Source organism: Paraburkholderia panacisoli, from assembly GCF_008369935.1.
GTDB classification, from domain to species: Bacteria; Pseudomonadota; Gammaproteobacteria; order Burkholderiales; family Burkholderiaceae; genus Paraburkholderia; species Paraburkholderia panacisoli.
In genome coordinates, this window is sequence record NZ_VTUZ01000023.1 from 1 (window position 1) to 115,343 (window position 115,343).

General features: G+C 60.8%; 104 protein-coding genes and 5 pseudogenes (1 of these 109 running past the window's edge). 57 read left to right on the top strand and 52 right to left on the bottom strand.

The window, feature by feature from the left end:
* Positions 1–203 precede the first annotated feature (203 nt).
* Positions 204–317: pseudogene (locus FVF58_RS53110) on the bottom strand (LuxR C-terminal-related transcriptional regulator); the annotation flags it as partial.
* Positions 318–456: 139 nt separating this feature from the next.
* On the opposite strand from FVF58_RS53110, the gene FVF58_RS29030 reads away from it, so the two are divergent.
* The 4 genes and pseudogenes from FVF58_RS29030 to FVF58_RS29040 all read left to right on the top strand — a co-directional run bounded on the left by FVF58_RS29030 (position 457) and on the right by FVF58_RS29040 (position 6,772).
* Positions 457–744, top strand: a complete 288-nt coding sequence (locus tag FVF58_RS29030) for an Hpt domain-containing protein (RefSeq protein ID WP_149673224.1) — start codon at positions 457–459, stop codon at positions 742–744.
* 2,558 nt (positions 745–3,302) lie between these two features.
* Positions 3,303–4,103, top strand: a complete 801-nt coding sequence (blaOXA, locus tag FVF58_RS29035; protein WP_149673342.1) for a class D beta-lactamase — start codon at positions 3,303–3,305, stop codon at positions 4,101–4,103.
* 1,072 nt (positions 4,104–5,175) lie between these two features.
* Positions 5,176–5,334: pseudogene (locus FVF58_RS53115) on the top strand (IS256 family transposase); the annotation flags it as partial.
* A gap of 211 nt (positions 5,335–5,545) precedes the next feature.
* Entirely contained in the window at positions 5,546–6,772 is a 1,227-nt protein-coding gene (locus tag FVF58_RS29040; RefSeq protein WP_149673225.1) for a porin, read from the top strand.
* A gap of 1,097 nt (positions 6,773–7,869) precedes the next feature.
* Here FVF58_RS29040 and FVF58_RS29045 read toward each other — a convergent pair.
* Both FVF58_RS29045 and FVF58_RS29050 read right to left on the bottom strand, forming a co-directional pair.
* Positions 7,870–8,109: a hypothetical protein gene (locus FVF58_RS29045; protein ID WP_149673226.1), complete on the bottom strand. Its 240-nt coding sequence runs from the start codon at positions 8,107–8,109 to the stop codon at positions 7,870–7,872.
* Positions 8,110–8,312: 203 nt separating this feature from the next.
* Positions 8,313–8,585 (bottom strand): hypothetical protein, encoded by a 273-nt coding sequence (locus FVF58_RS29050; protein WP_149673227.1) that lies wholly within the window; start codon positions 8,583–8,585, stop codon positions 8,313–8,315.
* A 651-nt stretch (positions 8,586–9,236) separates the two neighbouring features.
* Between FVF58_RS29050 and FVF58_RS29055 the strand changes: the two genes are divergently transcribed.
* Both FVF58_RS29055 and FVF58_RS29060 read left to right on the top strand, forming a co-directional pair.
* Positions 9,237–9,578, top strand: a complete 342-nt coding sequence (locus tag FVF58_RS29055; protein ID WP_149673228.1) for a hypothetical protein — start codon at positions 9,237–9,239, stop codon at positions 9,576–9,578.
* Between the two features lie 280 nt (positions 9,579–9,858).
* Positions 9,859–10,167, top strand: a complete 309-nt coding sequence (locus FVF58_RS29060) for a putative quinol monooxygenase (protein ID WP_149673229.1) — start codon at positions 9,859–9,861, stop codon at positions 10,165–10,167.
* Between the two features lie 138 nt (positions 10,168–10,305).
* Here the strand turns inward: FVF58_RS29060 and FVF58_RS29065 are convergent, their stop codons facing one another.
* Positions 10,306–10,542 (bottom strand): MFS transporter, encoded by a 237-nt coding sequence (locus FVF58_RS29065; protein ID WP_149673230.1) that lies wholly within the window; start codon positions 10,540–10,542, stop codon positions 10,306–10,308.
* A 776-nt stretch (positions 10,543–11,318) separates the two neighbouring features.
* On the opposite strand from FVF58_RS29065, the gene FVF58_RS29070 reads away from it, so the two are divergent.
* The gene (locus FVF58_RS29070; RefSeq protein WP_149673231.1) at positions 11,319–12,365 is read left to right on the top strand and encodes a LacI family DNA-binding transcriptional regulator; all 1,047 of its coding nucleotides are present in this window, start codon (positions 11,319–11,321) and stop codon (positions 12,363–12,365) included.
* 111 nt (positions 12,366–12,476) lie between these two features.
* On the opposite strand, the gene FVF58_RS29075 is transcribed toward FVF58_RS29070, so the two are convergent.
* The gene (locus FVF58_RS29075) at positions 12,477–13,376 is read right to left on the bottom strand and encodes a LysR family transcriptional regulator (protein WP_149673232.1); all 900 of its coding nucleotides are present in this window, start codon (positions 13,374–13,376) and stop codon (positions 12,477–12,479) included.
* 170 nt (positions 13,377–13,546) lie between these two features.
* Between FVF58_RS29075 and FVF58_RS29080 the strand changes: the two genes are divergently transcribed.
* A complete protein-coding gene (locus FVF58_RS29080) occupies positions 13,547–14,506 on the top strand; it encodes an amidohydrolase family protein (RefSeq protein ID WP_246217224.1) in 960 nt (319 codons plus the stop codon).
* Between the two features lie 29 nt (positions 14,507–14,535).
* Here FVF58_RS29080 and FVF58_RS29085 read toward each other — a convergent pair whose 3' ends face one another.
* From FVF58_RS29085 to leuC, 9 genes are all read right to left on the bottom strand, one after another.
* Positions 14,536–14,934 carry a RidA family protein gene (locus FVF58_RS29085; RefSeq protein ID WP_149673234.1) on the bottom strand — a complete coding sequence of 133 codons (399 nt, stop codon included), beginning with the start codon at positions 14,932–14,934 and terminating at the stop codon, positions 14,536–14,538.
* A 109-nt stretch (positions 14,935–15,043) separates the two neighbouring features.
* Positions 15,044–15,988: an alanine racemase gene (locus FVF58_RS29090; protein WP_246217225.1), complete on the bottom strand. Its 945-nt coding sequence runs from the start codon at positions 15,986–15,988 to the stop codon at positions 15,044–15,046.
* A 192-nt stretch (positions 15,989–16,180) separates the two neighbouring features.
* Positions 16,181–17,128 (bottom strand): glutamate cyclase domain-containing protein, encoded by a 948-nt coding sequence (locus tag FVF58_RS29095; RefSeq protein ID WP_188130959.1) that lies wholly within the window; start codon positions 17,126–17,128, stop codon positions 16,181–16,183.
* A gap of 48 nt (positions 17,129–17,176) precedes the next feature.
* Positions 17,177–18,478 carry an MFS transporter gene (locus FVF58_RS29100; RefSeq protein ID WP_149673237.1) on the bottom strand — a complete coding sequence of 434 codons (1,302 nt, stop codon included), beginning with the start codon at positions 18,476–18,478 and terminating at the stop codon, positions 17,177–17,179.
* Between the two features lie 364 nt (positions 18,479–18,842).
* Entirely contained in the window at positions 18,843–20,126 is a 1,284-nt protein-coding gene (gene oxlT / locus FVF58_RS29105; RefSeq protein ID WP_149673238.1) for an oxalate/formate MFS antiporter, read from the bottom strand.
* Positions 20,127–20,261: 135 nt separating this feature from the next.
* A complete protein-coding gene (locus tag FVF58_RS29110; protein ID WP_425468980.1) occupies positions 20,262–21,839 on the bottom strand; it encodes a gamma-glutamyltransferase family protein in 1,578 nt (525 codons plus the stop codon).
* A 979-nt stretch (positions 21,840–22,818) separates the two neighbouring features.
* Positions 22,819–24,150 carry an MFS transporter gene (locus FVF58_RS29115; RefSeq protein WP_149673240.1) on the bottom strand — a complete coding sequence of 444 codons (1,332 nt, stop codon included), beginning with the start codon at positions 24,148–24,150 and terminating at the stop codon, positions 22,819–22,821.
* A 66-nt stretch (positions 24,151–24,216) separates the two neighbouring features.
* On the bottom strand, positions 24,217–24,858 hold the full coding sequence (gene leuD, locus FVF58_RS29120; RefSeq protein WP_149673241.1) for a 3-isopropylmalate dehydratase small subunit: 642 nt from the start codon (positions 24,856–24,858) through the stop codon (positions 24,217–24,219).
* Complete coding sequence (gene leuC, locus FVF58_RS29125; RefSeq protein WP_149673242.1) at positions 24,851–26,266, bottom strand: 3-isopropylmalate dehydratase large subunit; 1,416 nt, start codon at positions 26,264–26,266, stop codon at positions 24,851–24,853. The genes leuD and leuC overlap by 8 nt, the downstream gene beginning before the upstream one ends.
* Before the next feature lie 129 nt (positions 26,267–26,395).
* Here leuC and FVF58_RS29130 point away from each other — a divergent pair, with 129 nt between their 5' ends.
* Both FVF58_RS29130 and FVF58_RS29135 read left to right on the top strand, forming a co-directional pair.
* On the top strand, positions 26,396–27,298 hold the full coding sequence (locus tag FVF58_RS29130; protein ID WP_149673243.1) for a LysR family transcriptional regulator: 903 nt from the start codon (positions 26,396–26,398) through the stop codon (positions 27,296–27,298).
* 276 nt (positions 27,299–27,574) lie between these two features.
* The gene (locus FVF58_RS29135) at positions 27,575–28,060 is read left to right on the top strand and encodes a MarR family winged helix-turn-helix transcriptional regulator (protein ID WP_149673244.1); all 486 of its coding nucleotides are present in this window, start codon (positions 27,575–27,577) and stop codon (positions 28,058–28,060) included.
* A 58-nt stretch (positions 28,061–28,118) separates the two neighbouring features.
* Here the strand turns inward: FVF58_RS29135 and FVF58_RS29140 are convergent, their stop codons facing one another.
* Positions 28,119–28,886, bottom strand: a complete 768-nt coding sequence (locus FVF58_RS29140) for an MBL fold metallo-hydrolase (RefSeq protein WP_149673245.1) — start codon at positions 28,884–28,886, stop codon at positions 28,119–28,121.
* 57 nt (positions 28,887–28,943) lie between these two features.
* Entirely contained in the window at positions 28,944–30,428 is a 1,485-nt protein-coding gene (locus tag FVF58_RS29145) for an aminotransferase-like domain-containing protein (RefSeq protein ID WP_149673246.1), read from the bottom strand.
* Between the two features lie 108 nt (positions 30,429–30,536).
* On the opposite strand from FVF58_RS29145, the pseudogene FVF58_RS29150 reads away from it, so the two are divergent.
* Together FVF58_RS29150 and FVF58_RS29155 are read left to right on the top strand one after the other, a co-directional pair.
* Positions 30,537–30,785: pseudogene (locus tag FVF58_RS29150) on the top strand (beta-eliminating lyase-related protein); the annotation flags it as partial.
* Between the two features lie 171 nt (positions 30,786–30,956).
* Positions 30,957–32,546 carry a methyl-accepting chemotaxis protein gene (locus tag FVF58_RS29155; RefSeq protein ID WP_149673247.1) on the top strand — a complete coding sequence of 530 codons (1,590 nt, stop codon included), beginning with the start codon at positions 30,957–30,959 and terminating at the stop codon, positions 32,544–32,546.
* An 83-nt stretch (positions 32,547–32,629) separates the two neighbouring features.
* On the opposite strand, the gene FVF58_RS29160 is transcribed toward FVF58_RS29155, so the two are convergent.
* Complete coding sequence (locus tag FVF58_RS29160; protein ID WP_246217226.1) at positions 32,630–33,118, bottom strand: winged helix-turn-helix transcriptional regulator; 489 nt, start codon at positions 33,116–33,118, stop codon at positions 32,630–32,632.
* Between the two features lie 447 nt (positions 33,119–33,565).
* Between FVF58_RS29160 and FVF58_RS29165 the strand changes: the two genes are divergently transcribed.
* On the top strand, positions 33,566–34,369 hold the full coding sequence (locus FVF58_RS29165; protein WP_149673248.1) for a class II aldolase/adducin family protein: 804 nt from the start codon (positions 33,566–33,568) through the stop codon (positions 34,367–34,369).
* 26 nt (positions 34,370–34,395) lie between these two features.
* On the opposite strand, the gene FVF58_RS29170 is transcribed toward FVF58_RS29165, so the two are convergent.
* From FVF58_RS29170 to FVF58_RS29185, 4 genes are all read right to left on the bottom strand, one after another.
* Complete coding sequence (locus FVF58_RS29170) at positions 34,396–35,346, bottom strand: LysR substrate-binding domain-containing protein (protein ID WP_188130961.1); 951 nt, start codon at positions 35,344–35,346, stop codon at positions 34,396–34,398.
* Positions 35,347–35,424: 78 nt separating this feature from the next.
* Positions 35,425–36,759 carry an MFS transporter gene (locus FVF58_RS29175; RefSeq protein ID WP_149673250.1) on the bottom strand — a complete coding sequence of 445 codons (1,335 nt, stop codon included), beginning with the start codon at positions 36,757–36,759 and terminating at the stop codon, positions 35,425–35,427.
* Between the two features lie 157 nt (positions 36,760–36,916).
* Positions 36,917–38,449 (bottom strand): MFS transporter, encoded by a 1,533-nt coding sequence (locus FVF58_RS29180; RefSeq protein WP_246217227.1) that lies wholly within the window; start codon positions 38,447–38,449, stop codon positions 36,917–36,919.
* Positions 38,450–38,625: 176 nt separating this feature from the next.
* Entirely contained in the window at positions 38,626–40,038 is a 1,413-nt protein-coding gene (locus FVF58_RS29185; RefSeq protein WP_149673252.1) for an MFS transporter, read from the bottom strand.
* A gap of 232 nt (positions 40,039–40,270) precedes the next feature.
* Between FVF58_RS29185 and FVF58_RS29190 the strand changes: the two genes are divergently transcribed.
* Positions 40,271–40,975, top strand: a complete 705-nt coding sequence (locus FVF58_RS29190) for a TetR/AcrR family transcriptional regulator (RefSeq protein WP_149673253.1) — start codon at positions 40,271–40,273, stop codon at positions 40,973–40,975.
* 195 nt (positions 40,976–41,170) lie between these two features.
* Here FVF58_RS29190 and FVF58_RS29195 read toward each other — a convergent pair whose 3' ends face one another.
* Positions 41,171–42,388: an MFS transporter gene (locus FVF58_RS29195; protein ID WP_149673254.1), complete on the bottom strand. Its 1,218-nt coding sequence runs from the start codon at positions 42,386–42,388 to the stop codon at positions 41,171–41,173.
* 400 nt (positions 42,389–42,788) lie between these two features.
* Here FVF58_RS29195 and FVF58_RS29200 point away from each other — a divergent pair, with 400 nt between their 5' ends.
* The 4 genes from FVF58_RS29200 (at position 42,789) to FVF58_RS29215 (ending at position 46,904) form a co-directional block, all read left to right on the top strand.
* A complete protein-coding gene (locus FVF58_RS29200; protein WP_149673255.1) occupies positions 42,789–43,787 on the top strand; it encodes an aldo/keto reductase in 999 nt (332 codons plus the stop codon).
* A gap of 16 nt (positions 43,788–43,803) precedes the next feature.
* Positions 43,804–44,115 (top strand): high-potential iron-sulfur protein, encoded by a 312-nt coding sequence (locus FVF58_RS29205; RefSeq protein WP_149673256.1) that lies wholly within the window; start codon positions 43,804–43,806, stop codon positions 44,113–44,115.
* A gap of 75 nt (positions 44,116–44,190) precedes the next feature.
* The gene (locus tag FVF58_RS29210; protein WP_149673257.1) at positions 44,191–44,643 is read left to right on the top strand and encodes a (2Fe-2S)-binding protein; all 453 of its coding nucleotides are present in this window, start codon (positions 44,191–44,193) and stop codon (positions 44,641–44,643) included.
* Positions 44,640–46,904, top strand: a complete 2,265-nt coding sequence (locus tag FVF58_RS29215) for a xanthine dehydrogenase family protein molybdopterin-binding subunit (RefSeq protein WP_149673258.1) — start codon at positions 44,640–44,642, stop codon at positions 46,902–46,904. The genes FVF58_RS29210 and FVF58_RS29215 overlap by 4 nt, the downstream gene beginning before the upstream one ends.
* A gap of 97 nt (positions 46,905–47,001) precedes the next feature.
* Here the strand turns inward: FVF58_RS29215 and FVF58_RS29220 are convergent, their stop codons facing one another.
* The 9 genes from FVF58_RS29220 to FVF58_RS29260 all read right to left on the bottom strand — a co-directional run bounded on the left by FVF58_RS29220 (position 47,002) and on the right by FVF58_RS29260 (position 55,532).
* On the bottom strand, positions 47,002–47,616 hold the full coding sequence (locus tag FVF58_RS29220) for an ankyrin repeat domain-containing protein (protein ID WP_149673259.1): 615 nt from the start codon (positions 47,614–47,616) through the stop codon (positions 47,002–47,004).
* Between the two features lie 68 nt (positions 47,617–47,684).
* Positions 47,685–49,139 carry a catalase gene (locus tag FVF58_RS29225; protein ID WP_149673345.1) on the bottom strand — a complete coding sequence of 485 codons (1,455 nt, stop codon included), beginning with the start codon at positions 49,137–49,139 and terminating at the stop codon, positions 47,685–47,687.
* 650 nt (positions 49,140–49,789) lie between these two features.
* Positions 49,790–50,554 carry an SDR family oxidoreductase gene (locus FVF58_RS29230; protein WP_149673346.1) on the bottom strand — a complete coding sequence of 255 codons (765 nt, stop codon included), beginning with the start codon at positions 50,552–50,554 and terminating at the stop codon, positions 49,790–49,792.
* Between the two features lie 211 nt (positions 50,555–50,765).
* Positions 50,766–51,152: a RidA family protein gene (locus FVF58_RS29235; protein WP_149673260.1), complete on the bottom strand. Its 387-nt coding sequence runs from the start codon at positions 51,150–51,152 to the stop codon at positions 50,766–50,768.
* A 60-nt stretch (positions 51,153–51,212) separates the two neighbouring features.
* Positions 51,213–52,313: an alanine racemase gene (locus FVF58_RS29240; RefSeq protein ID WP_149673261.1), complete on the bottom strand. Its 1,101-nt coding sequence runs from the start codon at positions 52,311–52,313 to the stop codon at positions 51,213–51,215.
* Positions 52,314–52,391: 78 nt separating this feature from the next.
* Positions 52,392–53,117, bottom strand: a complete 726-nt coding sequence (locus FVF58_RS29245; RefSeq protein ID WP_149673262.1) for an amino acid ABC transporter ATP-binding protein — start codon at positions 53,115–53,117, stop codon at positions 52,392–52,394.
* Positions 53,095–53,832, bottom strand: a complete 738-nt coding sequence (locus tag FVF58_RS29250) for an amino acid ABC transporter permease (RefSeq protein ID WP_149673263.1) — start codon at positions 53,830–53,832, stop codon at positions 53,095–53,097. The genes FVF58_RS29245 and FVF58_RS29250 overlap by 23 nt, the downstream gene beginning before the upstream one ends.
* Before the next feature lie 3 nt (positions 53,833–53,835).
* Positions 53,836–54,534: an amino acid ABC transporter permease gene (locus tag FVF58_RS29255; protein WP_149673264.1), complete on the bottom strand. Its 699-nt coding sequence runs from the start codon at positions 54,532–54,534 to the stop codon at positions 53,836–53,838.
* A gap of 32 nt (positions 54,535–54,566) precedes the next feature.
* A complete protein-coding gene (locus tag FVF58_RS29260) occupies positions 54,567–55,532 on the bottom strand; it encodes an ABC transporter substrate-binding protein (protein WP_246217228.1) in 966 nt (321 codons plus the stop codon).
* Between the two features lie 31 nt (positions 55,533–55,563).
* Between FVF58_RS29260 and FVF58_RS29265 the strand changes: the two genes are divergently transcribed.
* Positions 55,564–56,511, top strand: a complete 948-nt coding sequence (locus FVF58_RS29265; RefSeq protein ID WP_149673265.1) for a LysR family transcriptional regulator — start codon at positions 55,564–55,566, stop codon at positions 56,509–56,511.
* 4 nt (positions 56,512–56,515) lie between these two features.
* Complete coding sequence (locus FVF58_RS29270) at positions 56,516–57,409, top strand: LysR family transcriptional regulator (RefSeq protein ID WP_188130962.1); 894 nt, start codon at positions 56,516–56,518, stop codon at positions 57,407–57,409.
* 758 nt (positions 57,410–58,167) lie between these two features.
* Here FVF58_RS29270 and FVF58_RS29275 read toward each other — a convergent pair.
* Together FVF58_RS29275 and FVF58_RS29280 are read right to left on the bottom strand one after the other, a co-directional pair.
* Positions 58,168–59,562 (bottom strand): heavy metal sensor histidine kinase, encoded by a 1,395-nt coding sequence (locus FVF58_RS29275; RefSeq protein ID WP_149673267.1) that lies wholly within the window; start codon positions 59,560–59,562, stop codon positions 58,168–58,170.
* Entirely contained in the window at positions 59,559–60,230 is a 672-nt protein-coding gene (locus tag FVF58_RS29280; RefSeq protein ID WP_149673268.1) for a heavy metal response regulator transcription factor, read from the bottom strand. The genes FVF58_RS29275 and FVF58_RS29280 overlap by 4 nt, the downstream gene beginning before the upstream one ends.
* A gap of 449 nt (positions 60,231–60,679) precedes the next feature.
* On the opposite strand from FVF58_RS29280, the gene FVF58_RS29285 reads away from it, so the two are divergent.
* Entirely contained in the window at positions 60,680–60,991 is a 312-nt protein-coding gene (locus tag FVF58_RS29285; RefSeq protein WP_149673269.1) for a DUF4148 domain-containing protein, read from the top strand.
* 309 nt (positions 60,992–61,300) lie between these two features.
* On the opposite strand, the gene nfsB is transcribed toward FVF58_RS29285, so the two are convergent.
* Positions 61,301–61,954, bottom strand: a complete 654-nt coding sequence (gene nfsB / locus FVF58_RS29290) for an oxygen-insensitive NAD(P)H nitroreductase (protein ID WP_149673270.1) — start codon at positions 61,952–61,954, stop codon at positions 61,301–61,303.
* 56 nt (positions 61,955–62,010) lie between these two features.
* Positions 62,011–63,018 (bottom strand): zinc-binding alcohol dehydrogenase family protein, encoded by a 1,008-nt coding sequence (locus tag FVF58_RS29295; protein ID WP_149673271.1) that lies wholly within the window; start codon positions 63,016–63,018, stop codon positions 62,011–62,013.
* Positions 63,019–63,145: 127 nt separating this feature from the next.
* On the opposite strand from FVF58_RS29295, the gene FVF58_RS29300 reads away from it, so the two are divergent.
* The 10 genes from FVF58_RS29300 (at position 63,146) to rbsK (ending at position 70,891) form a co-directional block, all read left to right on the top strand.
* Entirely contained in the window at positions 63,146–64,099 is a 954-nt protein-coding gene (locus FVF58_RS29300) for a LysR family transcriptional regulator (RefSeq protein WP_149673272.1), read from the top strand.
* Positions 64,089–64,451 (top strand): translation initiation factor Sui1, encoded by a 363-nt coding sequence (locus tag FVF58_RS29305; protein ID WP_149673348.1) that lies wholly within the window; start codon positions 64,089–64,091, stop codon positions 64,449–64,451. Before FVF58_RS29300 ends, FVF58_RS29305 begins: the two co-directional genes overlap by 11 nt.
* Positions 64,452–64,679: 228 nt before the next feature.
* Positions 64,680–65,405: a FadR/GntR family transcriptional regulator gene (locus FVF58_RS29310; RefSeq protein ID WP_149673349.1), complete on the top strand. Its 726-nt coding sequence runs from the start codon at positions 64,680–64,682 to the stop codon at positions 65,403–65,405.
* The gene (locus FVF58_RS29315; protein WP_281291303.1) at positions 65,374–66,363 is read left to right on the top strand and encodes an NAD(P)-dependent oxidoreductase; all 990 of its coding nucleotides are present in this window, start codon (positions 65,374–65,376) and stop codon (positions 66,361–66,363) included. The genes FVF58_RS29310 and FVF58_RS29315 overlap by 32 nt, the downstream gene beginning before the upstream one ends.
* A 31-nt stretch (positions 66,364–66,394) precedes the next feature.
* Entirely contained in the window at positions 66,395–67,075 is a 681-nt protein-coding gene (locus FVF58_RS29320; protein ID WP_149673274.1) for an amino acid ABC transporter permease, read from the top strand.
* Positions 67,076–67,099: 24 nt separating this feature from the next.
* Positions 67,100–67,780: an amino acid ABC transporter permease gene (locus FVF58_RS29325; protein ID WP_149673275.1), complete on the top strand. Its 681-nt coding sequence runs from the start codon at positions 67,100–67,102 to the stop codon at positions 67,778–67,780.
* Positions 67,773–68,576 (top strand): amino acid ABC transporter ATP-binding protein, encoded by an 804-nt coding sequence (locus FVF58_RS29330; protein ID WP_149673276.1) that lies wholly within the window; start codon positions 67,773–67,775, stop codon positions 68,574–68,576. The genes FVF58_RS29325 and FVF58_RS29330 overlap by 8 nt, the downstream gene beginning before the upstream one ends.
* Positions 68,577–68,667: 91 nt before the next feature.
* A complete protein-coding gene (locus tag FVF58_RS29335) occupies positions 68,668–69,462 on the top strand; it encodes a transporter substrate-binding domain-containing protein (RefSeq protein WP_149673277.1) in 795 nt (264 codons plus the stop codon).
* 70 nt (positions 69,463–69,532) lie between these two features.
* Positions 69,533–69,985, top strand: coding sequence for a ribose 5-phosphate isomerase B (gene rpiB / locus FVF58_RS29340; RefSeq protein ID WP_149673278.1), 453 nt, complete (start codon positions 69,533–69,535; stop codon positions 69,983–69,985).
* Positions 69,986–70,000: 15 nt separating this feature from the next.
* The gene (gene rbsK, locus FVF58_RS29345) at positions 70,001–70,891 is read left to right on the top strand and encodes a ribokinase (protein ID WP_149673279.1); all 891 of its coding nucleotides are present in this window, start codon (positions 70,001–70,003) and stop codon (positions 70,889–70,891) included.
* Between the two features lie 237 nt (positions 70,892–71,128).
* Here the strand turns inward: rbsK and FVF58_RS29350 are convergent, their stop codons facing one another.
* From FVF58_RS29350 to FVF58_RS29365, 4 genes are read right to left on the bottom strand one after another with little or no spacing between them, the layout of a single operon-like run.
* A complete protein-coding gene (locus FVF58_RS29350) occupies positions 71,129–71,899 on the bottom strand; it encodes an energy transducer TonB (protein WP_246217230.1) in 771 nt (256 codons plus the stop codon).
* On the bottom strand, positions 71,892–72,290 hold the full coding sequence (locus tag FVF58_RS29355; protein WP_149673280.1) for an ExbD/TolR family protein: 399 nt from the start codon (positions 72,288–72,290) through the stop codon (positions 71,892–71,894). Before FVF58_RS29355 ends, FVF58_RS29350 begins: the two co-directional genes overlap by 8 nt.
* A complete protein-coding gene (locus tag FVF58_RS29360; protein ID WP_149673281.1) occupies positions 72,287–73,012 on the bottom strand; it encodes a MotA/TolQ/ExbB proton channel family protein in 726 nt (241 codons plus the stop codon). Before FVF58_RS29360 ends, FVF58_RS29355 begins: the two co-directional genes overlap by 4 nt.
* Before the next feature lie 46 nt (positions 73,013–73,058).
* Entirely contained in the window at positions 73,059–75,407 is a 2,349-nt protein-coding gene (locus tag FVF58_RS29365; protein WP_149673282.1) for a TonB-dependent receptor, read from the bottom strand.
* A 682-nt stretch (positions 75,408–76,089) separates the two neighbouring features.
* On the opposite strand from FVF58_RS29365, the gene FVF58_RS29370 reads away from it, so the two are divergent.
* The 7 genes and pseudogenes from FVF58_RS29370 to FVF58_RS29400 all read left to right on the top strand — a co-directional run.
* Positions 76,090–78,246 (top strand): sigma 54-interacting transcriptional regulator, encoded by a 2,157-nt coding sequence (locus tag FVF58_RS29370; RefSeq protein ID WP_149673283.1) that lies wholly within the window; start codon positions 76,090–76,092, stop codon positions 78,244–78,246.
* Positions 78,247–78,466: 220 nt separating this feature from the next.
* Complete coding sequence (locus FVF58_RS29375) at positions 78,467–79,882, top strand: aldehyde dehydrogenase family protein (protein ID WP_149673284.1); 1,416 nt, start codon at positions 78,467–78,469, stop codon at positions 79,880–79,882.
* A gap of 124 nt (positions 79,883–80,006) precedes the next feature.
* Positions 80,007–80,852: an SDR family NAD(P)-dependent oxidoreductase gene (locus tag FVF58_RS29380; RefSeq protein ID WP_149673285.1), complete on the top strand. Its 846-nt coding sequence runs from the start codon at positions 80,007–80,009 to the stop codon at positions 80,850–80,852.
* A 350-nt stretch (positions 80,853–81,202) separates the two neighbouring features.
* Positions 81,203–81,493: a hypothetical protein gene (locus FVF58_RS29385; RefSeq protein ID WP_149673286.1), complete on the top strand. Its 291-nt coding sequence runs from the start codon at positions 81,203–81,205 to the stop codon at positions 81,491–81,493.
* The gene (locus FVF58_RS29390) at positions 81,490–82,251 is read left to right on the top strand and encodes a hypothetical protein (protein ID WP_149673287.1); all 762 of its coding nucleotides are present in this window, start codon (positions 81,490–81,492) and stop codon (positions 82,249–82,251) included. The genes FVF58_RS29385 and FVF58_RS29390 overlap by 4 nt, the downstream gene beginning before the upstream one ends.
* 207 nt (positions 82,252–82,458) lie before the next feature.
* A complete protein-coding gene (locus tag FVF58_RS29395; RefSeq protein WP_149673288.1) occupies positions 82,459–82,779 on the top strand; it encodes a DUF4148 domain-containing protein in 321 nt (106 codons plus the stop codon).
* Between the two features lie 237 nt (positions 82,780–83,016).
* Positions 83,017–83,118: pseudogene (locus FVF58_RS29400) on the top strand (IS5/IS1182 family transposase); the annotation flags it as partial.
* Here FVF58_RS29400 and FVF58_RS29405 read toward each other — a convergent pair.
* From FVF58_RS29405 to FVF58_RS29430, 5 genes are all read right to left on the bottom strand, one after another.
* Complete coding sequence (locus FVF58_RS29405) at positions 83,107–84,573, bottom strand: DHA2 family efflux MFS transporter permease subunit (protein WP_149673289.1); 1,467 nt, start codon at positions 84,571–84,573, stop codon at positions 83,107–83,109. The pseudogene FVF58_RS29400 and the gene FVF58_RS29405 overlap by 12 nt on opposite strands.
* A gap of 560 nt (positions 84,574–85,133) precedes the next feature.
* Positions 85,134–85,988 carry a pirin family protein gene (locus FVF58_RS29415; RefSeq protein WP_149673290.1) on the bottom strand — a complete coding sequence of 285 codons (855 nt, stop codon included), beginning with the start codon at positions 85,986–85,988 and terminating at the stop codon, positions 85,134–85,136.
* 153 nt (positions 85,989–86,141) lie between these two features.
* Complete coding sequence (locus FVF58_RS29420; protein ID WP_149673291.1) at positions 86,142–87,047, bottom strand: NmrA/HSCARG family protein; 906 nt, start codon at positions 87,045–87,047, stop codon at positions 86,142–86,144.
* Positions 87,048–87,087: 40 nt separating this feature from the next.
* The gene (locus FVF58_RS29425; RefSeq protein WP_149673292.1) at positions 87,088–87,693 is read right to left on the bottom strand and encodes an FMN-dependent NADH-azoreductase; all 606 of its coding nucleotides are present in this window, start codon (positions 87,691–87,693) and stop codon (positions 87,088–87,090) included.
* Positions 87,694–87,714: 21 nt separating this feature from the next.
* Positions 87,715–88,293 carry a YceI family protein gene (locus FVF58_RS29430; RefSeq protein ID WP_149673293.1) on the bottom strand — a complete coding sequence of 193 codons (579 nt, stop codon included), beginning with the start codon at positions 88,291–88,293 and terminating at the stop codon, positions 87,715–87,717.
* 269 nt (positions 88,294–88,562) lie between these two features.
* On the opposite strand from FVF58_RS29430, the gene FVF58_RS29440 reads away from it, so the two are divergent.
* Together FVF58_RS29440 and FVF58_RS29445 are read left to right on the top strand one after the other, a co-directional pair.
* Positions 88,563–89,486 (top strand): LysR family transcriptional regulator, encoded by a 924-nt coding sequence (locus FVF58_RS29440; RefSeq protein ID WP_149673295.1) that lies wholly within the window; start codon positions 88,563–88,565, stop codon positions 89,484–89,486.
* 437 nt (positions 89,487–89,923) lie between these two features.
* On the top strand, positions 89,924–90,781 hold the full coding sequence (locus FVF58_RS29445; RefSeq protein WP_149673296.1) for an MBL fold metallo-hydrolase: 858 nt from the start codon (positions 89,924–89,926) through the stop codon (positions 90,779–90,781).
* Between the two features lie 86 nt (positions 90,782–90,867).
* Here FVF58_RS29445 and FVF58_RS29450 read toward each other — a convergent pair whose 3' ends face one another.
* Both FVF58_RS29450 and FVF58_RS29455 read right to left on the bottom strand, forming a co-directional pair.
* Positions 90,868–91,470 carry an ANTAR domain-containing response regulator gene (locus FVF58_RS29450; RefSeq protein ID WP_149673297.1) on the bottom strand — a complete coding sequence of 201 codons (603 nt, stop codon included), beginning with the start codon at positions 91,468–91,470 and terminating at the stop codon, positions 90,868–90,870.
* Complete coding sequence (locus FVF58_RS29455; RefSeq protein ID WP_149673298.1) at positions 91,467–92,654, bottom strand: transporter substrate-binding domain-containing protein; 1,188 nt, start codon at positions 92,652–92,654, stop codon at positions 91,467–91,469. Before FVF58_RS29455 ends, FVF58_RS29450 begins: the two co-directional genes overlap by 4 nt.
* A gap of 403 nt (positions 92,655–93,057) precedes the next feature.
* Here FVF58_RS29455 and FVF58_RS29460 point away from each other — a divergent pair, with 403 nt between their 5' ends.
* The 10 genes from FVF58_RS29460 to FVF58_RS29505 all read left to right on the top strand — a co-directional run bounded on the left by FVF58_RS29460 (position 93,058) and on the right by FVF58_RS29505 (position 102,580).
* Complete coding sequence (locus FVF58_RS29460; protein ID WP_246217231.1) at positions 93,058–94,305, top strand: urea ABC transporter substrate-binding protein; 1,248 nt, start codon at positions 93,058–93,060, stop codon at positions 94,303–94,305.
* Positions 94,306–94,390: 85 nt separating this feature from the next.
* Entirely contained in the window at positions 94,391–96,001 is a 1,611-nt protein-coding gene (gene urtB, locus FVF58_RS29465; RefSeq protein WP_149673299.1) for an urea ABC transporter permease subunit UrtB, read from the top strand.
* Positions 95,998–97,134 (top strand): urea ABC transporter permease subunit UrtC, encoded by a 1,137-nt coding sequence (urtC, locus tag FVF58_RS29470; protein WP_149673300.1) that lies wholly within the window; start codon positions 95,998–96,000, stop codon positions 97,132–97,134. The genes urtB and urtC overlap by 4 nt, the downstream gene beginning before the upstream one ends.
* On the top strand, positions 97,131–97,886 hold the full coding sequence (gene urtD / locus FVF58_RS29475) for an urea ABC transporter ATP-binding protein UrtD (RefSeq protein WP_149673301.1): 756 nt from the start codon (positions 97,131–97,133) through the stop codon (positions 97,884–97,886). The genes urtC and urtD overlap by 4 nt, the downstream gene beginning before the upstream one ends.
* Positions 97,887–97,888: 2 nt before the next feature.
* Entirely contained in the window at positions 97,889–98,593 is a 705-nt protein-coding gene (gene urtE, locus FVF58_RS29480; protein ID WP_149673302.1) for an urea ABC transporter ATP-binding subunit UrtE, read from the top strand.
* A gap of 73 nt (positions 98,594–98,666) precedes the next feature.
* Positions 98,667–99,662, top strand: a complete 996-nt coding sequence (locus FVF58_RS29485) for an acetamidase/formamidase family protein (RefSeq protein ID WP_149673352.1) — start codon at positions 98,667–98,669, stop codon at positions 99,660–99,662.
* Positions 99,663–99,674: 12 nt separating this feature from the next.
* Positions 99,675–100,445, top strand: coding sequence for an SDR family NAD(P)-dependent oxidoreductase (locus FVF58_RS29490; RefSeq protein WP_149673303.1), 771 nt, complete (start codon positions 99,675–99,677; stop codon positions 100,443–100,445).
* Positions 100,446–100,674: 229 nt separating this feature from the next.
* Entirely contained in the window at positions 100,675–100,959 is a 285-nt protein-coding gene (locus tag FVF58_RS29495; RefSeq protein WP_188130964.1) for a carbon-nitrogen hydrolase family protein, read from the top strand.
* A 603-nt stretch (positions 100,960–101,562) separates the two neighbouring features.
* Complete coding sequence (locus tag FVF58_RS29500; RefSeq protein WP_149673304.1) at positions 101,563–102,165, top strand: ANTAR domain-containing response regulator; 603 nt, start codon at positions 101,563–101,565, stop codon at positions 102,163–102,165.
* Positions 102,166–102,292: 127 nt separating this feature from the next.
* On the top strand, positions 102,293–102,580 hold the full coding sequence (locus tag FVF58_RS29505; RefSeq protein ID WP_149673305.1) for a hypothetical protein: 288 nt from the start codon (positions 102,293–102,295) through the stop codon (positions 102,578–102,580).
* 84 nt (positions 102,581–102,664) lie between these two features.
* On the opposite strand, the gene FVF58_RS29510 is transcribed toward FVF58_RS29505, so the two are convergent.
* The 4 genes from FVF58_RS29510 to FVF58_RS29530 all read right to left on the bottom strand — a co-directional run bounded on the left by FVF58_RS29510 (position 102,665) and on the right by FVF58_RS29530 (position 105,568).
* On the bottom strand, positions 102,665–103,882 hold the full coding sequence (locus tag FVF58_RS29510; RefSeq protein WP_246217232.1) for a type II toxin-antitoxin system HipA family toxin: 1,218 nt from the start codon (positions 103,880–103,882) through the stop codon (positions 102,665–102,667).
* 11 nt (positions 103,883–103,893) lie between these two features.
* A complete protein-coding gene (locus FVF58_RS29515; protein ID WP_246217233.1) occupies positions 103,894–104,172 on the bottom strand; it encodes a helix-turn-helix transcriptional regulator in 279 nt (92 codons plus the stop codon).
* 551 nt (positions 104,173–104,723) lie between these two features.
* Complete coding sequence (locus FVF58_RS29525) at positions 104,724–105,068, bottom strand: response regulator (protein ID WP_246217234.1); 345 nt, start codon at positions 105,066–105,068, stop codon at positions 104,724–104,726.
* The gene (locus tag FVF58_RS29530; protein ID WP_149673308.1) at positions 105,068–105,568 is read right to left on the bottom strand and encodes a hypothetical protein; all 501 of its coding nucleotides are present in this window, start codon (positions 105,566–105,568) and stop codon (positions 105,068–105,070) included. Before FVF58_RS29530 ends, FVF58_RS29525 begins: the two co-directional genes overlap by 1 nt.
* Positions 105,569–106,157: 589 nt before the next feature.
* On the opposite strand from FVF58_RS29530, the gene FVF58_RS54850 reads away from it, so the two are divergent.
* The gene (locus FVF58_RS54850) at positions 106,158–106,286 is read left to right on the top strand and encodes an ATP-binding protein (protein WP_425468981.1); all 129 of its coding nucleotides are present in this window, start codon (positions 106,158–106,160) and stop codon (positions 106,284–106,286) included.
* A 772-nt stretch (positions 106,287–107,058) separates the two neighbouring features.
* Here FVF58_RS54850 and FVF58_RS29545 read toward each other — a convergent pair.
* Complete coding sequence (locus FVF58_RS29545; protein WP_149673310.1) at positions 107,059–108,135, bottom strand: quinone oxidoreductase family protein; 1,077 nt, start codon at positions 108,133–108,135, stop codon at positions 107,059–107,061.
* Positions 108,136–108,426: 291 nt separating this feature from the next.
* Between FVF58_RS29545 and FVF58_RS29550 the strand changes: the two genes are divergently transcribed.
* The 3 genes and pseudogenes from FVF58_RS29550 (at position 108,427) to FVF58_RS29560 (ending at position 110,922) form a co-directional block, all read left to right on the top strand.
* Complete coding sequence (locus FVF58_RS29550; protein ID WP_149673311.1) at positions 108,427–109,368, top strand: AraC family transcriptional regulator; 942 nt, start codon at positions 108,427–108,429, stop codon at positions 109,366–109,368.
* A 36-nt stretch (positions 109,369–109,404) separates the two neighbouring features.
* Positions 109,405–109,509: pseudogene (locus FVF58_RS53125) on the top strand (integrase); the annotation flags it as partial.
* Positions 109,510–109,740: 231 nt separating this feature from the next.
* On the top strand, positions 109,741–110,922 hold the full coding sequence (locus FVF58_RS29560) for a TIGR03118 family protein (protein ID WP_149673312.1): 1,182 nt from the start codon (positions 109,741–109,743) through the stop codon (positions 110,920–110,922).
* Between the two features lie 137 nt (positions 110,923–111,059).
* On the opposite strand, the gene FVF58_RS29565 is transcribed toward FVF58_RS29560, so the two are convergent.
* A complete protein-coding gene (locus tag FVF58_RS29565) occupies positions 111,060–112,493 on the bottom strand; it encodes an aminotransferase-like domain-containing protein (RefSeq protein ID WP_149673313.1) in 1,434 nt (477 codons plus the stop codon).
* A gap of 281 nt (positions 112,494–112,774) precedes the next feature.
* Between FVF58_RS29565 and FVF58_RS29570 the strand changes: the two genes are divergently transcribed.
* The 3 genes from FVF58_RS29570 to FVF58_RS29580 all read left to right on the top strand — a co-directional run.
* Complete coding sequence (locus tag FVF58_RS29570; protein WP_149673314.1) at positions 112,775–113,977, top strand: pyridoxal phosphate-dependent aminotransferase; 1,203 nt, start codon at positions 112,775–112,777, stop codon at positions 113,975–113,977.
* A 263-nt stretch (positions 113,978–114,240) separates the two neighbouring features.
* Complete coding sequence (locus FVF58_RS29575; RefSeq protein ID WP_149673315.1) at positions 114,241–115,119, top strand: PhzF family phenazine biosynthesis protein; 879 nt, start codon at positions 114,241–114,243, stop codon at positions 115,117–115,119.
* A gap of 91 nt (positions 115,120–115,210) precedes the next feature.
* Positions 115,211–115,343, top strand: the 5' portion of a protein-coding gene (locus FVF58_RS29580) for an aldehyde dehydrogenase family protein (RefSeq protein WP_188130965.1). It continues 200 nt past the right edge of the window; 133 of the gene's 333 nt are visible here — the first part of the coding sequence; its start codon is at positions 115,211–115,213; the stop codon falls past the right edge of the window.

The window sequence follows — 115,343 nt, forward strand, 5'->3', positions numbered from 1 at the left end:
CGAGCGGCTCAAGCAACTTCCAAATGAAAAACGGCCCGGGCGCAATTGCGCTCGAGCCGTTAAATCCAGACCTTTCCGCTACACCGTTCGATTCCTGAAGAAAGACCTTAACTGAACGGCATTTGCGCATAAGCCCCGATCTTTCGTTGCGGCATCGATCCGTGTGCTCGCGTCTTCGATGAAGGGACCGCTCCTTCATGGGTCTTCTGGGCGCTGATCGTCTGTTTCGTACGATGTAGTCGCTCGGCGATTTCATTGATGGACATACCGGACACAAGAAGTCGGATGACTTCCATCTCGCGCGGGCTCAGCGTACGGGCCCGTGTGTCCGCGCTAAGGGGCGCCTCGGGAAGCGCGTCTTCCCGAGCGCGTGACGTCGAGCGAAAGCATGTGGCGCCGACGTACACAGCGTGAACCGCCGATACCCCGCAGACAGAAGATGCCGGCAACGATCCCTTGGGCGGCGACGCATTGCCCGACGACGTGCGGCAGGTGTTTCTCGCGTCGTTCGATGCTTCGCTCGCGACGATCGCCGCCGCGCAGCGGAACAACGACGCGCTGCGCGTGCTCGCCGAACTGCACTCGCTGCGGGGCACCCTGGGCGTGTTCAGACAATGTGCGCTCGCGGTGCGATGCGCCGCCCTGGAGGCAAGGATCAGAAGCGAGGGTCTCGTCGGGCTTGCCGGCGTCGATGTCGCGTCGCATCTTCAAGAGATGCCGGAAAGGGGATTGACGCACGCGTGAAGTGACGGGTTCGCAGGAACGCCCAGTTTCGGTGGACGGCCGCGCCCCTCTCTTTGCGTCAATCAAGACTGACTTGAACCTGCAGCTTTTGTCGTCCCGGCGTGCTGTCATGAAAGAGTTTGTTCCCGCACCCCTTCAGCGTCTTTCCAAGCAGACGCCACACGGCTGCGTGCCGAAACTGCGACGTGCCTTCATGTGTGCCTCGATATCGCAAAGTCACCTTTGGATAATGCTCGAGGTCAATCCCGGCATGACGAACTACTGCGAGCGACCTGCGCTGTCTGTCGAACAGGTGACGGGAGGCCATCGCTGACTTCTCGGTCTTGTGGGACGCAGCAAAGCAGTTGCTGATCGTTGACGGCAATGTCGATGAGGAACGTCTTCCTGGTCAGCACCTTGCTGGCGGACCACAGATGATGCCCCTGGCGTCGAGATCACTTCTCGCAGGCAGACCGAGTGCGCGGTCATTGACGAGGCCGCGCAGCATGTCTGCGACAGCGCTCGCTGCAAACGAGGCTCTATCGTTGAGGATTTTGAAGCTGACGATCGCGTGCTCCGCGGGGATCATCGCAGTCGCATGCATGGCAGCTATTGCGGCACGTTAGCGGAGCAAGGACACCCCCTTTCGCATATAGACCATCCTTTTTTGATGAATTCAGTTACAGCACGGCCAAAACTCCGTCCCTGCCTCAGGAAAACATCGGGCGTCGCGCTTGGGGAAACCTTAATCTGGGAAGCGCGATCTGTACGCGGTACAAGGGGGCTGTGCGTCGTCCCTTGACGGAGCCTTGCTCGTCGAGAGTACTGTATGCCAACTCAGCGCGGCATCCGGTTCCTCTCCCCGGACCCGGCAAGCGCATATTTGCAGCGCACAGCTCGGCAATCGTGACGGTGCTCTACAAACCCGCTGCCAGGTGCGAAAAGCCATCTAAAATTGAATCGTTGAGCCGATAACTACCTTGAATTCACGCGGTAAGCTCCCGGGACACTTGAAGTCTTCTCCCTAAACTGATCAATCATTTCCCGCCTTTTTCTTGGCGAAGCACGAAGCAGGAGGTTCATGGTTGAAATGAACTCGCGTTCTTCACTCTTACGCAGATCGGCGAACGCAAGTAGCGCTCGAATTGTTGCGCACCGTTCGTCATTCGACATTTCCATCTCCTATGGCATCACTTGGCATCGTTGTCTGATAAAGCATAAAGACGCTTAGCTGCTTCGTTCATCAGATTCCCTACTTGAGTCCGATACTCTTTTCCGCGACGAATCTCATCAACAGAAGAGCATGACCGCATCTGCAACTGCCACCGAGAGCAGCATCACTTCGCATTCCATCCATATTTTGTTCAAGTTTGCAGAAATACAGGGGCATCAGGGAGACTTACGGGAGCCGCTGCGCCTGTGCTCGGGGCACCGGTGCCAGCTAATCCTGACAGATTTTCTCTGAATTAAGCTCGCGCAAACCGTGAAAAGAGAAGTGTTGAAATCAAGTGTGGGTGTTCAATACCTCTTGATAAATTTGACTGGTATGAAAAGTTCGCATGACGGACGTCGATACTCTGGGCGATTGCGCGAAAGGCTGAATCGCAGAGACTGTTATATGGCAAGAGTTTGCCGGCATGACTTGCAGTCTTTTCGGATTGTTTACGATTTCCACACAGTTTTCACGCTCCAGCCAATACTCGATTTCGACGTCGTTAAGGCGATGCATGCCGCGCCAGATGACTCTATTGCCAGGCGGCGGATCGTTGGTGCCCGCCGGTCTTTTTGGCGCGGCGCTTCGCGCTGATCGCCGGCAAGCCGGTCGGGGAGCTGGACTTGTCCCGCGTCGATTCGTACCGGGGCTTGGTGAACAGCGGGATCTCTGCTCGTGCGTTTGCGGTCGCGGTCAGGCGTGGCGGGATCACGCCATAGCCAACGGAAGTTGGACGCCAGCGCCACGATGACGGCACGTTACTTGTCCGTCAGAATACGCGCGTCCCGTTCCCGCTGATTCTGATATTCCTCGCTGGCGCTCAGTCAGCGCTCGCAGCATATGGCTCCAGTCCGCTTCGTGTGAGTCGGCCATCAGGCCATGCCCGCTCTGAACACGGGCAACCACCTCATCCTTCCGGGCACTACCGCGTCAGCCGTCTAGTACAACATTTATTGCATGACCTGAACTTGAGGTCCTGCGCCACGAAATCACGATAGCCTTTGAATCGGGAGGTCGGCGCAGCGGGTTTCTTCATCTCTTGGGTGGCCCGTTCACGCAATGTGCGCCGGCAACGTATCAGTCGACGCGGCACTGCTCCCATAGCTTTCGCCCGTCGGCTGGGAGTACCGCGACCTGGCGGGCGATTATGTGTGGCGGCAAAGCCAGAAGCTCCGGGCAGGACAATCCAGGCCGCTGCGGGCACTTCCGCGTGCCTGACAGCCTACGGACTATTTCGGAATAGGACCTTGTCTCCATGTGGAAAGCTATTCGAATGGAACCTGAAAGAAGAATTGCCGTCGAAATGCCTTATTCGACACGCGAAAGCAAGCAAGTGATATCCCGTTTTGCCAATCCAGGAGAATCGATGTATTTTCGACGCGCACTACTATCTCTAACTTCGGTGCTGGCCGTTTCGGCAGCCCATGCCACGACTGTCTGTACGGCGATCGCCGATGCGAACACGGGAAAGATCCTGATGCAACGAGGGAATTGTACCGAACGGGTAACTCCGGCTTCGACGTTCAAGATCGCAATCAGTCTGATGGGCTATGACGCCGGCTTTCTGAAAGACGAGCACACGCCGACCCTACCGTACCGCAAAGGTTACTATGATTGGGGTGGCGACGCCTGGAGACAGCCGACAGATCCGACGCGGTGGCTCAAATATTCGGTGGTCTGGTTTTCGCAACAAGTCACGCACGCCCTGGGGCCGGAGCGCTTCGCGCAATATGCGAAAGAGTTTAACTATGGGAACGCCGATGTATCAGGCGACCCTGGCAAGCACAATGGTCTCGATCGTTCCTGGATCGAGTCGTCATTGAAGATTTCTCCTTTGGAGCAAATCACCTTCCTACAAAAGTTCATTAACGGTCAGTTGCCGGTGTCCCCGACTGCGTTCGCCATGACGAAGCGGATCGTTGAATCGAACACGCTCCCCGATGGCTGGACGGTTCACGGCAAAACCGGCATGGCTTATCCGCGCAAACCCGATGGAACGTTTGACGAAGACCATCCCCACGGTTGGTTCGTCGGTTGGGCAACGAGGGGGGGCGATACTCTCGTGTTCGCGCGCCTCATTCAGGACGACCGGAAAGAATCTGGGACGGCTGGAGTGCGGGCACGAGATGCGTTTTTAAACGAACTGCCGTCACTGGTGGGTCGCTAGCCCCTGCCCGACGACTTGCCCGTGCCGATCGCGTGACGGCTGTCGATCGGGTGGGCCGGGTGAGGAAACCGCGGCCTCGATCATAGCGCCTGCACAACCCTAACGTGCCGACAACGACGCGCTGCACGCCGCGTTGATGGCCGGAAACTGCGAATGTTCGGCGTGCGCTTAGCCGCCTGAAAAAATGTCGCAGAAGGTGAGCGGACCAACGCACTTTCATCCTTGCTCACGTCGGCCGGCGCAGCAGAACCTCGTGCGGCGAGGCCTGCGGCGCGGGACACTTGGGGTTGTGCAGCATCTTTAGCTACCCCGTCTGTGGTCGGTGCGGCGGCTCCTCGTGCATCAGCAACAGCACCGCACAGCGACATGGCAACGAGGGCGATCTTCATCTATTTCATTTTCTTGTCCTGAACAATCGGAACTGCGTCGTAGCGACAAACTGTAGTCGTCACCGACCACTGGATAAATCGTCCAGCCAGGAACGTATATTTCCAGTTTGCACAAGGGCTGAAACGGCTGATAGCGACTCGGACGTCGTCCATGGCCGGCGCGCTGGACAGAGCGATTCGAGTGAAAAGCAATGAGAGCGCAAGTCCCACGGAGAAACTGAGTCAGGTAAGCATCGCAGCCTGAGCGCGCAGCCCATGTGCGCTTCCATACAAGGATCTGGCTCGCTATCGAGGCAATGCCCTGCGGCGGAGCAGTTTGGTGTGGACACCTCCGCTGTCGGCTCCCGATGACTCCGCTCAGACCTGCACGGCCTTTACGCTTTTTCGCGTTCATGGATAGCGACTTTTCTTGAGGTTCGTTCACTCATACCGTGCGGTCGTGTGGCGCGGACGATTGCCTAACGTGCGCTGTTTGGAGTGGCCGATACGTTGGCCACCACCGAGAAATTGACATTGATCGCCGGCGAGGCCAGGCAAAGCTAGTGCAGCGCGGCCCCATCGGCGGGGCCGCTTCTCTTGCTCAAATGTTCAATCGATCAATTGATTGACAAACTCGCGCGTCACATCCGATACGCTGCGCCCCGACTTCGCCGCCTGGATTTTGAGCGTGGTGTGCTTACTCCGTGTCGCGACCGACCTCCCTCGGTCTGGTATTCAGGCCAATTGAAGAAGCAGAGATAGCCTGGCGCCGTATCAACGGCCCCGACAAGATCAAGTCGTTACTGAAAGGCATGCCCTTCAGAAACGGCGAACCGGTGAAGGACGACCAACCGGCCCAGCAGAGTCGCCGCGTGAAGTCTCTGCTCATCAAGTCGTCCCTATACCGCTCTTTCAGTTGTCGGCACCATGACCTGAACTTTACGTTTTTGACATATATGCATGAAACAGACGAAATGCAGATTTGCGAAAACTGCTGCTGTTTGCACGGCTAGACTTCGATCTCTCGCGGACGCTGCCCCGTTGGCGAGGAACATTCAGTCACGGAGAGTTTTGATGAAGTACAAAGTATTGTTTTCCACGATGCTCGCAGCACTCGGCACGACCGCAGCACACGCGCAAAGCAGCGTGACCCTGTACGGCCTGCTGGATGCCGGCATCAGCTACACCAACAACACCCGCGTCGGCAACTCAGGCCACAGCAATGTCGCCTTGAGCAACGCCATGATGCAAAGCAACCGTTGGGGCCTGAGAGGCAGCGAAGATCTGGGTGGCGGCCTGAAGGCACTGTTCGTCCTGGAAAACGGCTTCACCCTGGGCAACGGCAAGCTTGGCCAGGGTGGCCGTGAATTCGGCCGCAACGCCTATGTCGGCCTGTCGAGCAACCAGCTCGGCACCCTGACCGTGGGTCGTCAGAACGAATTCATGTACGACTGGGTTGGCCGCGTGTCGATGGAAAACTTCAACGGCGCAGGCGGCAATGTCTTCGCGCACGCTCTGGACAACGACAATATGCTGGGTACGTTCCGCGTCAACAACGCGGTGAAATACCAGAGCGCGAATTACTCGGGCCTGACCTTCGGCGGCTTGTTTGGCTTCTCGAACCAGGCCGGCGGCTTCGGCAACAACCGTGCATACAGTTTCGGCGCCATGTACAACAACGGCCCGATTCTGGCGACGTTGGGTTACACGCAAATAAACAACAGCTTGACCAATAACGCCGCGGGACTGGGCGTAGTCACCAACACGGGTGGCGCAGTTGATAGCAGCGCCGCCAGCACCAGCGCTGATGCGGCTCTCACCGCAGGACGTCAGCGTATCTTCGGCGGCGGCTTGAACTACACGTTCGGCCCGGCGAAAGTTGGTTTTGTGATTACGGACAGCAAGCTGGACAATGCAACCGGTTTCACCACTGGCACCGCGGCTTTGTCGCTTGCGAACTCCGCATATGTTCATTTCACGAACTACGAAGTGAACGCGCATTACAACCTTACGCCGGCATGGACCCTGGGCGCGGCTTACACCTTCACCGATGGCAAGTTCAGCAACACTCAGAACTCGGCATCGCCGAAGTGGAACCAGGTCAGCCTGTTGTCGGATTACAACCTGTCAAAGCGCACGGACTTGTACGCGGTTGCCAACTGGTCACACCTGAGCGGCGGCCTGTCGGCACAGGCGGGTTCGAACCTGGCTGCATTTGAAGGCGCGAGCTCCTATATCGGCGGCATTGCGGCAACTAAGAACCAGGTGGTGGTGGGTGCAGGCATCCGCACCCGCTTCTAAGGCCTGATAGAACGGTTGAGTGACGGTAGATCTCGTCGCGATCCGCTCGTGGCAAGAGGGACCGTTCTTCAACCGACGATGATTGATATTTGCAACCTTGTGGCTCAACTCGGAGGAGCGGAGCATTCGCTTCCATGGGGAGAGTCGCGTATTGAAGGGGTGGCAAGCTACATCAAGTGCGTTATTCGGTCACGAAAGGCCTGACAACGGCGCTGGTAGTGCTGTCATCAAGAGGCGTTCTCCGAGAACAGTTAGCCCGCCCATTGTGGCGGGTTTTTTTGGCGCCGACGTGCTATTCGTGCCCTGACGAACACAACACTGACTTTCTGGCGCGCGCCTTTGCACTCGCGAGGGCGAGGCCACGACATGTCCAAATACACATGAGTACCTGCGCACGATATTGATACATGGAGCACGCTGTGTTCTGTGGCGCATCAAGGTACCAACTGCATCGCAAATAGAAATGCAGGTGCGACGTCCAGCGAAGTTCATCGACGAATACGTCGATGACGCGGACCAGTTCATCATGTCGTCACCGACGCCAACGGCACGCCGCTCGCGGTTATCCTGATCGGCGCGAACTGCAACCTCAAGCGTGTGATAGGGCTAGTCGGTAAGCGATTGAGGCAAATGAGGCTGGCTGGGGTGTAATTGCAGAGGCCGGTCGCCGCCGTTCCCAGCGGGCGCTGGCTAGATTCGCGTTCGGCGACTGATGCGCCGAATCGTCGATCGCGATAGCATCCCGGCAGCATATGACTGCCCCGGTGCGCCGTCGGCCGCGCTTTCACACGGCCGGTCGACTGCGGAAGTTCGTTGTGGGACCGCGTCCAACCACATTTCGCCACCGGGAAGAACTTAGCGAATGTAGGCGCGCAGACTGCGTGGCGACCGCGGTATGCGCGTCTGTCGGCTCTCCGGATATGCCGGCAACGATCCTTCGAAGCGGGGCGTCAGCTACATTGATTGCGCCGGACTCTTTGGAGCAGCCTCAATACCTCGCGCTGGTTTCGACGAGGCACTAACCCGTGGATGAAGGTGGTGGCGTTCGCAGCCCTCGCTCAGAAGCGGTGAGGCTTCATCTGAGCAAAGAAGTCCATCTACGCTTGCCCTCTTTCATACCAATCATCTATCTCGGTTCGAGCCCGATGCTCAAGCGCACTGAGGGCCATCAGTGGATCGATTTTGGCCCTTGGAATGACCATCTCGATTGCCGGGGGCGTGCCTTTGCCCTTATCCCCGTCGGTACGTGCAATCACGGCGTGGCATACCCACTGGACGCCAAGCTCATCCGCCGCAGCATCGGCGGTCACGCGAAAACCACGATGTTCAAAAGCCACAAACCCTCCAGACACAGAACGAAATACAGTCCCTCGACAGCCTGTACGGCGAGGACCGCGGGAAGCCTAACATGGGAGCCCAACCCTCTGCATTGAAGTGCCGATTTCGATTACGCGCAGCTGACTCCTGCGCAAAGGTGAGCACCTCGCTGAAAGCGAGAGCAGTCCGCACAAAGCAGAACCGCAATTGAACAAGGCTGTTATCAAGAACCAAAGTAAATCGGTTTCATGCCGTCATTGGGGTCCGGGCGAATCGATGAACGGATGGTATGTTCCATCGAGTGGATTGAATGATCCAGCGAGCGAAGCGGATGACGTGAACCCGACGCCGATGTGCCATCGGCGACACCCCCGTAGCTGGATGCAGTGCCGTTCTGCAAGGCGGCGCTGGTAACGGGCGCGTTCGATTGAGCAAACGAAACAGCCGGGACGGCGAGTACTGCGGCAACTGCAATGGCTTGAATGAGCGATTTCATGAGGAACCTCCAGTCTTGGTTTCGCTGCGAACTGTTGTCCGAGCGGTTGATTGCAAGTCTAGGTAAGAGGCCGCCCTTAATTAAGTACCTCGCGCACAAGGCTGAATTGCGATTTTAAGTGTTAACCCTGATATTTGTCGTTAGAGGTTCTCTTGCTGTCTCTGCATACTGGGCTGGATTTGCATGCGGCGAGCTTGCGTCGCGCATCGCAACGACGCGCGTGTCTGGCCCATTCGGAAGGCAACAAGTATTTGAATATGCAGCGATTGATGCACTGCATACCGCCGAGTCCCGGAGCAATCCGCGGCCAGCCTGGTGTGACGCTGCGCGCGCAAATCAAGCGCGCAAAAGAAGGGGATTCAAATTGGAGGAATGGTGAAATGACGAGCAGGCCCAGCGCTCCCACGAGGGACGATTACCGTGATACAAGTTGTCGCACCCTCGGACCGGATCCATTCACTCCGCCTGTCAGTTCGCTGTTCGGCCCACTGCATCACCGCACGCGCACTGGACAAGCAGGCAGCGGAAATGCTTGTCGCCGCGCCACGGCAACGCACCTGAAGTTGCTGAAGAAGTTCAGGAGTATTGACGCGACAGCTTCCTGCGAAACACCACGCAGCCCTTCGCATCCTGTGCGTGTGCGTGGAGAACGTGCTTGCCCAGATCAGTTCCAATAAGCGCGGCCTCGTTCGTGACACCCTCCTCAACGTTGGAACTGTCCGCTCATCCTGCGACGCCTGCTGGATCGGGCTGGCCATTTCATTCTGTCCGGGTGCCGGCGACGATTTGGGGAGCGGCGATGACACCCGCACGTGCGGCAACGCTGGCCAAGCCGCCGTCGAGCGAGGCACCCTAAGCGACGCTGGCGCGGTTTTGCAACTGCACGGCACGGCACGGCACGGCACGGCACGGCACGGCACGGCACGGCACGGCCAAGAGGATTTCAGAAGAACTACGTTCGGCAACGGCAACGGCAGCGGGCAGTCGCGGTAAGGTGATCGTAACGAATGCCCGTTTCCAGATGGTTCCGCGTCAGACAGCCACGTCACTCACTTCCACGGCGCATGTGGCGTGTTGCGCGGCAGATGCGAATCAAAGGGTGTTCTGATGGAGTGACGCCAGGCCAGGCCTGTCGCCGTCCGATGAGCAATCCCACAAGCAGTGTCGGGAGCGCGGCCGGAACGTACAGCGACGCCCTATCAGCAAGCGCGTCCAGATGCGGCTATGATTTCGTGCGGCGATCGGCGCCGAAACACGAAAGGAGAAAACCCGGATGATTCATGTCATTGCGACGATCACAGCACAACCCGGTCAGCGCGAAGCTGTGCTGGCACTCTTCAACAAGAACCGTCCGGCGGTGCTGGCGGAAGAGGGATGCATCAGCTACGAGGCCGTCGTCGACGTACCGGACTTCGGGGCGATTCAGAAACCGCTCGGCAATGACACTTTTGCTGTAATCGAACGCTGGGAAAGCGCGGAAGCGTTGAGGGCGCATGGGGCCTCCGCGCATATGGCCGAATATGGACGCAATACTCGTCCGTTGCTCGTGAGCCGCGTCATCAACGTGCTTGAGGCTTGCTGAAGGCCAGGGCTCGTGCAGCCCTGCATTTGATGAGCAGGCAATCTCTCAAGCAGTTGTGCGGCTGAACGATCCATGACGCGGTGAAGGTGTCTGTGCCATATCGGCCGCAACGGCGCGCCGGATGCCACGTGCTCGCGTTCACACCTGCGCAAGTCCGGCGATGCCCCACGGCGCCGTTGTCACGGTGATCAGCACTTTGCCGTATCCGCGGTCGGCGAGCCCGCCGCGGATATGCTGCGCGATGTCGTTGCGGGGAAGCAGCACGCCGGAGGCAAAGCCTGGTGCCACAGAGGTCAACACCAGCTCGCTGCCCACGCTCGGTATCGCGCAGCCGACGTTGGTGCGATCCATGAAGCCGATGATGAACGTAATCATCAGCACTTGAAGCAGACCTAACCATCTGATGTCTCATCGCCTGTTTTTGTGGGAATACCGGCCGCTCGGGGGTGGGGCGTACTCGGCACACGTGACCTGCTGGGCGTATTCGCAGGCGATAAGGTGCTTTGTGACGGTCGCGGGTATCGCCGGCCGCGAAGTCGCTGCCAAACGAGTAAGCGCTTTCTCTGGAATTTCTCCGCTTTTGGCCGTAAAATGCATTGAAAGTCTTCGTGGTCTGATCGAGCACCGTCCGAAATTCAAACGAGATAGAAAGCGATTACTTAAATTGCGTGCTTGAGTGAAACGCTGGCTGGCGCGTACCTCTGACTCCGGTCTCCGCAACATGAACATCGAATCTTGCTACAAACCGCTTCGGAGCCTCGCGGCATGCCGGCGTCAAACCCGCGGTGTTCGCGAGCTTGAATCACGCGGTGGGAGTTCATCGACCCGACCAGATGATCTCAAATGCCGCCGCGCCACCTCTTCGTATGGCTCAACCCTCGCGACATGGTGCAACTGGCGAAGCGCTGCATCGATTAACCCGACTACAACTCCGTGATCGTGCACGGTGCGTCGGTCAATGCGCATAACCGCTGGAGCAAACGGTGCGGCAGTTCGGCTATGTGCCGGAGAATGAAGTTCGGCGCGAATCCCGAACGGACCAACCAGGCGAAGTCCCGCGCCCGGCGGTGGCCATTTCTCAAGGTGCCGCGTTATAGTATGCCGGGCAGGGCAGGCGCGATGGTGCGCCTCGACATCGGGCAGGATGCAAGTTGACCAACGAGACAAAGAAGAGAGCGCCGCGTCGCAAATCGAATGCGATTTCGGTGATGGATGTCGCGCGTGCGGCAGGGGTATCGACTGCGACCGTTTCGCGCGTGTTGAACGGTAACGCAAAGGTAGCGGCAGAACTGCAGAACCGTGTGCGCGACATCGCGCAGGAACTCGGCTACACACCGCACGCCGCGGCGCGCGCGCTAGCATCGCAGCGCTCGAAAACGATCGGCGCGGTGATCCCATCGCTGGAAAATCAGAACTTCGCGATCGGCGTGTTCGCGCTGCAAAAGCGCATCGGGGAAGCCGGCTATACATTGCTGCTCGGATGTTCGTACTACGACCAGGAAGACGAGCTGAAGCAGGTCCGCGCCCTTATCGCAGACGGCATCGCCGGGCTGATGCTCGTGGGCCGCAGCCACTCGCCCGCGCTCTACGAACTGATCGAAAAGGAACAGATTCCGCTCGTCAATGGCTGGACCGTCGATCACCACTATCCGTATGTCGGCTTCGACAACGTGGCGGTCGGCCGGCGCCTGGCCGACTATCTGCTCGATCTCGGACATACGCGCTTCGGCATGATTACGCAAATGACGCAGCATAGCGATCGCGCGGCTGATCGCATCATCGGCGTGCGCGCGGCGCTTCAGGCGCGCGGGCTGCAGTTGCGCCACGAGCATCTGATCGAGATGCCACACAAGATCATTGAAGGCCAGATGGCGATGAAGGCGCTGATGAGCGGCCCGGAGCGTCCGACAGCCGTCATTTGCGGCACCGATCTGCTTGCAATCGGTGCGCTGGCCGAGGCGCGCGAGTCGGGTATCGACGTGCCGGGCGACCTGTCGATTGCGGGCATCAACGACATCGAATTTTCCAGCTTCACGTCGCCGCCGCTGACGACCATGCGGCTCGCCGCCGATGAAATCGGCGCGCGCAGCGCCGAGTATCTGCTCGCGCGGATCGAGGGACGGCCCGTGAGTTCGCAATACATCGTGCCGACCGATCTGATCGTGCGCGGCACGACGGCGCGTCCTCGCAACCCCTAGGCCGCACACGTGGCGTCGATGACGAGGCGTGAGTTCGAAGCGACTCGGGGTTCCCTGGCTGCGATTCCAGCGTCGCTTCAGGGCGCGCAATAGTTTGCGCCCTCGCGCCGGCTACCCCGGAATCAGCACGCGACTGCGTGTGAGCACCTCTTTTGCCAGCTCCACGATGGTATCCGCGCCGCTCAGACACTCTTCCTGATAGGCGACAAAGAACCCTTGCTGGGTGATCGGCCGTCCAGTGTTCAGCACGTGAATCAGCCCGGCATCGATCTCCGTGCGCATTATCGCGGGCGACAACACGGCCGCCGCATGTCCCGCCGCGACCAGCCGCGACATCATGGACAGGGAATTGCATGAGCTGACATTGTCCGGATTGCAACCGGCGCTGCGGAACCAGTTCATCACAAGCGAATGGTTCGATGACGGTTGCGAGACGGTGATGATCGGTACCGACGCGAGCTCGTGAGGTGCGACATTGCAGTTGGGCACGAGTTGCGGCGACGCAACCCAGTGCAGATCGGTGTAGCCGATGGCGGTCTCGACCACATGGGGCGCATTGGTGGAATCGTTCAGGATCGCTATGTCCAGTTCGTGCGCACCCAGCTTGCGTCCGAGTGCGACGCCCACATCGATCGTGAGTTCGATCTTCATGTGCGGATATCGCGTCTTGAGTTGGGTCAGGAGATCTGCAAGCCCCGCGTGGGCAATGGACTCGATCGCGCCGAGACGTAGCAGCCCGTACATGGGGTCGGTCCGCTTCGCAATCTGTTCGAGCTTTTCGGCTAGCTTTAGCACCTGTTCCGCATTGGCGAGCGCGTCGCGGCCTGCGCGCGTGAGTTCGGAGTGCGTCCGGCTGCGCGTGAAGAGCTGCACGCCGAGATGCTCTTCGAACTCCTGGATGCGTGCAGAAATGGTCGGCTGCGTGAGGTGCTGATGACGCGCCGCCGCATGAAATCCGCCTAATCGCGCCACCCAATAAAAGGTTTCAATTTGCTGAAGAGAAATGCGCATGATCGAGGGGTTCTATCAGATGGCGTCGCTAACTTTGATTATCTCGCGGACAAATTGCGTTCGTATACTGGGCCATTCTTTTCGTTGCGACGGAGCGTAGTGCGTGGCTGGTCACTTTGCAGCAGGACAGTCCGTAGCGCCGATCGACCCACCGGCTAAAGGAGATGCGCTTGGAGCAAAAGAAGCAAGGCCACCGTGATCTACCCCAAGGCGGCGAAGACCCTCGCCGCGGTAGCTGGGCGACTGGCCTCGCGACCCCCGGCGAATCCGGCTTTCCAGAGGAGCCGGCACGCGTCGGCCGCACCGACCCACCGCGCTTTCCCGTTCCGCCGAAGGCGACCGACAGTCATCACCATATCTACGATGCGCGCTATCCCGTCGATCCGTCAGCGCAATTGCAGCCGCCCGACGCGACGGTCGCCGAGTATCGCGCGTTGCAGCGCAGGCTGGGCATCGAGCGACATGTCGTCGTTCAACCGTCGACGTATGGAACCGACAACCGTTGCCTGCTGGATGCCCTGTCGCAGTTCGGAAAGACCGCGCGCGGTATCGCGACCGTGCCCGACACCGTGACGGACGGTGAGCTGGCCGGTCTTCACGAGATGGGCATACGCGGGTTGCGCTTTAACCTCGAATACCTGGTCGGCGTCACGGTATCGATGATGGCGCCGCTCGCGGAGCGGATCGAACCGCTCGGCTGGCACATTCAGATCAATGCCACCGCTGCGCAGCTACTCGCGCATCGGCAGCTGCTTGCGAGTCTGTCGTCGCCGCTGGTGATCGATCATATGGGGCAGATCCCGCAACCGGGCGGCGCGGAGCATGCTGCATTCGGGATGGTCGAGGCGCTGCTAGCCGGCGGCCGTACCTGGGTCAAATTGAGTGGTCCCTATCTTGCGTCGCGAAGTGGAGCGCCGGTCTACGCCGACGCCGGCATGGTCGCGCTCAGGTTGACCCAACTTGCCGAGGACAGGATGCTGTGGGGATCGGACTGGCCTCATCCGACGCAAGCGGCCGACAACAAGCCGGACGCTGCCCGCTTGCTGGATGATCTGACGCTGTGGATACCCGATGAATCGACGCGGCATCGAATCCTCGTCGAAAATCCTGCAAAGCTTTACGGCTTTTAGCGTGCGTGCGGCGTGCGGCGCCGGCTGCTTCAGCGCTTGCCGATGTAGGCCACCATGTCGATCTCCACGAGCACACCCTGCAGACCGGCTTCCACGGTCGTTCGCGCCGGCTTGTGCCCAGCAAACCAGCTGGCATAGAGCGCGTTGAAGCGGCTAAAGAGCGTCAAGTCGGTCAGATAGACTGTGACCTTGACGACGTCCTCCGGTCCCGCGCCCGCGGCGGCCAGTACCCGCTCGACATTGGCGAGCGTTGCACGGGTCTGCTCTTCGATCGAGTCACCGATCACATTCCGGTCGGCGTCGCGCGGCGTCTGACCGGACAGGAAGACGAAGTCGCCCGCGATCATCGCGGAAGAATAGTGCCCGCCGGGTTTGAAGTCGGTTGGATTGACGCCATGCAATGCGCGGCGCGTGCCACTGTCGTTCATGCTTTTCTCTTCGCCTTGATGTGGAGTTGTTCGACTTGCCGCATGACGTGCGTGGCCGCGTCGCGTTTTATCGCTTCAATCGACGCTTGCCCGCTGAGGGCCTCGCGGGCTATCGACGGCTCCCGAGTTGCTCACGCACTTCCCACGACCCTTCGGTGGCAAGCACCATCGCGCTGGGGTAAAGATAGGCGGTCGTGCAAGCGTGACGCGGCATTAACATGACCCGGTCGCCGACTGCCAGATCGGTGTTTTCGACTACGACGTGCTCTTCGCTCATCATGACGATCTTGCCGTCCCAGCGAAAGCGCTCGGCCAGCGGCTTGTCCGGCGAGATGGCCTTCGAGCCCGCATCGAGCGTGGCGGTTGTGCCGGTACGTGAAATCACCGTTGCCAGTACATAGGCGCTTGGCGTCCAGCCGAGCTCGGGCAATTCCAGGTCGTGTTGAGCGCTCGAATAGGTCCAACTGCCCGCGGAGACGAAGTCGGCGAGTGTGTGCGGCCACAGATCAAACGTATAGCTGCCCCCGGCGATGAGCCTTGTCGACAGTCCCTCTGCGTCGGCTGCGTGCATCAGCGCCGACACTTTCTCCACGATGGCCGCCACCCGCGCGTGGCGTGTGGCACTCTCGAGATCATGGATATGGCCGTCATAGACATGCCATCCTCCAAAGCAGCCGAGCGTGGCCAGTTCACGCGCCAATTGCAGCGTCGCCGCGGCCATCGGCGCGCCGGTTCTGCCCATGCCGGCATCCAGGTCGATCAACAGCGCGAGATTGGTCGACGGCGCCCCATTCGTCGCGAGACGCCACGCGGCTACGCCTGCCGCCGAGTCGACGAGCGCCTCGACCCGTGCGGCCGGATGAGCGTGCGCCAGCGCGAGCAAGGTACGGATATGAGCGCGGTTCACGGTCGGATACGCCCAGACGACGTGTTTCGCGCCGGCTTCGAGCACCATCGCCACTTCGGCCACGGTAGCGGCCTTGAATGCAGTTACGCCTTCGCGAATCAGTCTCTCGACGACCCACTTGGCGCGATGCGTCTTCACATGCGGCATGAGCCGTGCCACCCCGCCACACGCACGGGCGGTCGCATGCAAGTTATCGACAATGCCGCGCTCGGATACGATGAAACACGGTGTCTGCAATTCTTCTGGCAAGCTGGCAGCCCACGACGGCGCACGTCTGAGAGTGGTACTCGAAGGGTCGGACATGGTTGGTACGTTCAGGAAATAAGTAGGGCGTCACGCTCACGCTCGCGCGTGCGACGGCGCCGCGAGGTAGCCGTCGACGTGCGCCCTGAGTTGACTCAGCACTTGTGCATGCTGTTCCCACGAGAGCCGGTCGACGCTCATCTTCGGCGTCGCGGGGCGGTCGATGCGGCTATCGTCAACCGCCTGCCCGATGTCGACGGCCGCAGTGAGATACGCCCGGTCGCGCTCTGGCGTGAAATCGGTGAGCAGCCGCGCCGCCGCGTCTCGCGGCGCGACCATCGCCATCGCGGAGACCAATCCCCAGCCGCCCCAGTTCGAGACGCTGGAAACGATCAGGTAGTCCGCGGGAATGGCCGCGCTGATCAACGGGCCGTTGGGAATGTCGTCGTGGACGATTTGCTCGGGCAGCACGCCCATGCCGATTTCATTGCCGCCGTCGCCGATGCCGATCGTGACCCACGGACGCGACCACTCGGGATCCTCGAACAGAAGATGCAGCGGAGCGGTATCGTCGGACATGTCGGCGCCGTACTCGCGGTGCGGCTTGCCGTCGCTCGCGGGCGACACCCGCTCGATCGCGATCATATGCGTGATCGGACGTTCAGCCTCGCTTAGCCGGGCTCTTAGCGACTTGACCGATGCCGCGCTCACCGAGGTGATCTCGAACGCCACATCTTTCGGCAATTCCGTGGTGACTGCCCAGACCGCCTTGCAGCATGGCGCGTCCGAGATCACCGTCACCGGTATGCCGAGGTTCGACAGTGCGGCGGCCAGATGGGCCATGCCGCCCAGTCCGTCCGTCTCCGGCGAGGGCGGGACGGCATTGCGGATGAAAAAGCCAGTTACGATACCGACGTGGGCGTTCGGCGTGCTCATGATCGAACGCGCGGCCGCTTCCAACTGACCTTCGACGAACCGCTTCATGCGGCCAATGTCGCGCCGGACGGTTTGACCAATGATGTCTTCGACTTTTGCTATTCCCATTTTTCCAATCTCAGTAGCAACGTTGCTCATGTGAGGCGCGGCGATCGCTCAGACCGGAATCTTCGTTTCATAATCGATTCCGATTGAACAGAGCAGCAGGCCGACGCCCATTGCGGCAAAACACATCAACGCGAGGAAATAGGAGCCGGTATATTGAACGATCGCGCCGATCGCAATCGGGATCACCATGCCGCCGATATTCCCGCCGAAGTTGAGCAGCCCGCCAAGCGTGCCCACCTTGTTGCGTGAGGCGAGCATCGCGGGGATCGACCAGTACAGACCGCCCCACCGCAGAAAAAAGAGCGTGATGGACAGCAGGATCACGACCATGGTGGGGCTCGTCGCATGCGCCACGGAAAACACCGCAATCGTGGCAACCACGCCGGCGATACCGAAGAACGTGCGCATGACGCGGTTCGGCGCGGCGCCGCTGGCGAGCCACTTGTCGGCGACGTAGGCCCCGGAGAGTTCACCGATGAAGCCGCAGAAGAAGATCACGAAGCTGGCGCCGCCCATCTGCTGAATGTTGAAGCCCTGAACTTTCTGCAAATAGGTGGGCATCCAGGTCAATAGACCGTAGTAAAGCGTCGTGCAACACATGAAGCCGACGAGCATCAGCAACACTGAGCGATACCTGAGGAAATCGAGCGAGTTGCCCGACAGGTTTTCGGCTTCCTTTTCATCTTCCTTGCGCCGGGCCCGTTCGATGTGTTCCGCTTCGGCTTCATTGACCCCGGCGTGATCGCGGGGTTGATTCTTGATGTAGTACCAGGCGCCTATGCCGCACAGGACCGTGCCGACGCCGGCGATCGCGAATGCTGTGCGCCATGAGTGCGCGACCACGATCAGCCAGGTGATCAGTATCGATCCAAGCGCTGCGCCGAGCGGCGAGCCACCGTCCATCAGCGATGCGCCACGCACCCGCTCATGCTGTGTGAGCCACATCGCATTGAGCGCGCCTCCCGCCGAGGCCACGGGCGCTTCTGCCACACCGAGTCCGAGCCTGGTCGCGAGCAAGGACATCGCGTTGGTCGTCAACGCTCCGAGACCCTGGAAGGCACCCCAGAGCAAAGTGCACAGCGCGAGGACCAGCCGCGGCTTGAAGCGGTCGACCGCCATGCCGCCTGGAATCTGCATCAGCGTGTATGACCAGAAGAACGAGCTCATGATGAGGCCCTGCATGACCGGCGTCAGCGTGAACTCGCTTGCGATCATCGGCATCGCGACGGACAGCGATGCACGATCGATGTAGTTGACCGTCACCAGCAGCAACATGATGAAGAAAATCTTCCAGCGAACCGATGTTTTCGGCTGGGCGTACGCCACGACCGCTGAAGGTGCTCCGCTCATGCCTGTTCTCCTGATGCGTTGTTTGAATGTCAGATACACGCCCGGCGCGTTGCGCATCGGTGATGTATGAACCGGCCACCTGCAACGCTGCAGGCGCCCGTTTCGTGCTGGTTGAAATTGAGTATAGGGGCGCGGACCTGAGTGGAGATAATCGAAAGTGACCCGCGCAGTCGATAGAAATCGGTGATCATGTGTGCTACAGCTCGTGCAGGTTTTTTCACGCGGCATCGCGATAGACGCAATGGTCGCCTCGATAGCGACCATTGGCATTGACGTCGTGACCGATGCAATAACGAGCGGTCGTGCTGTTTCGGCTGTTGTGACTTGCCCTGCTTGCAGAAGGGATGTCCCGCGAATAGACGTGTTATCCCTTCGCTCCGACAAAACGCGCCCGCGCCGGCTTCAACATGAACATCGCGAGCACGGCGGTGCTCAGATCGAGCACGATCGCGCATCCGAACACCGGCACCCAGCTGCCGGTGTGCTGGTGCAGCAGCGCGGCCAACGGGCCGCCGAAGATCGAGCCAATCCCGAACGAGATGTAAAGCCAGCCATAGTTCGCAGTGGCATAACGGGTACCAAACGTGTCGGTCAGGGTCGAAGGGAACAGCGAAAAAATCTCACCCCAGCCGAAGAACACCACGCCGGACAGCAGCACGAACAGAACCGCGTTATCGCGCGTCATTAGCCAGAGCGCCATTGCCACACCTTCCAGCGCGAAAGCGAAGCACATCGTGTTTTCGCGCCCCGCGCGATCCGATATCCAGCCGAATAGCGGACGGGTCAAACCGTTCGTGAAGCGGTCGATCGTCAGTGCCAGGGGCAACGCGGCGAGCCCGAAGACCAGTACCTTGCTGACGCCGAAGTCAGCGGCGAAGCTTGCCATCTGCGACGTGACCATGAGGCCTGACGTGGACATCATCGTCATCATCACGAACATCAGCCAGAAGAGCGGCGTCTTGAGCATCTCGGACGGGCGGTAGTCACGCGTCATGACCGCTGTCCGGGATGCTGCCGAGCCGATACTGTCCGCCGCGGGCGGTACCCGCAGGCCCTGCGACGCGAGCAGGCCGATCAAGGCGAAGATGATGCCGTACAGCCACAGCGTGGATTCGACGCCGCGCGTTGCCAGCGATGCAGAGATCGGAAAGGTGGTGACAATGGCGCCCATGCCGTAGCCTGCTGCCGCTACACCAGCGGCGAAGCCGCGCCGATCGGGAAACCAGCGAACCACGAACCCGACTACACCGACGTAGACGATGCCGGTACCGAGACCCCCGATCACGCCATACGTGAGGTACAGCATCGACGTACTGTGCGCATACGAAGCCAACACCCAGCTCACGCCTGCCAGCACCGTACCGATCGAGATCAGCATGCGCGGCCCGAAACGATCAATCAGCGCACCCTGGAACGGTGAAAAGAATGCCTGCAGCAGCACCAGCAGCGAGAATGTCACTTGCAGTTCCGGCAGCGCGATGCCGAGCTTAGCCATGAGCGGCTTGGTCATCAGAGTCCACACATATTGCGGACTCGAAATCGTCATCATGCAGACAAGACCGAGTCCGAGCTGGATCCAGCGGGTATGCGCGGTTGTTTGCGCGCTGGGCGAGGCGGTGCCTGCCAGTGATTGCGTGCGGGTGTTCAAGGTGCTTCTCCGTTTGGACTGCGGTATCGGCAGACGGACGGACGTGCGCCGTCCTTGCCGTCGGCGCTAACGCTCGCGGGTCGTCGATTCAAAAGGGTGCGGGCGCAGCGGCCGCCCGCGGTTTAGCCGTCGCGCCTACCAGCCGGCCGCGGCCCCGTCGCTACGCGGGTCGTAGCCTGCTTCCAGACATCCGTTGCCGTGCCGGACGATTGCGCCGGCGTGGCCCATTGCTTCGTCGTATGGCCGCATCTGCTCGACGTCATGGCCGAGACGACGCAGCGTGTTGAATGTGTCGACGGGAAACCGCGCCTCCAGCTTGAGCGACTCATTGGTTTGCCCCCAGGTCCGACCCAGCAGCCAGCGAGGTGCATCGATAGCGGCTTGCGGATTCCAACCGAAGTGCGCGATCCGCGAAAACACGGCGCTTTGCGATTGCGGCTGGCCGTCGCCGCCCATGTTTCCATACACCATCGTGCGTCCATCGGCGAAACGCGCGAGCGCCGGATTCAGCGTGTGAAATGGCCGTCGCCCAGGCGTAAGTGGATTGCGCGCGGAGGGATCGAGCGAGAAGCTACAGCCGCGGTTTTGCCAGTTGATGCCCGAATCGGGAAGCACAAGGCCGCTGCCGAACTCGTGATAGATGCTCTGAATGAAGCTGACGGCCACGCCATCGGCGTCGATCACGCCGAGCCACACTGTGTCGGCCGGTCCGAGACCACGACCCCACGGCGCTGCCGCAGACATCGAAATCCGCTCGGCCATCGAGTCGAGCACGGGCGGCGCGAGCAGCGCTTGTGGATCGATCTCCATGTAGTCCGGGTCGGTGATGTGCTTGTCGCGGATGGCGAACGCGAGCTTGGTCGCCTCCACGCACGCGTGGACGTACTCGGGCCCGAGCGGATCCATATCGTCGCGCAAGACACGGTCGAGCACACCGAGAATCTGCAGCGATACAAGCCCTTGAGTGGGCGGCGGCATGTTGTAGACCGTGCCGAGCGAATGCGTGAGTGCCAGTGGCTTGCGAAGCTGTGCGCGATGCTGTTCAAGGTCCGCTAGCGACAGTGGACTTTCAAGGGCACGCAGGTCGGCCGCGATACTGCGAGCGAGGTCGCCCCGGTAGAAGTCGTCGAGACCCGCGTGGGCGAGATGCTCGAGCGTCGCGGCGAGGCGGGGCTGCACAAAGCGCTCGCCGACGGCCGGAATGCCCAGCGGGTCGTCGCTCGTCAGAAACGTCTCGGCGAACCCCGCGACTGATTCGAGTTCGTGCCGCTTGAACGCGATGCATTCGGACTGACTCCGCGTGACCGGAATACCGGTTCCTGCGTAGGCGATTGCGTCTTCGAGCAGGCGCGCGACCGGGAGCTTGCCGCCGAGTGTGTCAGTCGACCAGCGATGCGCCAGCGACCAGCCCGACACTGTTCCGGCCACCGTATTCGCCGCCAGCGGGCCGCGGAACGGGATGGATTGCAGGCCGCGTGCGCGGTAGGCGTCGATCGTCGCCGCCGATGCCGCCGCTCCACACGCCTCGATGCCGACGGGCTCTGCGCCCGGCCGCGAAATCAACCAGAAGCCGTCGCCGCCGATGCTGTTCATATGCGGATACACCGCTGCGATGGTCGCCGCGGCGGCAATCATCGCCTCGACGGCATTGCCTCCGTCACGCAGGATCGCGAGCGCGCTTTGCGACGCCAGCGCATGGGGTGTAACTGCCATCCCGCGGATACCCCGCACAGGATTTAAAGATTCTGCTGACATATTTCCTCAAACAATCAATCGATCGATCATCGCTACCCCGACCAGCCGCGACGGGTTCGCATGATCACGTGATACTTGCTACACACAGCGAAGCTGGCATCAGCGAGAAGCAATCGCGATGTTCCAGCCGGTTCTACCTTCCACCCACTCGGCGAGCGTCAGCAGCGCGGCATCGTGCTGACTCGCACCTGGTTGACGCTTGTGAAGCGCCTGTCATTGGGGCACGTAATTGTGGGTTTCGTTGCTTGTCGGCGAAATTTATGTGCAAACTGCAATATTTGAAATATCCACATTGGTTTGATTCGCACAAAGCGTGCCACCGTGCGGAAACCCCTATATACAAGGGCGAATCGAGTACTTCCGGAGGGAAACGAGCACACTGCCGTGTTCTGTAAACGTGCAGATACGCGCAATGAAGGTGCATCGGGCGCAACCAAATCGGCGGCGCACCGCCTCTGTGCGAAACGCCGACGTTCGGCGGCGAAAGGCCGCTGCAAGACATTCATGATTGGGAATCGGTGCGAGAGCCGCCTTCAGAATTGAAGTCCCGTGCCAATGCGATCGCATCAGAACGTCTATGTTGCGGCTTATGGCGCGTTGGATTCAGCGCGTTGCGAGTTCGATCTGGTCGCCGTGTTGGCGATGGAGATGCGGAAGGAGGTGTCGCTTCGACCGCCGCTTGAAATGCCGTGGCGTCAGGGGGAGGCCGGAAAACGCCGCTTTCCCCAGAAGCCAGCGAGTGCTTTGCGCGTAGCGGCGCCTCTGCCCGACGATATTGCCGGAACGGCCGCTACGTCTGCGTGTGTCAGGAGAGTACGACGCGTTCGGGGTTGGGAACCCTCGCATGCGTCGTTTTCATCCTGGTCACGTTTTGTATGGCTATTGCACACTGATCCTGTTCGCTGAAGAATCGGATGCAGCTTTCGCACGAGAGAAATCAGGAGACTGTGGGTGTGACGGTCGATTCCCTTTGTCGACGGCCGAACATCCAGGAAATGACCGCCGACACGACCAGCGTACCGCTAACGAAGTAAAGTCCGAGCGAGTAGTCGCCGCTGATTTCGCGGAGCCGGCCGATGACCATTGGGCCGATCGTACCGCCGATCAGACTGCCCATCGCATTGATCAAGGCGATGCCCGCTGCTGCAGCCGATCCCGAGAGGAACTGCGTAGGCATGCTCCACAGCGGGGGCTTCGCAGCGTTGATGCCGAAATTTGCGACCGACAGTCCGATGATCAGGAGCAGCGCGGACGATGCATACCCGGCAAGCAGCATTCCTGCGCCGGCGGCCAGACATGCGATCGACACATGCAATCTGCGTTCGCCGGTGCGGTCGGAGTTTTTTGCCCAGAGCACCATGCCGACGACGGCGACGACATTGGGAATTGCGTTGACGAGCCCGAGTTCGAAATAGCTGAAGCCGAAGTGGCTAATGATCATCGGCGCCCAAATGCCGATCGCGTACAGACCGGTCGAGGTGCCCGCATAAACCAGTGCGAGGGCGAGCACTCGCGGATCCTTCGTGGCCGCCCACACACTGGATGCCGCGTTCGTCGCCCTGGCGGCGCGCTCCCGGTCCATCTCGAGCGTGAGCCACTCGCGCTCGTCGGTATCGAGCCAGCGTGCATCTTCAGGCTTGTCGGTCAGGAAGAAGAACGCGATCACGCCGAGCGCGATGGTCGGCAGCGCTTCGAGAATGAAGAGCCACTGCCAGCCATGAATTTGGGCAATGCCGTCCATGCCCATGATGGCGCCGGAGATCGGCGAGCCGATCATGTTGGACAACGGCGCGGCGGTCATGAAGATCGCCGTCACGAGCGCTCGATGCCGGGCCGGAAACCAGTAGCTCAGGTACAGAATGATGCCGGGGAAGAACCCGGCCTCCGCCAGCCCCAGCAAGAACCGCAGCACATAGAAGCTATAAGGACCGCTGACGCTCGCGGTCCCAGCGGAGAGGGCTCCCCACACGACCATGAGAAACGCAATCCACCGCCGTGCGCCGACGCGCTGAAGCGCGAGATTCGACGGCATGCCGAACACGATGTAGCCGACGAAAAAGATTCCCGCGCCGAAGCCGAACATCGCTGGCGTGAGTCCGATGTCGTGATTCATCGTCAGGCCGGCGAAGCCGACATTGACGCGATTCAGGAAGCTCACGAAATAGAGCGCGACGATGAATGGCACGATGCGCCATGTAATCTTCTTGACTGTGCGCGTTTCTGGCGCATGCGCATGGGGCACGGCAGGGCGTTCGGATGGCTGGGGCATGACGGTCTCCCGCCGGCGCGTTCCACGCGCCGGTCTCGTTATCAGGTTGAAATGCGCGTCGCTCGATTACGACATGCTGCGTTGTTGGGCGGGAAGATCGATGCGTGCCCACGGATTGGCTGCCCAATGCCGCTTTTCAAACGTGTCAATCTCGTCGGATTGCTGCAGGGTCATCTGAACCATGTCGAGACCGTCCATGAACATGCGTTTTTGCCTCGACGGGATCGAGAACGAATGGCGCTCGCCCGAGGAGCTCACGACCACTTCGTTCTCGACGTCGATCGATAACTGTTTGGTGTCCGTATGAGCGAGTTGGGCCACGAGTGCATCGACTATCTCCGGCGCGAGCGTCACGAGCAGCAGGCGATTGTTGCCGGCGTTGAAGTAGAAGATCTCGCCGTAGCTCGGAGCGATGACCGCTTCGATGCCGGCTTGTTGCAGTCCCCACACGGCATGTTCGCGGCTCGACCCACAGCCGAAATTCGAGCCGGCGATCAGAATGCGTGCGTCGCGGTATTCCGGGCGATTCAGTACGAACGTCTCGCGCGGCTGACCGCGCTCATCGTAGCGCAGGTCGTAAAGCAGTCCACGCGCAAGCCCCGACTTGTCGATGCCGAACAGGAACTGCTTCGGCATGATCTGGTCGGTATCGAGATTGTTGATCGGCAACGGCGCTGCGATGCCCTGAATAAGACGGCGATCAGCCATGTACAAGCTCCTTGCGAATGTCGACGATATGACCCGCGATCGCCGCGGCAGCGGCCATTGCGGGACTCATCAGGTGGGTCTTGCTGCCGCGGCCCTGGCGGCCTTCGAAGTTGCGATTGGTCGTCGAAGCACAGCGCTCGCCCGGTGCGAGGACGTCGTCGTTCATCGCGAGGCACATCGAACAGCCGGGCTGGCGCCATTCGAAGCCTGCATCGATCAGGATCTGGGCAACGCCTTCGCGTTCGGCCTGGTCGCGGACCATGCCGGAACCGGGAACGACCATGGCGCGAACCGATGCCGCGACCTTGCGTCCCCGCACCATGGCCGCTGCCGCTCGCAGGTCTTCAATGCGCGCATTCGTGCACGAGCCAATGAACACACGATCGATCGGCGTGCCCTCGATGCTTGCGCCGGCCGGCAGCGCGATGTAGTCGAGGGCCTTGCGTGCGGTTGCCGCGTCGATTCCGGTTGCCGTGTCGACCTCGGGAATGTGTCCGTCGACGGGAATGGCCTGGTCTGGACTCGTGCCCCACGTAACGTAAGGCGCGATTTGCGATGCATCGACATGATGTTCGACATCGAAGACAGCATTCGGGTCCGAGCGCAGCGAGCGCCATGCGGCCGTCGCGGTTTCGAGTGTCGCTGTATCGAGGTCGCGCACGCGGGCCCGCACGTAGTCGATCGTGGTGTCGTCCGGTGCAATCAACGCAGCGCGTGCGCCGGCCTCGACCGTCATGTTGCACAGGGTCATGCGCGCCTCGGCAGAAAGCGAAGCGATCGTTGATCCCGCATATTCGAGCGCGAAGCCGCGTGCGCCCTGTGCGCCGATACGGGCAATGATATGCAGGACCAGGTCCTTCGACGTGGTGCCGGGGGGCAGCGCTCCGTCGACGGTGATCCGCATGTCATGCGCCACGCGATAGACGAGCGTTTGCGTCGCGAGTACATGTTCGACTTCGGAGGTGCCGATCCCGAAACCGAGTGCGCCGAGCGCACCGTAAGTCGTGGTGTGGCTGTCGCCGCATAGTACGACCATGCCGGGCCGGATCAGTCCGATTTCCGGTGCGACGACGTGCTCGATCCCCTGTGCCGGATCGTTCACGTCGAATAGGTGGATGCCTTGCGTCACGCAGTTGCGTGTGAAATTCGCGGCTTGCTTTGATGCGTCGACGATGTCGATCGTGCGGGCGGCAACCGGTACCGCGCGCGTCGGGATGACGTGGTCGACAATGCCCATTTGCTGCCGTGGCCGGCGCACGAGGAGGTCTTTCTCAGCGAGTCCGGCGAACGCCTGCGGACTCGTGTATTCGTTCATGATGTGCAGGTCCGCATACAGCAGCACATGCTGCTCGTCGACGCGGTCGACCGTATGTGATGCGACGAGCTTTTGATAGAAGGTGTGCGGCATGGACTCCTCTGGCCGGTTGAATCTGAAACGTGGGGCGCGGTCATGATGGACCGATGGGCATGAGTCTAATCCGCCAACTCCGGTATAGAATTCAGTAAAATCTAAACTACTCTTAAATTTTATTTATCAATGGACGCGGTTTCGGACCTCGAGTTTTTCGTCGAACTAGTCAAACACGGCAGCCTGTCGGCGCTCGCGCGGGACGTCGGGGTCACGCCGCCCGCGGTGAGCGCGCGTCTTGCGCAGATCGAGCGGCGCCTCGGTGTGAGGTTGCTGAACCGCACGACGCGGCGGCTCAGCATGACGCACGAGGGCGAGCAATACCTGACAACAGGGTCGAAGCTACTGTCTGCGTTACAGGAACTCGACCGGACCATTTCGAGCAGCAGGGCGACGCCAAAGGGGCTGCTACGCGTCAATGCAACGTTCGGCTTTGGCCGCCGTCACATCGCCCCGGCTATTGCAGCGTTTCATCGCCAGTATCCCGACGTCGAGGTACAGCTTGAGTTGACGGATCGGCCGTTGAATCTCGCCGAAGCGGCATTCGACGTCGGCGTCCGGTTCGGCGAGATTCCGGATTCAAGGTTGATCGCACGCAAGGTCGCGACAAACCGACGCATGATATGCGCGTCGCCGATCTATCTGCGCGCGAAAGGCGAACCCGACACGCCGCGCGATCTGCAGCGGCATCAATGCATCGTACTCAGAGAAAGCGACACGGCCTACGGCACCTGGCATTTCACCAAAGGGAAGCGCCACGAAACGGTCAAGGTGCACGGCGTGCTAAGCAGCAATGACGGCGAGGCGACGCTCGTCTGGGCGCTTGACGGACAGGGCATCCTGATGCGTTCGGAGTGGGATGCGACCACCTATCTGCAGTCTGGCCGTCTCAAGCAATTGCTGCCCGATTGGTCGTTGCCGCCGGCGGACATCTATGCGGTGTATCCAGAGCGGCTCAATCTGACGGCGAAGGTGACGGCGTTCGTCGAGTTTCTCGAAGGCTTTCTCGGGAAGGGGCCGGGGGCGGGCTGAGAGGGCGAAAAGGCAGGTGGTTTTTCACTCGCCTGCGATTCGCACCGCAACCATAGCAGGCGACGGGCTATTCAGCATCGATCCGCTTGCTGCACCGTCATCGTGCGCGCTTGCCCCATTCGTGCGCAATGCGGCATGCCCGTGCCGTCAGTCAAGCGCTCGACTTGTCTGCACGTCCCGGGAGTTACATACGATGGTATGTTTCGTGCACGAAACGCGTAAAATTCAAATGTTGTAGTGTGCAACTGAATTAGAATAGCTGAATGGGAGAACAGCATGTCGAAGGCGCCCTATCCAAGACTGGAGCATTTGAATTTCCGCCTCGACGTACTAAGCGAGCTGGCCAAGGGCGTGGCGTCCGGCCTCTACGAAGCCGCATGTGATGTCACTCTGCGCGACCTTCGCGTGCTGCGTTTCGTCGATATGCAGCCGGGTATCTCCCTCGGCCCGCTGATCGAGCTGACATACCTTGAAAAGACGCTGGTTTCAAAGCTGGTCACCACGCTGGCTAACCGCGGCTTGCTGACGCGCTCTACCGGCACGACGGACGCACGTGTCATCAACCTGCACTTGACCAGGAAGGGCAAGACGATTGTGCGCAAGTGCGATCGGATCGGCAAGAGCTTCGACGAGCAACTCATGTCCGTTCTGTCAGCGGAGGAAAAGCGAGTGCTTTTTCAGTGCGTGGACAAGCTGACGGAACACGTTGAGGAGGGCGGTGAATGGACGCTCCCGCCGACACGACGCAAGCGCACAGCCTGAATCATTTTTGTCATCTGTTGCGCGCAACGCTGCAGTCGTTCGTCTTGCCACACGAGGCTCATGCGCGCTTGGCCAGATAGGCATCGACCAACGCGACGAGCCGTTCTCGCCCGAAGCTAACGTCGTGTCCCGCGTGCACGACCTGCACGGGCAATTCGCGCAAGCGCTTCATCGTGCGCACGTAGGTTGGGATATCGGCGCCGCCGATTTCATCCAGGAGCGGGCCATCGTAGATCGCATCGCCGGAGAACAGGGTGCCGGACGCCGCCTCCCATAGACCGATGCTGCCCGGTGAGTGGCCTGGCAGATGCAGTACCTCGAAATGCCGGTTGCCGAGGTCGACGATATTCCCTTCTTTGACGATTTCCGTGACGGTTGCCGCCCGTATCTTGTAGTCGGACATCACGTACTCCGCGCTGGGCAGGGCCGTGATCAAGTCGCCGTCGAACGGATAGCCCGCTTCACGGTACCGGCGTATCGCGTTCTCGCCCAATACCGATGCCAGCAGCGTGCCGCGCTCGCGCGGCGAACGCAGGTTATCGGCCTCCAACTCGTGGACCAGCGTATGCGCAAACTCGTGATGTCCGCCGACATGATCCGAGTGCGTATGCGTCGCAACGGCCGTCACGTTGTTTTGCAAGAGATGCTGGGCCGCCTCACGCAGACTGGCGATGCCCATCCCGGTATCGATCATCAGGTCGCGGTCGCGGCCGCGTACGTGCCAGATATTGCAGCGCATCAGCGGCACGACATGAGGCTCCCACAGCAGGGTGATTTCGTCACTGATACGTTTTGACTCGAACCATCGGTCGGCAATCGGCAGCATGGTCATCCGGGGTCGGTAGCGTTAAAACGCTACTCTGACACACTCTGCTGCGCCGATCTAGAGCCGCTTGCCAGTGTTCTCCGTCGCACGCTGCTCTTGCGACGCGGCGACGGCGATCCGTGCCAGCGCGCCGAGTCGCTCGACGGCTTGTTCCAGGTCGCTGGTCCACCGGTAGCCGGCGTTCAATCGCAGGCAATCGTCGTAGGCACCGCCCTGGCCGAACAGATGTCCTGGGGCAAAACCGATGCCCTCGGCGCGTGCCTGCTCAAACATAGGGCGCGTGCTGACGCGAAGGTGGCTGGTGGCGGGCAACTTTAGCCAGAGAACGAATCCCCCGCGTGGGTCGCTCAATTCCGTGCCTTCGGGAAAGTGGCGGAGGACGGCATCGCGTAGTGCACTCTGCTGCTCCTGCAGCGCACTTTTGAGCCGTCTCAGGTGCAAAGCAAAACCACCACTGGAGAGCATCCCGGCGACTGCGGTCTGCTGCAATTCGGCCGTGGCCATGCTGGTGGTGTACTTCAGTGCCCGAACTTTTTCGCTAAATTTTCCCGCCGCAATCCAGCCAAGGCGCAAGCCGGGACACAGACTCTTCGAGAAGCCGCCGCATAGAAGCACATTGCCGGACGTATCGAAGGCCCGTGCCGGACGCGGCCGCAGTTCGTCATAGCAGACGTCTCCGAAAATATCGTCCTCGATCAGAGGGATGTTGCGCGCTTGTAGCATCTCCACGAGCGCCGCCTTGTCCGCATCTGACGCGATGCTACCAACCGGATTGTTGGCGTTTGCGATCGTCACGACCGCATTGATACGCGTTTCATCGAGCGCACTTTTCAGCGCGTCGAGATCCATCCCGGTGCCGGTTCGGCACGGGATCGGCAAGACCCGAAGGTCAAGGGCGCCCAACATTTGCAGCAACACGAAATAAGTCGGCGACTCGACTGCCACGACATCGCCGGGGCGCGTCACGGCCCTGAGCGCAAGATTCAGCGCTTCGATGCAGCCGTTGGTGACGACCAGTTCGTCAGGGGCGAGTTCGCAACGATACTGCATCGCCTGACGAGCGATCTCTCGCAGCAGGTCAGGATGTCCCGCCCCCCGCGCATGTGCACCAACCAGGTCCGGTTGCTGGTACGCGCGGCGGCGCAGCAGGACGCTCAGCCTGTCGACCGGATACAGCGACGGCTCCCCGACAGCGAGGTCCAGACGAACCGCACAGGGAGCCCCTACCATCGCTAGGTGATCACGGGCCTGGGCATCGAGTTCTGGAGGCGGGTTGGGCCATGCTGTTGCGCGCGCGGGGCACGAGGGCTCCGGTCGCCTGGCGACAAAATAACCGGATCGGGGGCGAGCCTCGATATGACCCTGCGTTTCCAGCCAGCGCAGGGCCTGCATTGCGGTTGTGAGGCTCACGTTGTGCTGGACTGCCAGCGTACGCACGGACGGTATGCGACTGCCTTCGCACAGTCCCGCATGGACGATTCCCTCCCACAATTGCTGAGCGAGTCGTTTATATCGTGGCAAAACGGATTCAGCTGCCTGCATGGTGTTCAGTTCAACGCTGTGAATCTGTTATCTAACAGATTCACCTTTGCTGTGTATTGGCTCAACACGATCGGAATGCCAACATCGCCGGTCTTTGAAGGAAATGCGATGAGCCCTGCAATCCGCGACGACTTCCGCAGCGACACCGTTACCCGACCCAGCGCTCCAATGCGTGCCGCAATGGCAGCGGCCGAAGTCGGTGACGACGCTTACGGAGACGATCCGACCGTCAATCGGCTGGAAGCGACAGTCTGCGACATGCTCGGCAAGGAATCTGCCCTGTTCGTGTCGTCGGGCACGCAGGCGAATCTTATCGCACTCATGTCGCATTGCGAGCGCGGCGACGAGTATATCGTCTGCGTTTTCCGGTCATCTGGCGGCACACGGGTATTGAGCTGCGCTCGCCGTCGTGCGCGACTTCTTTGACGGGCGATCAGGTCGTGAGTCGGCTGTTCGCAAAGCTCGGGCATGTCGGACGTTAGCAAGCCGGTGCACAAGGTAGTGAAAGTGATCGCATAGGGAGCGATATTGAAACTTCAGAATATTCGCACCGGCACGCGTGTCGCTGTGGGTTTTGGGTTGATTCTGTTTGCGCTCATCGCGCTAACGATTGTAGGGATCACGCGAGTCAACAAGATCAACGCGAGCCTTACGACAATCAACGACATTAACAGTGTCAAGGAAACCTACGCGATTGCGTTTCGCGGAAGTGTCCACAACCGCGCAATTGCACTGCGCGACGTGGTGCTCGTGCCGCCGGGAGAATTTCCATCGGTGCTGTCGCGTATCAAGGAATTGAACGAAGCGTACCAGGAGGCGGCCGGTCCACTCGACAAAATGGTCGCTGCTCGCAGCGCGGCGTATCACGACGAGCAGCCGGCGCTGACAGCCATCAAGGCCGACGAGGCTCGCACCCTGCCTTTGATGGCCGACGTGATTGCAAGGCAGCAGGCGGGAGACACAGCCGGCGCGCAGCGCGTGCTGCTTGAACAGGCCCGGCCGGCATTCGTCGACTGGCTGAACGCCATCGATCGTTTCATTGATCTCGAAGAGCAATTGAACCGCGTACAGGCACACGCGGCGCGGGAAGTTGGGCGCACATTCCAGGTGCTGATGCTCGTGCTGACCACGCTGGCAATCTCGATAGGCGGTGTGATTGCCTATTGGATCACGCATGACATCACGCGGGCGCTTGGTGGCGAACCGGGTCAGGTCAAACATCTCGCTGACGCGATCCGCAGCGGCGACCTGTTGCAGGCGGTGCGGGTGCGACGCGGTGACAGCGACAGCATACTTGCGACCATGGAGCGGATGCGCAACGCATTGCATGAGGTCGTCGAAAGCGTGCGGGAGCATGCCGACGGCGTCTCGACGACAAGCATTCAGATCAGCCAGGGCAATGCGGATTTGTCGAGGCGCACCGAATCGCAAGCTGCGTCGCTGCAGCAGACTTCAGCGTCGATGGATCAACTCACCGGCACCGTCAAACAGAATTCGGACAGCGCCAAGCAAGCCAGTGCGGTAGCTACGGCGGCGGAGGAGATAGCCACGCGCGGCAGTCAAACTGTGCAAAGCGTTGTTGAAACGATGGACGGCATTTCGGCATCGTCGGAGCGGATGGCGGAGATCATTTCGGTCATCGAGTCCATAGCGTTCCAGACCAACATTCTCGCCCTCAATGCGGCTGTGGAAGCTGCTCGCGCGGGCGAGGAGGGGCGTGGCTTCGCGGTTGTCGCGAGCGAGGTCCGCTCGCTCGCGCAGCGCGCGGCGACCGCTGCAAAGGAAATCAAGGCGCTGATCGATGAATCGGTCCAGCGTGTCCAGGCGGGGTCGTTCAGGGTGCGCGACGCCGGGGCGACGATGGCCGAGATTTTGCAATCGGTACGGCAGGTCAACGAGATCATGGCCGAGATCGCCTCAGCGTCGGAAGAGCAGAGCATCGGTATCGAACAGGTCGGGCAGACAATCGTGCAAATGGACGAAGCGACGCAACAAAATGCCGCACTCGTGGAACAGGCGTCGGCGGCTACTCGATCACTGGAAGAGCAGGCGCTTGCGTTGCGCAGCGCAGTCGGCGCTTTCCGGATACGCGGTTCGTTGCCAACGGAGCGTCATTAACCCGTTCGTATAAGGCCTCGGTTACCGTTGTGGGCATCGAACTGTCGCATGCATTTGCAACTCACACGCTGCGGCCGTGCCGTCTAAACGATCGCACTGTCGGGTAACCGTGAGGTGTCGGCCCGTTTTTCTTTACGATCGAACTGCAACCGCGCCGCTTCCATTTCGGTCATGTGACTTTCGGCCCAATCCCAGATTCCGCAGATTTTGTCCAGAAGGCTGTTTCCGATCGGTGTCAGCCGATAGTCGACGCGAGGCGGTATCACTGGATGCACATGGCGTGAGACCAGGCCGTCGCGCTCGAGTTGGCGCAACGTCTTCGTGAGCATCTTCTGACTGACTCCGCCGATGTGTTCGCGTAGGCGCGAAAAACGCATCTCGCCACGAGTGCCAAGTGCATCGATCACCAGAATGCTCCACTTGTCGGCGATCTGCTCAATGATGTCGCGCGCAAGATCATCGGTTTTCTTTTGCGCATTGTCGTCGGCGCAAAGCGCATCGTCGCAATTTGTTTCCATGGGGGGAAGTATGGGGCCGCGAGGTGTTGTGTGGTCGCCTGATGTGGCTGACATGATCGTTAGCGTGTTCGCTGGGTCAGCATGCCACAGTTCCTCGGACAGCATCCGACACGGGTTCGGTTTGTCAAAGAACGAGTATCGCATGACTATCGAAACACTTGCGATTGAATTTTTTATGTACGCCTGTTTCAAGCGTTGGCCTCAAAGGCGTGCAATCGGCGCAGGGAAGTGCGGTGACACCGATAGAAGCAATCAATCGCGGTGATCCGGCGCGCGCTCGACGTATTTGCTCAGGACACCTTCGGCAAAGCCGTATTCGTAGCCGCCGCGCTGAATGCTGGATCACCGGCCTGACGATCGAGTTGTGAGGCGCACGTCGTCCTTGCGAATCGTCTGCCGCGCGTTGTGAGCGCAAGAAGCGATCTTGTGACAAATCGTCTATGGACTGTGTCTTCTGTGCAGACGAAAATCAAGACTCCGACCAGCACGAAGGAGTACGTCATGGGCCACGCGGAAGTCCGCGAGTTGCAGATTCCCAAACCAATCGGCGGACGCTTGCCGGAGCCGCCGGTATTCGCCAGCCTCGACGACGAACGGCAACATCGCAAGCTCAAACTCGCTGCGGCATTTCGCATCTTCGCGCGATTCGGGCTCGCTGAAGGCATAGCCGGACATATCACGGTCCGCGATCCGGAGTATCACGACCGTTTTTGGGTCAATCCGTATGCGCAGCACTTTTCGTCAATCCATCCGGATGACCTCGTATGCATTGACGAGGAGGCCAATGTTTATCACGGGACCGGACCCGTCAACGCCGCTGCGGCGGCGATTCACTGCGGCATCCATGGCGCGAATCCGGATGTCGTTGCAGCAGCCCATACACATACGACTTCTGGCCGCGCGTTTTCAGCGCGCGCTCGGCTGCTTGCTCCGCTCAATCAGGAGGCCTGTCTCTTCTATGGCGATCACGTGCTATTTCGCGGCGACGTAGTCGTGCTCGCCACCGAAGAGGGGCGCCGAATCGCGGAGACAATGGGCACAAAGCGCGCCGCCATTCTGCTCAATCATGGCCTGCTGACCGTTGGTTCATCGGTCGACGCCGCGGCGTACCGCTTTATTGCAATGGAGCGTTGCTGCCAGGTGCAGTTGCTGGCCGAGGCGGCGGGTCCAATCGAGCCGCTATCGGACGAGGACGCGCGGGCAACGCGCGCGCAACTGGGGTCCGACTACGTTGCATGGCTCAACTTCCAGGGGCTCTACCAGCAACTCCTGCGCGACAGTCCTGATCTGCGCGAACTCGCGTGAACATGGACGTCCTCACGCGGACGTCCTCAGTTTGACGCAAGCGTCGTTTCGAAGGCTGCCGTGCGGTCGCGGTGGCAGCCTTCGCGATACTCGCGCACGGCCGCGCTCAGCCATTGATCGAAGCGTTTAAGCGGCTCCCAGTCACGCTTCTGCTCGGGAAACGAGTAGTAGATGGTCTCCGGATTCGGGATCGAATGAGGATGCACCTGGACGAGTGCGCCGCTGCGCAGTTCACGTTCAATCAGGATATGCGGAAGCAAGGCCACACCGAGTCCTGAGATCGCGGCATTGATTGCCATGATGAACATGTCGTAGTGCTGATTCGCCGCGCTATGTTCGATGATCTGCGTAGACGCGCTTTCGGACCATGCAAGCCACGCGCGCGGAAGATCGCGGGTGTGAATCCAGGGCAGCGCGCTGATCCTTTCGCTACTCAAGCTATTGTGCCTGCCGATCAACGCGGGCGCGCAGACAGCCAGAATCTTGTCGTCGCTCACGAGTGGTTGTCCCGGCATGGCAGGCCACAGGCTTTGTCCGAAATAGATCGCGGCATCGAAGCTTGAATTGTCGAAGAACGTCGGCTGGTCGCGCCCCATGATGTGAAGCTGCAGGTCCGGGTTCAGCTCGTAGAAGTCCTGCAGACGCGGAATCAGCCATTGAGACGCGAACGTGACGCCGACCGCCAACTGGATCTTTACTTCACCTTGCTTGCGTATCAGCTCGAGCGTATCGCGGCGAATCTGGTCGAGATGGACGCGAATTCGCCGCGCGTACTCTGCGCCCGCCGCGGACAGTACCAGACGCTGACGCACCCGCTCGAACAGCGGGATGCCCAGATGAGCCTCGAGCTCGTTGACCTTTTTGCAAACAGCACCATGCGTTTGCGACAGCTCGACAGCCGCCTTCGAAAAGCTTTCATGGCGCGCCGCTGCTTCAAAAGCTTGCAGCGCACTGAGACTAGGGACACCGCGACGCATCGAAAATCCTTGCTGGCGAAAAGAAATGGGCATGGATCTTCGATGATAGTCCCAAGGACGGCGAGGCGCTGGCCACGCTTATTCACTGGCAAGCTGCGGCTGGCCAACGTCGCGCCAGCGGGTCTCGAGCAGTGCGACCGTAATCGAGGCGAGCACCATTGTCGCGGCAATGCCGACAAATGCGAGGACAAACGTGCCGGTCGTATCCTTTACCCAACCGATAAAATACGGCAACAAAAATCCTGACGATACCCCGATGCTCGTGATCAGCGCGATGCCGGCCGCTGCAGCGCGATCGGTGAGGATGCGGCTAGGCAGCTGCCAGAAGGTCGTGATGCTGCAGAAGCAGGCCGCGGAGCCGATCGAGAGGGCGATGATCGACTGGTAGGGCGATTTCAGCAGCAGGGCCACTGAGAGCGCTGCCGCGCACACCAGCAGGGGACCTGCCACATGCCGGGCGCCGACCTGGTGACGGCTGACCACTCGGCCCCAGATCAGCGTCGCGACAACTGCAACGCCAAATGGAATCGCCGTGATCAACCCGATATCCATCAGGCTGTATTTCACCCCAAAAGTGCTTTCAAACGTTTTGATGACTTGCGGCAGGAAGTAGAGCAAGCCGATGATGCCGGCGTTGGTGCCGAAGTAGACGAGACCGAGCGCCCAGACTTTCGGATTTGCGAGCGCCCGCGAGGCGCTGGACGGCGAGGTGGCGGCCGCTGCCTCGGCCCGTTCGGTAGCCAGCGCCGCGGCGATTTCACTCTTTTCCGCAGCGGAAAGCCAGTGGGAGCGGGATGGATCGTCCGTCAACCAGAAGTAGGCAACCCCGGCCAACACGATCGCGGGGATCCCCTCCAGCAGAAGCATTGCGCGCCAGCCGGTGATGCCGAACACGTTCGCATGTGTCATCAGCCAGGTGGACACCGGTGCCCCGAGCACGCCGGTCAGCGGGATTGCTGTCACGAACAGAGACATCATCCATACGCGATTGCGCGCCGGCATCCACAGCGTGAGGTAATACACCATGCCCGGAAACAGGCCGGCTTCGAACGCGCCAAGAAAGAAGCGGGCGATATACAGCCAGCGGGAGTCGGGGACGAAGCTCGTCAGCGAGGAGAGCAGACCCCAACTCAGCAGAATGCGCGTTATCCATAGCCGCGCGCCAAACCGATGCATGCACAGGTTGCTCGGCACTTCGAACAGGATATAGCCGAGAAAAAACAGGCTTGCGGCGAAGCCGTATTGCGCCGTCGTCATGTGGAGCTCGGCGTTCATGGTCAGCGCCGCATAGCCGATGTTCGCGCGGTCAAGCTGGTTCGCGATGTACATCACGATCATCAGCGGCGCGAGCCGCCAGGCGATTCGTTTCATCAACCGATCAGAAATCGCAGGTTTGCGCGGCCCGAAATCCATGGCTTCCTCCAGATTTACGCGTTGCGGAATGCTCTCGAGGATGATTAAGCGCCCTCACCGAGGGTACGACAATGCACGAAAAATATTGACTTTGTGAGCAAACGTCACAGATCGGGGTGGGCGCCCCGGCGATCACCAATTCGCCCCGGACGTGTTCTCATTCGGCCACTCCTTCGTTACCCAAAAGTGTAGGGCCGGTATCCGTAGGGTTAACAGTGGATGGCGTGCGACCGAGAAATCCCAGGACGACAAGCGCGGAGGCCACTGTGATTGCCACGAGAATATGCAGCAGGATGTGGAACGCGCTATCGTACGCCTGCACGAGAACCGGCTGCCCCAGCCCGGGCAGAAGAGCGACGGCATGGGGCAGATCGCCAGTTGCGACACGTTGGGCGGCTTGCGCGGCGGCATCGCGCGAAACGGGCGGGAACGCCGCGAGTGAATCGGATAGCCTTAGACGGGTGAGGACCGCCAATATCGCGCCGGCGATTGCAAGCGTCATGCCCTCTCCCGCTACACGTGTCGTGCTGAAGATGCCGGTTGCCATGCCCGCGCGTTCCTTTGGAACGACGCTGACCGACAAGCCATCCATCAGGCCCCACGGCAGGCCGGCTCCGACTCCGATAACGAACAGCGGAAGCGTCAGGGCGCCGGATGGCGCGTCAGGCGCGATGCTGCTCAACCAAAGCATACCGAGCGCCGCTATGACGAGGCCCACCGCCGATATGACACCGGCCGACATCCATCGCGTGAGAAAGGCAGCCGTGATGGGCACAAAGAGCATCGGCGCCGATAGCGAGACCATCATCAAGCCGGCGTCGATCGCAGAATGTCCTTCAATTCCGATGAATCGCGTCGGCAAGACGAGGAGCAGGGTCACGTAACAAAATGCCGTCGCCAGCGGGAGCACCTGCACGCCCACGAAGCGCGGATAGCGAAACAGCGACAGGTCGAGCATTGGCCGGGAAGCGCGCTTTTCGATCCAGACGAACGCGACGAACATCGCCACGGCGCCTGAGAACAGCCCAATGATAAGAGGGCTGCTCCAGCCGCTTTCCGGCCCTTGCAACAGCCCGAATGTGAAGAGTGTCAGCGCGGCTGTAAAGCTGGCGGCGCCAGGCCAATCGAGACCCGTGGCATTCGGGTCGTACGATTCCCTTAGCTTAGGAACTCCGAGCGCGAATCCGATCAAGCCGATTGCGGCATCCGCGAGGAAGAACGATCGCCAACCGAACGTCTCCGTAAGAAACCCGGCGAGCAGTGGGCCAAGCGCCAGGCCCAGGCCGAAGGTGGTGCCGAGCATGCTGAATGCGCGGGCGCGCCCATGTCCGTCGAACTCCTGTGCGAGCGCTGCCGACGCGCCGGCCAGCACCAATGCGGAGGCAATGCCCTGTAGCGCGCGCTGAAAATCGACCCACAACAGAGTCGGCGACGCGGCGATCCCGAGTGACGTCAACGCGAAGAGCACCACACCTATGGCGAATACACGTTTTCGTCCGAACAGATCGGCAAGCGCTCCCGAGGCCATCAGACTGCTGCCGAAGCTCAGCATATAGGCGTTGAGAATCCAGTTGACCGCCACTGGGCTGCCGCCCAAGGCGGTGCCGATGGCCGGCGCGGACACGGCCGCACCGCCGAAATTCAGCGGCAGCACGAGCACTGCGATGCAAATGCCCACGAGGATCAGCATCTGTTGCGAGGCGCTGCGGGGGACTGCTACGTCTGCTGTTGACATGACATCGGCCGGGGCGACCGGTCGTACTGTGGACGGGGTACCGCTTTTTTCCTGCACTGACTCTCTCTCTCTGTTCGACTACTACCATCCTGCTCATCAGGACATGCGAATTCGCTTGTTTCAACTACGCGCTATTGCGGTGCGGTCCGCGTATGGCCACTCACTTCCTGGCCTGCATCCGGTTCTATGCCGATAAAGTAGAGAACCGAAAACAGCACCAGCACAGCGACCAGCAGGAAGGCGACCCGGAAATCGGCCAGTGAGAGTTGTGCGTGATTGCCATGAATCAGGACCGCAACGTGCAGCGCGATCGCACCAAATGCGATGCCCAGACCGATGGTCATCTGCTGGACCATGCTGAAGAATGTGCTCGCTGAACTCATTCGCGCTGACGGCACGTCCGCAAACGCAAGCGTGTTGATGCTTGTGAATTGCATCGACCGGCACAGACCGCCGACCAGCAGCACCAGCATGATCAGCGCGCGCGGCGTGTCCGGCGAAAGCAGGCTGCACAAAGCGATTGTGGCCGCCGTAAGCGCCCCGTTGACGATCATCACCTTGCGAAAGCCAAAGCGTTTGAGGATCGGCGTGGTGACGGTCTTCATGCCCAGATTGCCGGCCGCATACGCGAGCACCAGCAAACCCGCGGCGAATGCATTCAACCCGAAGCCCAGTTGAAACAGCAACGGTAAGAGGAAGGGTGAGACGCTAACCGATACGACATATAACGAACCGCCGTCGAGGGTCACGCGGAACGTCGGAATTCGCCAGGGCGAAAGATCGATCAGCGGATGGTCGGCGCGGCCGAAATGCCGTATGGCCAGGACTGCAGCAACAAAGCCGCAGATCAGTGCGGCGGCCGTGATATGCCAGTCGCCATGCGGTTGCCCGATCAGGACCATGCCGTACATCAGACACGTCAGCGCGATACCGCTCAGCACGAACCCCGGCACATCGAAGGGACGGCGGGTGGGTTCGCGGTAGTTCGGAATGAACAGGGCGGTTAGCGCCAGACCCAGCAAACCGATCGGTACGTTTAGCAGAAAGATCCACCGCCAGTTGAAATAGGTCGAGATAAAGCCGCCCAGCGCAGGACCCAACACCGGAGCGGCGAGACCAGGCCACGTGATATAGGCAATCGAGCGCATCAGGTGACGCTTCTCGGTGCTGCGCAGCACGGCGAGGCGTCCTACCGGCACCATCATCGCGCCGCCGATTCCCTGCAGGATCCGCGCAACGGTGAATTCGACAAGGCCGTTACTCAGCCCGCAAAGTATGGAGGCGCCGGTGAACACGATGATCGCGCCGCCGAACACCGAACGTTGCCCAAAGCGGTCTGCCACCCATCCGCTGATTGGAATGAAGACTGCGAGCGCCAGCAGATAGGCAGTCATGCCGATACTCAGGCTCACGGGCGTGACGCCGAACGTGGCGGCCATGTGGGGCAGCGCGGTCGCGATCACCGTCGCATCCAGATTCTCCATGAAATAGGCACTGGCGACGATCAGCGCAATGATGACTGACTGGCGGGTTGACAAAGACATGGACAGAGAACGGAATTCGGGTTGTGCGGCAGGCCCTCAAACGCTTCAGGTTGGAGCGTTTGCAATCGATGGCAGCCAAAGTTGGGACTCGCTTCGCGGTAGCCTGAGATAATGCATGACCTCGCCCGGGTGCGTGGCGAGTCTCTTCCTTGTACCCGGACGATACACTCTACCAAATCATAAGTCGTCACGTGAAGACTTATTTCTCGAAAGCGATGGACACAGGAGCGTCATGAAGGCCAAACGCAAGGATGTTGCAGAACCGGGCAGCAAGACCGTAGCGGGTCGCGCGCCGATCAGGCGGCCGATGAAAAAAGCACCGCAACGTCTGCCACGCGCCGAGCGTCAGGCGCGCGTGCTGGAGAAGGCCGCCGAATATTTCGCCGAACACGGCCTGAACGCGCAGACTCGCGCGATTGCAGAGGCGTGTGGCGTGTCGCAACGTCTGCTGTATAGCCTGTTCCCTAGCAAGGCCGCGTTGATCGACGAAGTTTACAAGCGCGAAATTGTAGGAACCTTCAAGGCGATGTGGTTTGTTCAACTGAAAGACCGCAGTGTGCCCATTGAAAGCCGACTCAATGCTTTTTATCGCGAGTACTACGACACCCTGCTGACGCGGCAGTGGCTGCGCCTCTTCCTATACTCGTCACTTGAAGATCTGCAGATGGCGCCGACGTACACGAATGCCGTCGTGACGCATGCGCTCGAGATCATTGTCACTGAGACGGCGCACGCATTGGGATGCGGCGTGCCGGCCGATCCGGCGCATCTGACCGAGGTGGGCTGGCTGCTGCATGGCTCGGTATCCCACCTTGCGATTCGCCGCCGCATTTATTCGAACGACAACACCACGCCCACCGACGCGGTGATTGCGATGCACGTGCGCGCCTTCCTCACGAGCGCGCCAGCGCTGCTTCCGGCACTGGAAGGTTCCTGATCGTCAGGCACTGGCGGCCTCGCCCAGCGCGGAAAACAGCCGGCAAACGACGCGCGGATGTGCGCGTTGTGGACCGCTTCGCCGCACGGTGTGAATTGACCGAACTCGCCCGCAATCCCTTAGCTCGTTTCCGGACGGTCGTCGCCGACGCTTCTTCAAGCGGCTGCTGCGTTCGAGCTGCAAGGGGTTTCGTCTTCAGTCACCGATCGCTGCGGCGTCTGGCCCCCGGTTCGCTTGCCCGCGCATCAGCAGGAGCAGCGCGATAAGCACAAGCACGATCGTCAAGCCGACAAAGAGCAGCGTCGCGCGCTGAATGCCGGCGAGCTGCACGGCGAAGCCGAGACCGATCACAGGCAGTGAGATCGCCACGTAAAGCACGATGAAAAAGCTCGACGTAACTTCCGCCCGCCGGTGCGCGGGCGCCGCCGACGCGATCTCTCCCAACCCGGCGCGCAAGCTGATGCCTTGCCCGATTCCTGCCAGGGCGGTGCCGAGCAAAAGCAGGCCGAGCGAGCGTTCGGGCACGCACAGCCCGACACAGATCAGTCCCACGACGAGGCCAATGCACCCAGCCGCTTGCCGCCACCGGGCAGCAATGATCGTCTGCACGATCTGCCCGAGAGCGGAGCACGCGAACAGCAGGAACACAATCGAGCCGGTGACTATGCCGCTGTGAAAGCCGAGGACGACCCGAATCAGTTGAGGGGCGACCGCCGCAAAGAAGCCCACCACGACGAACCCGGCAAACCCCGCTAGCGCGGCAGGAATGAACGCACCGCGCACCTCGACAGGAAGCGAAATTCTCTGGATGCCGAGCTTCACCCGCGCGGGAATCGTGGCAGTCTCCGGCACACCGAGGACGGCGAAGGCGGCGATGCCGACCAGCGCCAGATGCACCGTATAGGGCAGCTGCGTCGGGTAGGGAAACAGTTCGACCAGGATGCCGCTTAGCAACGGACCGCAACCCAGCCCAAGCATGTTGGAGGCGGTCGCCGCGAGCATGGCTTTGCCGCGCCACGCAGGCGGCGCAAGTTCGATCACGGCTACGGTGGCGGTTCCTGTGAAGATGCCGGCAGAGACTCCCGACAGCAGTCGGCCCAGCATCAGAAGCGCCAGGCCGTCACTGAGCAGAAACGTCACCGCCGATGCTGCCGACGCACACAACCCCGCCAGCAGCATGCGACGACGGCCTAACTGATCGGACCAGTTGCCGATCAACAGCAGCGCACCTAGTACCCCGATTGCATATGACGCGTAGATCACGGTGATGACGGTCGGTGTAAAGCCATACTGCTGCTGGTAGTACCGATAGATTGCTGTCGGTAGCGTTGTACCCGTCATGTTGATCGCGAACGCCAACGCTACAGCCAGAAATGCGATCGGGGATTGCGGTGCGCCAGAAACTGCTTTCATCAAATGTCCAAACCGTTGCTCGAAGACAGCGCGCAATTATGGGCAATTTCTCACGGCTTTGCAGAGCGCCCCACGATGGTGGTCAGTGCCGACCTCACGTCGCGGTGGCTACGTCAAGCGATACGGTGACGCTCCAGTGATGTGAGCTGATAGTCGACCCGCGCCAGATCTTCGGTTCTCCTCTGCGGATTGCCGTGCGTTGTCGTGCGCGTAAGCGCCGTCGTAGCAATTAGTTTCCATGGGGAAAGTATGAAACCGCCAGGTGCCTTCTTGTGATGTGCGGGTGCCGCTGAAATAATCGGCTCGCCTGGCCGTCCGATGGGCATGTGGCCATTTGTCAGATCGCATTCGACCCGGATGCGCTGCTGTTTGAAGTAGTGCTTTGATTTGAGAGCTTCACATGACTATTGAAACAATCGCAATTGAAGGTTTAACGACCCCCGTCTCACGCGTCGGCCTCGGTACTTGGGCCATTGGCGGATGGATGTGGGGTGGCACCGACGAGAAAGACTCGATCGCGGTGATCCGCCGGGCGCTCGACAGCGGTGTCAATCTGATCGATACAGCGCCGGCGTACGGTTTCGGCGCTTCCGAGGAGATCATTGGCAAGGCGCTGGCCGGGGGGTACCGGCACAAGGCGATCATCGCAACCAAGGTCGCACTGGAATGGCACGACGGCACGGTATTTCGCAATTCGTCGCCGGAGCGCATTCGTCAAGAAGTAGAGGACACCCTGACACGCTTGCGGACGGATTACATCGATCTGTATCAGGTCCACTGGCCCGACCCGCTCGTGCCAATCGAAGAGACCGCCGCGGTGCTCGACGATCTGCGCAAAGAAGGCAAGGTGCGGGCGCTGGGCGTCAGCAACTTCTCGCCTGCGCAAATGGATGCATTCCGGCGCGTGGCGCCGCTGGCGACCACTCAGCCGCCTTATAACCTGTTCGAGCGAGAGATAGACCGTGACGTGCTGCCGTACGCGAAACAGCATGGGCTCGTCGCGCTTGCCTATGGGGCGCTGTGCCGCGGCCTGCTGGCGGGGCGCATCGGCGTCGAGACGCGCTTCGAGGGCGACGACCTGCGCCAGCGCGATCCGAAGTTTCGCGCGCCGCGTCGTGAGCAATATGTCGCGGCCGTGAAAGCGCTGAACGTGTTCGCGCGCGAGAACTTCGACAAGTCGGTGCTCGCGCTGGCTGTGCGCTGGGTGCTCGATCGCGGCCCGACGATCGCGCTATGGGGCGCACGTCGTCCGGCGCAACTGGACGGGATCGAAGAGGTATTCGGCTGGCACCTCGACGAGAAGGCGTTCAAACAGATCGACGCGATTGTCGCGACCTTCGTCAAGGATCCCGTGGGGCCGGAGTTCATGGCGCCGCCGCAACGCGTGCTCGTAGCGTAAAAGGGAGACATTGAGTATGCGAACCCCTCGACGCACCTTCATGATCCATTCGATCGGCGCCGCTGCGCTTGCGATCGCCGGACGCTCCGTCTGGGCGGCACCCCCGCAGCTTCAGGAGAGCGATCCCGCCGCGCAGGCGCTCGGGTACACGGCCGATGCAACCCGGGTCGATCACACGAAATATCCCCATTTCAGCAGCAACCAGCGCTGCGCGAACTGTCAGTTCTACCAGGGTAAGCCAGCTGACGCCAACGCGCTCTGTGCGCTGTTCGGCGCGAAGCAGGTGAGCGGCGCCGGATGGTGCAAGGCCTATCAGGCAAGAGCATGAACGGCGTGCGCAGGTAAGGCGATCACCAGGCAGCGTCGGCGGGTGTGGCGTGCGTCGACAACAAGGAGTGAACGGATGGAATTGATTGTGAATGGCGTGCATCACAACGTCGACGCCGACGCGAACATGCCGCTGCTGTGGGCGGTGCGAGACCTGTTGGGACTGCATGGCACCAAGTTCGGTTGCGGTGTGGGCGCATGCGGCGCATGCACCGTCCATCTGGAAGGCGTGGCAGTGCGCTCGTGCGTTACATCGCTTGCGGATGCACAGGGCAAGTCCGTGACGACGATCGAAGGCCTGGGCAGAGGCGGCGAACATCCCGTGCAGCGAGCGTGGAAAGCCGCGAATGTGCCGCAGTGCGGCTACTGTCAGCCCGGCCAGATGATGCAGGCTGCGTCGCTGCTCAAACAGACGCCGAAGCCGAGCGACGAGCAGATCGTCGAAGCGATGTCCGGCAATGTCTGCCGCTGCGGCACCTATCAACGCATCAAGGTTGCCATCAAGGCGGCGGCGGAGCAGGCGTCATGAGCGAGATCGTCAATTTGAGCCGACGCCGGGTACTGAAGGGCACATTGGCGGGCGGCGTGGTGCTGGGTCTGCATGTCGGCGGCGCGCGCATGGCGTTTGCGGCGGCCCCGCTCGCCTCGGCCAACGGCGTTAAAGCAGTGTTTGCGCCGAACGTCTATGTGTCGGTCGCGCCGTCCGGCGAGATCGTGCTGGTCGTGCATCGCTCCGAGATGGGCACCGGCATCCGTACCAGCCTCGCGATGATCCTCGCGGACGAACTCGATGCCGACTGGAACACGGTCAGGGTCGTGCAGGCGCAAGGTGATGCGAAGTACGGCGACCAGAACACCGATGGCTCGCGTAGCATCCGCCAGTTCTTCCAGCCACTGCGCGAGGCAGGCGGCTCCGCGCGGCAGATGCTGATCGCGGCGGCCGCTGCGCAGTGGCGCGTGAGCCCCGCAAGCTGCCGGACCGAACCCGGCCACGTGGTGCATGCGGCGAGCGGGCGGCGCATTTCATACGGCGCGGTCGCGGAGGCTGCGGCGCGTCAGCCGGTGCCCGGCCGCGATACGCTGCAGCTGAAAAACGAGGACACGTGGCGCTATATCGGCAAATCCCTGCCGATCGTCGATCTCGACGACATCGTTCATGGCCGCGCGACGTATGGCATCGATGTCGTGTTACCCGGGATGACGTATGCGTCGGTCGAACGTTCGCCCGTGTATGGCGCAACGCTGAAAACCGTCGACTCGACTGAAGCGATGAAGGTGCCCGGCGTGCTGCACGTGGTGCGCATTTCTTCGGCGCCGCTGCCCGCCGGCTTCCGGCCACTGGGCGGCGTCGCGGTGATCGCGACCAGCACCTGGGCCGCGCTGCAAGGGCGACAGAAACTCAAGCTCGAATGGGACCTCGGGCCGAACGGCACGTACGATAGCCAGGCGTATCGCAAGGCGCTTGAAGACACTGCGCGGCAGCCTGGTAAGGTCGTGCGCAATAACGGCGATACCGCGGGAGCGTTGAAGAACGCGGCACGACACGTGTCGGCGGACTATTACGTGCCGCATCTGGCGCACGCGGCGATGGAGCCGCTGGCCGCAACTGCGTCGTTTGCAAACGGCGCAGTCGAGGTCTGGACCGCGACGCAAAATCCGCAGCAAGCACGCACCACGGTCGCGCAAGTACTCGGTGTGCCGGAACAGGCCGTGACAATCAATGTGACGTTGCTCGGCGGCGGCTTCGGCCGCAAGTCGAAGCCGGACTACGTAGCCGAAGCCGCGTACCTGGCACGCGAAGTCGGCGCACCCGTCAAGCTGACGTGGACACGCGAGGACGACATACGTAACGACTATTTCCATGCTGTGTGCGCGCAGCACATGGAAGGCGGCCTCGATGCGCAGGGCAAGACGATTGCGTGGTTGCACCGGAGCGTGTTTCCGTCCATCGGTTCGACCTTCACGCCGAACGTGATTTATGGTTCGGCGGGCGAACTCGGTCAGGGTGTGACCGACATGCCCTATGAAGTCGCCAATGTGCAGTGCGAGAACGGAGCGGCGCCGGCGCATACACGTATTGGCTGGTATCGCTCGGTGTACAACATTCCGCACGGCTTTGCACTGGGCTCGTTCGTCGACGAACTTGCCGTTGCGGCGCGGCAGGATCCGGTCCAGCATCTACTCAGGCTGCTGGGCAGTCCGCGCCATGTCGATCTGCATGCGCTGGGGGTCGATTATCCGAACTACGGCGCGTCGATCGACGAGTATCCAATCGATACCGCGCGCTATGCCGCAGTGGTCCGCGCGGCAGCGGTGCGTTCGAACTGGAGCGCGGCGTTGCCCGCTCGCCACGGGCGGGGGATTGCTGTCCATCGCAGCTTTTTGACGTACGTTGCCGCGGTCGCGCAGGTGCAGGTGGCCGAAGATGGCTCGGTGCGGGTGACGCGTGTCGATCTGGCGGTCGACTGCGGACGTATCGTCAATCCCGACCGCGTGATCGCGCAGTTCGAAGGCGCGGTGGTCATGGCTCTCGGCAATACGCTATACAGCGAACTGACGTTTAGTCAGGGGGCGGCCGAGCAGTCGAACTTCACCGACTATCGGGTCGCCCGCATCGACTCCGTGCCGGAAACCCACGTCTATATCGTGCCGAGCGCAGCGCCGCCCGGCGGCGTTGGCGAACCGGGAGTGCCGCCGACGACGGCGGCGATCTGCAACGCGATCTTCAATGCGACAGGCACGCGGATTCGGGCGTTGCCCGTAGATAGCGCGCTGTTGGAGCGGGCGTGACCAGCACAGGGGGCAGAGGCGCAGACTGTGCCGGTATCGCGATCACTTGATCTGCCGATGGTCGACGCCGCATGAAATGCGGCGCATCGGCAACGCCTCATTGTGTCGCGCCGACGCGGCGTAGAGCTTGCTCTGCAGCCGGATTGTGTTGTGCGATCGCCATTTGCAATGCGGTGCCGCCGCGCGCATCGACATGATTCGCGTTGGCGCCATGTGCGACGAGCACCGGAACCATATCGAGTCGGCCGAATAGCGCGGCAAACGACAATGCCGTTTCCCCCGCGTTGTTGGTTTGATCGATGGCGCAATGCGTGTCGAGCAACATCGTTGCAATGTTCGTCTCGCCTTTGAAGAGCGCTCCCATCAGGGCCGTATTACCATTCCGGTCGGCCGCGCAGGCGTTGGCGCCTGCACCGAGGAGGGCCTTCAAGGTCTCCGGGTGATTGTCGTACGCGCTAAGGATCAGCGCGGTATAGCCTTCGGGCGTCGTTGTCTCGAGCGGGAAATGGGCATCGATCAACGCCTGAACAATATCCGTGCGCCCCGCACGCGCCGCAGCAAACCAGTCTTCGGTGAAACGCGGCGTGTCCGTCACGGCCGAATACGTTCCCGACTGATACACATGCTCTGCGCAACTCGCTGTCAACAGTGCGGTCAGGGTGATGGCCGCCACGGTCCGAACAAGGCGCCGGGCAGCAAAAGAGCATCGCATTGTGTTCTCCGTGAGAAAGCATGCCTATTCAATGGGGAAACTTGCTTGCGCAGGCTCCCCCATCGACTTTAGTTGTCGCTCAGGTGCGCCGCCGCATCCTTCACGCGCGTGACATCCGCATGGGTGGCACGTGCAAGGCGAGTGCCATAGTCGGCATCAGCCTTATAGAAGTACGAGAGCATCGCGTACTTGTTCGCGTCGTTGGTCACGCGGCCAAGATCGCCCGACAGCGCCGTGATCAGATCTGTCTTGTCGTTATCGGACAGCGTACGGTAGTACTCGCCGGCCTGACGGAAGTCGAGCGTCTTGTGAATCGCTCGTTGCTGGGTCGTCCCCGTCAGCGGCGTCTGCACGGACTTGTACTTGTCCTGTTGTGCGATTTCGGCGACTCCGGATGGCTCGTAGTTCACTTCGCCCTTCCGATCTCCTCCATTCATGAGGCCGTCCTGGTTATTGTTGGAAACGGAGAACAGCGGACGGTTGATCGGCAACTGGTTGTAGTTCGGGCCGAGGCGGTACATCTGTGTGTCGGCATAGGCGAACAGGCGGCCCTGCAACATCCGGTCTTCAGAAGGTTCAATCCCCGGTACGAGTCGCGACGGTGCGAATGCCGATTCTTCCGTGGACTCGAAATAGTTATCCGGAATGCGGTTGAGCGTCATCGTGCCCACCTTCTCCTCGGGGATGGAGGATGGCCACACCTTCGTGTCATCCAGCGGATCGAAATCGAACTTGTCCAGATCCTTCGGCGAGAGCACCTGGATGTAAAGGTCCCACTGAGGATACGAGCGCGCCTTGACCGAGTTGTACAGGTCATTGGTCATCATGTTCCAGTCAGCGCCGATCGAATGCGAGATATCCTGGGGGCGAATGGTTTGGATGCCTTGACGGCTCTTCCAGTGAAACTTCACGTAGTGAACTTCGCCTTTCGCATTGACGAACTTGAAGGCGTGCACAGCGAAGCCGTCCATGTGCCGATACGAATCCGGCATGCCCTCGTCCGTGTAGAGGTGCGTGAGCATGTTGGTCGCTTCGGGCGAATGGGCGAAAAAGTCGAACGCCAGATTCGGATCCTGCACACCGGTCACAGCCGATGGTTTGTTTGCGTGCACGAAGTCAGGAAACTTGATCGCGTCCCGAATGAAGAAGATCGGCCAGTTGATGCCGACCATGTCCCAGTTCCCTTGCTGCGTGTAGAACTTGATCGCGAAACCGCGCGGGTCCCGTGCCTGCTCGGGCGAGCCGCGATAGCCCATCACCGTCGAAAAGCGAACGAAGACCGGGGTCTTCGTTCCAGGCGTGAACACCTGGGCCGAGGTCAGGGAACTGATGTCTGTAGTCGGCACGAACTCGCCAAAGATACCTGTGCCACGTGCATGCACGACACGCTCGGGTATGCGCTCCCGGTCGAAGCGCTGCAGTTTCTCGATGAGATGAGAGTCCTGCAAGAGAACCGGACCTTCGGGGCCCGCGGTCTGGGAGTTCTGGTTGTCGCCGACCGGCGACCCGCTATCCTGGGTCATACCCGCCGCTTGCGCCGGTTGAACGAGCGCAATTGCTGAGACGATCGAGAAAAGGCTTGCAGCAATCTGTGTCTTCCGTACTTTCACTTTGTATTCCTGGTTCAGGGGGGAGCCGGAGGAATACTATGACTCAGTCGTTCTATTATCCAATCTCTTTTTCCTATCATTTCAATAGGCGCAGAATTGCTTTGGAAATTAGAAGCCATTAGAGAAAGTGAAATGACGATGAACGTGCATTGCTCTGCAGAGCGATTGGGAAATACAGCTGTGTGAGCCACATGATCGCGAGATGTGGGGCAGGTGATGTATGTATCGTGCAGTTCAAAAGCGATACAATTTCATTGAGTATTTTTGCGCATGTGTTTATGAGAGATCTTTTATTTATTGGAATTATCGAATGCAATTTACATTGTTCCGTATATCGAATTAATTGCGCCTTATAGTTGTGTAAAACAGTCGGCGGCCTGGCTTGCAACAGCCCTGAAGCGCCGCCTTTACTCGACGAACTGAAAATCTGGTCGAACGCTTCTTCTGTCACATCACGCAGCTCCGTCCCACCACCACCCGGCACGACAAACTTCGTGAATGCTTTTTGTCATTCGTTACGCTCGCCGCTTCTTTCATCTCGATCTGCCAATTGCCAATACGCTCTAGCCGCGCCCCACGAATGGCATGTTGCTCGCCATAACCGTCATATTCAGAACGTTGGTGCTCAAGGGCAGGTTGGCGATGTAACGGACCGCTTCTGCAACGTGTTTCACATCGAACATCGGTTCCGGCGCGATTGTTCCATTTGCCTGGCGTACGCCACGCGTCATGCGCTCGGACAGGTCCGTTAGCGCATTGCCAATGTCGATCTGACTGCAGACGATGTTGAACTCGCGGCCATCGAGCGCGATACTCTTCGTGAGGCCAAGCACTGCGTGCTTGCTAGCCGTGTAGGGCGAAGTGAAGGGGCGTGGCGTATGTGCCGAGATCGACCCGTTGTTGATAATCCGGCCGCCTTGCGGTGATTGCTTTCTCATCAATCCGAAGGCGGCGCGCGCACAGAGGAAAACACCGGTCACATTGGTATTGATGAGATTTGTCCACGCCTCGACGGGTAGCTCATCCATCGGCACAGCGGGCGCATTGACGCCCGCATTGTTGAACAGAACGTCGAGTCTGCCGTAGGTGCGCTCGATGGTGCCGAAAAGGGCATCGACACTTGCTGCATCACGAACATCGGTCACGACGGCCAGTGCTTCCTGGCCCGCGGCCTTTGCCGTCTCGACGAGATCGGCGAGCGGCTCGGCACGGCGGCCAGCCAGCACGATGCAGAAGCCGTCCGCGAGAAGCGCCGTCGCAGTGGCTCGGCCAATGCCGCTGCCTGCGCCCGTAACGAGCGCGATCCTTTTGGTGGTTGATTCAGTCATGTTGTCCTCGTGAAGAGAGAAGCGGGAAAGTAGAGGCGCTTTGATCGCCTCGGACCAGAGCCGAGAAATTCGCCGGTTTTCGCGGCATGTACCCGGTTCGCCGGCGTCTTCATCGAGATCGAAAGCCGACGCGCCGGCGCTGAGCACAAGGGGGATCTTATCTTTTAGCTAGAGTTCCGTCTTTTATCCGCTCAAACAACGGGTGGCCTCGTTACTGGTGCGGCTCTACAGAATCGTCGCCGGGTTCCGCAATGGCGTCGATTTCCACCCGCACGCCGTTGAGCGCGCATCCGATGGTGGTCCGTACGGGGGCGGCGGTGCCCATCACTTCGGCATAGGCAGCGTTGAACCGCTGGAAATCGCCCATATCCGATAGATACGCCTGGACGCGGACCAGTCGACTGAAATCGGTGCCGGCGTCTTCCAGCACAAGGCGCAAGTTATTGAGTACGGCGGTGGTTTGCTCTTCGATCGTTTCGCCGAGAATGTTCCGTTCGGAATCTCGCGGGACTTGGCCCGCCACGAAAATCAGCCCCCCGGCGCGACGCCAGAGGCTGTAGTGACCGCCCAGGGCCGGTTGCTTGTTTGATTCGTTCATTTCCAATTTCAGCGTTAAGAATATCTCGACAGGGGTGCGCGCTTGCTCGCCTCGGGACAGTCATCGGGGCAACGGTACGACAGAGCGTTCGTTCCCGAGCTGATCCCGGTACTCCCACCGACCGTCGAGGGCACGAACGAGCGCGTTGCTATACAGGTAGGCCGTGGTGCACGTGTGCTCCGGAACCAGCAACAGCCGGTCGCCGACGTTGAGCGTGTTGTTGCGGATGACGGTGTGCTCTTCGTTCATCATCACGATTTCGCCGACGCCATGAAAGCGCTGTGCCTGTGGCTTGTCCGGGGAGATCGCCTTGCTGCCGGCATCCAGCGTGGACGTGCCATTGCGCGTCGACACGACCGTCGTCAATACAAATCCGGCAGCAATCCAGTCGTGGTGCGCGAGCTCTCGCAGGTGCTGGGCGTTCGAATAGACCCAGGTGCCCGGCGACACATACGACATCGCGGAGCGCGGCCATAGGTCGAACGTGTAGCTGTTGCCTCCGACTACATCCACATCGATGCCGTTCCCGCGCAAGGTCGACTGCAGCGCATCGAGTGTTTCGGTGAGCTTATGCACTCTTGCTTGGCGCTCTTCAACAGCGCCCCGGATGTGGCCATCGTAGAGATGCCAGCCTGCAAGTCGGCCGAGCCTGGCGACCGCACCTGCGAGCGCCAGTGCGCTCTCGTCCATCGGGATTCCCGTGCGTCCCATCCCGGGGTCCAGGTCGATACGCAGTTTGACCGAGCGCGGGGCGCCGTTCAGGAGTCCAGTCCACACGTTCAGTCCATGGGGGGAATCGACAAGACCCGTGAGTTCGGCGTCTGGATAAGCTTTGGCCAGTTCGACGAAACGGCCGATGTTCTGCGGATTGACGGTCGGAAATGCCCAGGTGACGCGTGTGGCGCCAGCCGCCAGTGCCATTGCGACTTCGGCGAGCGTACTGGCCTTGAACGAGCTGACGCCCTGCGCCAGCAACAAGCGAACGAGCCACGCAGCGCGATGAGTCTTCACGTGCGGCATCAGGCGCTCGACGCCACCGCACGCGTTTGCGGTGACCGCCAGGTTGTGCAGGACGCGGTCTTCCGCCACCACGAAGCAAGGTGTTGCGACCGCTGGCACCAGGTCCGCGGTAAATGGGCTAAGCATGTTGGGTGTTGTCATGGGGTGGTCGGTTACGACGCATCCGTGCCGGGCGGCTGCTGCACGGCACGGCGCGGCCTTCGAAAGGGGAAGGGTTGGTTAGTGACGCAGGTCGGACAGGAATGCCTGCGCGCGCGGATGCACGGGCGACCGGAAGAAGGTTTGTGGGTCGGCTACCTCAAGAATCTCGCCGCGGTCCATAAACCAGACGCTGTCGCTCACCTCACGCGCAAACCCCATCTCGTGGGTCACGCACATCATGGTCATGCCGTCTCTCGCCAGCGACTTCATGACGTTGAGCACTTCGCCGACCATCTCGGGATCGAGCGCGCTGGTCGGTTCGTCGAAGAGCATGACTGGCGGCTCCATGGCCAGCGCGCGCGCAATGGCGACGCGCTGCTGCTGTCCGCCCGACAACTGCTGCGGATATGCGTTCGCCTTGCTCGACAGTCCTACACGGTCGAGCAACGTCAACGCCTGTTGCTTTGCATCCACGCGGCTTTTGCCGGCCGCCTTCAGCGGCGCCAGGCATATGTTGTCCAGTACCGACAGATGCGGAAACAGGTTGAACTGCTGAAACACAAAGCCGACGCGGCTGCGAAACCGGTTGAGGTTCAAGGAAGCCTGATGGATGCTCGTGCCGTCGACTGTGATCTCGCCGCCCTGAATCTCCTCCAGTCGATTGACGGTACGGATCAGCGTGGATTTGCCCGACCCTGAAGGGCCGCACACGACCACTACCTCGCCTCGCTTCACTTCTGCAGTTACGTCGACGAGCGCTCGATACTCGCCATACCACTTGTTAACTTTGGAAAACTGAATCATTGATGACGCTCCTGACATCTGGCATTTTTCCTGAAGCACGCCGGCGCGCGATGCGCCGTTCGATGACATGCGCGCATCGGGTGAGCGCGTAGCACACCACGAAGTAGGTCAGCGCGAGAATCGCGAAAACCTGAAACGGTTGTGTAAGAAGACTGGCGTTGATTTGTTGGGCGGAAAACGTCAGTTCCTGGACGCTGATCACATAGCCGATCGACGTGTCCTTCACCGTCGATACACATTGGCTGAGAATGCTGGGCAGCATGTTGTACAGTGCCTGCGGCAGGATCACGTGGCGCATCGTCGCGCCGTAACCCAGTCCGAGCGAGCGTGCGGACTCGGTCTGTCCTTTGGGTGTCGACTCGATGCCCGCGCGGAAAATCTCGCATAGATAGGCGGCCTGATAGATCACCAGCGTGACCACGAGCGTCGTGAACGCGCTCACGAGGTGGCCGATCAATCCAGGCACCAGGAAATAACTCCAGAATACGAGCATCACGAGCGGCACGCCGCGCACGATATAGATGAGCACGGCCGAGGGCACGCTGAAGACCTTGTACGGCGAAACCCGGCACAACGCGAGCAGTACGCCAAGCGGGAAGGCAAAAGCGAGACCGGTCAGCGAGAGAATCAACGTGAGTGCAAGTCCGCCGATCGGGCCATCGGGATATTGCCCGAGCAGGAGGAAATGCGAGTTGTGGATCAGTATGTCGAGCATGGTTCATTTCGCCGCGATACGGGTGCGCCGTGTAATGGCTGCGCCTGCGCCCATCAAGCTCAAAGAAATGGCCAGATAGACGACCGTTCCAATGAGATATATTTCGAAGGTTCTAAAGGTCTGGTTCTCGATGTCGCGCACCGTGTACGTCAGCTCGGCAACCCCGATTGCCATTGCCAGGCTGGTGTTCTTGAAGAGCACCACCGTGTGGTTGATGAAAGGCGGCATGGCAATGCGAAAGCTTTGCGGCAGGATCACGTATCGCATTGACTTCGCATAGCTCAGACCCAGCGAGCGGGCTGCCTCATGTTGACCATGCGGCACCGCTCGCAAACCGCTGCGAATATCCTCGGAGTAGTACGCGGCCATGCACAGGCCGAGCGCAAGCGAAGCGAAGATGAATTCACCACTATGCGCGTTGATCCATGTCTGCGCGCTGTCCGGCAGCAGCGTCGGGAATCCGAAGTACCACAGGAACAGCTGCGCGAGCATGGGCACGTTCTGATGGTACGCAACGTAGCCGGCAATGAGCTTCTCGACGAACGGATTACCCATCGTGCGCAGCGTCGCCATCACCGTACCGAGTGAGACCGCGAGCAGCCAGCTCGTCAGCGTGAGCAGGGCAGTGTATTGCAATCCCCAGACGAGATGCTGCAGGTTCGGGGCCGCAAAGATGCCCGAGAAGTTGAGATGCGCCAGCATGAGTAATCCTTATTGCGCGGGCAGTGTCGTGATCAGCCCTGGACCGGCCCGGTCTTGAAATCGCGGTGCATCTGGTAGATCGTCTTGGCTCCCAGCCACTTGTCGAAAATCTGCTGAGATTCGCCCGATTTCTCCATTCCGTCCAGCGCGTTGTTGACCGCGTTGAGCAATGCGGGCTCGCCCTTCTTGATGCCGAGACCCCAATGCTCGAGACCGACCGGTGGCGACAGCGCCTCGACATGAACGTTAGTGCCGAGTTTGGCGGCGAAGCGGTGCATGATCGGCTCGGAGACCACAAAGCCATTGGCCTTGCCCTGCACCATGGCGAGGAACGCGGACGGCGCATCGTCATAACTCACGAGCTGCACGCTCGGCATGACCTGACCCATGATCGCGATATTGCTGGAGCCTTTGATCGTACTGACCCGCTTGCCGTTGAGATCGTCCCTTACTTTGAACGGGCCGCCGCTTTTGACCGCGAGGACCTGCCTGGCGACGTAATACTGGTGGGTGAAGTCGAGCTGCCCGGCGCGTGCCGGCGAGTAGCCGAGCACCGCGGCGAGCACGTCGATACGGCCTTGCAGCAGTTCGGGAACGCGCGCTTCCATCGACACCACCTGCAACACCGGCTTGACACCCAGTGCTTTCGCGACGCCCTTGCAGTAGTCCACGTCGTATCCGACTATGTCGCGCGATGCAGGGTCCTGGTATCCGAATGGCTCGAAATTAGCCAATACCCCGCACACCAGCGTTCCGCGCGCCTTGATGTCCGCGAGCTGGTCGGCCCGTGCAGTACCCGCCAGCAGGACTAATGTAAGTCCAAGCAATCCTGCGGTAAGTTTATTAAGCGAGTTCATGCAGTCTCCGTAGACAGGATGCTTCGAAACGCAACCGCGAGCGCCCTCAAGGTGCCCGGTCGGCATTGCGGGGGATTTGGAGAACGTATTCTTGGTGGAAACAAATCCAGAATAAAGAGATATTTGTGCATAATTCTTCATTCCAAAACGTGATGAATTCAGAGGTGACAGCGTGGCGCGTCAGTTCACTTTTCTGCAGCTCGAAGCATTGGTTGCGATTGCGGACATGGGTTCGTTCGAGGCTGCCGGGCGCAAGCTCGGCAGCGTCCAGTCCGGTGTGTCGCGCCACGTTCGCGAACTGGAGAGTCAATTCCCGAGGCCGCTGTTCGACCGCGCTTCGCGCTCGGCGCGGCTGACCGTCGACGGCCTCGAAGTGCTCTCGCAAGCGCGCACGATTCTTCAGCAACGCGACGTCTTGCTGAGCCAGTATGCGAGCGAGAAAGTACTGCGACGCTCGTTGAGGCTGGGGATGACCGAGCTTGCCGCGCTCACCTGGCTGCCTGCTTTCATCGATGCGCTGCGATCTACCTACCCGCTGGTGGATGTCGAGCTGGAAGTGGGCGGCGTCGCTGCGGATCTTTACGAAAAGCTCAGGCTGGCGCGGCTGGATCTGGCAATCTTGCCCGACACCCCTCGCTGGACGGACATGCTGAGATTTCCGCTCGCCACCGTGCGTAACGGCTGGTATTGCAGTCCCGCGTTCAAGCTGAAGCGGCGCAGGTTGGCCGTGTCGGAGCTTGGTCAGTTGACGCTGCTGTCCCAGGCCGCGGACTCGGCCGCCGGACATGTCATGAGCACATGGCTTGAGCGCAACGGCGTGCAACCGCGCAACATCATGACCTGCAACAGCTTTTCCGCGCTTGGCGGCATGGCGAGTGCCGGACTGGGTGTCGCCTGTCTGCCGAATGCGATTGCCGGCGAGCTCGTGACGCTCGGCAGGTTGCGGGAAATCCACGTGACGCCGGTGATGCCGCCGGTGCGATATGTTGCCGTCGCGCGGCACGACGCATTGACGCCTTTTCACCGCAGGGTCATCGCGCTCGCGCGTGCGACATGCGACTACGGGACGCGCTATCAGGATGCCGACGCGCGTGAACCGCTCGGCACACAGGAGCGATAGTGCGATGCTGAGCGTAAAACAGATCGAAACGTTTTACTGGGTAGCGAAGCTCGGCACGGTACAGCGGGCAGCCGACAAGCTTCATATCACCCAGTCTGCCGCGACCAAGCGCCTGCAGGATGTCGAGGCGAAGTCCGCGGCGCCTTTGTTCGAAAAGGAAGGAAAGAAAGCAAGGCTGTCCGCGAAAGGACACGAGATGTTGACGCTGTGCGAGAGCTTGCTGGAAAGCATCGGGCGGCTACAGGCCTATCGGGAGGCTGACCGGCACATGGCCCGTGTGCTGCATATCGGACTGACGGAGCTCGTAGCGCTGACCTGGTTTCCGGCGTTTTTGAAGGAGATGCACGAACTTTATCCGAATCTCATTCTGCGACCCTACGTCGATATGTCCGGACCGCTGCAAGAGCAGGTGATCGACGGACGCCTCGACCTGGCGATCCTGCCCGAGCCGGAGCTACCCGCATTCGTCACTCGGATAGCGCTAGGCAGCGCCGATTTCGCCTGGTTCTGCCGCCCCGGCCAGTTCGACAGCCAGCGCACGGTGTCGCTGCGCGAACTGGGCGCAGTCCCCGTGATCGAGCAGATCCCCCTCTCCATCGTGACTATCCTGAGTTCGAGGGCCTTCGAGAGCGCGGGTGTCGATCCCGAGCGTATTTGCGGCGGCAACAATGCCGTCGCGGTGGGCGGACTGGTGGCGGCCGGCGTGGGCGTAAGCTTGCTGCCAGTCGATCTCTTCAGGCAGCAAATCCAGAACGGGTTGATGCAGATCGTGATGACTGAACCGGCCGTACCGGCGGTTCGCTACGATGCAATTTTCCTGAAACAGTCACATTCCGCGTTAGGTCACATGGTCGCCGATGTTGCGCGGCGCTGCTGTAACTTCAGTTCAGGCGTTTAACAACGGACAGAGCGTTAAGCGCAATCAGTTGCGTGCCACCGAAGCTCAGCTCCTCATAGGGGCTCCGTGTGACGCGAGCAGGGTCCTCGGAAACAGGCAGATGGGCGATTTCACATGCAAATTCTGATTGCCGCAGGGCATGCCATCGTAGTCGACTACTGTGTCATCCGATGTCTGTTGGTTTCGAGTGGGATGGCGCGATTGCGACTGTGTCGCGCAACCGCTTAGCACGATCGCGAACGCAAGAATTGTACAAAGTCGTTTCATGTTATGTCTTATCGCGGTTGGTTGCACGAGCCGCTGCGCGTCGAATGCGACAACGCCGGTAGCGGCAATCGTATGCACGTGCGTGAAGGGAAAACGAGGCGCCGCAAAGAACGAAGATGCTCGCTGCCCCGACAGACAACTGCAGACGCTTGCGATAGCGAATGTTCACGAGGGCTCTCGATGGTTGAAAAAACGTTTGGACTCCGACGGATGGCGACGACTTCCCTCAGTGCTGGAGAGGGTATTTTCGTGTTACGCGTCTGATTATGAGGTGGCGGGGAGATGTCATTTCGGACATCTTGGGAAGGCACGCGCAGAATGCGCCGTTGGCTGGTTGGCTGGTTGGCTGGCTGGCTGGCGGGCGGGCGGGCGGGCGGACGGACGGCGGACGGAAGGCGGACGGGGCGCGGGCGCGCCATCTTGCGCGGATCAGTAACGGAACTCTGCGAGAAAGGATGCCGCGCGATTGCGCGGAACAGCGACTTAGGGCGTCACGCCGTAACGGAAGGAAAGTAAAGCGTGAAGGTCGTCAAGCCAGCGCGGCTCACGACGTCGACTCGGCCACGATGCAACTCCATGATCGATCGCACGATGGCAAGGCCTAGCCCCATGTTTTTCGCCGACCCTTGCCGCGCAGAATTGATTCGATAAAAGCGGTCGAAGATCTTGCCGATATGCTCCGGCGGGATGGCTTGGCCGGTGTTCGTGACTTCCACGGCCACGTACTCGTCAGACCGGTAGGCGCGCAGCGCGATTTCCGATTCGGCGTCAGCATGCGCAAGCGCGTTCGATACCAGGTTGCTGAGGGCGCGACGAAGCATCGACGGATCGGCGCGAACCTGGATTGCGCCGTCGAGGGCAAAATGGACGCTTTTGCTTTCGGCCACCGCGTCAAAGTACGAGGTCAGCCTTGCGAACTCTTGATGGCAATCGAGTACGCCCAGCCTGAGCGGTTCCTTCGAGTGGTCCGCTCGCGCGAGGAACAGCATGGTTTCGATCATCCGTTGAAGGCGCTGGCATTCTTCGATGTTCGAGTCGATCAGCGCTTCGTATTCCTCGGTGGATCGCTTACGCGAAAGAGTGATTTCCGATGCGCTGATCATATTGGCGAGCGGAGTGCGCATATCGTGCGCCAGATCGGACGAGAACTGCGAGAGTCGCGCAAATGCACGCTGAAGCCGGTCGAGCATCCGGTTCACCGGACCCGCGATGTCATGGAGTTCGACGGGACCGCCGCTTATATCGAGGCGCTCGCCAAGGTTGTGGGCTTCGATGCGCGAAATTCGCTGGCCGATTGTTTTGACCGGTGACAAGCCCCGCCTTGCGATGGCGTAGCCAAGTAAACCCATCACCGCGGAACCGCCGAGGAGCACGAGCCATACATCGCCCTGGTACTCGCGAAGCACGGAGTAGCGCGTCGCCGCTTCATGTGCGAGAAGCACGCGTATCGATTCACCTGAACGCAGCGTTTCGTCACCGAATATGCACCGGGACGGCCCGATGGACGGGGGAGAGCATGAATAAGGCTGCTTCTCTACGGGATTGCCTGGCCCAATCGACCGCAAGCGCTGGTCCCGCCGGTCCGAGTCGGCCAATACCCTTCCATGACCATCCAGTATGGCGAATGAGATTGCGGGATGCGCGAGCAATTCCTCGCGAAACAGGTCGGTATTACCGCCGATCGCCTCCGCGGAGCCGTATCTGCGAGCTGCCGCCAGAAACTCGTCGAGCTTGATCGAAACCTCACTGTCGTCGCGGTGCATGAGTTGGCTCGACAGCGAATGATAGAGCAGGCCGCCGGCCATCGAGAGCACCAGTATGGCAACGATAGTAAACGCGAGACTCAGACGCCTGAGCAGCGAGTACGCGCCGTCCGCGGCAGTCATGCTCGCTCTTCCATCACATAGCCCATGCCACGGACCGTATGGACTAGTTTCTTCTCGAATGGGCTATCGATCTTTGCGCGCAGACGTCTGACAGCTACTTCAACGACGTTCGTATCGCTGTCGAAGTTCATGTCCCAGACCTGTGACGTAACGACTGCGCGCGTGACCACTTCACCCTGCCTCTCGGCGAGGAGTTTCACAAGCGTGAATTCCTGCGCGGTCAGGTCGATGCGGACATTACCGCGCCGCACACGGCGCCTGAGGACGTCGATTTCCATATCGCCGACACGCAGCACAGGGTCGACCGATTGCGTGGGTCTGCGCAGCACCGCGCGAATCCGCGCAAGAAACTCGGAGTAGACGAACGGCTTGGCCAGGTAATCGTCTGCCCCCGCTTCAAGTCCGGCGACTTTGTCTTCGACCGCATCGCGCGCCGTCAAGAGGAGCACCGGTGTGCGTTTTTGCGCTCGCAAGCGCCTGAGCACTTCGAACCCGTCGATGCCCGGGAGCATGACGTCGAGTACGATGAGATCGTAGTCTTCGTGGAGCGCGAGGAACAAACCGTCGTTGCCATCGTTAGAGACATCGACGATGAAGCTTGCCTCCATCAGGCCTTTGCGAAGGTACGAGGCCATCTTCGGTTCGTCTTCGACGATCAGGATACGCATGATGAAAACCCTTTCGCACAGCACGTGGTGCATTCAATGCGGACAGTACCTTGCGCTAATTGCGTCTGCGCAGCGGATCGCGTTGAGGCAGAGTCAATTGGGTTATTGGAACCGCCTCAGCAGTGCTCTTCGATACGGCGGACAGGTAATTATAAAAAAGACTTCCTTGCGTCAAGATGGACGGGACATGACAAAAACGTCATGAATCGGGACACTTATCCGGTCATCGCTCAAGCGCAGTCGGCCTATTGCATGGATGCAAGGAACAATTGGCGGCTCACTCCCAGCGTCCAGATTCGGACATGACGTCGATGTAATGTGAGCGTCAGGACCCGTCCACCTTCGCGATGCAAAATAGCTGTTGCTCACTCCCGTTGCGTCGAGGAGGGATCAGTGGTTTCGATCACTGATGGAAGCCGACCAAACCCATATTCATGAGGTAATTCACGATGAAGTTGCATTTATATACTGCCCTAATTACTGGGCTGCTCGCACTCCCGACCGCTTCCTTCGCTCAGAACGCTAGCGTGTCAGTGACGCATGCGGACGTACAGGCGGACCTGATCAGGTTGGAGCAAGCCGGCTACCGGCCGAGCAAACTGCAGTATCCCGCTGATATCCAGACGGCAGAGGCCCGCCTCGACGCGCATGACGTGATGCCATCGAGCAACACTGATACGGGTGGCGTGTCGAGTGACTCTTCGCAGGTGGGTGCGCCCATGACGATCGCGGGCGCCCACTCGATCTATTCCCATCACTGATACTGATCGTCAGTGCATTCGGTGACCATCACTCGGTTTGATCAAGCTATGCGTGAAGACACGAGCCGGTATGAGAACCAAGCTCAATTCGGCAATGCGCTTACCGGAACTGTAAGCGCCGGAGAACGTACGTGCCTTTCGTGCACATCTGATGGTCGCGTCACCGGCGGCGATGTTGATCCAGTTGATAGCCATTCTTATAGCTGACGTAACGGCGCACTTCTTTGAGCTTGCCATATTCCGTCTAGCAGGAACCGGCGGGACCCCTCCTGCAGAGCAAGACACCGGAAGGCCGGCGTGCTGCTACGATCACACGAAAGTGAAGATCTGCTCGCGCGGCAGGCGCGACTTCGGTAACCTGGCGTTGAAATCCTGGTCGCTGCGACGGCCGAAGGCCGCCAGCACGACGCTCGTAAGCCCACGTTCGCGCAGCCCGAGCTCGAGGTCCAGCGCGCGCGAATCGAAGCCTTCCATCGGCGTCGCGTCGATGCCGAGCACGGCCGCGCTGACGAGCAATCCACCCAGCGCGAGATACACCTGCTTCTCCATCCACTGCGGCACGTCGCGCAATTCGTAGCGGTGCATGTCCACATACGAGCGGCGCGTCTTATCCTGCATGCCCTTCGCTCCGTCGATCTGGAAGCGCCCGTCGTCGCCTTCCTGCTCGAGGACAGCATCGAGGTGGCCCGCATCCATATCCGTGCGCATGCACAGTGCGATCACGTGCGAGGCATTCACCACTTTCGGTTCGTTGTACGCGTAGGCGCCTTGCGTTGCCTTGGCCATGCGTGCGCGGCCTTCCGGCGTCGACGCAACGACGAAGTGCCAAGGCTGGGAGTTGACCGACGAAGGACTGTAGTGAAGCGCGGCGAGCAACGCATCGACCGATGCTTGCGGCAACGAATGACCCGGCTCGAATGCTTTGACAGTGTGACGGGTTTGCACGGCGTCAATCAGATTCATGGTGATATCTTCTTATGGAGATGACAGGTAATCAAAACAGAAAGCCAACCGACGACTCAAAACCCTTCGAGAACGATCTTGCCGCGCGCGCGATTGCTCTCGATGAGCGCGTGCGCGCGCCGCAGGTTGTCGGCGTTGATCGCCCCTAAATGCGTGCCGAGTGTCGTACGCAGCGTGCCCGCATCGATCAGCGCGGCGATGCGCTCCAGGATCTCGTGCTGGCGGATCATATCCGGCGTCTCGAACAAAGACCGCGTGAACATCAGTTCCCAGTGCAGCGAGATCGCCTTCAACTTGAGCGGCATCGCGTCGAGCGTTTTCGGATCGTCGATGACGCCGAGCCTGCCTTGTGGCGCGAGCACCTCGACGATCTGGGGATAGTGCGCCTCGGTATGTGTGAGGCTCGCGACATAGCGCACCTGCGCAACGCCGATCCGGCTCAGCTCTTCTTTCAGCGGGCGCGTGTGATCGATGACGTCGTGCGCCCCCAGATCACGAACCCATTCTTGCGTCTGCGGCCGTGATGCCGTGGCGATCACGCGCAGCTTCGTCAGTTGCCGCGCGAGCTGAGTGAGGATCGAGCCGACGCCGCCGGCCGCGCCGATGATCAGGAGCGCATCGCCGTCGCCCCCGCCCTCGGCGACGCAGAGGCGATCAAAGAGCAGTTCCCAGGCCGTGACTGAGGTGAGCGGCAACGCGGCGGCGTGCGCGTCATCGATCGTGGTGGGTTGATGACCGGCGATGCGCTCGTCGACCACGCCGTACTCGGCATAGGCGCCGGGGCGGGTGATGGAGCCCGCGTAAAACACGTCGTCGCCGACCTTGAACAGCGTGACGGCCGCGCCGACGGCTTCGACCGTCCCGGCGGCGTCCCACCCAAGCAGGCGCGGCGAGTCGCCGAGCATCCCCGCACGGACCTTGGTGTCGACGGGGTTCACGGCGATGGCGCGAATCTTCACGAGCAGATCGTGCGGACCCGGCTCGGGCTTCGGCAATTCTGTTTCGTAGAGTGCGCGCGGATCTTCGATCGGCAGCCCGTGCTGGTCATAAACGATGGCTTTCATCTGTGTTGCTGGCGTCCTGTTCGCGAATGAGCCGCTTTGGCGACTCGGAAATTGTTTTAATGATGCGTTGCACCTGCAGTTCGAAAAACGGGGAAAATCGGGTAATACTTTCACTACAGGAATGAAAATGATCCGGTTCGACGACCTGGCGCTGTTCGTGCGCACCGCCGCGCTCGGCAGCTTCTCGAACGCCGCCCGCGAAGCGGACCTGCTGCCAGGCCAGGTCAGCGCAGCAATTCAGCGGCTCGAGCGCGAGCTCGACGTTCGTTTGTTCGCGCGCTCGACGCGCAGCTTGCGGCTTACTGCCCAAGGCGACGAATATCTGCCGTACGCGAAGCAGGTGCTCGCGACATTGCAGGAGGGCCGGGAGTGCCTGCATGGCGCGGCGGATGCGCTGCAGGGGCTGTTGCAGATCGCCGCGCCGTCGGATCTTGGCCGCAATGTTCTGCTGCCTTGGATCACTGCGTTTCGCGAGGCGCATCCGAAGCTGCTGGTGCGGCTCTTTCTGTCCGATCAACTGACCGACATGTTTCGTGATCCGGTCGAGATCGCCATCCGCTACGGCCGCGCCGATAACGCCAGCTACGTCGCGTTGCCGCTTGCCAGCGACAATCGGCGTGTGCTCGTCGCGTCGCCCGCTTATCTGCAACGGCATGGCCGGCCGCGCACGCCGGACGAACTGGCAGAACACCACTGCCTGCTCTATGTCCTGGGCGGCCGTGTCTACGACAAGTGGGTGTTCCCCGTGAGGGGCGAACTCTGCCAGATCGCCGTCGCCGGGTCGCTCTTTTGCGACGACGCGGACGTGGTACGGCGCTGGGCGGTCGAGGGCCAGGGTATCGCATACAAATCGTGGCTCGACGTGTGCGCAGACGTGCGGGCGGGCCGACTCGAAGTGCTGATGCCCGAGCAGCCCGGCGAGGCTGCGCCGCTGAATCTGATCTGCGCGCATCGCAAGCAGTTCCTTCCGGCGATCCGGCAACTGCATGAAATGCTGAAGGAGCGCGTATCGCTGCTAACAGCGCTGTCGCCGACGTACGGGGCTCAAAGCGTCTCTCAGTATGACTGTCATGAAGAGTAGTTCGAAAAGCGGCCTTGTCTATTCCACCGATGGCGGGCGGATGTGTCCCGAATGCCGACGCGTGCTCGCGGAATGTGTCTGCAAGGCGGCCGCCAGGACACTACCAGCAGGCGATGGCGTAGTGCGAGTGACTCGCGAAACCAAGGGCCGGGGCGGGAAGAGCGTGACGCTCGTTAAAGGTCTGGCGCTCGATTCTCTTGCGTTGGCCTCGCTAGGCAAGCATTTGCGCGCGGCCTGCGGTTCTGGTGGGACGGTCAAGAATGGCGTGATTGAAGTGCAGGGTGACCATTGCGAGCGGGTCATCGAAGCGTTGAAAAAGTACGGTTACAGCGCGAAGCGAGCCGGGGGCTAAGCGCTTCAACGTGCGGCGGCGCTCGCTATCAGTTAAGCGGACCGCGTGCGGCCGTCAAATCGGCGCGCGCATGGGTCGCCGATCAAGCAGCCCCGCGGCCGTTTGGCATTGGAAACCGGCGCGCTAGTCGACAAACGCACAGTCACATTGTGTCGGGGTAAGTCCGTATGGGTGACGGCCTGCAAGTCGCGTAATTTCTGGTCTTACCACGGTTTGACCGCACCCATTATGCAAATTATTCGGCAGGAAGAAGACAGTAAGGGCTTTGAAAAAGTCTTCTCATTCCTTCGCGACCTTCTTCTGGAAGGCGAGATCCAGCCCGGCGACAAGCTCATCCCGGAGCGTGATCTCGCGCTGAAACTGGGCGTCAGCCGACCCGTCGTGCGTGAAGCATTGAGGGCGCTCGCGATGATCGGCGCCGTCGAAATTCGCGAGCGCGTCGGCACCATCGTGCGGCGCCCGGACATATCGACTCTCGGAGAGTTTTTCGCGTTTGCGCTCGCCCAGGAAAAAGACGTGGTCGAGGACGTCATGGAAGCGCGTATCGCCATCGAATGCCAGTCCATCCGGCTCGCGTGCCGGCGCGCCACGCTCGCCGATCTGGAGCGGCTGCGCGCCGCGCTCGATCAGATCGAGGCAACGGTCGATCAGCTCGAACTAGGCAGCCAGGCGGATTTCGAGTTTCACGCCGCGCTGGTGCAGGCAGGTGGCTCGAAAACCTTGATGAATCTGCACAGCACGGTCGCTGCGCTACTGATGCATTCGCATCGGAATCGCCGTGAAACGGTTCAACTCCATCCGGATATCAAGTCGCGTGTCATAGCGGATCACCGCCGGATTTTTCAGGCATTGGTCGAGCGCGACGAACAGGCCGCCGATCAGATTTTGCGCGAGCATTTCCGCATCGGCGACGAGTACCGGCATAAAGCCGCGACCGAATGGCAGTCTTCCTGAACGAGAGGCGCGTCCGCGCTTTCATCATTCTCAAAAGAGCTTAGAAGAGGATTCAATGTCACAAAGCACAGCGTTGAGTACGGTGGGTTTTATTGGCTTGGGTACGATGGGGCGCGAAATGGCCTTGAATCTCATGAAGGCCGGCATGACGGTGGGCGTATTCGACGTCCGCCGTGAAGCAGTCGAAGAGTTGGCTGCGCTGGGCGCCTACGCGGCCAGCAGCGCGGCTGATGCCGCGCGGAGCGCGGACGCGGCCATCACCATGCTGCCCAATACACCCGACGTGGAAGCGGTGGTGCTCGGTGAACATGGACTCCTTGCCAATCCGCCGGCTGGTCGTTTGCTGATCGATATGAGCACCATTGCGCCGGTCGCAGCGCGCCGGATGCACGCGCAATGCGCAGCGCAAGGAATCGAGTATGTCGATGCACCGGTGTCGGGCGGCCCCATCGGCGCGAAGAACGCCACGCTGACGATCATGGCCGGCGGGACAGCCCAGGCGTTCGAGACCGCATTGCCTTTCTTCAAGGCAATGGGCACTACCGTCACTCACGTCGGCGCGAGCGGCGCGGGACAAACAGTCAAGCTGTGCAATCAACTGATTTGCGGCATCAACATCCAGGCGATCTGCGAAGCGCTCGCGCTCGGCCGCGCTTCCGGCGTGGATCTCAAGCAGTTGCGCGAGGTGCTGATGGGCGGCTCGGCTGCATCGTGGATGATGGACAAACTCGCCCCCGCCATGATCGATGGCGAGGTCGCGGCAGGCTTCCGGATCGATCTGATGCTCAAGGATCTGCGTCTGGTCCAGGAACAGGCGCACGCGCTCAACGTGCCGCTGCCGGCTTCGTCCCTGGTGACGAATCAATATCTGGATGCGGTCGCGCACGGCGAAGGACGCAACGGAAATCAGGCATTGTTTCGCGTCTACGACCGCATGACGGCTCAAACATCCTGCTAGTCCGCCGCTTCGCACATCGCTCTCTTCCGCAATGACGAATCTTGATTTTTCCGCCGTACTGACGCACTGGCCAGAACTGATCAACGGGGCGCTCCTGTCACTGGCCCTCGCAGTCGCGGCGACGATGTTGGGCTTTCTCATCGGCACCCTGTGCGCTATAGGCCGCCGTAGCGCACACAGTGCGATTTCCTCCGCCTGTGGCGCATATGTCGAAGCAATACGCAATACGCCATTGCTCGTTCAGATCTTCCTCGTGTATTTCGGTTTGTCGAGTATGGGCTTGCGGCTGTCCGCGATCACCGTGGCGATTCTTGCGCTGGTCATCAACGTAGGCGCATACGCGGCAGAGATCATGCGCGCGGGCTTCGACTCGATACAGCGCGGCCAGATCGAGGCTGCCGAATGTCTCGGCTTGTCGCGCTTTCAGGTCTACAGCCATGTCATTCTGCTGCCGGGCCTGGAGCGTGTTTATCCGGCGCTGACGAGTCAGTTCGTGCTGATGATGCTCGCTTCGTCGGTGTGCTCGCAGATCTCGGCGGAGGAGTTGACCGCAGTCGCGAACTACGTGCAGTCCGAAACCTATCGGCCGCTGGAGACGTATCTGGTCGTCGCGGTGGCTTATGTGCTGCTGTCGCTGCTGATGAGAATAGGCTTTTGGGCGCTGGGGACATGGTTGTTTCCGCGTCGCAGAAAGCTCGGTACCCCGCTTTAAGCGCATTCCATACAGGGATAGAAAATGCCTGGACACTTGAACGTCAATCATGTGGAATTTCTGATCGACGGTGCGCTCTGGACGGTTGTGCTCTCGCTCGTGGCGTTGATCGGTGGAGGACTGCTCGGCTTCGTCGTGGCGCTTGCGCGCATATCGCCTCGTGATACCGTGCGGATCGTAGCCACCGGTTACGTGCAACTGATACAGGGCACGCCGCTGCTGGTCATCATGTTCGTTACTTATTTTGGTTTGCCAACCATTGGCGTCACCATTTCTCCACTCGTCGCGGCGGGCGCGTCTCTCACGCTCAATGTCAGCGCGTATCTTGGCGAGATCTGGCGCGGCGCGATCGAATCCGTACCGAAGCCGCAGTGGGAAGCAGCGGAATGTCTCGCACTGAGTCGCACGCAGCGGATGTTCAGAGTGATTCTTCCACAGGCGGTCAAGATCGCCACGCCTCCGACAGTTGGCTTCACGGTTCAGATCATCAAGAACACGTCGCTGGCGTCAGTGGTGGGTTTCGTCGAACTCGCGCGTTCAGGGCAAATCATCAATAATTCCCTGTTCCAGCCGTTTATCGTCTATCTGATCATCGCCGCTGTTTATTTCTGTTTGTGTTACCCGATCTCGCGTCTTAGCCGCTCGCTCGAACGTCGCACCGGATTTGCGCGGGCTTTGAAATTGGAGGCAATCGCGCATGACTGAATTTCCTCAGCCGGTCGAAGGACAACAGCTTCCAGTTACCGGTTCTTCCGCAGTCGTCTCTCATACTGCACATCCGGTTGTCGTAGTCAAGAACGTGCATAAGAGCTTCGGGGCGACCACGGTTTTAAGCGGTGTCAACTTCGAAGTAGGTCGCGGCACGGTGACCGTCATCATCGGTCGCAGTGGGTCGGGAAAGAGCACGGCGTTGCGATGCATCAATCGTCTCGAAGCAATCGATCATGGTGAGATCACGGTGTGCGGCCATCGCGTCGACGATCCCGGCGTATCGCTCAAGGCGCTACGGTTGGATGTCGGAATCGTATTTCAGCAATACAACCTGTTTCCGCATCTAACGGTCGAGGAGAACATCACGCTCGCGCCACGCCTCGCCAAGTCGGTGCCGAAGGGGCAGGCGCGCGAACTGGCGCGGGAAGCCATCAAACGGGTGGGACTCGCCGAAAAGGCCGATCACTATCCGGAGCAATTGTCGGGCGGTCAACAGCAACGCGCTGCGATAGCTCGATCGCTGGCCATGGAACCGAAGGTGATGTTGTTCGACGAAGTCACCTCGGCACTCGATCCGCAATTGACAGGCGAAGTCTTGCGGGTCATCGAAGACCTTGCCGCCGGTGGCATGACCATGATCATGGTGACGCACGAAATGGGCTTCGCGCGCAGCGTGGCCGATCAAGTCCTGTTTATGCATCAAGGACGGGTCTGGGAGCGGGGCGGCCCCGAAATCATGCGGGCGCCCGGGTCGGCGGAACTGCAGCAATTCCTCGGCAGCGACCTATAGCGCATTGGCGCGGAATGTGCGCCTGCGCTGATCAGATTAAGAAGGTCAGAACCAAATTCACATTCGATATCAATCAGGAGACCGTAGTATCATGAGAAGAAATAGTTCGCTTGCCCTTGCCGCACTGGCAGTCTGCCTCTTCGGAACGGGCGTGAGCGCCGCGCGCGCAGACGTGCTCGATGACATCTCGAAGGCCAAGGAGATCCGTATCGCAACCGATCTCGCCATCCCGCCATCGGGAATGATGGACGCGAGCATGAAGCCTATCGGGTCGGACGTCGAAACCGCGCAATTGCTCGCGAAGGACTGGGGAATGAAGCTCGATTTCGTGCAGACAACAGGCGCGACTCGCATTCCGAATCTGCAGACCGGCAAGGCGGACATCGCCATCTCGACCCTGTCGGTGACGCCTGAACGAGCCAAGGTTATCGACTTTTCGAAACCGTACGCGGTGCTGGAGTCCGTCGTCGGCGGACGCACAGACGTGCCGGTTCATAGCATCGACGATCTGAAGGGCAGAACCGTCTGTGTCACGCGGGGCACGACCCAGGACGTCGAATTGACGCAGATCTCAAGGGACAAAGGCTTCCAGGTGGCCCGGTACGACGACGATGCGACGGACGTGACCGCGGCGGTGAGCGGTCAGTGTGACCTCATTGCCACGTCGCTCACAATCGTCAACCAGATCACGAAGAAGACCCCCGACCGTCCTTTCGAGAAGAAGGTCGTACTGCATGTGTTCGATCTTGCAATCGGCGTGAAGAAAGGGGAGCCGCAGTTGCTTGCCAGGCTCAACGAATGGATTGCCGTCAATTTGAAGAACGGCAAGCTCAACGCGATTTACAAGAAGTATCACGGTAACGATCTTCCTCCTCAAATGCGTTAAGCAGGTGCCGTCAGCAGTTGGCGCGCGCGTGGCACGCCATGGAGTTCAATATCACAACAAGGAGCATGGGATGCGCATCGTAATCGGTTCGGATCACGCGGGATGGTCGTTGAAATCCGCGGTGATCGGCCATATCAATTCACTTGGGCACGAGGTGAGCGACGTCGGTGGATTTAGCGATACACCGGTCGATTTTCCGGATATTGCGCAACTGTTGACCAGGGAAATCCTGGCGGGGCGCGCTGATCGCGGAATCATGGTGTGTGGCACCGGTGTCGGCGCATCGATTGCCGCGAACAAGATCCGGGGCATCCGCGCGGCCGTTTGCCACGATGTGCACTCGGCGCATCAATCTGTCGAGCACGATGACGTCAATGTTATGTGTCTGGGTGCGCAAATCGTCGGCGCATGGCTCGCAACCGACCTGATCGATGCGTTTCTCGCTGCTGAATTTTCGACGGACGAAGATTTTCGCCGCCGTGTGGAAAAGCTCAATGCCCTCGAGCAAAGCCTGCATGGCTGAACCCGGAGAGAAAGCATGAAGCGAGGTCACGTTGTCGTGCTCGGTAGCGTCAATACCGATCTCGTCCTGCGTTGTGCTGCATTGCCCGTTGGCGGACAAACCGTGAATGGCTCGGACTTTCGTCGGCTGCCAGGCGGAAAGGGCGCCAATCAAGCCGTGGCGGCCGTGCGCTTCATTGGCGCGGTTGGTTCGGACGAGTCCGGTCGTGATGCGCGTGCCAACCTCAGCGCCGAAGGAATCGATATCCGGCATTTGAAGGAGGTGAGTGGCGTAGCAACAGGGACCGCCATGATTCTCGTCGATGATTCAAGCGGGCAGAATTGCATCGCGCTGTATGAAGGCGCCAATGCGCATGTCGATATCGAACTTGTCGACTGCGCCGCTGCTGATATCGAGTCGGCAGCGCTTCTCGTGTGTCAGCTCGAGACGCCTCAGGCAGCAACGCTTCATGCTGCACGAATCGCGCGCGACGCGGGTGTGACAGTCTTGCTGAATCCGGCACCGGCCGTGCCGCTCGATACGGAACTGCTCGAACTCGTCGACGTGCTGGTTCCAAACGAAAGTGAGGCAATGGTACTGGCAGGTCAGACGGCGTCCGATTCTTTCGATCCCGATCGGGTGCTCGATGCGCTGCATATGACGGGCGTGCGTGCCGCACTGGTCACGCTGGGCGCACAGGGCGTGCTGTACAGCGATGGCGTTGCACAGCTTCGATGTCAGGCGTATGCCGCACATGCGGTCGACACTTCGGGCGCGGGCGATGCGTTCATTGGCGCGTTCGGTGCGGCGCTTGTCTCAGGCAAACCACTCGAACGTGCGATTGACTTTGCACAGCGCGCGGCATCGATCAGTGTGACTCGGCATGGTGCGATGGCATCGCTGCCTTATAAGTATGAAATCGACTAACGTTCCTTCGGGCTGTGATGCAAAGAGATCGCTGTGCGGTGATCCTTTCAGACTTTGACCGGACCCGTACCGGTGGAAGCGTCGCAGTGGTTATCGCGTGAGCCCGTCAGCTCTCTGCCCCACGTGTGAACACCTGTGTCGCATGCCGAGTTGCGCGGCGCATGATGAGCCATAGGCATGCATTCGCCATGCACGTAATACGGTTCTGATTGATGGTCGAGGTCCATCGCTGTACGGCTACTGCACCACGAGGTGGACACGAACGTCTTGATGGCTCTCCACGGGCTTGCCGTTCTCGGTGGCGGGGAAGAAACGCCAGTTGTGCAGTGAGGCGAGTAGCAACTGGTTCAGACGCGGCTGTTGGGTCGGCTGCAGGAGTTCGACGTCGACGGAGCCGTCCGGGTGAATCGTGAAGCGCGCAAGCGCAATGGCGTGATACGCGGCTTCGCGCAAGTCGTCTGGGATTTCCGGCAGTGGCTGCGTGATTGCGTGCGCGCCAATATGGCCACTGCCGCTGGCGGCGAGTTCGGTCGCGCCCGATGAACGATTGGCTGCGCTGGCCGAAGGCATGGGCGCTGCCGGCGCCGCCGAAGGCGCGGCGGCCGCCGGAGATGGCACAGCGGAAGGTGCCGCAACGGGCGAGGGTCCAACGGGCGACGGTGCAACGGGCGACGCCACACGCGCGGCAGCAGGTCGCGCCGCCCCCAACGCAGGCGCGGCCGCGTGCTGGGACGTTGCGTGATGCACAGGGGGCGGTGTTTCGGGCGCAACCTTCACCGGCGCGGCCTGCGCCAGCGTGCTTGTGGGCGGCGGCGTGGGCTCTATTTCAACGAGTTGCGCGTCGAGATTCGGAGGCGACGGCGGAGTGATCTCAGGCGTCGTCAGCATTCCGCCGACCAGCACGAGCGCCACGCACCACAACCCGAACGCGACGGCCGCCGCAACGGCGATGCGCGTCTTCGGTTCGTCCAGCCAGACCGTGTGGCTGCGGCGGCCAACGTTACTCATGGTGCACGGCGATCAGGAAGTGGTGCACGCCGGCTTTCCGTGCTTCGAGCATCGCCTTGACGACCACGCCGTGCGACGCGGCGTCGTCGGCGGCAACCACCAGGTTGCCGTCCGGTTTCAGCAACGGCCGCAGTTCGCCCGCTAGCGCCGCGAGCGGCACCTGCTGGCGGTTGACGAAGATAGCATTGGCGCGCGTGACGGTGAGGGTTAGAGGCGTGTCCAGATTGAGCCGTTGCGCCTGGCCGCCCGGCAAGTCGATTTTTATCGAATCGACTCGTTGCATCGAAAGTGATGCGAGCATGAACGTCGCGAGCAAAAAGAACATCACGTCGATCATCGGGATGATCTCGATCCTCCCGCGCCGAGCCTGTCTTGAACGTTTCAGTTTCACGTGCGCGGTCCTTGCGCATGCTCACGGGCGAGCCGCAACTGCGCCGGCCCTTCTGCGCGCTCCCGGTCGAGCCGGCGTTGCGCCGCTTCTTCCGGAACTTCCTGGTCGAGTCGGATCTGCCCGATCAGCCGTGTGCCGACCCGCTCGAAGTGATCGAGCAGCTCGCCGACCCGCCGGGAAAAATAGTTGAACGCGAACAGCGCGACAAGCGCGATCAGCAGGCCGATCGCGGTCGCGATCAGCGCTTGCGCGACACCGCCCGTTACACCGGTCGGGTTCACCACGCCCTGGCCGCCGATCAGCTTGAACGAGTGCATCATGCCGATGATCGTACCAAGCAGTCCCAGCAGAGGTGCGGCCGTGACGATGGTTTCGAGCAGCCACAGCCCCCGGTTCAGCGCGCGCTCGATATGCTGCGCGGCGGTCTCGGCACGTGACTCGATCCACCAGATCGGCGCATGGCCGCCGTCGAGAATCGGTGCGGCGAAGCTGCGCAGCGCATGGCGCTCGGGCAGCGCCGCGATCTGTGAGCGTGTCTGCGCGAAATCGACGACGGGGGCCTCGATCAGTTGGTCAATGCGGGCTGGAATTCGCGCGAACCGGTGCAGCGAATAAGCCTTGTCGAGGATGATCGCAAGGCCGGCCACCGCGAGGACGGTCAACGGGTAGATGACCCATCCGCCCAGGCGCACAGCGAGAAACAGTTCGGAAAAATCGTTCATGGTGTCGTGGCTTCCTGCTCACGCGGCGGGACGCCGCGCGGGTGGCTTAAAAGTATTTCGTGATGCCTGCGTAGAAAGCGCGGGTCGGTGCGAACTGCGGGGCGCCGACGCCAATTCCAGAACCGTCGCGCAATTCATAGGCACGATTGAGCAGATTGACCACGACCAGCCGTCCATCGAAGTTGCCGACAAGGGGCGCCTGGAAGTGGTGGATGACCGCGAGGTTGATATTCACGTAGAACGGCACATGGTCCGTGTTCGCAAAGCCGCTGCGCAGACCGCTGCCGAAGGTGGTATCCGCGCTGTAGGTCGTGCGCGCAAACGTGTAGGCGACTCCCGCCGAACCTGTGATCAACTGGTCGTGGTCGAGATTGACGGGGTGGCTTTCGATGTACGCAAGTTCATCGGGTGAGAAATTGAACTGGCCCGAGACGATGTTTTCGCCGGTCGCGCGGCTGAGCGCCAGGTTCGCGTACGCGGAAAAATGCTCGTCCTTATAGTTGGCGGTGAGTTCGACGCCGTAATCGTGGCCGGTCTGATAGTTGAATGGTGTGTTGATCAGGGCGGTGCCGAACTGCCCTTCGTCGAGCAGATCGGTCGCCTTCTTGTAGTACGCATCCACGCCCACCGTCACGGCGGAGGTGACGCGCTGGGTGACGCCGACATCGAAGTAATGGCTTCGCTCGGGTTGCACCGGCGAATTTTGCGGACTCGCGGCCTGGTTTGTCGTGTTGTTGAACTGCGCCACCGTGGTCGGCGCGATCAGTTCGAGCGGGGGAGGCGTGAAGTACCGCGCGTAACCTGCATGCAGCGCGGTGCTCGGCGTTGCCTTGTAGACCACTCCGATACGCGGGCTCAACTGGCTGGCATCGACGACTTCGCTCATTTTGTCGTAGCGCAGCCCGTAATTGATGATGAGCTTGTCGTTCACCTTCCACTCGTCTTGCACATAGACGCCGAAGAGCCTGCCGATCGTCGTGCTCGCGCTGTTGATCGTGAAGGGCTGGTCGGAGGACTGTGCGCCATCGACAGTGGGGAACACCGAGACGCTGTCGTTGGCGACCGCGCGGTCCTGTTCGAAATACACGCCGGCGCGCAGCGTGTGTGAACTGTTCAGCCGGTAGGTGGTATCGCCCTGCAGCCCATTGGCCCAATTGCTACGGAAGTCTTGCGAAGCGACGCCGTTAAAGAGCAGATCGCCAATCGGATCGGGGTTGAACTGCGTGCGCGTATAGCGCGTGAAGTACGCGATCTGATAGTCGAGCTTGTCGCCGTTCGTCCCCTGCAACGAGACGGTCGCGAAGTTGTTGAGTTCACTCTGGGTTTCGTTGAGGGCCGCGGAATCGAAATTAGTCCGGCCGTTGAGTACGAATTGAGTCGGTTGCCCTGGTGTATTCGGGATTTCGAACTGGTTGCTCGCGGTGCCAAAGACGACGCTGACCCGGGTAAGCGGATTGATCAGGTACGACATGTAGCCGAATGCATTGCCTTGCCGGGTGTGGTCGTGCAGCGGCGAGCCGTTCGAGGTCGGCGCTTCGATGCCGAGATCGTTGACGCCGGCCGAACCGCTGAAGAAGTAACTCAGCGCACCCTCGGTGCCGTACACGTCGCCGCTTGTCTGCGCGGTGCCGTGGCTGCCGCCGTACACGCCTAGCGTGCCGCCGTTGCCCGCTTCGCCCGACTTGGTCTGGATGTCGACGATGCCAGCGGTTCGCAACCCGTATTGCGCGGGAAGTGCGCCGGTGAGCAGGTCCACCTGTTCGATGATGCGCGTATCGAACGACTGGCCAAAACCGGAGATCGGTTCCGGAATCATGATGCCGTTGATCCGGTATTGCAGGTTCGCGTGTTCGCCCCGCACGTGGACCATGCCATATGAATCCTGCGCGACGCCGGGCGCTTGCAGCAGGACCTGGTTGAGCGGCGTCGCTTCGCCTTGCGGCATGTTGTGGATGTCCGCGCTGGTGATGCGGTACACGCTGCTGCCGGTTTCCGGCGACAGTCCGTTGCGCGCCTGGTCCAGACGCTGGGCAGTGACCCGCACGTCGATCGCGTCGCTTTCTGCGAGCGCGACGGTAACGGAACTTGCCGTTCCCGGGCTGGTGGTGGCGATGCTGCTTCCGCTAGCAAATCCCGTCGCGGTGACAACGATCGCATAGGTTCCCGGCGCGACGTCCTGCACGGAGAAGTGCCCGCCTGCATCGGTTTTTGTTGTCCCTGCCGACGCCCCGGTGGCGGTTTGAAGGACCACATTGGCGCCCGCTACGGGCTTGCCGAGACTATCCGTGACGAGGCCGCCTACCGAGGCGTCGCCCGGCGCGGCATCGACATGGCCCGCTAGCGCTTGCGCGAAAAGCAGCAGCGCAGCGTGAGAGAAAAGTGTGCGACGTTTCATCGATCTCACTGTCGTTATTGAATAGGTTGCATCGCACTACGCGGATAATCCCGCGCGCAATCGCGCTCAGTTGTCCTTGTCGAAGCGATACAGCAATGCGACGCAGCTTCTTACGCCACCGCTGCCCGGGCTGAGGAACTTCTGCGCGGAGAATGTGAAATGCGCTACAGCGAGTAATGTTATAACATTACTTATCAAAAATAAAATAGCTCGACGTTTTTTCGATCGCGACCGCACCAGGAAAGGTACGAAAGGTCATCCAGCGCCCAAGCAGGATTCCCACAACCTTGATTTCCGTTGCCTGTTCGCCGCCGTCTGCGCCAAGTCGACCGCGTTCGCGGCTGTCGTCGTTACCGTGTGCGTTGGTCTCGAGTCGGCAGCCAGGCCAATGTGCGCCTTCTCCCGAAGTACCGCTGATTGCCTTTCCTGGTCTGATGCATTTCCCGATGGCGTTCGGCCTGAGCGTTCCTGGTCGAACTGCACGCGTGAATGATCGGGCCTTTCTGCGGATGATGTGCTTCGATTACCTCGCGCAGCCGATCCCATGGCGCCACTTGCCGCATCTCCGTCGGAAAGATCTCTCGGCACATGTCGATGCGGCACGATTGGCGAGATATCGCCAATGGCGATATGCTGAACGACCCGCGCGCAGTCCCGTTGTTGTCACGCCGACAGGTGTCTCATGGATGCTTTCACCAAGGAACCGCTGCATGCCGCACTGAATCTGATGGCAGCGCACTCCTGGTATGCGAATCAGTCCGGTGCCCTCACGTTCGTGAGCGAACGATGCGCGGATTACCTGGGCCTTGCGAGTGACGATCCCCTTCGATGCGGAATCGAAACTGGCGCGGCGTGGGACTCCCACATCGCGTGGCTGCATCCAGACGATCAGGACGAGGCACGCAATGTCTGGTCAAAGTGCGTCGGATCGCGCTCTGCCGGTGAGGTGACTTTTCGGGTACGTAACGCCGAAGGGGGATACCGCTGGTTCCACTGTCACGCCGAACCCCTTCTGGCTAAGGATGGAACGCTCCAGGGTTGGATCGGCATCAATTTCGACGTTGAAGAACGCAAGCAAGCCGAGTTTTATCTCGCGGAAGGCGAGCGGCTCGGGCGGTCGGGTAGCTGGGCATTCAACGCCGGCCGCTTCGAATACTGGTCCGGCGGGCTGTTTCAGATCCACGGCCTCAAGGCGGCCGACAAAGCGCCGAGCATTTCAGAATACCTTGCGCTCGTGCACCCGGAAGATCGGGACTTCATGTCGCAAGCGATTCAAAAGATGCTCGCGGACCATGAGGCCTTCGACTTTACGAAACGGATCGTATGGCCCGACGGAACGACGCATCATATCCGTTGCGTCGGCACGCCCGTGAGCGACGGAGGGATTTTCCGGCGCTTCGTCGGGATCGGAATGGATGTAACGGAGCAGGAGCGTTTGACTCGGGCGCTGCGCGAGCGCGAAGAAGAGTTCCAACAGATATTGGATCTCACGCCGCAACTCATAGCGGTATTGGGGCCCCGACGCGAACGCCTTTATGCGAACCGCACGGCGCTTGCTTATCTCGGCGGAAGTCTCGACGAATGGAGGCAGCGCGACACCAGCTCCGAAGTTCAACCGGACGATCTCGACCGGCACAACGCGCTTGCCGAGCGTGCGTTGTCGGGCGGCTCCGCTTACGAGATGGAAGTGCGGATACGCAATAGCGACGGGATCTATCGCTGGCTTCTGGCCCGTTACAACCCGCTGCGCGACGATCAGGGACGAATCATCCGCTGGTATGTTGCATGTACCGATATTGACGACCGCAAGCGCGACGAGGAGAGGCTGCAACAAGAAAACGTCGCGCTTCGTCAGGAGATCGATAAGGTCTCGATGTTCGAAGAGATCGTGGGGACCTCGCCCGCGCTGACCGCCGTGCTGTCACGCGTAGCCAAGGTTGCAGCCAGCGATTCGACCGTTCTGATCACCGGGGAGACTGGGACCGGAAAGGAACTGATCGCCCGTGCGATTCACCGGCGATCACGTCGCGCTTCAAGGGCATTTGTTGCGGTGAACTGCGCCGCCATCCCTCGCGAACTGATTGCCTCGGAACTTTTCGGGCATGAGAAGGGAGCCTTCACGGGCGCCACGCAACGGCGCCTCGGCCGCTTCGAGCTCGCCGACGGCGGGACGATATTTCTCGATGAGGTCGGAGAACTGTTGCCCGCCATGCAGGCTGCGCTGCTGAGGATGTTGCAGGAACGGGAGTTCGAACGCGTCGGCGGGCGGGAGGTGATCCGTGTCGACGTTCACGTCATTGCCGCGACGAATCGCGACCTGGAGGAAGCAGTCGCCGCCGGAACCTTCCGCCAGGACCTCTTCTATCGTCTGGCCGTCTTCCCCGTCGAGATGCCCCCGCTGCGCGAACGCGCAGACGACATTCCGCTGCTCGCCGCATACTTCATCGATCGCTATGCGCACAAAATGGGCAAGTCGTACAGGCACGTCAACAAAGGAACGCTCGATCGGCTGAAGGCCTATCCGTGGCCGGGAAATGTGCGTGAACTGCAAAACGTGATCGAGCGGTCGATGATCATCTGCGATTCCGATGAATTCATGATCGACGAGAGCTGGCTGTCGGCGAGCCCTGCGCGCGATAGCCGGGTTGTCTTTCCAGCGACGCTCGCCGCTCACGAGAAGACGATCATCGAGGAGGCGCTACGCGCCTGCGGTGGACGGGTCTTCGGACCCGCAGGCGCGGCGATGCGGCTCGGCATTCCTCGCTCGACGCTCGAATCGAAAATCCGTGCGCTGCGAATCGACAAGAGCCGTTTTCGGCCGCGATCAGCGAAAAGTTAGTCGGCCGGCTGTTGTACGGAAATTCGCCATTGGCGAAATATCGCCACTGCGTCGCCTTGAAACACACTTTAGATTCAACTACTTGCTATTGGCTTGGTAATTGCCCCATCCATCATCGCAGCCCCTGCTGTTAGACGCGGCACGGGCAGCGCCGATGATCGCGAGGCGTTGACTCGCGTCATTGTGCTTCGTCCGGACCGTAAGTCCTTGAGGAGACGCGATGAGAGCCATCACGCAACACTACATCGACGGTGCGTTCGTCGAGTCCCATGGCCGCGAAGTCATGCAGAGCATCAATCCGACCAGCAAAAAGGTGATCGGCAGCGTGCTGCTGGGCGACGAGGAGGATGCGCGGCGCGCGATCGCCGCCGCGAAGCGTGCCTTCCCCGCTTACGCCCGGACGACGAAGAAAGAGCGCGCGGACATCCTGCGCCGGATGCACGAAGTCGTTGCCGCGCGCATCGACGATCTGACGGCGGCGATGGTCGAGGAATACGGCGGCGTGTCGCACTTCTCGAGGCTCATCGTGGAATCGGGCGTCGAATCGTTCCTCCACGCCGAAAAGGCGCTCCAGCAGATGCAGCTCGTGCGGAGCTGGGACAAGACGACGGTGACCCTCGAGCCCGTCGGCGTGGCCGGTCTGATTACGGCCTGGAATGCGAACACACTGTTCATCTGCCTCAAGCTCGCCTCCGCAATCGCGGGCGGTTGCACGGTGGTCGTGAAGCCCAGTGAGTTAAGCCCGCTGCAGACGCAGGTCCTGCTCGAATGTTTGCACGAGGCGCGCTTGCCCCCGGGTATCTACAACGTCGTCACGGGCCGCGGCGACGTGGTCGGCGCTGAACTCGTGCGGAACCCCGACGTGGCGAAGATCTCGTTCACGGGTTCGGGGGCGGTCGGCGAGCAGATCCTGCGCAACGGCGCGGCAACGATGAAACGTGTCACGCTGGAGCTCGGGGGCAAGTCGCCCAACATCCTGCTCGACGACGCCGACCTCGACCGGGCGATTCCGCTAGCCCTCGGCATCGCGTTTCTGAACAGCGGACAGGCCTGCGCGGCCGGGACGCGGCTCCTCGTGCCGAAGAGCCGTCTCGACGCGATCAGGCGCGCGATCGTGGACGCGATAGCCGCCTTCGTGGTCGGCGACCCGGCCGATCCCAAGGTTGCCGTCGGCCCCATGGTGACGGAGACGCAATACGAGCGTGTGCAGTCCCACATCCGCAAGGGCATCGCGGAAGGCGCGCAAGTCCTCGTGGGCGGGGTGGGTCATCCGCCCGGTCTGGAGCTCGGCAACTTCGTCAGGCCGACGGTGTTCGTGGACGTGAGGAACGATATGACCATCGCGCAGGAGGAAATTTTTGGTCCGGTGCTCTGTGTGATCCCCTATGAAACGGAAGAGGAGGCGATCCGGATCGCCAACGATTCGAAGTATGGTCTTCATGCCTTCGTGAGCGGGGCCGACGTCGAGCGAGCGCGCCGCGTGGCGTCGCAGATCCGTGCCGGGCGCGTTGTGATCAACGGCATGCGGGACGATCCCCAGGCGCCTTGGGGCGGATTCAAGCACTCGGGCGTGGGCCGCGAATACGGTACTTTCGGTATCGAGGCATTTCTTGAACCGCGGGCGATTCTTGAGTGACCGGTCTCGCCGGCTCGAAACGTGCAGTAAGCAGATCAACTCATGACCCCGCCGGAAGACGCCGCGACAGAGTTGAATCCGGCAGTGTCATGCGTCACTCATCATTAGCCAGGAGAACGGCATCATGTCCAGTCAGAAGTGGTTCATTACCGGTGCGTCCGGCGGTCTGGGGCTCACCCTTACGGAAAAGGTGCTGGCCCACGGGCATCCTGTGGTTGCAGCGGTGCGCCGTGTCGAGGCGATGCAGGCGCTGAAGCAGGCTTATCCGGATCTGCTCGAAGTGGAATCGGTCGACTTGACCGACCGCGCACAGGTTCAGGCCGCCGCGGCGCGCTATCCCGATGTCGAGGTCGTCGTCAACAACGCGGGGGGAGCCGTTATCGGCGCGATGGAGGAAATGAGCGAGGCCGATATCGAACAGCAGATCGCGCTGAATCTGCTGGCGCCGATTCACGTCACGCGTGCCTTCCTCGGTGCGCTGCGCGCAAAGAAACGCGGCACGTTCATCCATGTCAGCAGCGTCGGCGGACGTGCCGCCTTCCCGGGAGGCTCCCTGTACCACGCCGCCAAGTTCGGACTTGAAGGCTTTGCCGAAGCGGTGAGCCAGGAGGTTGCCGAGTTCGGCATCAAGACCATCATCATCGAGCCGGGCTCTATCAAGACGGGTTTCGTGTCCAATATCCGCTGGACCACAGAACTCGGTGAATACAAGGACAGCGCGGTCGGCAAGCTGCGTCGCTGGATCGAGGAAAGCGGCGACGCAAATGCTTCGGGCGATCCCGTGAAAATGGCCGACGTGATCTATACGGTCAGCCAGATGCCGGAACCGCCGCTGCGCACCGTCCTCGGCGGGGATGCCTATGCGTTGCTGGAAGCCGGTTACGCCGGGAGTCTGGCCGCACTGCAGGCGCAAAAGGACATCGCCGGGTCGGTGATGTTCGAGGGGAAAACAGGCTTTGTTCCCGAGTGAGCGTTGCCGCCGTGTTCGCCGCAAATGCAGCGTACCTCGCTGCCGGTCGTAGCTGGACCGGGATCATCGTGATCGGCTGGAGTGCGCTGCAAGCGTGTGTAATCTGCGACTCAATCTCTTCATCACGCCGCATCTGGAAAGGCTCTCTAGCTGGTGACCCCATCTCTGAGCGTAAATCTGACTATCCGATTTTGTCAGGATGCTGCGACAGGCGAGCGGCTCTTCATGGCCGGAGAGCCGCCGCTATCGGGCCCGTCGGACTGCGCTCACCCGCATCCGGCCGAATCCGGGAATAACCGACGCATCCCCACGGTCTTGCAGGTAGGACAGACACGAAATGGGGTGATCAAATGAACATCGTCGACATGGCCCGTGCATCGGGATTGGCCGTCATCCTCGACGGCAGAATCGGGCGCGAGGAATACCAGAGCGTATGCGGTTCGGTATCGGCATTACAGCGATTCGCCGAAGCGGTATGTCAGGGCGCGGCGAGTCAGCGCGAGTCTGCTGCGCCGCGGTCGCCGGCGGCCGATCTGTCTGGACGGTTACGCCGCAGGTTGATTGGAGGTGTGGGAATATCCGGCGGCCGTGCGGTGTTTGCGCGTCGCGTGTCGCACAACGCTCGCCGGACGCTGGCATGACGGTGCAGATGCAAGCCGTTCTGCGTCGGCTGCAACTCGGGTCGGGCGTGGTGTTGCTGGTCTATCTCTTTCTCCATCTGATCAATCACGCGCTCGGGATCTGGTCACTCGAACTTGCCGGACGCGGCCTCGTTTTAGCGCTGTGGCTGTGGCGTAGCGCACCTGGAACGATCGCGTTGTACGGTGCGGCTGCGCTCCATTTTGCGCTGGCCGTGCGCACGATATACGGGCGCCGTCACTGGAGCCTACCGCTAGCCGAATGGGTCCGCCTGTGGGCAGGACTCAGCCTGCCGCTGCTGCTGATCCGCCATGCAGTGACGACCCGGCTCGCGTCCTCGCTCTATGGCTTCGAGCCTGACTATGAGCGCGTCGTTATCCTCCTGCTAACGAGTGGTACGCAGGGTTTGCAGCTTGCGCTGCTCGCGCCCGGATGGATACACGGATGCCTCGGACTATGGTTTCGATTGCGTCATTTCCCGTGGGCGCGCCGCATGAAGCCCGCGCTGTTGACATCGGTCGTTCTCTTGCCGTTGCTGTCGGCGGCAGGCTTTATCCGGATGATGCGAGCTGTCGAGGCGAAGAGCGTAGTGCTTGCGGCCCCCGATCCAAAACTGGTTGCGCATCAGCTCGCCCTGAATGTCTGGCGTCACGATCTCGTGACCTTGTACTTGTCTTTGATCGTTAGCGCGTTTGTCGCAGGCCAATTGCGCAACGGGCTTGAACGCCGAAGACTGCGCAAGAGTTCGCTGAGTTCGTGACACGGCCAGGACCCTGTGCGAGATAGCCGCTGTTTTGCCGTAAGGATGTATTCGACTACGCCCGCTGCCTTCTATCCAGAGATCGGGAATATCCGACGAGAAATCCCAGTCTTCCTGATGCGCGTCGCACAACACTCACAAGCTGACCCAACAGTCCGGAGTGAATGCATGCGCGCGAATACAGTCTCAGGTTAAAAGGAGTGCAGAATGAAATCGGAATCGATGAATCAGTATGTGGTTTCCCCACTACGGAGTTTGGTGATCGTTGGCGTGATGTCGATGGCGAGCTTCGCGAGCGTTGAAGCGCAAACCGTGTCGGAGCCTGCGGCCCATCAACTCACCCGTGCGGAAGTCACGCATGAACTCGAAGAACTGGAGGCGGCGGGATACAACCCATCGCAGGGTGATGATGGTTCGTATCCCGCCGATCTTCAGGCCGCGGAAGCAAAGGTGGCCGCTAGACATCGAGCGGAAAGAGACGCGGCGATGAGCGCGGGAAAGAGCGGGCCGTCGATGCCCATGCCTTGAGGGGAGGGCCGGAGTCGGAGCGAACTCGTGTCGATGCACCTTCGTACGCTGACCGAACATCACTCGAGCCGATCAACTGGCAGCGCGATCCTTTGCCGGCGAGGGGACATGGAAAGGGCATATCCCGACCCCTCTCCGGCCATTGGAGCGAGCGCGACGCGAACCGCGGCTTCTGCCAGGTACAACGGTCCTTGCCGGCTGGCGCGCGGGCGGTCGGACAACTTGCTTCGACCAGGACTGCGAATCCGCCTCGAACGCGTTGCTTTGACCCATGAGGCCTTCCTCAAAATCGCCTGCTGCATCATTTGCTGGCGACGGTTGAAAGACTCATTTTGTTAGCGCTTCCTGGATGGAACCTGCGGACGACGCCTCGTCTTGCGCCTGACCGTGCGTGCGCGTACGCACGAATGCCCCGGCCAACGCGGAGGCCATTACCGCCGCCATGGCCCCCAGCAGGAACGCCAGGTGGTAGCCGCTATTGAGCGCAGTAGCGGCATCGGCACCCGCAGCGGCCAGGCCATCGGTGCGCGCTGCGGCCAGGCTCGCCAGGATGGCCAGGCCCAGTGCGCCGCCCATCATGAACGACGTGTTGACCACACCCGAGGCCAGGCCCGACTCATCCGGCGCTACATCGCTCATCGCGGCCAGCAACACCGGGTTGAAGGCCACTCCCGCCCCCAGGCCCATCAGCACCATGCCCGGTAGCACGTTCAGCAAGAAGCTGCCTTCGGCCGGCGCACGCGCAAACAGCACCAGCCCGACTGCCGCCGCCAGCAAACCCAGCGAGAGCGGCGCGCGAATCCCGAAGCGCATCACCAGCCTGGCCGACAGCCTCAGCGAAAACACCGCCATGATGATGTTGGCCGGCAGGAACGCCAGCCCCACCTGCATTGCGCTGTACTTCAACAAGCGCTGCATGTAAAGCGCCGAGATGAAGAACCACGCGAACAGCGCAGCCGCCCACAGCACGCCCACCACGTTGGCCGTGGCCACGTTGCGCAGCGCGAACATGTGCAGCGGCATGAGCGGGTGCGACACGCGCGATTCGATGACGAGGAACGCGATCATGAGCGCGATGGCAATACCCAGTTGGGCAAGCGTTTGCGCAGACGTCCAACCGGCTTCGTTGCCGTGCACGATGGCGTACACCGCCAGCATCAGCGATGCGGTAACGGTGATGGCGCCCGCCACATCCATCCTGGCGCGATCTGCCAGCGGCTTGCCCGCCGGCAGCAGCGCCACACATCCGGCACACACCGCCACACCGATCGGCAGGTTGACCAGGAAGATCCAGTGCCAGCTCAATGCGCTGGTCAGCAGCCCGCCCAGCAGCACGCCGATGCTGCCGCCGCCCCCGCCCACGAACCCGTAGATGCCCATTGCCTTCGCGCGGTCCGCCGGCGCGGTGAACAGGTTCATGATGAGTGACAGCGACACGGCCGACACCACTGCACCGCCCAGCCCCTGAACGGCGCGCGCCGTGATTAGCAGCCCTTGCGAATTCGCCAGCCCGCAGGCCGCCGAGGCCAGCGTAAATATCGTGATACCCAGCAGGAACAACCGCCGATGGCCAAACAGGTCGCCCAGCCGCCCGCTCAGCAGCAGGAAGCCGCCAAAGGTGAGCATATAGGCGTTGATCACCCACACGAGCGAGGTTTCGGTAAAGCCCAGGTCCGCCCGGATGGAGGGCAGTGCGACATTCACGATGGTCGTGTCCAGCACGATCATCAGCACGCCCATGCAGAGTACGATGAGGGCAAGCCAGCGTTTGCGGTCGTCGATGCCATGCGTCATGGAACTGCTCCTGTCGGATGCCGGCAGTTCAAGACTGCACAGCGGATTCGGGATTGGCGAAGCCGGTTGCAAAAGCCTTGCCGCACATCGCGTTCGTATAGTCAATTGCGTGCCGCACGCGAGCGTTGCCGGCGTGCGTAGCGGCATAGCCGAGGATGGCGCCACGGCAATGACGTTCGGTATAAGAGACGGTTTCCACAAGATCCCGAAGGGACTGCTGACTTCACCGTCATACTGCTAACCTTAGTCGCGTCGATGCAGACGGAATCAGGCAGATGTGCAAGTCGATCTTTGACGATAAGCGGTCGATGGCTGATCGCACCGTTGTTGCCCGGGTCCACTCGCATGAGTCATTCGAGCATCGTCAGCTTGACCGCGCGGTCTTCAGCGCCTTGCTCCACCCCAGCAGGTCGTCGATCGTTTGTTCGGCGACAGCATCGAGTTCGGCCAGGTGCGGGGTGATGTCCTGGCTTTGAAAATGCGCGCATATCGCTGCAGCCGGAACATGGACCGCCGACCGGATCGCTGAGTGGAATAGCATCGTTCTACGAAAGAGCGGATCAACTCACCACGCCCTTGGCGCGCAGCTCGCGACCGATGCGCGCGATTTCGCGCTCGCCCTCGATCAGCGCTGCGGAGCTGGTGTGCACCGAGTAGTAGCCGAGGTGGAGATCGTGCGGATGCGGGATTGCCGTACCGAGCACGAAGCGCGCGTCGGTCACAGCGTCGAACTCGATCGCCGCATCGGACTGTTCGAATACGGCCAGTTCGCCTTTGTCGACTGGATCGGGCGTGCACAGGCTGCCGTCCATCACTGCGATCCAGCCGACCCGGTAGCCCCGCGGCGGCTGGTAGGTCCAGCGCTGGCCGGCCTTGAGCTCCACAACGAAATAGTTGACGCCCGGAGGTGCATCAATCGGGCTGACCGCCTCGCCGCTATGGCCGAGCAGCACGCGCGCCGGCCCGTCCGACGGGATTTCGTCAGCCGAAAGATGTTGGCTGAAGGCGGGAGCCAGTTCGCGCCCCGGCGGCAAGGCGACCCATAGCTGGAAGGCCTTGACCGGGGGCACGGCGAAGCCGGAATGCCAGACGCCGCGACCGGCGCTCATCCATTCGATGTCGCCCGCCACCATCGTCCCTTCGTGGCCGATGGATTCGACATAGCGACCTTGCCCTTCCATCGCCAGGGTCAACGTGGCGATGCCCGAATGCGGATGCCAGCCGAAACCCTGTTGGCCAATCGCCTCTTGCGTATCGACGAGATCGAGAAATACGAACGGCTTGATCATCTTGCCGACGTCGGAGGGGCTGACCATGCGGACGACCGGCCCGTGCGCGTCGCCGCGCGTGCGGAAGATTACGTTACGGCCGACACCGGCGAGGGGAGTGGGCGGGGTTTGGATGACGGCATTCATGGGCGCTCTCCAGGTAATCGACTTGCAATAGATGAGGTGTCCGGTCAGATGTCTGTATCGGTTTGCGCGTAATCGAGGAAGTGTTCCATGAACACCGTCAGCCTCAAGAATGCGAATGCCTCAGTCAGTCTTCCAGTTCGGAGCGGTGGGTTTTCAGGTGGCCGTGGGGGGCGCGAAGTTCGCTTTGGCCCATGCGGCAAACTCCGTCGGCTGCTGGCCGGCAACTTTGTTGGCGAGCGCGATCGCGTCGCGCGAATCGGAGCCGAGATAGGTGTGCGCTTCGAAGTAGGCGAGCATCGCGGCGATGCCCTCGGCGCCCGGGAACCAGCCCGCAAAAACCTCGCGCGGGACTTGCTTGAACGAGAAGTTGTTTCCTTGGCGATTCAGGGTGGCGATGATCTCGTTGAAGCTCAAGAAATCGCCGACGAGCGGCAAATGTTCACCGTGCCCAGCGAGCTCCGGCCGTGCGAACGCACCAGCCACGATGCGGCCGAGTTCGGTGATGTCGCCCATGTGGATGACCCGCCGCTCGGGATCAAGCGGTAGCGCCCAACCCGCGGTGCCATCCGCCTGTTTCTGCGGACCCATTACGCCGAGCAGGTTTTGATAGTAAAACGGAGCGATCACAAAGGTGTGGTGCGCAAATCCGGCTTCGCTGACGATACGCTCGACCTTCGCCTTGTCCGTGAAATGCGGGACATTGATCTTGCCGCGGCTGATGGTCTCCACGTCTGGGAGCGTCGACCAGATGAAGTGCTGCACACCGGCCTCTTTCGCCGCGTTGACGGCGGCGCGTGCCTGCCTGGGTTCGTCCGTACCTGCTTCCCAGGAATTGGTCACCAGGAAAACGCCGTGCGCTCCGGAAAATGCGGCTTTAAGCGTTTCCGGACGATTGAAATCCGCCAGCACGACTTCGTCACCGAGCTTCGGATGCGTGGCCGGATTGCGCGTCAACGCGCGCACCTTGAATTGACCGCTCGCCTGCAGCGCCCGCACAACGGCGCCGCCTTGCTGGCCGGTTGCGCCCACGACGGCGATGAGCTTCTGGGTGTTCGACATGGTTGTTCTCCAGGGAGTAATTCGTTAGGGCGGTGCTACTTCACGCGGCGAGCGCGGCGGTCTCTTTCTTCGCCGAGGCGATGGCCCCGCTGCGTGCCTCCGGACCCATCGCCACCCCTTCCGCGCGAATGAAGGTGACATCCGTGACGCCCAGAAGGCCGAAGGCCGCTTTCAGATAGGTTTCCTGATGATCGAAGACGGCGGCCGGCGAGCCTTCGCTGTAAACGCCGCCGCGCGACGAGGTGATGACCAGCTTCTTGCCGCCGCACAGTCCGATCGGGCCGTGCTCCCCGTAGCGGAACGTTTTCCCGGCGACGGAGATGCGGTCGATCCAGGCCTTCAGTTGAGAGGGCACGCCGAGGTTGTACATCGGCGCGCCGATCACCACGATGTCGGCTGCCAGGAAATCATCGAGCGCGACCTGGCCCATGGCCACGTCGGCCTTCAATGCTCCGTCGACCGGAGCGCCTTGCGCGGCCGCGAGGTGTGCTGCCGTCAGATGGCCGATCGGTGTGGCGGCAAGGTCCAGACGAGTGACCGCAAGGTCGGGATGACGGCCCCGGAAGGTCGCGACGACATCCGCTGAAAGATCACGGCTGACGGAGCCCTGACCGAGAATGCTGGAATCTACGTGTAACAGTTTCATGAGACTGATCTCCGAACGGAATTACTGCTTGAGTGCTTCGGCCGAGATGAGCAGCCTGGTCTTCATGCTGAAGCCATAGGTCTTGCCAAAGTCGACGCCGAAGTCGCTGCGATCGAATTCGCCTACCGCGTCGACGCCGCATACTTCGCGCTTGAGCATCGGATGCGGCATGCACTTGAATGAGTCAATTGCCAGCGTCAGCGGCCTGGTCACGCCGTGCATCGTCAGATTGCCGACGATCGAGGCAGGCTTGTCGCCCTTGAACTTGATCGTGCCCTTGTAGGTCGCTTCCGGGAATTTCGACGCATCGAAGAATTGATCCGACTGCAGGTTCTGGTCGAGCTTCGTGCTTCCCGTGTGGACCGACGCAATGTCGGTCGTTACTTCAAGGGTGCCGGTCTTTGCCGCGCGATCGAGCGTCACCGTGCCCTGCGACTTGTCGAACTTGCCACGCCAGACCGACAAGCCGCCGATGTGGTCGGCCTCGAAACTCGGGTACGTGTGTTCCGGATCAAGCTGGTACGTCGGCACGTCCGCGAATGCCGACAAGGACAGTGAGGCGGCGAGTGCACCAGCCGCAATCATCAGATGCTTATTCACATCAATTTCCTTGAATCGTTAAGTTGCCGCGCCCGTGGGCGGTATCGGGTGATAAAACGCGCGCCGCGCTGACCTCGTGGCAACGATATGAAATTTGATCTGCACGCCGTCGGCGAGGGCCGACGTGTCCTTCAACTCGCCCGTATCGACGTTGAACACCGGGCGCCTGATCGGCCGCCTCCTGTGCGACACCACAAGTATGGGGATCAAAGGCGTTTCACACTAGATGGTAAAATCGGATCGGATTAATCCATTTATGGAGAAATGCCATGCTCGATCTGAATGATCTCGCGATGTTCGTCCAGGTCGTCCGTTCCGGCAGCTTTTCCGAAGCTGCGCGGCGTCTGCGCATGCCGGCAAATACGCTGAGCCGGCGTATCGATCAGCTCGAAGGGCAACTCGGCACACGTCTGCTGCATCGCTCGACTCGCAAGCTCGCGCCGAGCACGGACGGTCAGGCGCTGTTCGAGCGCTATGCGCCGGCGCTTGACCAGATCCTGGAGATCGGGCGACTCCATGCAGATGAGCAGGCGCCGTCCGGTTCGGTTCGCGTCACCGCGATGGCCGGCCTGTTCGAATTCTTCCGCATGGAATGGTTGGTCGAGTTCTACGCGCGCTATCCACACATCAGCATCGACTTTCTGCTCGACGATGCGCCGTCCGATCTGATCGCAGAGCGCATCGATCTTGCGTTGCGCATGGGCATCGAGACCGGTAGCGGCCTTAAGGTACGTCGGCTGGCGCCGAGTGTCATGATCCTCGCGGCGAGTCCGGCCTATCTGGAACGGCGGGCTGCACCACGCACGCTGCGTGAACTGGCCGAACACGACTGTCTGACGATATCCAATCGCCAGGGTCGCAACACCTGGCGTCTGCAGGGTCCACGCGGTAGTCAGGAAGTGTCGATCAACAGCCGGTTCGCGGTCAACGACATGCGAGTGCTGGCGCAGGCTTGCACAGCTGGACTGGGTATAGCGCTGCTTCCGCAGTTGATAGTTGAGCCAATCATCGCGCAGGGGAAACTGGTACGCGTGCTGCCGACCTATCGGCGGGCCAGCACCGGCCTCGGCCTGCAGCTCGTCTACACGAGCCGCCCACCGGTGCCGCCCGCAGTAGCGGTGTTCGCCGAATTTCTTTCGGAGAAAATGGGCGAAGCGATGACAAACCTCTCGCATTACCAGGTCAGCCGATAAGGTCGGCTCCTTACCCGGGCGGGCCGAAGCGTAAGAGTCGATTCGCCGCCGAACAGATCATCGCGCGCTCATATCAGCGATACGACGGTTCAAGCTTGCGCCGACCCCGGTGAGTCATGCACTTGAGCAATCGGCGCCGCACTCGGATGAGCAGCAGAAGCGCAGCTAGTCCGATGCATTAATAGCTATTGGACTCACTTTGTTAGCACTATATTTAGTGATACACCCGCGGAACACGAGCCAGAACATGCAGGCAACTGTACTTTAATGGTCGCATGACAATCGCTCCGAGGACCGCGAGACGCCAACGAACGTCGAGCCGGCGGATGCGCACGTCAGCACCGGCCGCGCGCGCATGCGGGTCGGCCCAGTAGCCGTATCGCGGACTGCGGCCGATACGACACCAATACGGCGTTATCTCGGACCAGGAGCATCTAATGAAGCCCACACGCAATACAGACTCCGTCCCAGGGGAGTGGTACATCGACACAGGGTGCATCAATTGTGGTGCATCGCGTCACGTCGCGCCTGGGCTGATTGTCGAACGAAACGACAAAAGTGTCTTCGCCCGGCAGCCCGTCACGCCGGAAGAGCAGCTTGGTGCCTGGCGTGCGGTGCTCGTATGTCCTACAGCATCGGTACGCAGCGAAACGAAACAGCATCGTCCGGACGCCGCGATCTTTCCGCAGCAGATCACATCGGGTGTGTGGCGCTGCGGATTTAACGCACGGTCGTCGTTTGGCGCACATTCTTATTTTGCCGAGCGTCCGGATGGCAATCTGCTGATCGACTCACCGCGCTTTGCGGCGGAGCTCGCGAAATGGTTTGAGGACGCCGGTGGCATTGCGCACATCCTTCTGTCGCATCGTGACGACGTCGCGGACGCCGACAAATACGCACATCGATTCGGCGCGCGTGTCTGGATTCACCGGGAGGACTCGTCGGCTGCCCCATATGCCACGGATCTGCTCGACGACGGGTCAGCACTGGGCATTGCGGCCGGCGTGCGCGCGGTCCCTGTACCTGGGCACACTCGGGGCAGCGTCGTGTACCTGCTCGATGATCGCGTGCTGTTCTCGGGTGATTCGCTTGCCTGGAGCCCGCGCGCGCAGGACCTCGTCGCGTTCAGGGACGCGTGCTGGTACTCATGGACAGAGCTCACCGAATCGCTGCGCAAGTTGAGCGCGTATCGCTTCGAATGGTTGCTTCCTGGTCACGGTTGGCTCGCGCACTTGCCGGCCGAGGAAATGAGTGCGCGCTTGATCGCGCTAGTTGCGCGCATGCGAAAGGGTTGAAGTCGCCGGAATACCCCTTTGGGGCATGACGCGTTTCGAAGCCGTCGGCTTCGAACTCGTCACGATACGTCGGAGGCATGCCGAGCTTAGAAACTCAGGGTTTCGTGTGCCTTGACGATGTCGCCGGCCACCGTCTCGATCTGTTCGCGTTTGAGCATGGCCTTTGAGCGCAGCAGCTGATACGCATCCTCCTCGGACATGCCGCGCGAGTCCATTACGATCCGCGTGGCCTGCTGGATCACCCGAACCTTCGCCTGCTTCTGCTCGAGCCGCTCGATGTATCGCTCACGTGCGCGGGATGCCTTGAATTGCGTGAGCGCGACGGCGATGGCGGTCAGTAACCCAAACGAGCGGACCGGCGACGGGATCGTAGCGAACGCGTTCAAGCGCAGCACCGCTTCGATGGTGATCGGATTTTCGTAGGTCACGACCGGAATCACCGGCGGCGACGTGCTGGTTCCCAGCCACGGATAGTCGATCGACAGCGCCTCAGGACGCATTGCCATGACAACGAGGCCGGTGTCGGAAGGCAGGCTGTCGAGGCGCGGCCAGCATACCTGCACGTCACAGCCGATACGCTGAAGCTGCGCGAGCAACTCGTCGCCATCCTGATCCTGCGGATGAATCACAACGACTTTTAGCGAACGCAGGTCGCGCAGGATCGCCGGTGTCTGCGCGGTCCGCTTCATCGATCCGCTCCCGCGCGTGCGAGTTCAGGGTGGGCGTTCGCGGTCCACGCTGGCGTGCTGTGAGAGACGACGTAGGGGTCCGCCTTCACGCGTTCAGGCGCGCGTCCGATTATGTCGAAACGTCCATGCGCGTCGACCCGGCCGATCAACGGATGCAGGTACGTGTGGTTATTGTGCTCGTCGATACGCACGCGGCCTTGCGGCGCGTCGAACTCGAGTCCGGGCAACACGCGCAGCAACAGCGTAGGGTCGTCGGAGCCGACGCGACGAATCGCATCCGCGAGCAGATGCATCTGGAAATACGAGGCTTCCCAGCACATGTTGGTCGGCTGATCCTCGCCGAAGCGGGCCTGATAGCGGGCGACGGCGTCGTGGTTCGCGGCTGTATCCACACTCTGGAAGTACGCGGCCGAAGTGATGTGTCCTTGTGCGAGGTCGTTTCCCATTACCGCAATTTCGGCTTCACTGGTCATATGGCTGGCGATAGGCGTGCGGTACGGATCGAGCCCGACCTGCGCAAACGCACGGTACAGATGCGGAATGCCTTCGCCGACTACCGTGGAGAAAATGAAGTCGGGTGCAAGTTGCTTGATCCGCTTTGCGACATCCAGATAACTCTCCCACGGCGCGTCGAGCGACAGATAGGTTTCGTCCACCTTTTCTCCGCCCCGTTCATGGATCAGATCGCTCATCACGCGATTCGACTCGTATGGGCACACATAGTCTGAACCGATCATGCTCACGCGTGAGCCGAACTGCGTGAGCATGAAGCCGGCGAGCGGAAGTGTGTTCTGATTGGGCGCCGCACCGGTGTAGATCACATTGCGGCTGTATTCGAAGCCTTCATACGGTGTCGCATAGAAGAGCAGCGCATTGTGCCTTTCGACAATCGGAATGACCGCCTTGCGCGTGCTGGACATATAACAGCCGACGATGACCCGAACACGGTGTTCGAGAATGAGTTGTTCGGCGAGGTCGGAATAGCGCCGCGGCTGGCATTGCGGATCGAGACAGATGAGTTCGATCTCACGTCCTGACACACCGCCCGCGCGATTGATCTCCTCCGCCGCAAGCATGGTGGCTTGCAGTTGAGTGACCTCCGCGGCTGAAGTCACGCCTGAGCATGAGTAGAGCACGCCAATTCTGATTGGGTCCGAGGTACTGCGGGCATCAATACGGGGCATTCGATAAAACCAATGGTCGCTACGTTGGGGAAGTACGTTGTTTGTGCGAGTGGCACGCGGCTGGTGCGCACGCGCACTTCTTTTGTGCGGTGCTGAGCCGGCCAGCCGCGCCGACTGCTTTATTTATGATGCCTTCCGCTTTGGCCGGAACGCAACTGATCAATTCGCATCCGGTTCACAAAAGGGTTTTGCGGCACGCATCGCGACCGACTGCTAAAACTGGCATAGCCATTGCTTATAGAATCGCGCTGCCCCGACGTGAATAACGGGGGTCCACAGCATCCATTTCGCTGTTCGAGACAAAGGCGTCTTGAACGGCACCGGCCAAAAAAGCCCGAAACCAGCTTGTCTGGTTTCGGGCTTTTTGCGTTTGCGATTTCTAATCCATGTCGGAGTGAAGCAAATGAAAAGACGTACCTTCCTGTCGGCAGTCGGCTCCGGATTGGTGACCGCTGCGGGCACTGCGCTACCTAAGGCTGCGTTTGCCGCGGGCGCCAGCGATCCGATCAAGCTCGGCTTGCTGTTTTCGCAATCGGGCACGATGGCCAACGGCGAGTCGCTGCTAAAAGATACGGCACTGATGACGATCGATCAGATCAACGCCAAGGGCGGCGTGCTCGGGCGCAAGCTTCAGGGTGTCGTCGTCGATCCGGCGTCGGATTGGCCCATGTATGCGCAGCTCTCGAAGCAACTGATCCTGCGCGACAAATGCGCGGCGCTGTTCGGCTGCTGGACGTCGGTGTCGCGCAAGTCGGTGCTGCCGGTGGTCGAGTCGCAGGACAGTCTGCTTTTTTATCCGCTTCACTTCGAAGGCGAAGAGCAGTCGAAGAACGTCGTCTATCTGAACTCACCGCCGAGCAGTTCGGTGCTCCCGGCGATCGATTACCTGATGAGCGACCAGGGCGGCGGCGCCAGGCGCTTCTATATGATCGGCAGCGACTACGTCTGGCCACGCACGATCAACAAGATGCTCAAGGGCTATCTGAAGACCAAGAACATTCCTGACTCGGCATGGCGCGAACACTACGTTCCGTTTGGGCAGTCGAACTTCCAGACCATCGTGCGCGATATCAAGGATTTCGCTGCGCAACCGGGCGGTCAGGCCATCGTCGTGATGACGGTGGTCGGCGATTCGATTCCGGCGATGTTCAAGGAAGCGATCAATCAGGGCGTGCGCGCAACCGATATTCCGATCCTTGGTCTCGACGTGGTCGACAGCGATCTGGAAGGTCTCGATACGAAGCCGCTGGTCGGCCACCTCAGCTGCTGGTGCTACTTCCAGAACGTCGATACGCCGCAGAACCGCCAGTTCAAGAGCGACTGGAAGAACTACGTCAGCGCCCATAACCTGAAGCATCGGCCGGATATGGTGATCGACCCGATGGTGTCGACATATCTCGGCATCCATCTGTGGGCGCAGGCTGCCGCGAAAGCTCAGTCCATCAGCTCGGACGCCGTGCGCAAGACGCTCGCGGGTCAGTCTATGGTCGATCCGGCGGGTTATACGGTGAAGATGGACGCTTCTTCGCAGTACTTGTGGCGTGGCGACATGATCGGCTCGATCAACGCGACTCAGGGCTTCGACATTATGTGGAAGTCCAAAGACATCGAGAAGCCGGTGCCATTCAGCCCGTTCATCGGCAAGGCGTGACAGTTCCTGTCGAATAGTCAGGCAGTGGTGGGATCGGCATACGCAAGCATGCCGATCCCCGTAGCAGGATCGAATGGAAACACCCATGATTAATTTCAGGCAGATCTTTTTCGCGATCGCTTGTTTGGCGCTTGTCTGGGCCACTACCGCGAGCGCCGCGCCGGGCCGCGCTGCGATGCTCACGGCGTTCTGCGCGACGAACGGCGATAAGGCGGCGGCACTAGAGCAACTCGTCGAAAGCGGCGTGTCGGACGATACGCATGAGCGTGCGTGGGCGCATCAGGTCGTCGATGCGATTCGTAGCGGCGCGCTGGTCTGCGGCGCAGATGGTCAGGCGACGCTGCAGGGAAACCCTCCGCTCGACGCCGCGACCCTTCAGCCGCGTGCCAATGCGTCGACGGATTCGCCCTATGTGCCGAGCATTGTGATGATGCGCAGGCTCGAGGTGGCGTCGGCGGAGATGGACCTCTTCTCGCCGCAGCAGGACACCCGTGCGACGGCTGCGCGGCAAGTCGACAAGTTCTTTGCATTGCTCGATCCCGCTGTCGTCGCTCGTGCGGTCAAGGCGCAGCACGACCCGGATATCGCGACCATTCTCACGCTGGCTCTGGCTAAGCGCGGCCTGATCAGCAATCTGAAGGCCGAGCGCCTGGCGGCGATCAAGGCTGTGGCCGAGGTGCCGAGCGAAACCGCGCGGACCGCGCTGGCGAACTTTGCGGCGCAGGACTCCGTGCGCTCGGATCCGGACGTGCTGGCGGCAGTGGAGGGCGCGATTCGCCACATGGACACGTGGCTGTCGCTCGGCAAGGGCCTGTCGATTCTGTTTAGCGGCTTGAGCTACGCCGGCGTGTTGTTGCTGACGGCGCTCGGCCTGTCGATCGTGTTCGGCCTGATGGGCGTGATCAATCTCGCGCATGGCGAATTCATCATGATCGGCGCGTACGCGACGTATCTCGTCGAACGTTTCATGCAGGCCTATCTGCCGGGCTGGTTCGACGCCTACATTTTCGTTGCGATTCCCGTGGCGTTCATGATCTGCGCTGTGTGCGGCATGTTGCTCGAATTCTTCGTCATCCGGTTTCTGTATCGCCGGCCGCTGGAGACCCTGCTCGCCACGTGGGCGGTCAGCATCGCGTTGATCAAGCTGATTCAGGTGCTGTTCGGCTCGCAAAACGTCGAGTTCATCACGCCCGGCTTTCTCAACGGCGGCATGCAGGTCGCGCCCGGCTTTTTCGTGACCTACAACCGCGTGTTTGCAATCGTGCTCGCCGTGTTGATCTTCGCCGCAACCTTCGCCGTGGTCCGCTTCACGAAGCTCGGATTGCTGATGCGCGCCACCACGCAACTGCGCGACATGGCGCGCTGCCTCGGCGTGCCCGCGGAGCGGGTCGATCGCATCGCGTTCGGCCTGGGTGCGGGCCTCGCGGGACTGGCCGGCGTAGTGTTGACGCAGATCGCCAGCGTCAATCCGTCGATGGGCACGGGCTTCGTGGTCGACTCATTCATGGTGGTGGTTTTAGGCGGTGCGGGCAGTCTCGCCGGGACAGTCGTCTCGTCGCTCGCGCTCGGCGAAATCAACCAGTTTATCGAACCGTTCTACGGTGCGGTTGCCGCCAAGGTGGCCGTGCTTCTGCTCATCGTGCTGATTATCCAGAAGCGCCCGCAAGGACTCTTTGCATTGAAGACCCGCGTATGAACACGTTACCCGATCCGCGTACCGGCAGGAGATTCACCCTGTCGGCATTCGCAACCAAATGGATGGGCCAGACCGTGGAGGTCGGCATCGTTCCGATGCTGGTCCTGGTGGCGCTCTATCTGCCCTTTGCCTATTTTGTGATTCCGGAGTCGAATGCGCTGCATCTCTCGCTGTTCGGCATCAACCTGATCGGACAGATCATGTGTTTCGCGCTGCTCGCGCTGGCGCTCGATCTGGTCTGGGGCTATGCAGGCATCCTGAGCCTCGGGCACGGTATCTTCTTCGGCATAGGCGGCTATATGATGGCCATCTATCTGTTGAACGGCGCCTACGCCGAAACGCACGTATTGCCGGACTTCATGCAATACATGGGCGCGCACGATTTTCCCGCCGTATGGAAGATGCTCTCGCGGCTCGATGTGACGATCCTCGCCACGATCGTTGTCACCGTGCTGGTCGCCGGCGCGTTCGGCTTCGTCACGTTCCGTTCGCGCATCAACGGCGTGTATCTGTCGATCATCACGCAGGCGCTCACGTATGCGCTGATGCTGCTGTTGTTCATCAACGACGTGGGGCTCGGCGGCAACAACGGCATGACCGGCTTCACGAGCCTCGCGGGCCGCAAGCTTGCCGATACGTCCACGCAGATCGGCCTCGCGGTGTGTTCGTGCCTGCTGCTGGTGGTGGCCTATGTCGGCGTGCGCTTTCTCGCGCGCTCCAGTTTTGGCCGCGCGCTCATCGCGGTGCGCGACGACGAAGCGCGGATGCGCTTTCTCGGCTACCGCACGCATACGCTGAAGCTCTTTGCATGGTGTCTCTCGGCGGTCCTCGCGGCGTTTGCCGGAATGCTGTACGTGCCGCAGGTCGGTATCGTCAACCCGACTATCGTTTCGCCGCAACTGTCCGTTGAGATTGCCGTGTGGGTGGCCATCGGCGGGCGCGGCACCCTGATCGGCGCAATCGTCGGCGCGATCGTGGTCAACGGACTCAAGTTCTGGCTGACCGCGCAACTGCCGGCGGTGTGGCCGTTCATTCTTGCCGCCGTGACGCTCGTGATCGTTGTCTATTTCAGCAATGGCGTGTGGGGCACGCTCAAGGCCGCCGGCAGCGAAAGCAAGGGAGGCGGCCAATGAACCACTCACAACGGGCCACGGCCATCTATATCAGCGGGCTGTCTGTCAGGTTTTCCGGCTTCGCGGCGATCACCAATCTGTCGATGGAATTCCGTTACGGCGAGGTCCGCGCGATTATCGGTCCGAACGGTGCAGGCAAGACGACCTTGATGGACGTCATCACGGGAAAGACCCGGCCGGCCGCCGGCGAGGTCTTTCTGAACAAGGTCACGGACCTTGCGACGCTCGACGAAACGTCCATCGCGCGCCTGGGCATCGGCCGCAAGTTCCAGAAGCCGAGCGTGTTCGAAGCGTTGCGGGTTCGCGAAAACCTCGAACTGGCAATTCGCAACGGTCGCGGATATGCGGAGATGGTTCGCTCGCGCCTCGGCGCACAACAGAACCGGCGCATCGACGAAGTGCTCGAGACGATCGGTCTCGAGCACGAAGGGCATCGGATGGCCGGCACGCTGTCGCACGGCCAGAAGCAGTGGCTCGAAATCGGCATGCTGCTTGTCGCCGATCCGCAAGTGATTCTGCTCGACGAACCGGTTGCCGGCATGACCGACCACGAAACTGCACGCACCGCCGAATTGATCGCGCGGCTCAAGTCGCCCGAGCGGGCGGTTGTGGTGATCGAGCACGACATGGATTTTGTCGGCGAGATCGCGGACCTCGTCAGCGTGTTGCATGAAGGGCAGCTGCTCGGCGAAGGATCGATGGAGAGGGTGCGCAACGATCCACGTGTGATTCAGGTTTATCTCGGACGGTGAACATGCTGAAGATTTCCGCACTCAATCAGTTTTACGGCAGCAGCCACACGTTGCGCGACGTGTCGCTGAACGTGGCCGAAGGGGCCTGCACCGTCGTACTCGGCCGTAACGGCGTGGGCAAGACGACCTTGCTGAAGTGCCTCGTCGGGTTGCTGCCGGTCAAAGGCGGTGAAATCGAACTGGCGGGCCAGCCGCTGACGCGCACGCCGTCGCATCGGCGTGTGCTCGCGGGTCTCGGCTACGTACCGCAAGGACGCGAGATTTTTCCGCAACTCAGTGTCGAAGAAAACCTGCGCATCGGCGCCTACGCGGGCGAGCGCAATCAGACCGTCAAGGGCAAGCAATTTTCCTTCGACGAGGTCTTTCATACCTTTCCTGTGCTGAAGACGATGCGCCGGCGCATTGCAGGCAATCTGTCGGGCGGACAGCAGCAGCAGCTTGCGATTGGCCGGGCGCTACTGACCAATCCAAAGCTGCTGATTCTCGACGAACCGACCGAGGGCATCCAGCCGTCGATCGTGATGGAAATCGAGGCGGTGATCCGTTCGCTGAAAGGATCGCTGTCGATCCTGCTGGTCGAACAATTTTTTGATTTCGCGCAGGCGGTCGCCGACGACTATGTCGTGCTGGTGCGCGGGCAGGTTGTGTCGGCGGGGCCCGGGGACCAGATGGAAGCCAATAACGTCAGAGCACTAATTTCAGTGTGATGCGGCGGCAGCGTTGCGCCTATTCACTTCGACAACCCACATCGACAACCCACATTTGAGCAGGAACACCATGATGAAATGGCTGGAACAATCGATCATGCACACACGCGGCGTCGCCCGCGGCCAGGTGCGCGAGACGCATGAACTCAGTGAATCCCGTCAGGGCACATTTCACTACACCATCGGACCGTACTCGGCGCCGGTGATGAACATCGCCCCGGGCGACCGGGTTGTGGTGCAGACACGCGATGCATTTGACGGCAAGATCCTCACGGAACAGGATCTGCCGAGTCAGAAGCTGCGGGTGCCGTTCCTGAATCCGCAAAGCGGCCCGATCATGATCGAAGGCGCGGAGAAGGGCGACGTGGTTGCGGTGTACATCGAATCGATGCTGCCGCGCGGCGACAATCCGCGCGGCACCTGCTGCCTGATTCCGCGCTTCGGCGCGCTGACCGGTACGGAATATACGGCAACGCTCAATGAGCCGCTGCCCGAGATCACCCGCAAGATCGACGTGGACGAAGAAGGCGTCTACTGGAGCAAGCGCGTCACGCTGCCGTACAAGCCGCATATCGGCACACTGAGCCTGTCGCCGGAAATCGACTCGATCAATTCGCTCACGCCGGACAGCCACGGCGGAAATATGGACGTGCCCGACATGGGCCCGGGCAGCATCACCTATTTGCCGGTACGCTCCGCCGGTGCGCGGCTCTTTATCGGCGATGCGCACGCCTGCCAGGGCGACGGCGAAGTGTGCGGCACCGCTGTCGAATTCTCCAGCACAACCACGATCCACGTCGATCTGATCAAGGGCTGGCACATCGAATGGCCGCGCCTCGAAACCGATGAACTGCTGATGGCGATTGGCAGCGCGCGCCCGCTCGAAGACGCGACGCGCATCGCGTACCACGAACTGGTGCTGTGGATGGAAAAGGAATACGGCTTCGACCGCTGGGATGCCTACATGATGCTCAGTCAGTGCGGCAGGGTGCGGCTGGGAAATTTCGTCGACCCGAAGTATTCGGTCGGCGCGGCGATCAGCAAGAAATATCTCGCGCCGGCTGCCTGAGGAGACGCCACCATGGATTTGAAACTCAAAGGTTTGAAGGCACTCGTAACCGGCGGCACCAAGGGTATCGGCCGCGCCATTGCGCAAACGCTGGCAGCCGAAGGCGCGGATGTCGCGCTCTGCGCGCGTGACGGCGCCGCGGTCGAACAGACGGTGGCCGGCATCGTGCAGGCAACAGGCGGTGCGGTCAAGGTATGCGGCGCCTCGGTCGACGTTTCGAACGGTCCGGCGTTGCAGGCCTGGACACGCGACGCCGCCGCGCAACTGGGCGGCATCGACATCGTGGTCGCCAATGTGAGCGCGCTGTCGATCGGCAACGACCCCGAATCATGGCGCAAGGAATTCGAAACTGACCTGATGGGCACGGTCAACCTGGTCGACGCCGCGCTGCCGTTTCTGGAAGCGAGCAAGGCCGCCTCGATTATCGCGATATCGAGCGTGTCCGGCCGTGAAATCGACTTTGCCGCCGGCCCTTACGGGACCTTCAAGGCGGCGCTGATCCACTACATGCAAGGTCTCGCGTACCACCTCGCGCCGAAGGGCATCCGCGCGAACGCCGTGTCGCCGGGCAACGTCTATTTCGAAGGTGGCGTGTGGGATCACATCGAACACAACGATCCGAAGCTGTTCGCGGAAGCACTCGCGTTGAATCCCAGCGGGCGCATGGCGCGCCCGCAGGAGATCGCGAACGCGGTCGCGTTCGTCGCGAGTCCGGCGGCGAGCTTCGTGAGCGGGGCGAATCTTGTAGTGGATGGCGCGCTCACGCGCGGGGTGCAACTCTAAGTGCCGCAAAGCTGCGTTACTTGAGTCGATTCGACAAAAGACCAAGCGGCCTTGACGATAGTGAAAGAATCTCTTCCCTTCTGACCGCCGGCCGCTCAGGCGGCGCGGCGGCCGCCCTGCTGGTATCGCTCGATGACGAGCCACGTGGCATGGCCGCCGATCCGATCAGGATCGGCGTGCCCGTGGGTCTGAGCGACGCGAATAGCGTGGTTGCTGCGTCGGACTGTTCGTGGCCGCCGCGGACCGGATCGGCGTCGAGCGCGACCAGCCGTTTCCTGGACGCAGCCTGATGATCGACTCGCAAGGTTGGCGGGCGGCCGGTCCTGCCAGTCAAACGGACGAAGAGATTCTGGTGGCGTCGGTGAATCTGGCCGACGCGCGCCGGCACCGGCAATTGAATGCGTTCAATCACGTACTACGGGACCGCCGTCCAGATATCTACGGAGACCAGCAGTCAATCGTAAGCGTTCACCCCACGCTGCGCTTATACGCCCGTATAAGCGGGTTACGCTAACGCGGCATTGGCGTATCCAACCGTAGAGTAGATTCGCCCTCCGGCTCGACCTAATCTTCTCTCATCGCTTCACGCTCCCTGTACACCAGCGGAAAGCTCGCGGTTCGGCCCCGCGACGACACCACACTTCCAGATGCCCGCCCGGCCGATTTCCTCTTTAGCGTCTCCAAGGAATCGTCGTGTCACATGCCCTTCATCACTGGATCCATATCGGAAGCAACTCATATGGCGAGTACACGTTCGTGCCGTGGCTCGGCAGGACCGTCTATCGCCGTACGGTCGACTTCTCTTCGGTATGTATGCAATAGCCGCAAAGTCAGAACCTGTTTGACCGCTATCGTTGTTCGACTATTGTTTCACTCTTCCCTGAAGAGGGGGCACGATCTTGAACGCTGAACACAATGCGCCTTTGGACATGCTTCCTCCAGGCCTCGACGATGTATTCAACCCCGGCGAGGTCGAACCCGCAGACGACGCTGCGAGTCTCGCTTCACTGGCCCTGCGACGCTCACTGCTGAATGCCGATCCCTGCGTCATATTGCGCAGCACGCCGGCACGCACCGCAGATTCACGTCGTGAGTGCTTGCATGCGAGTGCGAAACGATGAAGTGGACCGCGGATACCTTTGCGATCCTGCGCGATTTGCGCTCGCTGAAGGTTGTTGTGATCCACCCGCAGGATCAGGATGGCGACGAGCTTCTCGCGCAACTCCACCGCATTGGGTGCGACGTGGAGGTAGGCTGGCCGACACTCGACTGCTTGCCCTTCGGAACCGGACTCGTGCTGATGGCGATGCGCCCCGAAACCCTCTCGATCAATTTTCCGTGGCTCGGAACCGGCAAGTCGCCGCCTGTGATTCCAGTGGTGACCCACGAAAACCCGCTCACCATCGAAGCGGTGCTGCGCCTGAATGCGTCGGCGATGATACTGTCACCGGTCCGCTCATTCGGTTTGCTGACCGCGATTGCGGTGGCGCTGACGCAATATCAGGCATTGCGGATGCGCGATCGATACATTGAGCGGCTCGAGAAGAAGCAAGGGAAGGTTCGAGTGATCCAGCAGGCGACACAGCTTGTAATGGAAAGGCGCGGCGTGTCGGAAGAACAGGCGTATCAGTTGCTGCGCGCAAAGGCGATGCTCAAGCGTGAGCAGATCGAGGTGGTGGCAAGCGAGATTGTCAAGGCACACGAAACGCTCACGCTTTAGCCCACAAGAATACGCGTGTTCATATTGCGCATGAACGATGCGCGCATTTTGTTATAAGTTCGCACGCCACCGGGTGCTGCCGCGAATTTTGACACTCCCGGAAGATCTGAGCGGCGAAACGTTCCGCATGATCGACCTCGAAAAGCCGGTCATCGACGAGTACCCGACACACGGGCAGCACGCTATGGCGGTGGCGATGTGTGACAAGGAATCGACGGTCGGCCAGAGCATCAGGCATTTCACGCGGCAGGTGGCCATTCACAAGGGGCGAGCGCTTGACCTGCATTCGCTGAAGGACGGCATGTTCCAATTGCACGCGGCAACGGAGGTCACGGACGAGCAGCTGCAGGAAATGGAATGCGATGAAATCAGGAACGCCGTGGCCGACCCGCCTGCGAGCAGTGGTGGACGGTGAAGGAAGGCGGACCATTACAGGCCTACGGCATCACACTACCCAGCTGGAAAATCATGTAGATCTCGCCAGGCAACCGGCGCGGCGCTATCGGTATTTCGGCCGTGAGACAGGCCGAACGCCTTCGCGCTCAATGGCATGCCGCATCGTGCTCAGGAGCTTGTCTTCCTGATACCGCCGATCCTCTTCAAACCGCTCAGCTACCGTCGCGTAGGCATTGCGCAGACGCGTGATGATCGCCTCGCAGTCATCGGCATGCAGCCCCAAACGCGTACCGTATGCGACGAGGGCACTGTGCACGGGAAACGTCTTGGACTTGTTGAGATTCAGGGCCATCTTGCCGTCGAGATCCGGATAGACGTCAGTGCATACGACATCGAACACTGGCGCGAGCCGCCGCGCACCGGTCGGGTCGTCGTAGACGATACCCAGGTTCTTCATGTGGGCGTCGCCATCACGAAGCAGGCACGACAAAGCAACACGCTCGAAGAGCCGGTTCTTCTGCAGTTGATCGGAACGCGTGTAGATATCGACGGCCTTTGCAACCATCTCATAGCTGCCCTCATATTTGCCTTTGCCCGTGAGAACACTCATGTCCTCGAAGCCCAGAGGCGAGCCGTCGCTGAGCCGGTCAAAGCGCGCCATCACGAAGAGCTTCCCGTCGTCCGAGAGCCAGAATTGGGGCACATCAAGTCCAGCCTCCTTCGCGACCGACATGCAAAAGAACTCGTTTCGGGCGACCCCTGGAAAATCGTCGCCTTCAGCTTTGACGATCACCGTCTTGAGCGGCAGTGCGGCATGTTCGTAGGGCGGGGCGTCGGTTTCGACCGCAATCGGCACCACCGCCTTGGGCTGAACTCCGGAAATGCCGGAGCCAAGCGCGTATCGGTCGACCAGACGCTCGAAGAGTCGCCGGGACGGCAACGAGAGGAGCTCATCAAGGCGCTCGCCTTCGTGCTCCGGCACGCTCTCGCCTGGGACCGAATAGGTGAGTCGCCCGATCTGGTTGCGGCCCGCGAGAAACAGCAGGAACATATCGCTGGGTGTTCCGTAGCGCGCAAGGCGCTCCTCGATGACGTACCGCAGGTAGCCTTCAGGTCGATTCATTGCGAACACGCCCATCAGATCGCCGCTAGCGTAGCTTTGACGGCGAACTGGCATGGTCAGGGACACAGCGGCGCGGTCGGCCACCTCCGCATAGTTGAAGACATATCGGCTCTCCTTCGCCAGCAGGCCGCTTTTACCTTGCGGTGTGTGGACCTCGAGCGAACGGATTTGCCTGAACAGCCGTTCGACGTCCGGCAATGCCTCAGAGCTCATTCCTCGTCGTCCTTAAAGATGGTGGGGAGATCTTCCAGCACAACGCAATCCATAGGCCGCAGAACCAGCTCATACCCAAGAGCATTCGCGAGCCGGCACAACTCCTTGATGCCCACATTCTCCGCGCTCTCGGCGTTGGTGACCGTACGCCGCGCAACGTCTGCGCGCTCCGCAAGCGTCTGTTGTGTCAGCTTGCGGTCGCGCCGCGTCGCCCGCAGGCTCGCCGCGAGGCGCTCGACGTTATTGATAGGCTGATCGGTGACTTTTTTGCGCATCATAATGCGCATTAGACTAACACTGATTCAGGATGCGCACAATGGTGCGCGTTTTTTGACCCGCTGGCCGCATTTTTTGTATCGGCAAGGGCCTAGGGCAGATGCGCAGTATTATGCGCATTATTAAACTTATTGAATAAAGTGCGCATTATGGTGCGCGTTTTTGGGGTCTGTCAATCTTTGGCGTATTGATCAGAAGCCGTCCAAAGGCAGTACGTTGCTCCGACTCGAGGGCCTCCAGTCGCTTGCGCACCCGCGGCCCGGTGTTGGCATTGGTACGCGTCGAACAGCTGAGAGCATAGCTGGGCAAGTGACGCAAGGCCCGCGGCCTGGTCTGGGTGCCCGACCTCTCCTGCACTGAGTACGTCATCGAGAACCGGAGCGAGGCGACGCAGTCGCACAAACATCGTGCCTTCAACTTTCATTTTGGGCCTCCTGTGGCCAGACGGCGAAGCGCACCCTGGGACGCTCAGCCTTCAGTCAATGCTTCACTTGCGAGTTACGCCTTTCCATTGCCGGCGAATCGAAAGTGACCAGTCAGGGTGACAACCTTACCTTGTGCTGTGTTGTTGAAGCAGTTCGAGCAGGCGCGAGGCTGCGACTGGCTTTCTGAGAAATGCCGATACCCGCAGGTGGGGCGGCGGTGTCGCCACCGCCGAGTTGAGAAGGACAGGAATGGTTGCGAAGTCCGCCTCGGCCGCGAGCGCGCCTATGAGGGCAGGGCCGTCCATGACCGGCATCATGAAATCCGAAACCACAATGTCGGGGCGCCTTCGGTGTGCTGCCTGCAGCGCCTCATGCCCGTTGGAGGCAGTCATCACCTCGTAACCTTCCCCGCAAATCAACGTCTTAAGCGCCTGAAGCAGGTTCATGTCGTCCTCGACCAGTAACACCATTACCATGACCCCTCCCCAAAGCGGTCGCTTTTCACTTTCTCCGTTTGCCGGCAACCGCTATCGCGTTGTTCGCCCGAGTTGAAAGCGGTTTGTTGAAAGGGCGCGTTCTCGCGGTAGCTGACACTGCCGACAGCGCAGACGGTGCTTCCTTCTTCGTCAATTGCGGATGTCTGCCCGGTGGGTGCCGAGTGCACAAGCGCCTCACTTGCGGGCAACACAGCGGCAAGCAATGCCCGATAGTCCGACGATGACTTTCCGCTTGCGAGCAATTCTTCTTCAAATGCTCGCTGCAGAAACTCGGGGACCGCGTCGCTTAGCGCTTGCGACAGACGGTCGAGCGTCTGTTTTCTTCCGTCGTCGAGAACGGCTGCCAATAGCGCAGCGAGTTCTTCCGTCAGTGCGGTGGAAATGGGCGCGAGCTGTGATTTGAGGTCGTCGAGTAGAGTCCGGGTTTCGGATGGGGTGATGCTCCTCAATGCAGACTTGCGCTTTGCAGCCATCGTGGGGGCTCCCAAGGTCTTTCGGTTGCGTGCACCCGCGCGATAAGTCCGTGCCGGGAGCGGTTGAAATGCCAATAACTGCGCGTAGGGCTTCACAATATGCGCCTGGAGGTCGAATGACCCCGGACTTGCGGCTACTGGATGCATATTGCGCAGAGGTCGACGGTACGGCGATAGATGTTCCTGCCACGCCAGGGCACAAACATGTACTCCGTATATGCGTTGCTTCCGATATACATCCAGTTGTGCAGTTATGCAGAACAACTGACACGGTGACTCCTCGAAGACGCAAGACAAGCGAACCGGCCTGGCATGCCACCCCAAAACGACGATGTTGTGGTCAGGCCGATTCGCGAGCTTTGTGCTGTCATCACGGCAACGCTGTCTCGATGGGACAAGAGTAGGCTCTGCCGAAGGGCGAATCTACTATACGGTGGGATATGTCGATGCAGCGTTAACGTTGCCAGGGTATGCGGGCGTATAGCGACGGTTAGGAGATTTAACGCGCGGTGTCGAACCCTGCATGGTCTGATCCCGTCTTAACCCTCAAGGCAATATTGCCGTCGCGGTTTTAGGCTCTGGGTCCGGTATTCGCGAGGACAAGCTTCCGCGATCCTTTGAACCGTTCTTGAGGATGTGCAGCTCCGGCATGGTAATGGGTCTGGCTATTTCCAGTTCTATTATTGAAGCCCATGGTGGGCAATTCAGTAAGGCCTGAAGGCGCCGCGACGTTCTCATTCAGTCTCTCGCCAGCCCCGAAATAGGAGGTAATCGCTCTGTGACGCACGAAGTGATCGGCACGAACGTGGGATCTGTTCACATATACATTCGTATCATGTCGCCGGGCGCCGTTCCAAGCTAGTCTACAGCTTGAAAAGAGGTACGCGACATCGCTCGTTATCCCCTGGAAATCAGACGACGCCCGTTGTTTCGATGTCGACGATGAAACGCCGTCCGTCTCCCGTTAAGCAGCAGCATCTGGTCGCCTGGCATGCAGGTTCGCATGTCTTGGGCTGGTCGACTCAGTGTCAGAACCAGGAGTGCCGCAATTAATATGGTTCAAGCTGTCTTGATTCAATGCTGTAACGATTGCTCCCAACGTCCCCTGTTAGCCGCCAGCGCATCGGCGGCGTTTTTTTGTATCGCAGGCCAACCCCAAGGGACTGCCGAATCGAAAGCATGGCAAATCGCCGCAGCGAAAATCTGTATCTTGAGTATTGGGAGACGATTACCGCACTACCATCGGCTTGCTCGCCGACATCGCTTGCTCGATGGGTCACGCAAGCACAGCCTGAAAAATCAACCGGACGAATTCATCTTCAGCGTCCCTTCGCAGCTCGTAGAAAACATACCGTCCAATGTGCCGCGCGCACTCCTGCCCGAATACATCACCGAGCTCTGCTGCCGTTCTTGGTAAAACGAAATGGTGCGGTCCAACTGCTCTGGTGCAACATAGAGACGAATTGATTGACTGATTAGTCGCATACGGACTACTCACTATGTTCGATGACGACGCATTCGAAACTGCTCGCCACCGCGGCCTGCTCGATTGCGTCGGGCAACGCGTGGAAGGGAAAGGTCAGCGGGCGGATCTCATTCATGTCGAGTTCCCCAGCCCCGATGAGCGCGAGCAGCCGCCGGTAAGCGGTGCGCGGATACATGAACTGCCCGAGGATCTCCCAGCTATTCATCATTACTTCGGTATAGGGAAGCGGTAGCGGCACAGCCATGCTGCCCATCAGGACCAGTCTGCCGCCAGACGCGAGACTGCGCAGCGCCGCAAGCGTCATGTTCGGGTCGCGCGCGCCGCCCACCATATCGAAGGCCATATCGGCGCCACCGTGAGCCGCGGCGCGGATCCTCTCGACATCCGCCGCGCTGTCGCCGGTAACGACGACCGGCGTGACGCGCCCGCGTCCCGCGTTCGCCAGTGCGTCGAGCGCAGCCGCATTCCGGCCAACCGCAATCACGCGCGCCGCACCCATCGCCACGGCGAGTAAAACGGCGGCCGTGCCGTACGCGCCGGTCGCGCCGGAGACGATAACGGTCTCACCGGCGGCCAGGCGTCCGCGCAGCAAGCCGCCAAACGGCACCACGTAGCGCGTCGACACAGCGAGGTGGGCGGGGTCGATATCGAGCCCATCGTCGACTGGCGTCACGCTTGCTGCCGGCAACAACGCGTACTCAGTTAGCGTGCCGTCGCGCCAGTCCGCCTGAACGCGCTCGGCGACCGCGCCCGCCGCAGTGACCCCGATCAGGATCTGCGCCGGATTCGCGACGTTTTCCTGCGCAACGAAATGCGATGAGATCACAACGCGCTGCCCGGGCTTCAGATGCCAGACCTCGGACCCCACCGCGTGGATCACCCCGACACCGTTTCCACCCGGGATGAACGGACCCTCGGGCGCGTGATAGATCGGCAGCTTGCCGTCGACGTAGTCCTTCATGTACGACATCAGCGATGACGCTTCCATTCGCACCACCACGCTGCCGGTGCGCGGCTCGGGTATCGCGATGTCTTCAAGGGTGAGCGCTCCGCCTGGCCGCTCGAGTTGCCATGCTTTCATCAGTGCTACTCCTTTACTCGAATGAAACCTGCAGCTTCCCTGCACGAGGCGAGCGATACAGATCGGCAATGGTTTGTGGCTGGCGCTCAAAGCCGCGCACGACGCAGCTATTCGAGCGAAGAAGCCTCATGCGCAAGAGGCGCGGGATGTCCTCTCGACGGATTGCATGCGTAATACCTCCGGAGAGCCGGCGATCGAAGCATCGTGATGAAGCCTTGGATGCCATCATCACGCGATGAAGGCTTTGTTTGTATAATCAATACGGCTTTTTTCTTATTAGATCGTACATTTATGGACGCTCTTTCTGATGTGCTGTCACTGCTGCGGGTCAGCAGCGCCATCTCCTCGCGCTTCGAAGGGCGGGGCGCATGGGCATTTCGTTTTCCGGCGTACCGGCATGTCAAGTTCGGTAGCGTGCTGTCTGGGCGCTTCCATTTGTGGATCGAAGGCGAAGGGTCGCCGCAACAGATCGAGGAAGGCGATTTCTATCTGCTAACCAACGGCCTGCCGTTTCGCTCGGCGAGCGATCCTGCCCGTGCACCGCTAGACGGTCCTGCGACGTACCGCTCGATTCGCGGCGCGGACGGTGTTGTCCGCTACCACGGCGAAGGCGAGGGTGAAGGTGAGCTCGTGAGTCTTGCGAGCGGGCGCTTCATTTTCGAGAACGATGTAACGGAGATTTTGCTCAGACAACTGCCGCCGCTCATTCATCTGCGCGCCGCGGATGTGGGTTCGCATGCGTTATCGCGCGTACTCGATCTGCTCAAATGGGAGACCGGCGGGACCTATCCGGGCGCCGATATTGCGAAGAGCAGTCTTGCCACCCTGGTCCTCGTCCACGCGCTGCGCGCGTATCTTGCGTCGACTGAGCGGCCCGAAGGCTGGCTCGGAGCGCTGTCCGACGTAAAGATTGGCGCCGCGCTATCGATGATGCACGCGAAGCCCGGCCAACGATGGACGGTCGAAAGTCTCGCGAGCGCGGTCGGCATGTCGCGCACCGCATTTGCATCCCGGTTTCGCCGCTCAGTCGGAAGTGCACCGCTCGAATATCTGAATCAATGGCGCATGACCATTGCGCGCACGGCATTGCGACACTCGGAAGAACCGTTGGTCGATATCGCTGAGCGCATCGGGTACCTGTCCGATACGGCTTTCAGCATCGCGTTCAAGCGATGGACCGGACAGAGCCCGGGGCGTTACCGGGCGCAAGGCCGGCGAGTGGCAGAGGTATGAGTATTGGCTGAAGACCGCGGCATCCAGGCTGCAGTGATCGCCTCCATCGGACTCGACGACACGGCGCACGGCACGCACACCATGCGTCGCCCAAAGGCTTCATTGATTAACCGGCGAACGAAAAACCTTCGGGCGGTGCAGTCATTTGCTCTTGACGCGTAGCACGCTTACACGCGTTCACAACTTTTTGGCCGGACGGATGGAATAGTCGCGCGTGTTATTCGTTGCGCACCATTTGCTTTTATCTAGCCAGTTCAGCCATTGCAATCGCACGAAATCGCACGCGAAATAAGCCCTTCGTCGAGGAATAAATCCCGCATCCTCCTCGTTCTATGACCGTTACGGCCTTTGGACAAAACAAGGAGTGCGGTCATGAAGTCTTTACTCGACGTGTTCGGCGTCGTAGCATGCGGCGCGGCCATCGCGACGCTCGTGTCATGCGGTGGCGGCGGCGGCTCCAGTTCGAACAATTCAAACCCGCCGCCCATCCAGTCGTCGTTCGCTGTGACGGCGCTCGTGTCGGATGGCGTGGTGTCCGCGCCGCACACTGACGCGCATCTGAAAAACCCTTGGGGCGTCGCCTTCAATCCGAAAGGCTTCGTCTGGGTCGCGGACAACGGCACCAATGTCGCGACACTCTATGACGGCAACGGCGTGCCGCAATCGCTGGTCGTCTCCATACCCGACGGCAAGAACGGTTCAGCGTCGCCCACGGGCATCGTTTTTAACGGCACACAAAGCTTCACTGTCACGGAAAACGGCAAGTCCGGCGTCGCTGCCTTCATCTTCACGGGCGAAGGCGGCACCATCACCGCGTGGGCGCCCACTGTCGGGCCGACCAACGCGTTCGTCATGTACGACGACGGCACGGGTGGCGCCGTGTACAAGGGTCTCGCGCTCGCCGCGATGAACGGCAACAACTTCCTTTACGCGACCGACTTCCATAACAACAAGATCGATGTCTTCAATACCGCCTTCACCAAGGTCGCAATGCCAGGCGCCTTCACGGACCCGGCGATACCGGCCGGCTTTGCGCCATTCGGCATTCAGGCGATCGGCTCGAATCTGTTCGTCACTTACGCGAAGCAGGATGCGGCCAAGCACGACGATGTCGCGGGCGCGGGACTCGGCATGGTCGACGTGTACGACACGGCGGGCAACCTGAAGCAGCACTTCGCGACGGGCGGCCCGCTAAACGCGCCCTGGGGCATAGCGCAAGCGCCCGGCAGTTTCGGCTCGATGAGCGGCGCGATACTGATCGGCAATTTCGGCGACGGCACGATCAACGCGTTCAATGCAACGAGCGGCCAGTCAATGGGGCCGCTCAATGGAACGAACGGCAGTCCGATCGTCGAGCAGGGCTTGTGGGGTATCGCGTTCGGCAACAACTTCAGCAATCAGCCTTCCAATACGCTGTTCTTCGCGGCGGGGCCGAATGACGAAGCCAATGGCGTCTATGGAAGGATCGATTTGAATGCGACGTCGAGCTCAGGCACGAACACGGGTTCGGGTACGGGCACAAGCACGGGCGGAGGAACGAGCATGGGGATGTAGCGCTGAGCGCGCAATAGACAACGGCCGTTCTCCATGCGAGAGCGGCCGCATTTTTTTGCGGGGCGCGACGCGCGCCTCAGACCTGGCGACGCAACGCGGCAGTTGTGCTCACACACCTGTTCGTCCACCACTGCCGCTTAGCGCGCGAGCTGTGCCTGCGCGAGCCGGCCCAGGCGGTGGACGCCGTTTTCGATGCGGTCGTTCCAGACATGTCCGGCGCTCAACCGCAGGCAATTGCGAAAGCGCCGGCTCGCAGAGAAGACGTCCCCGGGTGCGAAGCAAATGCCTTGCTCGAGCGCTTCGTCAAAGAGCGCGCGCGAATCGAAGCGCCTCGGCAGTTCGAGCCAGAGCACAAAGCCGCCTGCTGGCCGGCTCACTTTCGTGTCCGCCGGGAAGCTTGCCTCGATCGTGCGCATCATGCGCGCGAGGTTCTCTTCGAAGAGGCGCCGGATGCCGCGCAAGTGCGTATCGTAGGCGCCGCTCGCCAGGAAGTCCGCGAGCGCGACTTGGGGTAAGACGGGGCAGCAGAGGCTGAAAGCGAGCTTGCGTTCCATCACCTGCTGCGCATAGGCGCCCGCCGCAATCCAGCCGATCCGGTATCCGGGCGCAAGGCTCTTCGAGAACGAGCTGCAGTAGATCGTATTGGCGCCGCCGTCGAGCGCGATGAACGGCTTCGGCCGCTCACGACCGAAGTGGATGTCGCCGTAGACATCGTCTTCGATGAGCGGCACGGCATGGCGCGCGAGCAGGGCGAGGAGCGCTCGCTTGTCGGCCTCGGCCATTGTCGAGCCGAGCGGGTTGTTGAAATTCGATGAGAGCGCGCAGGCCGCCACCGGCTCCATATCGAGCAAGCGTGCGAGCGCGCCGACGTCGATGCCGCGAGTCGGGTCCGTCGGAAGCTCGAATGCCTTCATGCCGAGCATTTCGAGTGTATGCAGCAATCCGAAGTAAGTGGGCGATTCAACCGCGATCGTGTCACCGCGCTTGGCGACGGCGGTAAGCGCGAGCGTCAGCGCCTCGGTGCAGCCGCTCGTGACGAGCAGGTCGTCGGGCGACTGCGCGTGCCCGAAGCGCATCGCCCGCTTCGCGATTTCGCGACGCAAGTGCGGGTCGCCTTGCGGTGCGCAATAGATGTTGTAGCGCGTGCCGTGTTGACGCGCTGCACGCGCGAGCGCGAGGTCGAGCCGCTTCGATTGCAGCAGCGCCGCGTCGGGTACGGCGCAGCCAAGCGGCACGAGCGCGGGGTTCGAGGCGTGCTCGAGCAGTGCCGCGACGGCTCCGCTGATCGACACGGTCGACGCTTTCGTGCGCGCTCGCGAGGCCGAAGGCAACGCGAGTGCGCCGCGGCGCGAGGCTGCGACGTAATAGCCTGACTGCGGCCGCGCGACCAGGATGCCGCGATCTTCGAGCAGGCGATACGCCTGTAGCGCCGTGGAGATACTGATGCGGTGCTGTTCGCTGACGGCGCGCACGGACGGCAGACGCGTGCCCGGCGCGAGCGCGCCATTGTCGATCATGCCGACGATGAGCTCGGCCAGCCGCTCGTAGCGGTACGGGGTGGGCGTGTTCATGGACGCGCTCATAACGGAGTAATCCACGATTATCGATGCGGCGCCCCGGTTCGCCAAGGGAATTGTGATGGTCCATTCCGCAGAAAATTGTGACTGTTACGGTCGACCTGCCGGCGCTACGATGCAAGTGTCGCGATCGCGTCCGAAGGAGCCCGGACGCCGCAGCGCAGCAAAGCGCTGCGCACAGCTGTGATTGCTATCAGGGCTGTGCTGGAGCAGCGGTTTGGCTGCTTGCAACGGATCGTCTGACGAACAACTCACAGCAAATACGAGGCAAAAGCATGCAGGCTATTCAACGGAATTTCGATGAACGACAACAGTCCGGGCTCAGCGGATCGAATCCCCCGGAGTGGCGCGGGAGATTTCCTCACAACGAGATCATTTCACTTCTCAATGTGAATCGGCCGTTCAACCTGGCGGAGAGCACATCGCAGGACCTGACGGTCGGCGAACTCCTGGATCTGGCGGGTCTCGAGCATATCCGCAATCTGAAGCTCGGCTATGGCACATCCGCTGGTTCGGTCGCGCTTCGCGAGGCAATTGCCGAGGGCTGCAACGTTCCAGCCGGGCACATCATCACGACACAAGGTACCGCGCTCGGTCTCTTCCTTCTCGCTTTCGAAGTCTGCCGGTCCGGCGGCGACGAGGCCGTCCTCGCGACACCATGCTTTCCGCCGAGCCGTGATTGCCTTGTCGGAGCCGGCGTTAGTGTCCGCGAGATCAAGCTCTCGTTCGAGAATGGCTATCGGCTGGACCTGGACCAGATCGACGCAGGTTTGTCGCCGAAAACGAAGCTGGTCAGTATCGCTTCGCCACAAAATCCAGGGGGTATTCAGACCTCCCGTGCCGACATCGAGAAGCTTCTTGTCTTGATGGAAAGGCGGTCTCCGGACGCGATACTTTTCATCGACGAGACCTATCGAGAGGCCACCTATGGCGACAGTGCAGTGGTCGAGAGTTTCGCGGGACTCGATTCACGTATCGTCACCGGCGCGTCGGTGTCGAAGGCGCTCGGCGCGCCGGGCTTGCGGACGGGTTGGCTTACCGTAGCGGACGCGGATCTTCGGGAGCGTCTGGCCGTCGCCAAATTGAACACCGTGATCTCCGGATCGGTTCTTGACGAGACGCTCGCCACAGCGCTTCTGCGCAACAGGGAAAGTGTGCTCGCATCGCGCCGCCGCTTGCTAGCCGGTGCTCTCCAGGAACTGGCGCTTTGGTGCGACAGCGAGCACAGGCGTATCGAGTGGGTGCGCCCTGACGCCGGGGCGTTGTGCTGCCTGCGCCTGCGCTCCGACGCATTCGATGAAACCGCTGTCGCGCGCTTCTGGGATCTGCTACCAGGTCATGACTTGCAGCTGGCATCCGGCACATGGTTTGGCGAAAGCAGCCGTGTATTCCGGCTGGGCTTTGGCTACCTGCCGCCTGAGCGCTTCGGACCCGCGCTGTCCGCTCTTTCAATGGCCATGGACGCCGCTACGGCATGACTTGTCAGGATAGCCGGGAAACATCGCGCTGAAACTTGTCCGATTTGGTCCGCATGGCGACGAGCGGCCAAGTATCCCCAATGCCTCCGGAACGGTGCGCGACGCCATCCAAGTGAATTCATGACGTTGTTGCCCGGCGATCTTCTCTTGACTGGAACGCCTCACGGCGACCGGAACCTTAACTGCTGGACATATGGAGCACAGCTATGAGAGTAAGCATCCAAAGGGTGTCCGGGTGTCCGCGGGAGTCAGACGAGGCGAACATGAAGCGAGCTTATCAAGTAGTTGACGTCTTCACCTTCCGGCCGCTTCTGGGCAACCCGGTGGCCGTGGTAATGGACGCGGAGGGCCTGACCACCGACGCGATGCAGGCGGTCGCGAGCTGGACTAACCTTTCAGAAACCACATTTGTCCTTCCGCCCACGGTAGCAGAGGCCGACTATCGTTTGAGGATTTTCACACCGCGTAGTGAACTTCCCTTCGCTGGACATCCGACGCTGGGTAGTGCTCACGCTGTTCTGGAAGCTGGGCGTGTCACACCTCGCGCAAGCGGCCGATTGATTCAACAATGCGGCATCGGCCTCGTTGAATTGACGATCGAGGAGCGAGGCGCAGAACGCCAGCTCACCTTCGACCTGCCGCCTGCGAAGTTGCAGCCGCTGCACGCGGCAGATGTAGCGGAGCTGGAGCTTATCCTCGGGTGCAAAGTGGGCCTCGAGACTGCGCCAGCTGTCGTGAATGTTGGCGCCATCTGGATGGTGGTGCATCTGAACGATGCTGCTTCCGTACTCAATCTTCGGCCGGATTTCATGAGATTGGCGCAGCTCGAGCGCCGCCTCGGCGTTACGGGCCTGACCGTATTCGGCACTCGCGAGCATGGCGACGGCGCGGCAATAGAAGTGCGTAGCTTCGCGCCGTCCTGTGGGGTGGAGGAGGATCCTGTCTGCGGAAGCGGCAACGGCAGTGTGGCTGCCTTCCAGTGGCAACGCGGCCTGTTGCCGCCCGGCTGCACAGACTACGTGGCTGCTCAGGGACAGTGCGTCGGTCGAGATGGACGAATAAAGGTAAGCGTCGATGCGAACGGAAATGTACGCGTGGGTGGTTATTGCGTCACAACTGTGGAGGGCTCGCTTACGCTCTAGACAGGGAGTGGGCGCGAGACGCGCCGAAACTGGTTGCGCGTTGGTTTCCGACATTTTCCGCATTCGAAAGAAAGGACGCAGACGTTTCGAAATGAATTCCGCATTCTCCACTGACTCATCGTCCCGCTTCATCTCGGTCACCAATCCCTTCGATGGCGTCGAAGTCGGCACGGTCGTGAACATTCCGCCGGAAGGCGCGCAGGTGCTGATCCAGACCGCGAAGG

Bases quoted from the DNA above. Each gene is read 5' to 3' on its own strand.
- blaOXA (WP_149673342.1), top strand. From the start codon at position 3,303: ATGTATTTTCGACGCGCACTACTATCTCTAACTTCGGTGCTGGCCGTT.
- FVF58_RS29040 (WP_149673225.1), top strand. From the start codon at position 5,546: ATGAAGTACAAAGTATTGTTTTCCACGATGCTCGCAGCACTCGGCACG.
- FVF58_RS29050 (WP_149673227.1), bottom strand. From the start codon at position 8,585: ATGAAATCGCTCATTCAAGCCATTGCAGTTGCCGCAGTACTCGCCGTC.
- FVF58_RS29060 (WP_149673229.1), top strand. From the start codon at position 9,859: ATGATTCATGTCATTGCGACGATCACAGCACAACCCGGTCAGCGCGAA.
- FVF58_RS29065 (WP_149673230.1), bottom strand. From the start codon at position 10,542: ATGATTACGTTCATCATCGGCTTCATGGATCGCACCAACGTCGGCTGC.
- FVF58_RS29075 (WP_149673232.1), bottom strand. From the start codon at position 13,376: ATGCGCATTTCTCTTCAGCAAATTGAAACCTTTTATTGGGTGGCGCGA.
- FVF58_RS29085 (WP_149673234.1), bottom strand. From the start codon at position 14,934: ATGAACGACAGTGGCACGCGCCGCGCATTGCATGGCGTCAATCCAACC.
- FVF58_RS29090 (WP_246217225.1), bottom strand. From the start codon at position 15,988: ATGCCGCATGTGAAGACGCATCGCGCCAAGTGGGTCGTCGAGAGACTG.
- FVF58_RS29095 (WP_188130959.1), bottom strand. From the start codon at position 17,128: ATGGGAATAGCAAAAGTCGAAGACATCATTGGTCAAACCGTCCGGCGC.
- FVF58_RS29100 (WP_149673237.1), bottom strand. From the start codon at position 18,478: ATGAGCGGAGCACCTTCAGCGGTCGTGGCGTACGCCCAGCCGAAAACA.
- FVF58_RS29110 (WP_425468980.1), bottom strand. From the start codon at position 21,839: ATGGCAGTTACACCCCATGCGCTGGCGTCGCAAAGCGCGCTCGCGATC.
- FVF58_RS29115 (WP_149673240.1), bottom strand. From the start codon at position 24,150: ATGCCCCAGCCATCCGAACGCCCTGCCGTGCCCCATGCGCATGCGCCA.
- leuD (WP_149673241.1), bottom strand. From the start codon at position 24,858: ATGGCTGATCGCCGTCTTATTCAGGGCATCGCAGCGCCGTTGCCGATC.
- leuC (WP_149673242.1), bottom strand. From the start codon at position 26,266: ATGCCGCACACCTTCTATCAAAAGCTCGTCGCATCACATACGGTCGAC.
- FVF58_RS29130 (WP_149673243.1), top strand. From the start codon at position 26,396: ATGGACGCGGTTTCGGACCTCGAGTTTTTCGTCGAACTAGTCAAACAC.
- FVF58_RS29135 (WP_149673244.1), top strand. From the start codon at position 27,575: ATGTCGAAGGCGCCCTATCCAAGACTGGAGCATTTGAATTTCCGCCTC.
- FVF58_RS29140 (WP_149673245.1), bottom strand. From the start codon at position 28,886: ATGCTGCCGATTGCCGACCGATGGTTCGAGTCAAAACGTATCAGTGAC.
- FVF58_RS29145 (WP_149673246.1), bottom strand. From the start codon at position 30,428: ATGCAGGCAGCTGAATCCGTTTTGCCACGATATAAACGACTCGCTCAG.
- FVF58_RS29160 (WP_246217226.1), bottom strand. From the start codon at position 33,118: ATGTCAGCCACATCAGGCGACCACACAACACCTCGCGGCCCCATACTT.
- FVF58_RS29165 (WP_149673248.1), top strand. From the start codon at position 33,566: ATGGGCCACGCGGAAGTCCGCGAGTTGCAGATTCCCAAACCAATCGGC.
- FVF58_RS29170 (WP_188130961.1), bottom strand. From the start codon at position 35,346: ATGCGTCGCGGTGTCCCTAGTCTCAGTGCGCTGCAAGCTTTTGAAGCA.
- FVF58_RS29175 (WP_149673250.1), bottom strand. From the start codon at position 36,759: ATGGATTTCGGGCCGCGCAAACCTGCGATTTCTGATCGGTTGATGAAA.
- FVF58_RS29180 (WP_246217227.1), bottom strand. From the start codon at position 38,449: ATGCTGATCCTCGTGGGCATTTGCATCGCAGTGCTCGTGCTGCCGCTG.
- FVF58_RS29185 (WP_149673252.1), bottom strand. From the start codon at position 40,038: ATGTCTTTGTCAACCCGCCAGTCAGTCATCATTGCGCTGATCGTCGCC.
- FVF58_RS29190 (WP_149673253.1), top strand. From the start codon at position 40,271: ATGAAGGCCAAACGCAAGGATGTTGCAGAACCGGGCAGCAAGACCGTA.
- FVF58_RS29195 (WP_149673254.1), bottom strand. From the start codon at position 42,388: ATGAAAGCAGTTTCTGGCGCACCGCAATCCCCGATCGCATTTCTGGCT.
- FVF58_RS29200 (WP_149673255.1), top strand. From the start codon at position 42,789: ATGACTATTGAAACAATCGCAATTGAAGGTTTAACGACCCCCGTCTCA.
- FVF58_RS29205 (WP_149673256.1), top strand. From the start codon at position 43,804: ATGCGAACCCCTCGACGCACCTTCATGATCCATTCGATCGGCGCCGCT.
- FVF58_RS29210 (WP_149673257.1), top strand. From the start codon at position 44,191: ATGGAATTGATTGTGAATGGCGTGCATCACAACGTCGACGCCGACGCG.
- FVF58_RS29215 (WP_149673258.1), top strand. From the start codon at position 44,640: ATGAGCGAGATCGTCAATTTGAGCCGACGCCGGGTACTGAAGGGCACA.
- FVF58_RS29220 (WP_149673259.1), bottom strand. From the start codon at position 47,616: ATGCGATGCTCTTTTGCTGCCCGGCGCCTTGTTCGGACCGTGGCGGCC.
- FVF58_RS29225 (WP_149673345.1), bottom strand. From the start codon at position 49,139: ATGACCCAGGATAGCGGGTCGCCGGTCGGCGACAACCAGAACTCCCAG.
- FVF58_RS29230 (WP_149673346.1), bottom strand. From the start codon at position 50,554: ATGACTGAATCAACCACCAAAAGGATCGCGCTCGTTACGGGCGCAGGC.
- FVF58_RS29235 (WP_149673260.1), bottom strand. From the start codon at position 51,152: ATGAACGAATCAAACAAGCAACCGGCCCTGGGCGGTCACTACAGCCTC.
- FVF58_RS29240 (WP_149673261.1), bottom strand. From the start codon at position 52,313: ATGACAACACCCAACATGCTTAGCCCATTTACCGCGGACCTGGTGCCA.
- FVF58_RS29245 (WP_149673262.1), bottom strand. From the start codon at position 53,117: ATGATTCAGTTTTCCAAAGTTAACAAGTGGTATGGCGAGTATCGAGCG.
- FVF58_RS29250 (WP_149673263.1), bottom strand. From the start codon at position 53,832: ATGCTCGACATACTGATCCACAACTCGCATTTCCTCCTGCTCGGGCAA.
- FVF58_RS29255 (WP_149673264.1), bottom strand. From the start codon at position 54,534: ATGCTGGCGCATCTCAACTTCTCGGGCATCTTTGCGGCCCCGAACCTG.
- FVF58_RS29260 (WP_246217228.1), bottom strand. From the start codon at position 55,532: ATGAAGAATTATGCACAAATATCTCTTTATTCTGGATTTGTTTCCACC.
- FVF58_RS29270 (WP_188130962.1), top strand. From the start codon at position 56,516: ATGCTGAGCGTAAAACAGATCGAAACGTTTTACTGGGTAGCGAAGCTC.
- FVF58_RS29275 (WP_149673267.1), bottom strand. From the start codon at position 59,562: ATGACTGCCGCGGACGGCGCGTACTCGCTGCTCAGGCGTCTGAGTCTC.
- FVF58_RS29280 (WP_149673268.1), bottom strand. From the start codon at position 60,230: ATGCGTATCCTGATCGTCGAAGACGAACCGAAGATGGCCTCGTACCTT.
- FVF58_RS29285 (WP_149673269.1), top strand. From the start codon at position 60,680: ATGAAGTTGCATTTATATACTGCCCTAATTACTGGGCTGCTCGCACTC.
- nfsB (WP_149673270.1), bottom strand. From the start codon at position 61,954: ATGAATCTGATTGACGCCGTGCAAACCCGTCACACTGTCAAAGCATTC.
- FVF58_RS29295 (WP_149673271.1), bottom strand. From the start codon at position 63,018: ATGAAAGCCATCGTTTATGACCAGCACGGGCTGCCGATCGAAGATCCG.
- FVF58_RS29300 (WP_149673272.1), top strand. From the start codon at position 63,146: ATGATCCGGTTCGACGACCTGGCGCTGTTCGTGCGCACCGCCGCGCTC.
- FVF58_RS29305 (WP_149673348.1), top strand. From the start codon at position 64,089: ATGAAGAGTAGTTCGAAAAGCGGCCTTGTCTATTCCACCGATGGCGGG.
- FVF58_RS29310 (WP_149673349.1), top strand. From the start codon at position 64,680: ATGCAAATTATTCGGCAGGAAGAAGACAGTAAGGGCTTTGAAAAAGTC.
- FVF58_RS29320 (WP_149673274.1), top strand. From the start codon at position 66,395: ATGACGAATCTTGATTTTTCCGCCGTACTGACGCACTGGCCAGAACTG.
- FVF58_RS29325 (WP_149673275.1), top strand. From the start codon at position 67,100: ATGCCTGGACACTTGAACGTCAATCATGTGGAATTTCTGATCGACGGT.
- FVF58_RS29330 (WP_149673276.1), top strand. From the start codon at position 67,773: ATGACTGAATTTCCTCAGCCGGTCGAAGGACAACAGCTTCCAGTTACC.
- FVF58_RS29335 (WP_149673277.1), top strand. From the start codon at position 68,668: ATGAGAAGAAATAGTTCGCTTGCCCTTGCCGCACTGGCAGTCTGCCTC.
- rpiB (WP_149673278.1), top strand. From the start codon at position 69,533: ATGCGCATCGTAATCGGTTCGGATCACGCGGGATGGTCGTTGAAATCC.
- rbsK (WP_149673279.1), top strand. From the start codon at position 70,001: ATGAAGCGAGGTCACGTTGTCGTGCTCGGTAGCGTCAATACCGATCTC.
- FVF58_RS29350 (WP_246217230.1), bottom strand. From the start codon at position 71,899: ATGAGTAACGTTGGCCGCCGCAGCCACACGGTCTGGCTGGACGAACCG.
- FVF58_RS29360 (WP_149673281.1), bottom strand. From the start codon at position 73,012: ATGAACGATTTTTCCGAACTGTTTCTCGCTGTGCGCCTGGGCGGATGG.
- FVF58_RS29365 (WP_149673282.1), bottom strand. From the start codon at position 75,407: ATGAAACGTCGCACACTTTTCTCTCACGCTGCGCTGCTGCTTTTCGCG.
- FVF58_RS29370 (WP_149673283.1), top strand. From the start codon at position 76,090: ATGGATGCTTTCACCAAGGAACCGCTGCATGCCGCACTGAATCTGATG.
- FVF58_RS29375 (WP_149673284.1), top strand. From the start codon at position 78,467: ATGAGAGCCATCACGCAACACTACATCGACGGTGCGTTCGTCGAGTCC.
- FVF58_RS29380 (WP_149673285.1), top strand. From the start codon at position 80,007: ATGTCCAGTCAGAAGTGGTTCATTACCGGTGCGTCCGGCGGTCTGGGG.
- FVF58_RS29385 (WP_149673286.1), top strand. From the start codon at position 81,203: ATGAACATCGTCGACATGGCCCGTGCATCGGGATTGGCCGTCATCCTC.
- FVF58_RS29390 (WP_149673287.1), top strand. From the start codon at position 81,490: ATGACGGTGCAGATGCAAGCCGTTCTGCGTCGGCTGCAACTCGGGTCG.
- FVF58_RS29395 (WP_149673288.1), top strand. From the start codon at position 82,459: ATGAAATCGGAATCGATGAATCAGTATGTGGTTTCCCCACTACGGAGT.
- FVF58_RS29405 (WP_149673289.1), bottom strand. From the start codon at position 84,573: ATGACGCATGGCATCGACGACCGCAAACGCTGGCTTGCCCTCATCGTA.
- FVF58_RS29415 (WP_149673290.1), bottom strand. From the start codon at position 85,988: ATGAATGCCGTCATCCAAACCCCGCCCACTCCCCTCGCCGGTGTCGGC.
- FVF58_RS29420 (WP_149673291.1), bottom strand. From the start codon at position 87,047: ATGTCGAACACCCAGAAGCTCATCGCCGTCGTGGGCGCAACCGGCCAG.
- FVF58_RS29425 (WP_149673292.1), bottom strand. From the start codon at position 87,693: ATGAAACTGTTACACGTAGATTCCAGCATTCTCGGTCAGGGCTCCGTC.
- FVF58_RS29440 (WP_149673295.1), top strand. From the start codon at position 88,563: ATGCTCGATCTGAATGATCTCGCGATGTTCGTCCAGGTCGTCCGTTCC.
- FVF58_RS29445 (WP_149673296.1), top strand. From the start codon at position 89,924: ATGAAGCCCACACGCAATACAGACTCCGTCCCAGGGGAGTGGTACATC.
- FVF58_RS29450 (WP_149673297.1), bottom strand. From the start codon at position 91,470: ATGAAGCGGACCGCGCAGACACCGGCGATCCTGCGCGACCTGCGTTCG.
- FVF58_RS29455 (WP_149673298.1), bottom strand. From the start codon at position 92,654: ATGCCCCGTATTGATGCCCGCAGTACCTCGGACCCAATCAGAATTGGC.
- FVF58_RS29460 (WP_246217231.1), top strand. From the start codon at position 93,058: ATGAAAAGACGTACCTTCCTGTCGGCAGTCGGCTCCGGATTGGTGACC.
- urtB (WP_149673299.1), top strand. From the start codon at position 94,391: ATGATTAATTTCAGGCAGATCTTTTTCGCGATCGCTTGTTTGGCGCTT.
- urtC (WP_149673300.1), top strand. From the start codon at position 95,998: ATGAACACGTTACCCGATCCGCGTACCGGCAGGAGATTCACCCTGTCG.
- urtD (WP_149673301.1), top strand. From the start codon at position 97,131: ATGAACCACTCACAACGGGCCACGGCCATCTATATCAGCGGGCTGTCT.
- urtE (WP_149673302.1), top strand. From the start codon at position 97,889: ATGCTGAAGATTTCCGCACTCAATCAGTTTTACGGCAGCAGCCACACG.
- FVF58_RS29485 (WP_149673352.1), top strand. From the start codon at position 98,667: ATGAAATGGCTGGAACAATCGATCATGCACACACGCGGCGTCGCCCGC.
- FVF58_RS29490 (WP_149673303.1), top strand. From the start codon at position 99,675: ATGGATTTGAAACTCAAAGGTTTGAAGGCACTCGTAACCGGCGGCACC.
- FVF58_RS29500 (WP_149673304.1), top strand. From the start codon at position 101,563: ATGAAGTGGACCGCGGATACCTTTGCGATCCTGCGCGATTTGCGCTCG.
- FVF58_RS29505 (WP_149673305.1), top strand. From the start codon at position 102,293: ATGATCGACCTCGAAAAGCCGGTCATCGACGAGTACCCGACACACGGG.
- FVF58_RS29515 (WP_246217233.1), bottom strand. From the start codon at position 104,172: ATGCGCAAAAAAGTCACCGATCAGCCTATCAATAACGTCGAGCGCCTC.
- FVF58_RS29525 (WP_246217234.1), bottom strand. From the start codon at position 105,068: ATGGTGTTACTGGTCGAGGACGACATGAACCTGCTTCAGGCGCTTAAG.
- FVF58_RS29530 (WP_149673308.1), bottom strand. From the start codon at position 105,568: ATGGCTGCAAAGCGCAAGTCTGCATTGAGGAGCATCACCCCATCCGAA.
- FVF58_RS29545 (WP_149673310.1), bottom strand. From the start codon at position 108,135: ATGAAAGCATGGCAACTCGAGCGGCCAGGCGGAGCGCTCACCCTTGAA.
- FVF58_RS29550 (WP_149673311.1), top strand. From the start codon at position 108,427: ATGGACGCTCTTTCTGATGTGCTGTCACTGCTGCGGGTCAGCAGCGCC.
- FVF58_RS29560 (WP_149673312.1), top strand. From the start codon at position 109,741: ATGAAGTCTTTACTCGACGTGTTCGGCGTCGTAGCATGCGGCGCGGCC.
- FVF58_RS29565 (WP_149673313.1), bottom strand. From the start codon at position 112,493: ATGAACACGCCCACCCCGTACCGCTACGAGCGGCTGGCCGAGCTCATC.
- FVF58_RS29570 (WP_149673314.1), top strand. From the start codon at position 112,775: ATGCAGGCTATTCAACGGAATTTCGATGAACGACAACAGTCCGGGCTC.
- FVF58_RS29575 (WP_149673315.1), top strand. From the start codon at position 114,241: ATGAAGCGAGCTTATCAAGTAGTTGACGTCTTCACCTTCCGGCCGCTT.